Raw genomic sequence first — 115,343 nt, forward strand, 5'->3', positions numbered from 1 at the left:
CGGCGGGGTAACTGCTGGGATAATGCGCCAATGGAGCGGTTCTTCCGCAGCCTGAAGACAGAATGGGTGCCGACAAAGGGTTACAACAGCTTCAGCGAAGCCCAGGACGCGATTATCCGCTACATCACGGGGTATTACAGCGCTATCCGGCCTCACTGGTATAACGGCGGCTTAACTCCAAACGAATCTGAGCGACTGTTCTACATACAGTCTAATGCGGTGGCCAATATTAGTTGACCACTACAGATTTGAGCATCAGTAAGTACGATGCCTTCTCTGGCAACTTTTTCCTCAAGTGCCTTCAGGCGCTTACGAAAGTTTTCCAGATCGTGTCGTTGCCAGATGGAGCGCACACCGCTGCCAGAAATGAAGACGCCTTTTTTACGCAGCTCATTACTGGTCCGGTGCTGGCCATGAGCCGGGAACTCAATGGCGTAATCAACAACCGCACGTTCAGTGGCTTCATCAGCACGGTTTTTCAGGTTGGGAACCCGGCGGTTTTGGTTAACCAGAGCGTCAATGCCGCCTTCTGCCGCCAGTTCCTGATAGCGATAAAACGTGTCGCGTGACACCCCCATGATTTTACAGGCTTTTGATACGTTACCGAGTTCTTCGGCGAGATTGAGCAGGCCGGCTTTGTGTTTGATGATGGGATTGTTAGTATGAAGCATGAGAGTTACCTCGTGTTTTGTATAAGGATTCGACACCCATATCAAAACCGGTAACTCTCAACCTTTCAAGGTCCAGTGTCAGATCAAGTCGCGACTAATACATCTAATCCGATGATTACCCAAACTTTCTATTTATTCAACAAAGCCGATTATTTTGCCAGTAATAATAGAAGGAATGCAGTTACTTGCCATGGATCGTCTTAATTCAGTAGGTTATATCAGCCAGATTAAACTTGCCATACGACCTGTAGTTCCATCGCGGCGATATGAGAAAAATTTGTCGGCCTGAGTCACAGTACAGGCATCGCCACCAAAAATTTTCGTCACGCCCTGAGCTTGCAAGCGCAAACGAGCTAATTGGTAGATATCGGCAATGAACTTGTTATCCTTAGCGATAAATGCGTCTGCGGCAACAGGGTGCAGTTCAATAAAAGCATCACGCATCTCAGGGCCAACCTCAAACGCCTGCGGCCCGATCGCCGGCCCAAGCCATGCCATCACGGACGACGCAGGGGCGCGGAAATGACGCAATGTCGCTTCCAGCAAGCCAGAACACAGGCCGCGCCAGCCCGCGTGCGCAGCAGCCACTTCATCACCGCGATCCGAGCAAAACAGCACCGGCAAACAGTCTGCGGTCATCACCGCACACACTAGACCAGGTTGGTTGGTGTAGGCCGCATCACCGGTCGGCACGCCTGACGCCGAAGACGCTAATGAAACCACCTGCGTTCCATGCACTTGATTTAGCCACTGCGGCATCGCAGGCAAATCGGCCAGCGTGACCAGTCGCTGACGATTATCTAACACCGCCTCTGGTCGATCGCCTACATGCGCACCAAGATTCAACGAATCATAGGGCGTTTGGCTCACGCCTCCCCTTCGCGTGGTACTACAGGCACGCACACGTTGCGGTGCAGGCCAGTCAGGCAGTATCAGTTCGCTCGTCATCAGCCTCTCGTCACCAGTCATATTGATCTTTGAACGCCTCGGCGTCCGCTTTTAATACCTCAATTAAATCAACCATATCTTGTGGTATGGGGGCATGCCACTCCATTTCAATCCCGCTGATGGGATGATAAAGGCGTAGCATGGTCGCGTGTAGCGCCTGACGATCGAACGTGCGCAGTGCTGTCACCAGTTCCTCTGATGCCCCCTTAGGCAAGCGAGGACGACCGCAATACAGTTGATCGCCCACCAGCGGATGATTGATGTGCGCCATATGAACACGAATCTGGTGCGTACGACCCGTTTCAAGACGCAGGCGTAGGCGCGTATGGCTGCGAAAATGCTCCATAATGCGGTAATGGGTGACGGCCGGTTTTCCCATGGGATGCACCGACATATGGGTGCGTTTGGTGGGATGACGGCTCATCGGTTCATTGACTGTGCCTCCGGCCGTCATGCGACCAATCGCAACGGCTTCGTACTCACGTGTGATTTCACGCGCCTGAAGCGATTCCACCAGTCGCGTTTGCGCTGGCACGGTTTTCGCTACCACCATCAATCCCGTGGTGTCTTTATCCAGGCGGTGCACAATGCCTGCGCGCGGAACATAGCCAATAGCCGGAAAATGGTGCAGCAACGCATTGAGCACGGTGCCGTCCGGGTTGCCCGCGCCAGGATGAACCACCAAATCGCGCGGTTTATTGATCACCAGAATGTCTTGATCTTCATAAACGATATCCAGTGCGATATCTTGTGCTTCCCAGCGAACCTCTTCATCGATCAAGGCATCAATCGTAATGGCTTCACCGCCTGACACTTTCTCTTTTGGCTTATTTATCATATTGCCGTTAATCTGTACCCGATCGTCCAGGATCCATTCTTTTATGCGAGAACGGGAATAATCAGGGAACAATTCGGCCAAAGCCTGATCTAACCGTTGACCGAGTTGAGACTCAGCCACCATTGCGGTGAGTTGTACTTGTTGTGCCATAGTTGCAGCTTCTTCGTTAACGTTGGGTTTTCGCGGCGATGCCGTTTAAAATAATGTACTATTGTTGCTAGTCTTACCCGGGAGCGTAACGGCCAGTCTCCCGGCATAACACTCTGAGGATAATCAAAACGTTATGATGCGTATGAAATATCTGGTGGCTGCAGCCACGTTGAGCCTGGCGCTAGCGGGTTGTTCCAACAGCTCCAAGGATACGGTTCCTGACAGTCCGCCTTCTGAAATTTATGCTACCGCTCAACAAAAATTGCAGGACGGTAACTTTAAAGCAGCAATCACGCAGTTGGAAGCATTGGATAACCGATATCCTTTCGGGCCCTATTCTCAGCAAGTGCAGCTTGACCTGATTTATGCTTATTACAAGTCCGCAGAACTGGCGATGGCGCAAGCCTCCATTGACCGTTTCCTGCGCCTCAACCCTACACACCCAAGTGTGGACTATGTGCTGTACATGCGTGGTTTAACCAACATGGCTCAGGATGATAGCGCACTTCAGGGGTTCTTCGGCGTTGACCGCTCTGACCGCGATCCACAATATGCACGCGCGGCTTTTCGTGACTTCCGCCAGTTGCTGCAAGCGTATCCTCGCAGCCAGTTTGCCACGGATGCGGGCAAACGTCTGGTATTCCTGAAAGAGCGTTTAGCTAAATACGAACTTTCAGTGGCGGAATATTACACCAAACGCGGTGCCTACGTCGCCGTTGTTAATCGTGTAGAACAGATGATGCGTGATTTCCCGGACACGCAAGCGACAAAAAGAGCGCTTCCGCTAATGGAAAATGCTTATAGAGAACTCCAGCTGCTGGGCCAGGCGGATAAAGTCGCGAAAATCGTCGAGGCCAATCCCGCTTAACCAGAGAGCAGCACGGCCCCTACTCACACGCGTAAACATAAAAAAAACGGCAACCTTGGTTTGCCGTTTTTTTATTCCAACGCAGGAACAGTATCCGAGCATCATCCCGACACTGACCTGGTCTGGACGCCATCGATGTCATTGATAATGCCACCAGTTGCATCAGGTCTCAAGCCTTGCATTGCGCTTCCTCTATGTGCTTCACAAATTGCAACGAGGTGATCCGACCAGCCAAATAAAAGTGATGTAGATCACGATTTTTATCCCATTTACGGCTATGCTGAAGTTATCTAAGTGAGACGGCAAAAGCAGAGAGGTATGTTATATGACGATCAACATTACCAGTAAGCAAATGGAAATCACCCCCGCAATACGTCAGCATGTCGAAGACCGTCTAACCAAGCTGGATAAATGGCAAACTCACCTGATTAACCCACATATTATTTTATCCAAAGAACCGGTGGGTTTTGTTGCCGATGCGACTATTAGTACGCCTAATGGTCCCTTGGTCGCCAGCGCCAAGCATGAAGATTGTAGTGGCACACTGATACTGGCCACCTGATCGGAGGTGATATGCTCACCTCATCAACACGACAGGTGGCCTCATGGGTAAACATTTTACGGCGGAATTTAAGCTCGAAGCCGCAAAGCTGGTTGTCGACCACGGCTACACATACGTTAAGGCCGCAGAGGCGGTTAATGTCAGCCATTCTGCCATTAGTCGCTGGGTCAATAAGCTTCGCCTTGAACGACAGGGAAAAACGCCAACGGGACTTCCTCTTACCCCTGAACAGCTCGAGCTGCGTGAGATGAAGAAAAAAGTCCAATGCCTTGAAATGGAGAACGAAATCCTAAAAAAGGCTACGGCGCTCTTAATGTCGGACTCACTCAACGGTTCACGGTAGTCGACAGGCTGAGGGCGCGATACCCGGTCACGGCGTTGTGCCAAACTTTTGAGGTACATCGCAGCAGCTACAGGCACTGGCAGGCTTCCGCTAATGAACCCGACGGTGAGCGCGTGGTTAAGTGTAGCCGCGTCATGGAAGCCTGGAACGCCAGCGGCGGCTCTGCCGGCGCTCGAAGTATCGCGACCATCGTCACCGGCAGCTCCGGTGTCAAAATGGGGCGCTGGCTGGCTGGCAAGCTGATGAAGGAGCTGGGTATCGCCAGCTGCCAGCGACCGGCTCACAAATACAAACGCGGCGGCAATGAACACGTTGAAATACCGAACTATCTCAACCGCCAGTTCGCGGTTACCGCGCCGGATCAGGTCTGGTGCGGCGATGTGACCTACATCTGGACGGGCAAATGCTGGGCTTACCTTGCGGTGGTGCTAGATCTGTTCGCCCGCAAACCGGTGGGCTGGGCCATGTCGACGTCGCCGGACTCGGCGCTGACAGTTAAAGCGTTGCAGATGGCCTGGGAACTCCGGGGACAACCAACAGGAGTCATGTTCCACAGCGACCAGGGCAGCCACTATACCAGCCGTCAATACCGGCAAGCCCTGTGGCGCTGCCGGATAAAGCAGAGTATGAGTCGGCGGGGTAACTGCTGGGATAATGCGCCAATGGAGCGGTTCTTCCGCAGCCTGAAGACAGAATGGGTGCCGACAAAGGGTTACAACAGCTTCAGCGAAGCCCAGGACGCGATTATCCGCTACATCACGGGGTATTACAGCGCTATCCGGCCTCACTGGTATAACGGCGGCTTAACTCCAAACGAATCTGAGCGACTGTTCTACATACAGTCTAATGCGGTGGCCAATATTAGTTGACCACTACAATATGTACGCTGCCATTAATGAGCTGCTCGCGAAACTGGAGCGCCAACTGAACAAGATGCAGCATAAGGGAGAAGCACGTCGAGCAACGACTGCTGGGGTCAAAGACGCGGATATTGAGTTGTCATAACCGAAACCTTCAGATAACAGTAGCCAACAACGCGCCGTCAGGGCGCGTTTTTGCTTCTGAGGATAAGGCCCCTTCGCTTTTTAGTTGACAGAACGAAAAGCCAACAGTTACTTTACAGGGGTACTTTCACCCCATGAGAGCGCTAGCGCTTAACAGGCAACCAATGAGCCACACACCGTTTTTCTTTGTATTCTTTTTTACCTTCCCCTGATTGGGAGACGATTCGTCATATTGAAAGAATACGAAGACGAACCAGAAAGCCTACTGAACAGGGGGCTTTTTTTATGCACTTATTTATACGCACTGTATGGATAAAAATGAGTTTACAGGTAACACAACCATGACAGACAACCCTTTACTGGCCTTACGTGAACGTATCACCGAGTTGGATTTAAAACTGCTTGAACTGCTGGCCGAACGGCGAGAGTTGGCATTGGAAGTGACACGCGCAAAGTTACATACGCATCGCCCGATTCGCGACAAAGAACGAGAAAGAGATTTGCTGGATAAGCTCATCGAAGCGGCAAAACCTCATCATCTTGATGGGCATTATATTACGCGCCTGTTTCAACTAATTATTGAAGACTCAGTGCTAACGCAGCAGGCGCTGTTGCAGCACCATCTTAACCCCACCGGAGCCCACTCGGCGCGTGTCGCCTTTCTTGGCCCCAAAGGCTCCTACTCCCATCTGGCTGCCCGGCAGTATGCCGCACGCCATTTTGAACAGTTGGTTGAGTGCGGCTGCCAGAAGTTTCAGGATATCTTCGCGATGGTCGAAACCGGCCAAGCCGACTACGGCGTTCTACCCATTGAGAACACCACATCGGGTGCAATCAATGACGTGTACGATCTACTGCAACATACCGGGCTGTCGATTGTGGGCGAGCTTACCCACCCCATCGATCACTGTATGCTGGTCGCTACCGACACGGATTTAAGCCAAATTACGACCGTCTACAGCCATCCACAACCCTTCCAGCAGTGCAGCCATTTTATCCAGCGTTATCCACAATGGAAAATCGAATATTGTGAAAGCACGGCGGCTGCGATGGAAAAAGTCGCATCATTGAATTCTCCCCACGCCGCCGCGCTGGGCAGCGAGGCCGGTGGATTACTTTATCAATTGCGCGTGCTGGAACATAACCTGGCAAACCAGACCCAAAACACCACCCGCTTTATCGTGTTGGCACGTAAGCCGATTGATGTCTCTGAGCAAGTCCCCGCCAAAACCACCTTGATTATGGCGACGGGTCAGCAATCGGGAGCATTAGTGGAAGCACTGCTGGTGCTGCGCGAACACAGCATCATTATGACAAAACTGGAATCTCGTCCTATTTACGGTAACCCCTGGGAAGAGATGTTTTATATTGATGTGCAGGCTAACCTGCGCGGGGATGGATTACAAAAAGCACTGAAAGAGTTATCGGGCATCACACGCTCACTGAAAGTGCTCGGCTGTTACCCCAGTGAGAACGTCGTCCCCGTTGAGATGCACTGAGTGTAGCGCTCCCAGACGCCTGGCTGGGAGCGCCTCTCCGCTATCTAGATGCGGCTGTCGTTAGCCTGTTTCAGCAAGGCTCGACTTTCCACCTGAAAACGCTGGGCATAATCACCAAACCAATGCTCTACTTTCTTGAAGCTGGCGATAAACGCCGCCTTGTCTTTGCTTTCCAACAGTGCAATCGCTTCACCAAAACGGGCGTAATAGCGTTTGATCAAGGCCAGATTATTTTCGGATGACATGATGATATCGGCATAAAGCTGCGGGTCTTGTGCGAACAGCCGCCCTACCATCACCAGCTCCAACCGGTAAATGGGTGAAGACAATGCAAGTAATTGCTCAAGCTGCACATTCTCTTCCGCCAAATGCAACCCGTAGGCAAAAGTGGCAAAGTGACGCAACGCCTGAATAAACATCATATTTTGATCGTGTTCAACCGCACTGATGCGATGCAGCCGGGCGCCCCATACCTGAATTTGCTCCAACAGCCATTGATACGCTTCAGGCTGGCGACCATCGCAATACACCACGACTTGCTTAGCTAGGCTACCGCTGTCTGGTCCGAACATCGGGTGTAAGCCTACGACAGGGCCGGAATGTGCCGCCAGCATCGCCTGCAACGGCCCATTTTTGACCGAAGCCAGATCCACCAGAATACAATCCTCCGGCAAACGCGGTAACTGTGCAATCACCTGTTCCGTCACGTGAATGGGCACACTAACGATCACCATACCAGCATCCGCCAACAGGCTGTCAGCCTGCGGCCAATCTTCTTTTTCCAACAGCCTTACTTCATAGCCGGACAGACGCAACATTTTTTCGAACATACGTCCCATCTGCCCGCGTCCACCCACAATGACGACAGGCCGCAGCTGCAGACACAGTGTTTTAAAGCCTTTGTCATTTTCACTGGCGTAGGATTCTCGCATCACTCGGCGCAGAACGTCCTCAATGAGATCCGCAGGCACGTTTAGGGCCTCGGCCTCTTCACGACGAGAACGCAGCATCGCAGCCTCGCGATCGGGAGCATAGATAGGTAGACCATAGCGGCTTTTTACCTCTCCGACTTCTGCCACTAGTGCCAACCTGCGCGCCAACAAACCAAGCAGCGCCTTATCCACCTCATCAATCTGATCCCGCAACGCGGTCAGTTCTGCAACCATGTTCTGTTATTCTCCCAACGATGAACGGCGTACCGCACCTAGCTCCTGATGCACCGATCTCAACAACTCATCGGTGCTTTCCCAATTGATACAGGCATCTGTCACCGATACACCATATTGCATTGCCGAACGCGGTTGTTCCGACGACTGATTGCCTTCATGAATATGACTTTCCAGCATCATGCCAATAATGGAACGGTTACCCGCTTTAATTTGCTCAACAATGGATGACACCACCTGCGGTTGGCGACGGTAATCTTTATTCGAGTTGCCATGGCTGCAATCTATCATGAGTGAAGGCGTTAAGCCCGCAGCCTGCATCTGTTTTTCACATTCCGCTACGTCTTGTGCGCTGTAGTTAGGCTGCTTGCCACCACGCAAAATAACATGACCGTCGCTGTTACCCTGAGTTTGCAGCAGGCACACCTGGCCGGTTTGGTTGATACCCACAAAACGGTGCGGCATTGCTGCGGCTTTCATAGCATTAATGGCCGTGCCCAGGCTTCCATCGGTGCCGTTCTTGAAACCCACTGGCATCGAAAGGCCAGAAGCCATTTCGCGGTGCGTTTGCGATTCAGTGGTCCGCGCACCAATCGCTGACCAACTGAACAGATCGCCCAAATATTGTGGACTGTTGGGATCCAACGCTTCTGTCGCCAAAGGCAGCCCCATGTTGACCAGGTTTAGCAGCAGCTCACGTGCAATGTGTAACCCCGCCTCCACGTCGAAGGAGCCATCCATGTAGGGGTCATTGATAAGGCCTTTCCAACCTACAGTAGTACGCGGTTTTTCAAAGTAAACGCGCATTATGATATACAACCGATCGCTCAATTCGGCTGATAGCGTATGCAAGCGGCGGGCATACTCCAACGCAGCATCCGTGTCATGAATGGAACAGGGTCCACACACCACCAATAACCGGTTATCGCGACCGTGGATAATATCGGAAATGGTACGACGTGCCGTGGCAATGGCCTGCTCTTCTTGCACATTGAGCGGGAATTTTGCCTTGAGCTCATCGGGCGTAATCAGTACTTGTTCATCGGCAATATTGATGTTGTTGAGCGAATCTTTTTGCATGTTCATTTTCCTGGACAGTTCTTGAGTAGCGTAGCGCGCTTTCCGCCGCCACATTGAGTTCAAGATACCACAAAATGTAAAGATTTAAATCCATAAAGTGTAAAAATAAAATTACTAATTCACTTTCACCTGAATCTCACGTTCGCGTCGCGGGTTACTGGCTTTTCTCGCTTATCTCAATGCAAATAGTGATAGAATCAATGCAACAGGAGGAAAGCATGCTGAGAGCCATCCTAATTGACGACGAGCAACTGGCTCGCGAAGAGTTGTTGCTACTACTGGATAAAGAAGATGACATTGAGGTAATAGCACAGTGCAGTAACGCGCTGGAAGCGATACCGGGCTTTGTTGAATAAACAGATTTTATGCTACCAGCCCAGTAAAACGATTGTTTCCAGCAACGTAAAATCATGCAGTTAAGCATCATGAGAAAACGGAATGCCTGAGGTGATAAGCATTTTCTACCAAAATGGGCATAGTAAAACAGCACGATTCCCTATTATTCAACAAAGCCGCGATACCGGTGATTAACCGACTTCAACCGGATGTGATCTTTCTTGATATCCAGATGCCGAAAATCAGTGGGTTGGAACTGGTTGCCATGCTCGATCCTGACAGCATGCCTTATGTTGTTTTTGTCAGCGCCTATGACGAATACGCGGTGCGCGCTTTTGAAGAACATGCCTTTGATTATTTGCTCAAGCCGCTGGACAATCAGCGCCTGGCAAAAACCCTCAATCGTCTTCGACGCGGCACATCCGTAAATAAAAATGTACAACTTATTGCGGAGCCTCAACTTAGGCATATCCCGTGCCACGGCCACAACCGTATTTTTCTCCTTAAGATCGAAGAAGTGGAATATCTCTGTTCCGAGCTGAGCGGCGTCCATATCGTAGGGCTCAATCAGTCAGGTTATACCCATATCGTTATACACATCTTTTGGCCATTTTTTGAACAGGATGCTCAGAACCCCGTGAATTAAGGCATTCAAGCCATCCCATTGGCTTTTTGAGGTTCAAAATGCCACTCTGAGATAAACCCGTAACTCATTGATTAAACAGTGCGTTAGAAAGATGTGTATAACGATATGGGTTATACCCAGCTATCGTTAAAAACGCTGGAAGAAAAAACGCCTTTTGTCCGCTGTCATCGCCATTACATGGTAAACACCAAGCTGCTTCAGGAGATACAGTTGATGGATAACGGTGGCGCAGAAGTCATTACCCACACCGGTAAACATATTCCCGTGAGCCGACGCTATTTAAAAAGCTTGAAAGAGAAGCTGGGTATTGCTTGATACCGACAGAAACCGCCCTCTGATAAGGATAATGTGTATTAGTCGCGACTTGATCTGACACTGGACCTTGAAAGGTTGAGAGTTACCGGTTTTGATATGGGTGTCGAATCCTTATACAAAACACGAGGTAACTCTCATGCTTCATACTAACAATCCCATCATCAAACACAAAGCCGGCCTGCTCAATCTCGCCGAAGAACTCGGTAACGTATCAAAAGCCTGTAAAATCATGGGGGTGTCACGCGACACGTTTTATCGCTATCAGGAACTGGCGGCAGAAGGCGGCATTGACGCTCTGGTTAACCAAAACCGCCGGGTTCCCAACCTGAAAAACCGTGCTGATGAAGCCACTGAACGTGCGGTTGTTGATTACGCCATTGAGTTCCCGGCTCATGGCCAGCACCGGACCAGTAATGAGCTGCGTAAAAAAGGCGTCTTCATTTCTGGCAGCGGTGTGCGCTCCATCTGGCAACGACACGATCTGGAAAACTTTCGTAAGCGCCTGAAGGCACTTGAGGAAAAAGTTGCCAGAGAAGGCATCGTACTTACTGATGCTCAAATCGCTGCACTGGAGAAGAAGGCGCACGACGACGAAGCCTGTGGTGAAATAGAGACTGCTCACCCGGGTTATCTGGGGTCGCAGGACACCTTCTACGTGGGTAATCTGAAAGGTGTTGGCCGTATCTACCAGCAGACGTTCGTGGATACGTACTCGAAAGTGGCGCACTGCAAGCTTTACACGAGTAAAGCACCGATCTCTGCCGCCGACCTGCTCAATGATCGCGTGCTGCCGTTCTACGAAGCTCAGGGGCTGCCAATGCTAAGAATACTGACGGACAGGGGGGACGGAGTACTGCGGTAAAGTGGAACAACATGACTATCAGCTGTACTTGGCTATCAACGATATAGACCATACGAAAACGAAAGCGATGTCTCCGCAGACAAACGGTATCTGCGAGCGCTTCCATAAAACTATTTTGCAGGATTTTTATCAGGTTGCGTTCCGTAAGACGTTATACGAGGACCTAGAAAGTCTACAAAAGGATCTGGACAACTGGTTGTGGCATTACAATAATGAGCGAACTCATCAGGGTAAAATGTGCTGCGGGCGTACGCCAATGGCCACGTTACTTGATGGTAAACGAGTCTGGGCAGAAAAAAATCTGAACCAGATTTAATCTGACAGACACCTGTATAAATAACCGGTAACTGTCAGATCAGGTCTGAGCTAATACAGATGTTTCTGCTTCGGAACCTCTCTTGCATAGCTGCCCCAGTTGTCACTGGTAATCATGCCGATGTTGAACGGTGTCAACAGAGCCAGCAATTCACGGCAGGTCTCATCGGTTCGGGGGCCAAAAGTGTAGGCCAGAACACCGCCCGTTTTGGTATTGTAAGCGTACCAGAGCCAGTGCTGTAGCGCCTGACTGCCAACGAAGCTCCATTGCTCATCAAGTTCACAGATAAGGGCGGCGTCGGCGTGAGCAACGGGAGAAGACGTTATCCTGCGGGGCGAGAGCTTTTTAAAGCCCGGATGACCGTATTGATGCCGATTTTCAACGTTCTGGCGGTATCGCGAACACCGGCACCGTTGAAGGCCATATCAACGATCTGCTCTTTGACTCCCGGCTTTCGCGCTTCATAGCGGTAGGTAAGCTGGAATACAAGGCGACAGCAGTGACACCGGAAGCGTTCGCGCTTAGTTGGACTAAGGCCATGTCGATAAACTTTATCTGAATTGCAGCGAGGGCAATGAACAAAAACAGTAACCACGTGGAAACCTCAAATAGCGGCAGAATATCACAAAAGCCAACTATTTGAAGGCATTACCCAAGAAAGATTGCTTTTGAAGTTTTTTGTTGTGCAGATCGGCTAATCAAAGTATTATAGATCGTCTTTTAAGCAAACCATTGACACATATATGAAGGCTCACGCGATTATTATCGCTTCAGTCTTGTTGGCAGGTTGCCAAGAGGTCTACCAAGACACCTCGCAACCGAAAAAACATGGGCAGAGTCTGTCTTCAGCAGGTCAAGGTGAAGCAGGAAAGTACACAGGAAGTCGAGAGACATCCGCGCGCTGGCTGGATAATAATGGCCTAGCGCAGCGCGACCTGTGGAACTTCATTAGCGACGAGCTGAAGATGGAGGTTCCGGATAACATCCGGATCCGCGAGCAAAAAACACGATACTTAAAAAATAAGAGCTATCTCCACGATGTAACATTACGGGCAGAGCCGTACATGTACTGGATAGTCGAGCAGATTAAGCAGCGCAAAATGCCGATGGAACTGGTACTGCTACCCATAGTGGAGAGCGCTTTTGATCCCAAGGCCACATCATCCGCCAATGCCGCAGGGCTCTGGCAGATTGTGCCAGGCACTGGGCGTAACTACGGTTTGAAACAGAACCAGTGGTATGATGGTCGTCGCGATGTTGTTGCATCAACTACGGCTGCCTTAGACATGATGCAGCACCTCAACACAATGTTTGATGGTGACTGGCTACTTACCATCGCCGCCTATAACAGCGGTGAAGGGCGTGTTTTGCAAGCAGTAAAAGCAAATAAGGCAAAAGGCAGGTCAACGAGTTACTGGGCATTGGCGTTACCACGTGAAACGTCACTTTATGTCCCGAAAATGTTAGCCTTAAGCGATATTCTTAAGAATAGCAAAAAATACGGCATTGAGTTACCTAAGCCCAATGAAAGTCGGGCACTGGCGCAGGTAGACCTGAGTCAACAGATGGAGTTGACGCAAGCGGCAGAAATGGCTGGCTTGTCGCTAACAAAACTGAAGAGCTACAACACAGGCTACAAACGTGATGTGACCGCTCCGAACGGGCCACATTACATTATGGTGCCTAAAGCACATGTTGAGCAGTTGAAGGATTCGTTGGCAGATGGCGATATCGCCGCTGTACAACCCGCTAAACTGGCGCAGTTATCCGCAAACACGGAATACAAGGTTCGTTCAGGTGACACCTTGTCAGGTATTGCGGCGAAACTGAAGGTCAGCGCGCAGGATCTGCGCAAGTGGAACAACCTAGCCAGCGCTAACGCGCTGAAGGTTGGCCAATCGCTTCAGGTTGTACAGGCCTCTGCGGGCAGTAAAAAGGGTAACAGTAATTCCATTACCTATCAGGTGCGTAAAGGAGACTCTCTCGCGAGTATCGCCAAACGTCACGGGGTAGATATCGCAGATGTTATGCGCTGGAATTCGGTCATCAATAAAAAGGCAAATATTCAGCCTGGAGATCGGTTAATGCTGTTCGTGAATACGGCAGCATCACCGGACTCTTAAGTGCTAGATAGCCTATAAAAAAGCCACGATGGTTGACCTTCGTGGCTTTTTTTATTGTTTTAACGTCATGCCGGCAACTGAAATTCAACCAATAGCGGGTTGTGGTCAGAAGCCTGGGTAACCAATACAGAAGATTGCATGACGTGTAACCCGCGATAAAAAACAAAATCTAACGGGCGGCCGAACGTTCGACGCCGCTGGTCGTCGACAAAGCGAACCTCACGCAAGGCAATCTCACTGGCAAATTGATAAAGCGCGTTGATACGCTGCCGGCTCCAGGCATTAAAATCCCCAGCCATGATTACTGGCCCGGCATGACGTTTAACCTGCTCACCAATCGCATCCAGTTGTTTGCCATACACTTCAACGCCGATACTGAAATTAATGGCGTGGATATTAATGACCATCAGTTGCTGAGCGTTCTGCAATGCATAAACCGTAATCAGCGCCGATTTAGACAGGCGAAGCAGAGGCTCTCTCTCTCTCAGCGGGCAGCAATACAACGGTTGTGCGGCAGACAGCGTCATCACACCAGAAGGGTGTTGGGGAAGAATAATGGCAGGGACTTGATCGGTAGCAACATAGTTCGCGGTTGCAAAGCGAATCAGCTCAGGCGTACTTTGCGCCTCTTGCAGTAAAACGAGATGAGCATCTTTACCAAAATTTTGCAATACCGCAAGCCAGTGCAGGCGCTGCTGTTTATAGATGTTCCACACCAATACACGCAGTACGTCGTTTTTTTCAAGCAGCGGCTCCTCTGGTAGTGCCTGCATAACAGGATACTGTACACCAGAGGAAAAAATTCTCTCTACGGGTTCCCCCGCACTGTACCTCACCGCATAGGTTTTCTTTCGCACAACGAACCTGCTTCTCTCTTCAGTGCTACACGCTATTACTTTAAGCAAAGAACGGCCTGAGTGACAGGGATATTCGGCAAGACTTGCACTGCATAACAGATCTTTACAGAGCAAGGTAAGTATGGCACAAAGTAAAAAGCCCTGAGCAACTGCTCAGGGCTTTTCTTTTTAGTGGCGGAACGGACAGGACTCGAACCCGCGACCCCCTGCGTGACAGGCAGGTATTCTAACCGACTGACCCTGTACATAAATTTGTGTAATTGCCTGATTTTGATATGTTCAATCCAACATCAAAAACAGGTTAATTTATGCACGAAAAACAGTTGCAGGCTCTGGCTAACGAACTGGCCAAAAATCTCAAAACCCCTGACGATCTCAGCCAATTCGATCGCCTGCTGAAGAAAATCAGCGTTGAGGCTGCTCTCAACGCCGAAATGTCCCGCCATCTGGGCTACGATAAAAATCAGCCCAAACCGGGGGCCAACTCCCGCAACGGCTATTCCACAAACACCGTGACCACCGGCGATGGCCCTCTGGCACTACGTACTCCGCGCGATCGTGATGGCTCCTTCGAACCACAACTGGTGAAGAAAAACCAGACCCGGATCACCGGGATGGATAACCAAATCCTGTCCCTGTACGCCAGAGGGATGACCACCCGCGAGATAGCGTCTGCGTTCAAAGAGCTGTATGACGCGGATGTCTCACCGGCGCTGGTCTCGAAGGTCACCGACGCCGTGATGGAACAGGTTACTGAATGGCAAAATCGTCCACTGGATGCAGTCTATCCCATTGTTTACTTTGACTGTATCATCCTGAAGGTCCGGCAGGACAGTCGCGTCATCAATAAATCCGTGTTCCTGGCACTGGGTATCAACATCGGGTAATGACTCCAATTAGTAGAACATGTGTTTTTCGATGAAGGCTCCGATGACTTTTTCGTGGATCTCGACGGAGCGCGAGAAGCAAATCGTTTTACGCGCCAGTCGTTTAATGCGGGTACGGAGCGTCAGGTTATTGCGCTCTATGCGTTGCGTGAAGATCTTGCCAGTCAAATGTTTCTGCTTCGGAACCTCTCTTGCATAGCTGCCCCAGTTGTCACTGGTAATCATGCCGATGTTGAACGGTGTCAACAGAGCCAGCAATTCACGGCAGGTCTCATCGGTTCGGGGGCCAAAAGTGTAGGCCAGAACACCGCCCGAATGGCAGCGAGGGCAATGAACAAAAACAGTAACCACGTGGAAACCTCAAATAGCGGCAGAATATCACAAAAGCCAACTATTTTAAGGCATTACCGTTTCGTTTATCCTGATCTGACACAGGCAGACCGAGAGCTCTCGGTCTGCCTGAGGTCAAAACTACACGAGAGAAAGTGCGACAAACGCAAACAATATGTTACGCTTGTCATAACTTCGCCCTCTGGACGTGATATCGCCGCTTTCAACTCAGCAGCGCCACTCAACGACCGCATTGATGCCATAACGCAAACATGAAAACGATGAAACTTCCTCTGCTCGCCCAGATCTCCTGTGCGCATTTGGTCAACCATTTTCACATTATGGTGCTACCGGTGCTGATCCCGTTGCTGTCTGCCCAACGCGGCATCAGCTTCGTTGAACTCGGGCTGGCGATCAGCGTCTTCAACATCGTCTCCGCCTGCGTGCAAACGCCCATCGGTTTTGCCGTTGACCGTATCGGGGCGCGGCGTACGCTGGTTGCCGGACTGACGCTCTGTAGCCTGAGCTTTATGTCGCTTGGGCTGACGCCGCACTATCTTTGGCTGCTGATCGCGATGGGGTTTGCCGGTGTGGCTAACGCAGTGTATCACCCGTCAGATTACGCCTTGCTCTCGCGCGGCATTGATGACAAACGCATGGGGCGTGCGTTCTCGATCCATACCTTCTCCGGCTTTTTAGGCAACGCCGTTACGCCGGGGATTTTACTCGCGGTAGCAGCATGGCTCGGCATCAATGCCGCCTTTATTGTGTCTGGCGTGGTGGGATTACTGGTTGTCGTTATGCTGCTGATGCATAAAGACGAGCCAGCGCGGCTTAAATCAGCGGCCCCTAAAAGCGGTGCCGCCCCGGTGCAAACCAGCGCCAAGATGCTGTTTTCACTGCTAATACTGGCATTGCCGGGTCTCTTTTTGATGCTGAGCCTGAGCACTAACTCGATCCAAAACTTCTCGGTCACCGCATTGGTTACCGGCTACGATCTGCCCTTATCCGATGCCAATGCGGTGCTAACCGCATTTTTGTTTGCCAGTGCCTTTGGCGTGCTGGCGGGCGGTGCTCTGGCCGATAAAACCGAGCGCCACGGCCTGGTTGCCACTGGCGCATTAGCCGTCACCGCCGTGCTGGTGGCGATTGTCGCTATCTATCCGTTGCCAGCGATGGTACTGGTGCCACTGCTGGCGGCAGCGGGATTCCTCTCCGGCATGATTGCACCCTCGCGGGATATGCTGGTGCGGACTGCATCACCGAAAGGCGCGGAAGGACGGGTATTTGGTATTGTGTCCACCGGGTTCAATATCGGCGGGGCTGCCGGTCCGGTGCTGTTCGGCTGGTTGCTGGATAATGGTCATCCCCATGCCATTTTCTGGTCTGCAGTCATTTTCATGCTGATCACCGCCGCTATCACACTGGCGCAGGAAATGCGTGCCAGCAAGCGTCGCGCCGCCGCCGCGGTTTAACCATTAAAAAAAACCGCCGCGTAGCTCAGGCTGCGCGGCGGTTTTTTTATGTCACTACATCCTACTAGATATCAATCCATCAGATATCAATGTTAGCGGCTTTCAACGCGTTCTCTTCGATAAAGGCGCGGCGCGGCTCAACCGCATCGCCCATCAGCGTAGTGAACAGCTCATCCGCTGCCATGGCGTCTTTAACTGTCACGCGCAGCATGCGGCGGCTTTCCGGATCCATGGTGGTTTCCCACAGCTGTTCCGGGTTCATTTCGCCCAGACCTTTGTAACGCTGAATGTTCAAACCACGGCGTGACTCTTTCACCAGCCACTCCAGCGCTTGTTCGAAGCTGTTAATCGGCTGTTTGCGCTCACCGCGCTCGATGTACGCACCCTCTTCGAACAGGCCACGCAGCTTTTCACCCAGCAGTACGATTTTGCGGTGTTCGCTGCCGCGTACGAAGTTGGCATCCAGCACATAATCGGTATCTACCCCGTGCGTACGCACGCGCAGCACTGGTTCGGCAAGCACTGAGTTATCGCTCAACGTGCCGCTGTAACTGCTGCCGTGCACATCATCTTCATTGAGGGTTTTCACCAACGTCGCCAACCAGCTTTCTACTTTGGCGCGGTCTTGCAGATCGTTTTCTGTCAGCGTGTCTTGGTAAATCAAGGTATTCAACAACGCACGTGGATAACGACGTTCCATACGATCGATCAACCGCTGTACGCTGTGGTGATCTTTCACCAGCAGTTCCACCTGCTCGCTCTGCAACGCAGGTGCCTGAGCATTGATGTGCAGCGCCGATCCATCCAGTGCCAGTGCAATCTGGTACTGGTCCATCGCTTCATCATCTTTAATGTACTCTTCCTGCTTGCCTTTCTTCACTTTGTACAGCGGTGGCTGGGCAATAAAGACGTGACCACGTTCAATGATTTCCGGCATCTGACGATAGAAGAAGGTCAACAGCAGCGTACGAATGTGCGCACCATCGACGTCGGCATCGGTCATGATGATGATGTTGTGGTAACGCAGCTTGTCCGGATTGTATTCATCGCGGCCAATGCCACAGCCTAATGCAGTGATCAGCGTGCCCACTTCCTGAGAAGAGAGCATCTTGTCAAAGCGCGCTTTCTCCACGTTAAGGATTTTACCTTTAAGCGGCAGAATGGCCTGATTCTTACGGTTACGCCCCTGCTTGGCAGAGCCGCCCGCCGAGTCCCCTTCCACCAGGTAGAGTTCAGACAGCGCCGGATCGCGTTCCTGACAATCCGCCAGCTTGCCCGGCAAGCCAGCCAGATCGAGCGCCCCTTTACGACGCGTCATTTCACGTGCTTTGCGGGCCGCTTCGCGCGCGCGCGCTGCATCAATAATTTTGCCGACCACGATTTTGGCGTCACCCGGGTTTTCCATCAGGTAATCGACCAGACGTTCGTTCATCAGCGATTCCACCGCGGTTTTCACCTCGGAAGAGACCAGCTTGTCTTTGGTCTGTGAGGAGAATTTCGGGTCCGGTACTTTCACCGATACCACGGCAATCAAGCCCTCACGCGCATCGTCACCGGTGGCACTGACTTTGGCCTTTTTGCTGTAGCCTTCTTTTTCCATATAGCTGTTCAGCGTGCGCGTCATCGCGCCACGGAAACCGGCCAGGTGCGTACCGCCATCACGCTGGGGAATGTTGTTGGTAAAGCAGTAGATATTTTCCTGGAACCCGTCGTTCCACTGCATGGCAATTTCGACGCCAATATCGTCTTTTTCCGCGCTGAAATAGAACACCTGCGGATGAATCGGCGTCTTGTTGCGATTCAGGTAGTCAACAAACGCTTTAATGCCGCCTTCATAGTGGAAGTGATCGGCCTTACCCTGTTCACGCTCGTCGCTGAGACGGATAGAAACACCAGAGTTCAGGAAAGACAGCTCACGTAGGCGCTTGGCCAGAATGTCGTATTCGAAATCGGTGACGTTGCTAAAGGTTTCCATGCTCGGCCAGAAACGCACGGTGGTACCGATACGTTCGGTATCCCCCACCACGGCCAGCGGTGCCTGCGGCTCGCCGTGACGATAAATTTGGTGGTGAGTTTTGCCATCACGGTAAATGGTCAGTTCCAGCTTTTCAGACAAGGCGTTGACCACGGAAACCCCAACACCGTGCAGACCGCCGGACACTTTATAGGAGTTATCGTCAAACTTACCGCCGGCATGCAGCACGGTCATGATCACTTCGGCCGCAGAGACACCCTCTTCTTCATGAATACCGGTAGGAATGCCACGGCCATCATCCTGCACCGAAACCGAGTTATCTTTATGAATGGTAATAACAATGTCTTTGCAGAAGCCTGCGAGCGCTTCGTCGATAGCGTTGTCCACAACCTCGAATACCATGTGATGCAGGCCTGTGCCGTCATCCGTATCACCGATGTACATACCCGGGCGTTTACGTACCGCATCCAGCCCTTTCAATACTTTGATACTTGAGGAGTCATAAGAATTCGACATCAACGTTTCTCGCTCATTTTAGTCCTGTAATTGAACCGTTATTTTACCCTGTTCCGCGCGGAACATCTTGCCCTTTTCACAGATCATGTCATCTATCTGCTCAGCGCTGATGGCGCTAACAAATACCTGAGCCTCGGTCGCTTTTAACCGTTCAGCCAACAAACGGCGGCGGGTAATGTCCAGTTCGGAAGCAAAATCATCTATCAGATAAATACACTTGGCACCGCTATGGCGAGTGAGGAACTCTCCCTGCGCCAATCGCAACGCACACATCAATAACTTCAACTGTCCACGCGACAGCATGTCTTCCACCGCAACGCCGCCCGCCCGGATACGAAAATCCGCTTTGTGCGGCCCCAACGCGGTGTAGCCCAACTGCCGGTCGCGCTCAAACTGCCGTTCCAGCAGTTCGGCGTAGTCGCTCTCTTTGTGCCAGCCACGCTGGAAAGAGAAGCTCAGTGAAAACTCCGGCAAAAACTGCTCGCAGGTCGCGGTAATGTCCGCAGTAATCGCAGTGGTGTAATCCGCCCGCCAGGCGCTGATGCGCTCTGCCAGCGGAATAAGTTCCTGATCCCAGGCGCGCAGTTGACGATACTGCCCCACCTGACGCAGCGCGGCATTACGCTGGCGCAATAACCGTTTCAGGTTGCTCCATGCCGCGAAAAAACCGGGCTCATGGTGAAAACAGCCCCAATCGAGAAAAGCACGACGGTATTTTGGCCCACCGTTGAGCAACGTGAAGCCCTCCGGCGTAATGAGCTGAATTGGTAGCAACTGCGCCAGATCCGCCACCTTGTGACCATCGCTGCCATCAATACGCACGGTACTGTCGCCCAGCCGGTTTTTACTCAGGCCTATCGAACGTTCACGCTCCATGCCATCTAACCGACCGTGCAGAATAAACTCGGACTGTTCATGCCGAATCACGCGCGCTGCCTGGATGGAGCGAAACGCACGACCGTGCCCCAACGTGTAGATGGCCTCCAGAACGCTGGTTTTTCCGCTGCCATTCTCCCCTACCAGAAAATTGAATCCAGGGATGAGCGCCAAATCGGCAGAGGCGATATTACGGAAATCTTTAATCAGAAGGCGGGTCAGAGCCATGGACAACCAGATCCTGTACGCGACAACCGGCATAAATGCCGACGGCAAGCGTCGGCATTCACGCCAAAAAGGGGGCAGACCAAGCGCGTCCCGCTACAGACGCACCGGCATGACAACGTATGCCGCCGCCTTGCTGGCACCGTCTTCAATCTGCACACTAGAGACAGAATCGGTCAGCAGCAAACGGACATCTTCACACTTCAGCGCATTCAACACATCCAGCACGTAGCTGACGTTAAAGCTAATTTCCATTTCCGTGCCGTTGTACTGCACGTCCAGAATCTCTTCCGCTTCTTCCTGTTCCGGGTTATTCGCGGTAATTTTCAGCTGATTCTCAATCAGGTGCAGACGCACACCGCGAAACTTCTCGTTAGACAGGATCGCCGCACGTGCAAATGCCTGTTTCAGCAAATCGCAGCTCGCTTCCAGCGCCTTGTCCGGGTTTTTCGGCAATACGCGGCGGTAGTCAGGAAAACGCCCGTCGACAAGCTTGGACGTAAAGATGAAATCCCCGACGTGGGCGCGAATGTTGTTGGTACCGATCTGTAGCTGCAATGGCGTATCGCCGCCGTCCAGCAGGCGCAGTAGCTCAATCACCCCTTTACGCGGCACGATCACCGAGTGGGACGGCAGCGACTGACCAATCGGCATGGCGCATACCGCTAGCCGGTGACCATCGGTCGCCACGGTGCGCAACTCTTCTCCTTCGGTTTCAAACAACATACCGTTAAGGTAATAACGCACATCCTGGTGTGCCATGGAGAACTGCGTGGCTTCAATCAGGCGTTTCAGCGTCGCCTGCGGCAACGAGAATGCTACTTCGCTCTGCCAGTCATCCAGGTTCGGGAAATCAGACGCCGGGAGCGTAGAAAGCGAGAAGCGGCTACGGCCGGAACGCACCAGCATCCGGTCGCCTTCCAGCGTGATGGTAATTTCCGCGCCGTCTGGCAAGCCACGGCAAATATCAAACAGTTTACGCGCCGGCACCGTGGTAGCACCGGATTCATGGGCCTGAGACAGGGGGATCTTCGCCACCATCTCCATTTCCAGATCGGTGCCGGTCAGCGACAGTGCGCCGTCCGTCACTTGTAACAGCAGATTGCCCAGAATAGGCAATGTGGGACGACCACCTAACGGGCCACTCACCTGTTGTAACGGTTTTAGCAGATGCTCGCGTTCAATAATGAATTTCATAATATTATGAAGATAATGTTCTGATTAAATTAGAGAAATCTTCCTTGATGTCGTGGCTTTCCTCACGCAGCTGCTCAATCTTTCGGCACGCATGCAGCACGGTGGTATGGTCACGACCGCCAAACGCATCACCAATTTCCGGTAAGCTGTGGTTTGTCAGCTCTTTCGCCAGCGCCATCGCCATCTGGCGCGGACGTGCCACCGATCGGGATCGCCGTTTGGACAGCAGATCGGCGACTTTGATTTTATAGTACTCTGCGACCGTCTTTTGAATATTGTCGATGGTCACCAACTTTTCCTGCAACGCCAACAGATCGCGCAGCGCTTCACGCACGAAATCAATGGTAATGGCGCGGCCGGTAAAATTGGCGTTAGCGATCACGCGATTCAGTGCGCCTTCCAGCTCACGCACGTTAGAGCGCAATCGCTTGGCAATAAAAAAGGCCACTTCACCCGGCAGACGGATATCATTTTCATCCGCTTTTTTCATCAGGATCGCCACGCGCGTTTCCAGCTCCGGCGGTTCGATCGCGACCGTCAATCCCCAGCCAAAGCGCGATTTTAGACGATCTTCTACCCCATTGATCTCTTTCGGATAACGATCGGAAGTCAGGATGATTTGCTGATTGCCTTCCAGCAGCGCATTGAAGGTATGGAAAAACTCCTCCTGAGAGCGCTCTTTGTTGGCAAAAAACTGAATATCATCGATCAACAGGGCATCGACTGAACGGTAATAACGCTTAAATTCTTCAATCGCATTGTTCTGTAAGGCTTTGACCATATCCTGTACAAAGCGTTCAGAATGCATATAGACCACTTTGGCATTTGGCTTGCGCGCAATAATGCCATTACCTACCGCGTGCAGCAGGTGGGTTTTCCCCAAACCGGTGCCGCCATAGAGAAACAAGGGGTTATAGGCTCCGCCGGGGTTGTCAGCGACCTGGCGCGCCGCCGCGCGCGCCAATTGGTTCGACTTACCTTCAACGAAGTTGTCGAACGAATGCTTCGGATTGACGTTGGAACGGTAAGTGTGCTCCGTTTGCGTCGCCGGAGTGTCCCAACTGGGACGCACGGGTGCCTGCCTGACCGGCTGCACCGCCGCCTGAGGGCTGGCTGGCTGGCTGACAGCCACCCCGGCCAGCGGCTTGCTGCCGACTTCAAAACGCAGCAAAGGCGCATCCATACCGCAGAAATCGTTCAGCAGGCCATTGATGTTATTGAGGTACTTGTCTCTTACCCAATCCAGCACAAAACGATTTGGCGCATAGAGCGCCAGCGTGTTGTCGTTCAGTTCCACCTGTAACGGACGTATCCACATGCTGAATTCTGTGGCAGGTAACTCATCCTGCAAACGGGCAAGACACTGCTGCCAAAGCGAAAGTGACACGGCGGACTCCACTCGAACAAGATTAAAATAGAAAAGAATCAGATACGTTATTTAGTGTAATTCATGATTATGACCCGGAAGCTGCAACGGCAGTCTCCTGGGTGCACCGCGCATCTGATGATGTCCATGCGGTTGCCGAGACGATCCCGAAGAAGGATCGTTCACGGGACGGCGGATCATAACCTAATCCTCGGCAGAGATCTTCCCTTTCTGCACAGTTTCGATCCTTTTTATCCACAGGCTATTCTTATCACTCGTGGCCGCCACGTGCCGCACAACGATGACACAGGCTTGCATCATGCGGACGCTTAGCATAACTGAATAGGCATTCACGCTGGAGTGACAGCGATCATGATCCCGCATCAAGGATCGTGTCAGGATCCTTGCGATTTAATGCAGAGTACGTATAATCCTCAGCCCGACGCGTTGATGCTCTTCTGTGCTATTTCGGGCAGAAAATTCCCCAAATTTATTGCGGAAAGGGCTCCATAGGAGTGTGATGCCAATTGACTCGGGACTGTACAATTATTACAATCCCGCCTCTTTATCTTTGATGTATGCGATTGAGGCGTCGGTCAGTGTTCACGCCGGAGCGCCAAACGCGTTTACTGTGAAGTCAATTATCCAAGTTTAGGTAGAAATCGCCATGAAACGCACTTTCCAACCGTCCGTATTGAAGCGTAACCGTAGCCACGGTTTCCGTGCTCGTATGGCCACTAAAAATGGTCGTCAGGTTCTGGCCCGCCGTCGTGCAAAAGGCCGTACTCGTCTGACTGTTTCTAAGTAATAAAAGCTAACCCTCCTAGTGGTTAAGCTCGCTTTTCCCAGGGAGTTACGTTTGTTAACTCCCAGCCATTTCACTTTCGTCTTCCAGCAGCCGCATCGGGCTGGCACGCCGCAAATCACCATCCTCGGCCGCCTGAATTCGCTGGGGCATCCTCGCATCGGTCTCACTGTCGCTAAAAAGCATGTCAAACGGGCGCATGAACGCAATCGGATTAAACGTCTGACGCGGGAAAGCTTTCGTTTACATCAACATACCCTACCTGCGATGGATTTTGTGGTGATCGCCAAAAAAGGGGTAGCCGACATGGATAATCGCGCGTTGACGGAAGCATTGGAAAAATTATGGCAACGGCACTGTCGCTTGGCTCGCGCCTCCTGATCGGGCTGATACGCGGTTATCAGCTCGTTATAAGTCCGTTGTTAGGGCCACATTGCCGTTTTCGCCCAACCTGTTCACAATACGGCATTGAGGCCATACGCAGGTTCGGCATGATAAAAGGCAGTTGGTTGACGCTCAAACGCGTATTAAAATGCCACCCTTTGAACCCTGGTGGTGATGATCCCATACCGCCAAAACCCGACAATAACAGAGAACATTAACGATGGATTCGCAACGCAATCTCCTTCTCATCGCTCTGCTATTCGTAAGCTTTCTGATCTGGCAGACGTGGGAGACGGACAAAAATCCGCCTGCCGCTTCAACGCAAGCCATCCAGCAAGCGACGAACGCAGTCAACGGTGATACCGCCAGCCAGGGCGTGCCTAACAGCGGTCAGGATAAACTGATCACGGTGAAAACCGACGTACTGTCGCTGACTATCAATACGCGCGGCGGCGATATCGAACAAGCCAATCTGCTGGCGTTCCCTGACAAACTGCACTCTGCTACACCATTCCTGTTGCTGGAAACCACGCCGGAATTTGTGTATCAGGCACAGAGTGGATTGACGGGTAAACACGGTCCGGATAATCCGGCAAATGGCGCACGTCCGCTGTTTACTGCCACCCAGGATCACTTTGAACTGGCTGACGGACAGGACGCACTGACCATTCCGTTGACCTACACCAACGCTGACGGCATAACCTTCACCAAAACGTTCGTGCTTAAACGCGGTGACTATGCGCTGAACGTTAGCTACAACGTGAACAACACCAGCGCGCAGCCGTTGGAGTTAACGCTGTTTGGTCAGTTGAAACAGTCTATTGACCTGCCGAAGCACCGCGATACCGGCAGCAGCAACTTTGCACTCCACACCTATCGTGGCGCGGCGTTCTCCTCCAGCGACGATAAGTACAAGAAATACAGCTTTAGCGACATGAAAGAAAACCTGAACGTCACCACCGATGGTGGCTGGGTTGCCATGTTGCAGCAGTATTTTGCTACCGCGTGGATCCCGACTACCGCCGGTGCCAACACCTTCTATACCTCGCAGTTGGGGAACGGTTTGGCCGCCATTGGCTTTAAAGCTACACCGGTAACCGTTGACGCGGGCGCGCAGAAAGACATCAGCGCAGTACTGTGGGTTGGCCCGGAAATTCAGGACAAGATGGCGGCCGTTGCACCGCATCTGGACCTGTCAGTGGATTACGGTTGGTTGTGGTTTATCTCCCAACCGTTGTTCAAACTGCTGAAATTCCTGCACGGCTTCATCGGTAACTGGGGCTTCTCCATCATCGCCATCACCTTTATCGTGCGCGGCATCATGTACCCGCTGACCAAGGCGCAGTACACCTCGATGGCGAAAATGCGTATGCTGCAACCGAAAATGCAAGCCATGCGCGAGCGTATCGGTGATGACAAGCAGCGCATGAGCCAAGAGATGATGGCGCTGTACAAGGCGGAGAAAGTGAACCCGCTGGGCTGCTGCTTCCCGCTGCTGATCCAGATGCCTATCTTCCTGGCGTTGTACTACATGCTGATGAGCTCGGTTGAGCTGCGCCATGCGCCGTTCATCCTGTGGATCACTGACCTGTCTGCGCAAGACCCTTACTACATCCTGCCGATCCTGATGGGTATCACGATGTTCTTCATTCAGAAGATGTCGCCGACCACTGTGACCGACCCGATGCAGCAGAAGATCATGACCTACATGCCGGTTATCTTTACCGTGTTCTTCCTGTGGTTCCCATCAGGTCTGGTGCTGTACTATATCGTCAGCAACCTGGTCACCATTATCCAGCAGCAGTTGATTTACCGCGGGCTGGAGAAGAAAGGCCTGCACAGACGCGACAAGAAAGAGAAGAAATAAGCGGACTGTACAAGTCTGAGAATAAGGCGGCTATGGCCGCCTTATTTTTTTGTTTAATCGCCACAGAGAAACCATCATGAGCCATACCGATACCATCGTAGCCCAAGCCACGCCCCCCGGACGCGGTGGCGTAGGTATTTTGCGCGTGTCCGGCCAGCAGGCTGCCGACGTGGCGCGTGCCGTGCTGGGTAAATTACCCAAACCGCGCCATGCGGATTATTTGCAGTTTCGCGATGCCGACGGCAACTCGCTGGATCAGGGTATTGCCATCTGGTTTCCTGGCCCCAACTCCTTTACTGGCGAGGACGTGTTGGAGCTGCAAGGGCATGGCGGCCCGGTTATTCTTGATTTGCTGATGCAGCGCATTCTGGCACTGCCCGGCCTGCGCATTGCCCGCCCCGGCGAGTTCTCCGAGCGCGCATTTCTCAATGACAAGCTCGATCTGGCACAGGCAGAAGCTATCGCAGACCTGATCGATGCCAGCTCTGAACAAGCGGCACGTTCTGCGCTGAACTCCTTGCAAGGCGCCTTCTCTACCCGCATTCACCGACTGGTGGAAGCGCTGATTCACCTGCGCATCTACGTCGAGGCCGCCATTGATTTTCCTGATGAAGAGATCGATTTCCTCTCTGACGGCAAGATTGAGGCGAAACTCAATGGCGTGATGGCCGATCTGGCGGATGTTCAGGCCGAGGCGCATCAAGGCAGCCTGCTGCGTGAAGGCATGAAGGTGGTGATTGCGGGTCGCCCCAATGCGGGCAAATCGAGCCTGCTTAACGCACTGGCCGGGCGTGAGGCGGCAATCGTGACCGCTATCGCTGGCACCACGCGCGACGTACTGCGCGAGCATATCCATATCGACGGCATGCCGCTGCATATCATCGACACTGCCGGGCTACGCGATGCCAGCGACGAAGTGGAACGCATCGGCATTGAACGCGCCTGGCAAGAGATTGAACAGGCGGATCGCGTGCTGTTTATGGTCGATAGCACCACCACTGACGCCACCTCGCCTGCCGAAATCTGGCCAGAGTTTATGGCACGCCTGCCCGCCACACTGCCGATTACCGTGGTGCGCAATAAAGCCGACATTACTGGAGAACCACAAGGCATTGAAGAGGTAAACACTTACTCACTCATTCGCCTGTCCGCCAAAACCGGTGATGGTGTCGATATCCTGCGTAACCATCTAAAACAGAGCATGGGCTTTACCAGCAAGACCGAAGGTGGCTTCCTGGCACGACGCCGCCACCTGCAAGCGCTGGAAACCGCCGCACAGCATCTGGAACAAGGCAAAGAACAGTTAGTGAGCGCTTACGCTGGCGAACTGCTGGCAGAAGAGCTGCGGCTGGCACAACAGGCACTGAGTGAGATAACCGGGGAATTTACATCCGATGACTTGTTGGGACGGATTTTCTCGAGTTTTTGTATTGGGAAGTAGTTGCCCTACACGCACGGAAAGGCACCCATCAGGTGCCTATTCCCACCCGGTAATCAATCGCCTTGACCTGCCTGCCTTTAACAATCGCATCGCCAGTTTAACCAGCAAACAAACAGCCTGGTAGAATCTGCGTGATGCTTAACCACAATCCGCCTTCTGATATCCGGATTATCCGGCAACAAATTGTCGAAGAAATTATAAACGTCATCACCTTGATAAGGCTGGTGGTGTAGGGGTATCGAGAAGCAGGTAAAACAAGGCCTACACGCTATAGACGTTAATCTCGTAATTACCTGCTATAGCGTATATCTGCAATGGCTTTGTTGAATAATAGGAAATCGTGCTGTTTTACTATGCCCATTTTGGTAGAAAATGCTTATCACCTCAGGCATTCCGTTTTCTCATGATGCTTAACTGCATGATTTTACGTTGCTGGAAACAATCGTTTTACTGGGCTGGTAGCATAAAATCTGTTTATTCAACAAAGCCATCTGCAATATGAGGCCAACGCCACGATGCACTTTCCCCACCTCAGCCTCAAAAACCGAGAACCTAAATGCTAAAAGTAATTGCTGAAGATTTTATCAAGCCAGAGGCGATTGAAACCGTCCTCCCGCTGTATCGTGAGTTGGTTGAGACCACCAAGAAAGAGCCGCGGTGCATTGCCTACGATCTGTATATCGACGAAAAAGACATCGGGCACTTCATCTTCATCGAAGAGTGGCCGGACCGTGCGGCGCTGGATGAGCACTGCGCCAGCGAACACTTCAAACGTCTGGTGCCGATGATCGATCAGCACAAGCGAAAGGATGCGACCTACATATTGGTAATGCCTTCAAATAGTTGGCTTTTGTGATATTCTGCCGCTATTTGAGGTTTCCACGTGGTTACTGTTTTTGTTCATTGCCCTCGCTGCCATTCAGATAAAGTTTATCGACATGGCCTTAGTCCAACTAAGCGCGAACGCTTCCGGTGTCAGTGCTGTCGCCGTGTATTCCAGCTTACCTACCGCTATGAAGCGCGAAAGCCGGGAGTCAAAGAGCAGATCGTTGATATGGCCTTCAACGGTGCCGGTGTTCGCGATACCGCCAGAACGTTGAAAATCGGCATCAATACGGTCATCCGGGCTTTAAAAAGCTCTCGCCCCGCAGGATAACGTCTTCTCCCGTTGCTCACGCCGACGTCGCCCTTATCTGTGAACTTGATGAGCAATGGAGCTTCGTTGGCAGTAAGGCGCTACAGCACTGGCTCTGGTACGCTTACAATACCAAAACGAGCGGTGTTCTGGCCTACACTTTTGGCCCCCGAACCGATGAGACCTGCCGTGAATTGCTGGCTCTGTTGACACCGTTCAACATCGGCATGATTACCAGTGACAACTGGGGCAGCTATGCAAGAGAGGTTCCGAAGCAGAAACATCTGACTGGCAAGATCTTCACGCAACGCATAGAGCGCAATAACCTGACGCTCCGTACCTGCATTAAACGACTGGCGCGTAAAACGATTTGCTTCTCGCGCTCCGTCGAGATCCACGAAAAAGTCATCGGAGCCTTCATCGAAAAACACATGTTCTACTAATTGGAGTCATTACCGAAAACCCTCTGACTAAATAATTTGTATTTATATTCATAATACAGGCTTTTAGGTAAAGTGTAGTGGTCAACTAATATTGGCCACCGCATTAGACTGTATGTAGAACAGTCGCTCAGATTCGTTTGGAGTTAAGCCGCCGTTATACCAGTGAGGCCGGATAGCGCTGTAATACCCCGTGATGTAGCGGATAATCGCGTCCTGGGCTTCGCTGAAGCTGTTGTAACCCTTTGTCGGCACCCATTCTGTCTTCAGGCTGCGGAAGAACCGCTCCATTGGCGCATTATCCCAGCAGTTACCCCGCCGACTCATACTCTGCTTTATCCGGCAGCGCCACAGGGCTTGCCGGTATTGACGGCTGGTATAGTGGCTGCCCTGGTCGCTGTGGAACATGACTCCTGTTGGTTGTCCCCGGAGTTCCCAGGCCATCTGCAACGCTTTAACTGTCAGCGCCGAGTCCGGCGACGTCGACATGGCCCAGCCCACCGGTTTGCGGGCGAACAGATCTAGCACCACCGCAAGGTAAGCCCAGCATTTGCCCGTCCAGATGTAGGTCACATCGCCGCACCAGACCTGATCCGGCGCGGTAACCGCGAACTGGCGGTTGAGATAGTTCGGTATTTCAACGTGTTCATTGCCGCCGCGTTTGTATTTGTGAGCCGGTCGCTGGCAGCTGGCGATACCCAGCTCCTTCATCAGCTTGCCAGCCAGCCAGCGCCCCATTTTGACACCGGAGCTGCCGGTGACGATGGTCGCGATACTTCGAGCGCCGGCAGAGCCGCCGCTGGCGTTCCAGGCTTCCATGACGCGGCTACACTTAACCACGCGCTCACCGTCGGGTTCATTAGCGGAAGCCTGCCAGTGCCTGTAGCTGCTGCGATGTACCTCAAAAGTTTGGCACAACGCCGTGACCGGGTATCGCGCCCTCAGCCTGTCGACTACCGTGAACCGTTGAGTGAGTCCGACATTAAGAGCGCCGTAGCCTTTTTTAGGATTTCGTTCTCCATTTCAAGGCATTGGACTTTTTTCTTCATCTCACGCAGCTCGAGCTGTTCAGGGGTAAGAGGAAGTCCCGTTGGCGTTTTTCCCTGTCGTTCAAGGCGAAGCTTATTGACCCAGCGACTAATGGCTGACATTAACCGCCTCTGCGGCCTTAACGTATGTGTAGCCGTGGTCGACAACCAGCTTTGCGGCTTCGAGCTTAAATTCCGCCGTAAAATGTTTACCCATGAGGTTACCTGTCGTGTTGATGAGGTGAGCATATCACCTCCGCTCAGGTGGCCAGTATCAGTGTGCCACTACACCCCGAGGAACTGTGCGTCACTGGCTTCTGCCAGGCCCATTTTCGGCAGCATCAGAATGCCGACCAGCGTCAGCCAGAATGCGCCGTAAGAGGTGAATGCGGTCACGCCAAAGGTGTTGCCTTTCTTGTATTCCAACAGCCCTGCGATGATCTGGGCGATGCCGCCGTAGAAAATCCCCATGCTGAGAATAATAGAAGAAAGTGGGAAAAAGCCTGCGTTATGCAGGTTAAGAAGAATGGTGGTCATCCCGAAGCCCATCAGTCCTAACGGACCGGGATTCGCCAGCTAGGCTGTGTCCTTTAATCCCATGAGTTATGCTAACTATTTGTTTCTAAATTATTTTTAACTATGGCTCGCTACGACCTTCCCGATGAAGCATGGGCTATCATCCAGCCCTTACTCCCTGCTGAACCAGCAACACCACAGGTCGGACGCCCATGGGCTGAGCATCGCATGATTATCAATGGCATGTTCTGGGGGATGTGCTCTGGTGCCCCATGGCGTGATTTACCTGAGCGATACGGCCCATGGAAAACCGTTTATAACCGCTTTAACCAATGGTCAAAATCGGGAGTCATTAACATTATTTTCAATAAGTTACTTTCATCACTTGATGCCCATGGCCTCGTGGACTGGTCAGCGACTGCGCTGGATGGTAGCAATATCAGGGCGCTGAAATGTGCTGCCGGTGCTCAAAAAAACATCCCGATATCACCGGAGATAATAGGCTGGGTCGCTCTCGAGGTGGCTTTGGCACCAAAATCCATATGGCTACAGACGGAAGTGGTCTTCCGTTAAACATCGTGTTGAGCCCCGGTCAGGCTCATGAATGTCAGTTTGCACTACGTCTTTTGGACGGTATTGGTGTTCAACGCCAGAACGGCAGTATGAAACGCCGTGGTCATGCGGTACTCGCTGACAAGGCGTACTCCGGGCATGTATTACGTAACGTGCTGAAAAAAAGAGGTATAAAAACTGTCATCCCCCGAAAATCCACTGAAAAAATGGCGGTGGATGGTCGTTCAAAGCTCGATCGTGACGCCTACCGCAATCGGAACGTTGTTGAGCGGTGCTTTGGCCGTCTGAAAGAATACCATCGCATTGCGACACGTTACGACAAAACGGCGAGGAATTATCTGGCAATGTTGAAACTGGGCTGCATCCGCCTGTTTTACCAGAGGTTATGTAATTAAGGAACACAGCCTAGTTCGTTTGCATAAATCCTCAGAATACAATAGTGGAGTTGTGTAGCTTGCTCGATGCCGCGTTCTGTCGGTGTTTCCTGATCTCTGGCGAGCTGTCCTTGCTCGTCGTCCCGATAGACCCTTGCTATTTAACTGTGAAAGCGCTGTAACAGTAAAAACAACGCAACGGTGAAATTTTCTAAAAAAATTTTAATTGCGGCGCGGCATAATAGCTGGACGATTGCGCGGATACAACAAGGCGCAAGAGGAATAGTTTGATCATAAAGGGGATCGCCTGCATTTTTTTTTCGCTCCCCCCCTTGAGGAGTAAATTGTTGTCCCCATCTTATTTCCAACCGAAACGGTTTGACCTCTTGTAACGGGATGTGCTGGGAAGCATGTGTTTGCCTGGAACATCAAAGAACACCGTGTGGATGAGGAGACCTCGTGAGGGCAAAAATTGAATAATTGCACCTTGTTGAGTTGAAAATCCCCTTTTCGGCCGCATAGTAGGTTGAACGACCACACCGAATACGACTTTTTAGTGGAGATGTTTAGATGGGTAAAATTATTGGTATCGACCTGGGTACAACCAACTCTTGTGTAGCGATTATGGACGGTACGCAGGTTAAAGTACTGGAAAACAGCGAGGGCGATCGCACCACGCCTTCTATTGTTGCTTATACGCAAGATGGTGAAATTCTGGTTGGCCAGCCCGCTAAACGTCAGGCTGTGACTAACCCGAAAAACACCCTGTTTGCTATCAAGCGTCTGATTGGCCGTCGCTTCAAAGATGAAGAAGTGCAGCGTGATACCAATATCATGCCGTACAACATCGTTGCAGCAGATAACGGTGACGCTTGGTTGGAAGTGAAAGATCAGAAAATGGCACCGCCGCAGATCTCTGCTGAGGTGCTGAAAAAAATGAAGAAAACGGCAGAAGACTACCTCGGTGAAACTATCACTGAAGCGGTTATCACCGTGCCGGCGTATTTTAACGATGCGCAACGTCAGGCAACCAAAGATGCAGGTCGCATCGCGGGTCTGGAAGTAAAACGTATCATCAATGAACCGACAGCGGCTGCGCTGGCGTACGGTCTTGACAAAGAAGTGGGTAACCGCACCATTGCGGTTTACGACCTGGGCGGCGGTACGTTTGATATTTCCATCATCGAAATCGATGAAGTTGACGGCGAAAAAACCTTTGAAGTACTGGCAACCAATGGTGATACCCACCTGGGTGGCGAAGACTTCGACAGCCGTATGATCAACTATCTGGTTGATGAGTTTAAGAAAGAGCAAGGCTTCGACCTGCGCAACGATCCGTTGGCGATGCAGCGCCTGAAAGAAGCAGCAGAAAAAGCGAAAATTGAGCTTTCCTCTGCGCAACAGACCGACGTTAACCTGCCGTACATCACGGCGGATGCTACCGGTCCGAAACACCTGAACATCAAAGTGACTCGCGCCAAGTTGGAGTCGCTGGTAGAAGAGCTGGTGACCCGTTCGCTTGAGCCGCTGAAAGTCGCATTGCAGGATGCCGGGCTGTCCGTTTCTGACGTGCAGGACGTGATTCTGGTGGGTGGTCAAACCCGTATGCCGCTGGTACAGAAGAAAGTGGCTGACTTCTTTGGTAAAGAACCGCGCAAAGACGTTAACCCGGATGAAGCTGTGGCGATCGGTGCTGCGGTGCAGGGCGGTGTGTTGGCTGGTGACGTTAAATACGTGCTGCTGCTGGACGTTACCCCGCTGTCACTGGGTATCGAAACCATGGGTGGCGTAATGACGCCGCTGATTACCAAGAACACCACCATCCCGACCAAACACAGCCAGGTGTTCTCTACAGCGGAAGATAACCAGTCCGCAGTAACCATCCATGTGTTGCAGGGGGAACGTAAACGTGCGCACGACAACAAATCGCTGGGTCAGTTTAACCTGGACGGTATTCAGAACGCACCGCGAGGTATGCCGCAGATCGAAGTGACTTTTGACATCGACGCTGACGGTATCCTGCACGTTTCTGCCAAAGACAAAAACAGCGGCCGCGAGCAGAACATAACCATCAAAGCGTCTTCTGGCTTGAATGAAGATGAAATCCAGAAGATGGTGCGCGATGCGGAAGTGAATGCGGAAGCTGACCGTAAGTTTGAAGAGTTGGTACAGGCGCGTAATCAGGGCGATCACCTGTTGCATAGCACTCGTAAACAGCTGGAAGAGTCTGGCGACAAGCTGGCCGCTAACGATAAAACGGCGATTGAAGATGCCCTGAAAGCGTTGGAAGGCGTATTGAAAGGCGAAGATAAAGCGGAGATCGAAGCGAAGATCCAAACGTTGATCGAAGCGTCTGCCAAACTGCTGGAAGCATCGCAACAGCAGGCACAAGCGGGTGCAGGCAGCAATGCAGATGATGCAGCGCGTAAAGAAGACGACGTTGTAGACGCTGAATTCGAAGAAGTGAAAGACAAAAAATAATCGCCCTTAGGCGGGCGCAACAACGGTGATAAGCCGTTGCTGGCAAACCAGGCACGGGCGTCGAGGAAACTCTGCGCCCGTGCACGCATGTTGAGGGCAGGAAAAAACATGGCGAAGCAAGATTATTACGAAGCGCTAGGCGTTGCCAAAGACGCCGATGAGCGGGAGATCAAAAAGGCCTACAAGCGCCTGGCGATGAAGTTTCACCCGGACCGTAACCCCGGTGATAAAGACGCTGAAGCAAAATTCAAAGAGATCAAAGAAGCTTATGAAATTCTGACGGATGCGCAGAAACGGGCGGCTTACGATCAATACGGCCACGCGGCGTTTGAGCAAGGCGGTATGGGCGGTGGTGGTGCTGGCGGTTTCGGCGGCGCAGATTTTGGCGATATCTTTGGCGACGTATTCGGCGATATTTTCGGCGGTGGACGTCGTCAACGTGCCAGCCGCGGTGCCGATTTACGCTATAACATGGAGTTGACGCTGGAAGAAGCGGTTCGTGGCCTCGCCAAAGAGATCCGCATTCCGACGCTTGAAGAGTGCGACTCCTGTCATGGCAGCGGTGCAAAACCGGGCAGCTCGCTGGTAACCTGCCCAACCTGTCACGGCAATGGCCAGGTGCAGATGCGTCAAGGGTTCTTTACCGTCCAGCAAACCTGTCCGCACTGTCATGGTCGAGGCAAGATCATCAAAGATCCTTGCAACAAGTGTCATGGTCATGGCCGCGTTGAAACCAGCAAAACGCTGTCGGTGAAAATCCCTGCGGGCGTGGATACGGGCGATCGTATCCGCTTGTCCGGTGAAGGTGAGGCCGGGGAGCACGGTGCACCTGCGGGCGATCTGTACGTTCAGGTGCAGGTAAAACCGCATCCTATCTTCCAGCGTGAAGAGAACAATCTCTATTGCGAAGTTCCTATCAACTTTGCGATGGCAGCCATGGGCGGTGAGATTGAAGTGCCGACACTGGATGGCCGTGTGAAATTGAAGGTGCCTGCGGAAACGCAAACCGGAAAATTGTTCCGCATGCGTGGCAAAGGTGTGAAATCGGTACGCGGCGGTGCGCAGGGAGATCTGTTGTGCCGCGTGGTAGTTGAAACGCCAGTGAATCTCAATGAGCGCCAGAAGCAATTGCTGAAAGAGCTGGAAGAGAGCTTTGGTGGGCCTTCCGGAGAGAGAAACAGCCCTCGCTCTAAAAGCTTCTTTGATGGCGTGAAGAAGTTTTTCGATGACCTGACCCGCTAACGTTACAGGTTTAGACAAAAAAACCGGTGATTCATCACCGGTTTTTTTATGTCCATCGTTCCCATCAACATGGCCCTCATCGATTAAATATATATCCCCATGCTTGCTAATGACTTCTTTGAGCCGATATCATTGGATTTTATAGGGAAATAATTAGGGATAAAAATGAGACTTGGAAAAATAGTGTTATTTTCGGCACTAAATAACTGTTCCGAATAGTAGATCACCTGAAGGGAACTCAGTCCGAGTTGAGCGATCTGATCAATCGATAAAGATCCCAAATCATCAACCGGACTGAGCGATGTCGAGCATAGCACCGATACCCCGTAACGAACGACGCCTGATGAAGAAAACTCTCCATAAAACGCGTGACAAGAATCACGCCCGCAGGCTGACCGCCATCCTGATGTTGCACCGGGGCGAGCGCGTGAGCGATGTCGCCAGAATGCTTTGCTGCGCCCGTTCGTCAATCGGCAGATGGATTAACTGGCTCACCCTGTACGGCATTGAAGGCCTCAAATCTCTGCGGCCCGGTCGTGGCCGTCGCTGGCCGTTTGAACAGATCTGCGCACTGTTAATCCAGCTCGTAAAGCGTTCCCCTCATGATTTTGGCTATCAGCGTTCGCGCTGGAGCACGGAACTGCTAGCGATAAAAATCAATGAGATAACCGGTTGCCAGTTGCATGCTTCCACGGTGCGCCGTTGGCGGCCTTCTGCCGGTCTGGTGTGGCGACGCGCAGCTCCTACGCTGCGTATCCGCGACCCGTATAATGAAGAAAAAATGGAGGCCATCGCGATGGCGCTGGAACAATGCAGCGCGGAACATCCCGTCTTTTACGAAGACGAAGTGGATATTCATCTGAATCCCAAAATTGGCGCGGACTGGCAGGTTCGCGGGAAGCAGAAACGCATCGTGACGCCGGGCCAGAACGAGAAATATTATCTGGCGGGTGCATTACACAGCGGGACGGGAAAAGTCAGCGATGTTGGAGGAAGCAGTAAAAGTTCGTGTTTTTTTATCAGTATGTTAGAGCATCTGAGAGCAACGTACAGACGGGCAAAAACGCTCACGCTGATAGTTGATAACTACATTATTCACAAAAGCCGGGAGACGCAGCGCTGGCTGGAAGAAAACCCGAAATTCAGGGTTATTTATCAGCCGGTGTACTCACCATGGGTAAATCATGTAGAGCGGTTATGGCAGGCGTTGCATGAAACCATTACCCGCAATCATCAATGCTGTTCAATGTGGCAGTGACTGAACAAGGTTTGCCGCTTCATGGAAACTGTCAGCCCGTTTCCCAGTGGAAAACATGGACAGGCAAAAGTGTAGCGGTATTAGGAACAGCTATTTAGTAGCCTGCTATGCAAATGTTCAGGCCGCCGGATTTAACTGTTCGCTCGAAAACCTCAATGAAACCGAAAAAACAATATGCAGTACGCCCGCGCTGAGTGGTATCGACTCCATCGCGAATAGGCGCTACACCATCGCGATGGAGAATAGCATTGCTAAAGGTTCTCTGATGAGGGAGCAACGCGAATGGCTGGCACAAAGAAATGCGTGCGGCACTAACGTTGACTGCATAAAATCTGAATACCAGCAGCAGAGACCCTGTACATGATTCTGTGTAAATGCCTTTCTCAGTAGTGACCGTCCAGGCGGTCACCGAACTCGATAATAAAACGGCTCATTGCCATACGCCAGTCCCGCAGTGGCATCGTCCATTTCTGTTAGGCCGACTGGATTGCCAGCCACACCACCTTTTTCACTGCGTCGTCAGTCGGGAACACCTTGCGTTTTTTAATCGCATGCCGGATCACACTGTTCAGCGATTCGATGGCGTTGGTTGTGTCGATGACTTTGCGGATATCAGCCGGGTAAGCGAAGAACGTTGCCAGATTGCTCCAGTTCGTCTGCCAGCTCCAGCTTATCTGTGGATAGCGGCTGTCCCATGCGCTGGCGAATGCTTCCAGCGCCTGCTGGCCTGCTTCTTCCGTAGCGGCCTGATAGATGGCTTTCAGGTCGCGTGTGACGGCTTTGTAGTCCTTCCAAGAGACGAACCTCAGGCTGTTGCGTACCATGTGCACGATGCTCAGCTGGATGCGGGCTTCCGGATACACCGCGTTGATGACGTCCGGGAAGCCTTTCAGACCGTCGACACAGGCGATGAGGATATCGTTCAGGCCGCGGTTTTTTAGTTCTGTCAGCACATTGAGCCAGAACTTCGCGCCCTCGTTTTCGGCCAGCCACATACCCAGCAGTTCTTTCTAGCCCTCGATGTTGATACCCAGTGCCAGGAACACGGATTTATTGATGACGCGACTGTCCTGCCGGACCTTCAGGATGATACAGTCAAGGTAAACAATGGGATAGACTGCATCCAGTGGACGATTTTGCCATTCAGTAACCTGTTCCATCACGGCGTCGGTGACCTTCGAGACCAGCGCCGGTGAGACATCCGCGTCATACAGCTCTTTGAACGCAGACGCTATCTCGCGGGTGGTCATCCCTCTGGCGTACAGGGACAGGATTTGGTTATCCATCCCGGTGATCCGGGTCTGGTTTTTCTTCACCAGTTGTGGTTCGAAGGAGCCATCACGATCGCGCGGAGTACGTAGTTCCAGAGGGCCATCGCCGGTGGTCACGGTGTTTGTGGAATAGCCGTTGCGGGAGTTGGCCCCCGGTTTGGGCTGATTTTTATCGTAGCCCAGATGGTGGGACATTTCGGCGTTGAGAGCAGCCTCAACGCTGATTTTCTTCAGCAGGCGATCGAATTGGCTGAGATCGTCAGGGGTTTTGAGATTTTTGGCCAGTTCGTTAGCCAGAGCCTGCAACTGTTTTTCGTCCATAAATTAACCTGTTTTTGATGTTGGATTGAACATATCAAAATTAGGCAATTACACAAATTTATGTACAGGGTCGCAGCAGATTCGATATCTTGAAATGGTTCATCAATTTTCTTCTGTGATCTTGACCCACCATCTCCGGACAGTTTTTGTATCTTAAGTTAACGATGCCCGCTGGCGCCGATATTCTCTTGGGGAGTTGTATCCCAGCGCACTGTGCGGATGGTTTTCATTGTAATGATTGAACGCCGCTGCAAGGTTCTTCAGCGCTGTTCGCACATCGGGTTTTGGCATGAAGGCGATGTAATCTTCCTTCATCGTCTTCACGAACCGTTCTGCCATGCCGTTACTCTGTGGACGGCTCACTGCTGTTGTGCAGGGCTCCAGATTCAGTTCTCTGGCGAACTTCCGCGTTTCATGCGCTGTGCACGCTGAACCATTATCCGTCAGCTATTGCACTGGTTTATCCGGCAGCGCGCTACCGAAGCGTTTTTCCACCGACCTCAGCATCACATCCTGCACGGTTGAACTGTCATAACCCCTGGTGCTCGCTGCCCAGTCTATGGCCTCCCGGTCGCAGCAGTCCAGTGCGAACGTCACCCGCAGCTTCTCGCCGTTGTCACAACCGAACTCGAAGCCATCTGAGCACCAGCGCATATCGCTCTCTGCTACCGCGATTTTTCCTTTATGCTCCCGCTTCGGACGTTCAGTTTTATCATGCAACAACAGCAGGTTATGCTCGCTCATTATCCTGTAAAGCCGTTTGGCGTTCACCGGTGGAAGTCCCTCTGCACGACGTTGCTTACGCAGGATACCCCACACTCGGCGGTAACCGTAACTGGGCATGTCGCTGATGATACGGAGGATGTCCGATAATATATCAGCATCAGCTTCGTCATTACGCCGGTTGCTGCGCCTGTCCAGCCAGTCGGCAGAACGGTTAACCCGCAGTGACAGCTGCGCACGAGACACGCTCATGGCGCGGCTGACCAGAGCTATTCCCCGTCCTTTGGCAACAAGGGCGTGTGCGCTATCCATTTTCGCGACTGGCGGTACTCCACTGCTTCTTTGAGGATCTCAACTTCCATCGTCTTCTTACCCAGAAGGCGCTGTAGCTCCCGGACCTGCTTGAGGGCAGTCGCCAGCGCCGAAGCTGGAACCACTTCTTCTCCGGCCGCAACGGCGGTGAGGCTTCCTTCCTGGTATTGCTTCTTCCACTTAAACAAAAGGCTGGGCTGGATGCCATGCAGGCGGGCTACATGGGAGACGTTCATCCCCGGCTCCATTGTCTGCTGAATGATGGCGATTTTCTCTTGCGGAGTTTTACGCTTACGGACTTCTTGCCCTAACAGGATCCCGGTCATTTCAAAATTAGCATGATTGTTAGACATATATCTAAGCCTATCTCTTATCTGGAGATACAGCTACTGTCTGGTGTTACAGGGGGCTACATCACAGAACTTGCCAGAGCGCGATCGTTTTCCTGCCGTTCTAGACTGTGTCCCTTAATCCCATGAGTTATACTAACTGTTTGTTTCTACATTATTTTAAACTATGGCTCGCTACGACCTTCCCGATGAAGCATGGGCTATCATCCAGCCCTTACTCCCTGCTGAACCAGCAACACCACAGGCCGGACGCCCATGGGCTGAGCATCGCATGATTATCAATGGCATGTTCTGGGTGCTGTGCTCTGGTGCCCCATGGCGTGATTTACCTGAGCGATACGGCCCATGGAAAACCGTTTATAACCGCTTTAACCGATGGTCAAAATCGGGAGTCATTAACATTATTTTCAATAAGTTACTTTCATCACTTGATGCCCATGGCCTCGTGGACTGGTCAGCGGCTGCGCTGGATGGTAGCAATATCAGGGCGCTGAAATGTGCTGCCGGTGCTCAAAAAAACATCCCGATATCACCGGAGATAATGGGCTGGGTCGCTCTCGAGGTGGTTTTGGCACCAAAATCCATATGGCTACAGACGGAAGTGGTCTTCCGTTAAACATCGTGTTGAGCCCCGGTCAGGCTCATGAAAGTCAGTTTGCACTACGTCTTTTGGACGGTATTGGTGTTCAACGCCAGAACGGCAGTATGAAACGCCGTGGTCATGCGGTACTCGCTGACAAGGCGTACTCCGGGCATGTATTACGTAACGAGCTGAAAAACAGAGGTATAAAAACAGTCATCCCCCGAAAATCCACTGAAAAAATGGCGGTGGATGGTCGTTCAAAGCTCGATCGTGACGCCTACCGCAATCGGAACGTTGTTGAGCGGTGCTTTGGCCGTCTGAAAGAATACCGTCGCATTGCGACACGTTACGACAAAACGGCGAGGAATTATCTGGCAATGTTGAAACTGGGCTGCATCCGCCTGTTTTACCAGAGGTTATGTAATTAAGGGACACAGCCTAACGCTAACTCGATCAATGCTGTGATGAGATCGGTATAGCTTAGGCCATATCGTTATACACATCTTTTGGCCATTTTTTGAACAGGATGCTCAGAACCCCGTGAATTAAGGCATTCAAGCCATCCCATTGGCTTTTTGAGGTTCAAAATGCCACTCTGAGATAAACCCGTAACTCATTGATTAAACAGTGCGTTAGAAAGATGTGTATAACGATATGAGCTTAGGCCGCTAGCCTGCCACAGTTTTGGATACATGCTGATATTGGTGAAGCCGGGCAGCGTATTCACTTCATTGATAATCACTTCATCGTCCGGCGTGAGGAAAACATCCACACGTGCCATGCCCTGACATTCCAGCGCCTGGAAGGCCCGCAAGGCAATGTGTTGGATCTTCTCGTTAATTTCAGGTGTAAGATCTGCTGGCGCTCGCATCAGCGCACCTTGTTCGTTGATGTATTTGGTATCGTAAGAGTAAAACTCGTCGCTCAGCACAATTTCGCCACAGACGCTGGCTTTCGGGTGATCGTTACCCAGTACCGCACACTCGATTTCTCTGCCAACAATCGCCGCTTCTACCAGCACCTTATGATCGAACTGGAAAGCGAGCTCAACGGCCTGCTGAAATTCTGCTTCGTTGCGAACTTTGCTCACGCCGACAGACGAGCCCTGATTGGCCGGCTTGATAAACAGCGGCAGCCCGAGAGCGTTACTGACGCTGGAAAAGCTGTGATGCTGACGATTGGCGCGATTCAGGGTTACAAAGGGGGCCACCAGCAAGCCTGCATCACGCAGTAGGCGTTTGGTGACGTCTTTATCCATGCTGACCGCGGAGCCCAGTACGCTGCTGCCAACAAACGGAATATTGGCCATTCTCAGCAAGCCTTGCAGTGAACCGTCTTCTCCCAGTTTGCCGTGCACGATAGGAAAAATAACATCCAATTGGGTAAGGGCGTGGGCACTCTGGCTTTCAATTACTTGACCTGGGATCAGCGCTACGCTTTTGTTTGAACGGTTCAAGGCGATCAGCGCGGGGTTCTCGGCATTCAGCAGGTAGTTTGACGCATCGTTGATATGCCACGCCCCCTGCTTGTCGATACCAAGCAGCGTCACATCAAACTTGGTTTTATCAATGGCATCAATAATATTCTTGGCCGATTGTAACGAGACCTCGTGCTCAGCGGATTTACCGCCAAAAATGATGCCCACGCTTAGCTTTTTCATGCGTTGATTCCTGTGTTGTAGTGCCAAACCCCGTAGCGCTTTGAGTACTGATTAGATAATCAAGTGCCTCTGCGATCAAGCGCTTCACGGTATTACGGGTAAAAAAATCCTCGCACAGGGAACGATGCTTGGGTAATGCCTTCAAATAGTTGGCTTTTGTGATATTCTGCCGCTATTTGAGGTTTCCACGTGGTTACTGTTTTTGTTCATTGCCCTCGCTGCCATTCAGATAAAGTTTATCGACATGGCCTTAGTCCAACTAAGCGCGAACGCTTCCGGTGTCAGTGCTGTCGCCGTGTATTCCAGCTTACCTACCGCTATGAAGCGCGAAAGTCGGGAGTCAAAGAGCAGATCGTTGATATGGCCTTCAACGGTGCCGGTGTTCGCGATACCGCCAGAACGTTGAAAATCGGCATCAATACGGTCATCCGGGCTTTAAAAAGCTCTCGCCCCGCAGGATAACGTCTTCTCCCGTTGCTCACGCCGACGTCGCCCTTATCTGTGAACTTGATGAGCAATGGAGCTTCGTTGGCAGTCAGGCGCTACAGCACTGGCTCTGATAGGCTTACAATACCAAAACGGGCGGTGTTCTGGCCTACACTTTTGGCCCCCGAACCGATGAGACCTGCCGTGAATTGCTGGCTCTGTTGACACCGTTCAACATCGGCATGATTACCAGTGACAACTGGGGCAGCTATGCAAGAGAGGTTCCGAAGCAGAAACATCTGACTGGCAAGATCTTCACGCAACGCATAGAGCGCAATAACCTGACGCTCCGTACCCGCATTAAACGACTGGCGCGTAAAACGATTTGCTTCTCGCGCTCCGTCGAGATCCACGAAAAAGTCATCGGAGCCTTCATCGAAAAACACATGTTCTACTAATTGGAGTCATTACCCTTTCTTGCTACGTAATTGGGCGAAAACTTGCCAATCCTCTATGTTTCCGGGTTTTATTTTTAATTTTCCTTTTAAATCATCGTTATAGTACCTAAGAAAAAGGTTGATTTTTCGTTCAAGACCAAGGGTGGTTGGCGACGTTGATTGAGATTTATCTCGTAATAGCCTGATTTCAGAAAGATAAGCGGCAATATTGCACTCTTCAGGCCAGAGAGTGTGAGCAAACTCAAGATTTGACAGGGTGTACTCGTGTGCACAGCAAATGAGTGTTTCATCAGGTAATTTCGATATTTTTTCAATTGATTCATACATTTACTTGAGGGCTCCTTCAAAGATTCGCCCACACCCAGCCGAAAACAACGTATCTCCGCAGAACAAATAGGGGGCAGAGTAGTACGAAATATGACCTAAAGTGTGACCCGGCACAGAAAATACGGAGAAATCCGAATTGAGTAACTGAATGTGATCGCCATCGCGCAAAATGCGTGTTGCACCATGCTGCGCTGTCTCCTCAGGGCCATAAATCGGCAAGTCAGGGTAAGTCTTCTGGATATCAGGTACCCCAGCCACATGGTCATTGTGATGGTGGGTGAGTAACACCGCTACCGGTGTGAGTTGGTGTTTACGTAGCGCTTGTAATACTGGTTCTGCTTCACTGGGATCGACAATGACACAACGGTGCTGTGCGTCATGTAATAGCCAAATGTAGTTGTCCGAAAGTGCGGCAATACTGATAAGATTCATGTGATATCCCATTTATACACGTGATATTTCAAGCTGCATGTGCGTTGGCTGCGTTCACTCACCCGAATCACTTACCTGAGTAAGCATATCGGGATGGATGAACCTCATTTGTCCTTCTCTTGCCGCCTTCCTGCAACTCGAATTATTTAGGGTATATTACGTGGTCTGAGATAGCTATTGGGTCTGAGAGAATACTAATAGATGAAGCCAGCGCATACGCCTCAGGCATATTCTTCACCAATGTGTTGGGAGGATATCCCTTGGGGCGCACATTACCAGAAGGCGCTTGAACATGCATTGGCAGCATGGTGGCCGCGTGTGTTCGGCTTCCATTTACTGAAAGTCGGCGCGCTCAGCAACGCTATCGCGACGGACACGTGTACCATTTCCCATCAGGTTAATATCAACCCGAGTGTTTCTGATGATGTGCATGTTTTGGCCGATCCTTACCAGTTGCCCTTTTCTGAGAAATCTATCGATGCCTGCTTGCTGGCGCATACGCTCTCATATTCATCGGATCCACACCGTATTCTACGCGAAGTGGATAGGGTACTGATCAATGATGGATGGTTATTGCTGAGTGGGTTTAATCCAATAAGTCTGCTCGGGGCTGGAAAGCTAACACCCGGCCTTCGTCAATGCCAGCCCTATTGTGCGCGCATGTTCACGCAGATGCGTATGATCGATTGGCTCAGCTTGCTCAATTATGAAGTGCTGTATCAGGGAACCTTCCACGTGGTGCCGTGGAAGATACCGCAGATGATAACAACATCAGCACCTCACTCAATTCCCTTAGGTTGCCTGATGCTCCTTGTTGCACGTAAACGTACCATCCCGCTTACCATGTCCCCCTTGCGCCAAAGGTTCAACAAGCTACCGGTGCGCAGAGCCGTCGGGGCAACCAAGAGTTACCGTAAAGGGTACCGCCCATTCTGAGCGGATTATTCCGGCTGATAGCCCGTATCGTCCTGCGTCGGGTGCGAGGCAGCCTGGCGTGCCAGTTCATCACATTTCTCGTTCTCGGGATGACCCGCATGGCCCTTAACCCACTCCCAACGCATCGTATGCCGCTGAATGGCGGCATCCAGCCGCTGCCAGAGATCGATATTCTTAACTGGCTTTTTGTCAGCGGTTTTCCAGCCTTTAAGTTTCCAATTGTGGATCCAGCGCGTGATACCCTGCCGCACATATTGGCTATCGGTACTCAGTACCACCGTACACGGAGTCGTCAATGCTTCCAGAGCGGCAATCGCTGCCATCAGCTCCATGCGATTATTGGTTGTCAGGTGATAACCGGCACTCAAGGTTTTTTCGTGCTGCTTGTAGCGCAGTACAACGCCATAACCACCCGGGCCGGGATTTCCCAGACAAGAACCATCGGTGAAAATTTCTACCTGCTTTGTCATCTCTGGTAGACTCTGCCTTAATCATAAAAACCGTAAGTCTGACATAAAACGAAAGCGATGAGCACTGCAATTACACGACAGATCGTTCTGGATACCGAAACCACGGGGATGAATAGGCTCGGCGTTCATTATGAAGGTCATAAAATCATTGAGATTGGTGCGGTAGAGGTCATTAATCGCCGCCTGACGGGGCGCCATTATCATGTGTATATCAAACCTGATAGGCTGGTTGATCCAGAAGCGTTCATGGTCCACGGCATCAGCGATGAATTTTTACAAGATAAACCTGCCTACGCTGAGATAGCCGAGGAGTTTATTGAGTTCATTAGCGGTGCGGAACTGGTTATTCATAATGCCGCGTTTGATATTGGCTTTATGGACTACGAATTTCGGATGCTGAATCGGGATATCCCGAAGACAGAGACTTTTTGCAAGATAACCGATAGTCTCATGGTCGCGCGTAAGCTGTTTCCTGGTAAAAGAAACAGCCTGGATGCATTGTGCGACCGTTATCAAATAGATAACAGCAAACGAACGCTACACGGGGCGTTACTCGACGCCGAAATTCTGGCTGATGTCTATCTGGCCATGACGGGGGGACAAACCTCTTTGGCGTTTGCCATGGAGAGTGACACGCAGCAAGTGAGTACAGAAAGTGAGAGCGTGCAGCGAATTACGCGCCAAGCGTCTGCTTTGCCCATCATTTATGCCAGTCCGGAAGAACTGGCCGCTCATGAAACGCGCCTCGATCTGATTGCCAAAAAGGGGGGCAGTTGCTTGTGGCGCCAGTAATCATCATTCCATTGATGATGATTGCAGCATGGCGCTGGAATTATAAACAAATAGTATGAATTGATTATAAAAAGTATTGACGCCATACCCAGATCACCTTAGTATTCTTCCCGCTCGCAAGGGCATGTTAATGAGGAGCGGTAGTTCAGTCGGTTAGAATACCTGCCTGTCACGCAGGGGGTCGCGGGTTCGAGTCCCGTCCGTTCCGCCAATAACTAAAGGATGCTGATATAAGTTCGCTTATATCAGCATTTTTTTTGCTTTTTCGATGCATGTTGAATTTATCACCAGTAAAGAAAACGATATGGTGTAGCATTTCCTGCGTTGAAAATGCTAAGTATTAGCCACGATACTGGCTTTTAGCGCTGGCTAGATGACATCTATTTATTATATCGTGTGAATGAGCGCGTTTCCCGCCGTGTTAGGTATTATCGATTATAAGAGTTTTGAACAGATAATTTATATTTTATTTTCTCAGTCTATTCCATACCTCCTTTGCTGAAGATCATGTGCGTTACCCTCTGTCTGTGCTTGTTATTACGTTTGAATGCTAATAAATTCAAAATAAAAAAATATATTATCCATGATGGAAAGAACGGGTGTCAGATAAATAATGTGTATGTGAAGGGTTTTCCCTCTCATCCCTCTACTTGTCCGCTTATTTTTACTTGTTGTTTTATTATAAATATCGATATTTTATTCTTTTTTATTCGAATTTTTAGTGTGAACTGCTAAATGTTGATTTCTCATTCATTTTATAATGAGCTGATGTAGATAGGTCGTTTTTTTAATGCTTTTATTAATGAATATCTGTCTGATTTTTTTTTGTTGGTTATTCTTATCGGTAATGACTCCAATTAGTAGAACATGTGTTTTTCGATGAAGGCTCCGATGACTTTTTCGTGGATCTCGACGGAGCGCGAGAAGCAAATCGTTTTACGCGCCAGTCGTTTAATGCGGGTACGGAGCGTCAGGTTATTGCGCTCTATGCGTTGCGTGAAGATCTTGCCAGTCAGATGTTTCTGCTTCGGAACCTCTCTTGCATAGCTGCCCCAGTTGTCACTGGTAATCATGCCGATGTTGAACGGTGTCAACAGAGCCAGCAATTCACGGCAGGTCTCATCGGTTCGGGGGCCAAAAGTGTAGGCCAGAACACCGCCCGTTTTGGTATTGTAAGCGTACCAGAGCCAGTGCTGTAGCGCCTGACTGCCAACGAAGCTCCATTGCTCATCAAGTTCACAGATAAGGGCGACGTCGGCGTGAGCAACGGGAGAAGACGTTATCCTGCGGGGCGAGAGCTTTTTAAAGCCCGGATGACCGTATTGATGCCGATTTTCAACGTTCTGGCGGTATCGCGAACACCGGCACCGTTGAAGGCCATATCAACGATCTGCTCTTTGACTCCCGGCTTTCGCGCTTCATAGCGGTAGGTAAGCTGGAATACACGGCGACAGCACTGACACCGGAAGCGTTCGCGCTTAGTTGGACTAAGGCCATGTCGATAAACTTTATCTGAATGGCAGCGAGGGCAATGAACAAAAACAGTAACCACGTGGAAACCTCAAATAGCGGCAGAATATCACAAAAGCCAACTATTTTAAGGCATTACCTTCTTATCGTGTGTTTGAAGAAAGGTAATATTAATTGTTGTTTGTTTTATGTGTGTACTTTTCATAAGTAAGAAAAATCTTATTATTTTTGATTTTTGCTAGTGCTTTGTTAATTGATAGGTTTTGGCAATTGTTTTTTTGGTTTTCTTTGTAAATGTTGCCATTGTTAATAGCGAAAAAGAGATGTTATAAAATCCCCGAAAAATAATGAGTGTTGAACATTACCAAGTCGAAAAAAGACGTGGTGAAATAATAGCATTAATAAATGGAAAGGATTGGATATGTATTCTTTAACAAGTTATGTTCAGGAAAAGTCAATAGTGAGTTATGTGTATTTTACTGAAGCAATGCACAATTTTAAAAATGATCAGCGCGGGGTGACCGCTGTTGAATATGCTATTGTGGCCGCGGGTGTTGCTGCGGTGGTTACGGTTATTTTTGGTGAAAACGGGCCAGTTAGAGTGATGTTGTCAGGCATCTTCAACAAGATCAAAACTACAGTGGAGAGTTCTTTAAAATAGAGGTTATTAATTATCCTTTGAGAAATTGAAGCGGTACTTTTACCTGAAAACAGGTACTTTATATCTGCATGTGTATAAAGTGCCTGTTTCGAACGCCTTTGCTGAGCTCATGCGGTAGCTATATGTCAAAAAAAAGAGGGGATTCTTATAATGGGTGTTATACCTGATTATAATTTTATAACAACAGCGAAAGCGGATTAGCGTTGAAATGAAAAAGAGCGCATTGATTATTTACATGTTAATGATTCTGACTGGTAGCATTGGTATTCTATTCTATATGAAATCCGCACGTACGCCGACACCAGGAACGAGTGAAATGCGGGGAAATTCTTTAACAGAAACCATTGTCGTGGCCGTCGCCCAGCGAGACCTGTCTGCCAACAATGTTCTGAAGAAAGAAGATTTTCAATTGAAAAATATATCTGTATCACCAGAAAGCACTGATATGCAGTTCAATATAAAAGAAAATGACCTTATTCATTGGGCACTTAAAAGTGCGGTAGCCAAAGGCACCTACCTTCAACCAACTGCGTTGGTTGAGCCCGGTAGTGATGATTATATCGCTATGTTTATCATGCCAGGAAATGTGCTTTATCCCTTTGAGTTAGATGCTTCTGATAATTATCTGTTAACCAATTTAAAGCCAGGTGCCAGTGTGGATATCTATCTTTCCTATGGACTCCGTCAAGACGATAACGGAAGTGAGGACATCATCTCGCCCGCGAAGTCGATTCGCGATACACGGCTTAAACCCCTGATGATCAATAGGCGTGTATTGGCAATTCGTCGGGTAAACCAGGATGAAAAAGAGAAGTCTCAAGAAAGCAGAAGTCAACTCCTGGTTGAACTGAGAGATGCAGAAATCAAGCTGCTAAAAGGATTAGAAGGCAACGCCAGAATACTGCTATTTCCCACGGCCAGAAACCCTATTGACTTGCGTTCGAGAGGTAGTGAAACGCTATCCGGCAAAGAGGCAACATGGCCCGTCAGTAGTGTCCCCCTGTTTGATGAACCTCGCTCGCGGCCCACACACGAGTGGCGTGGTTAACAGGTCTTGCCTGTTGGGGCTGATAGGGAAATTTTAACAGAGGAAAAAGTTTGATGATGAAGCGCTTCTCATTTCATGCTTGCCTGATGCTAGCACTGATTTTATTGTGTCCGTTAACCACAATCGCCGATCAACTCTTTTTAAAGCCTGGGCAGTCAAAAACATTACGAACCAAAGGGCGTGTTAATACGGTATTTATTTCAGATCCCTCAGTAGCGGACTATAAAGTATTGAATGAAAACACCATCGTATTGTATGCGAAGGTCCCCGGTATTTCAGAGGTCACTGCCTATGATGCTGACACAAAAATTTTGGCTGATTTACAAATAAATGTTGATTCATTTCTGGGGGATATCAATCAGCGCATTGTGGTTGAGTTTCCCGGTAGTCAGGTGGTAGTTAAGAGTTTTATCAGCAGTGAAGGTAAATCTTATATCCTGACGGGGACTGTGCCCGATGAGGAAACCCGTGGGGCGGTATATCAGTTAGTGGGCAGTGTCGTAGGGAAGGAAAGCCGAGATCTGAAGGTAAAGTATAATACTGATGATCGGGAAAGCTCAGAGGTTTTCTTTATGACAAACAAAATCTATAGCAATGTAATAAACAGATTACAATTACCCTCATCCAATCAAGTTAACGTAAAGCTCAGCGTTGTTGAGGTAAGTAAAAAATTCACAGACACTTTGGGGATCGAATGGAGTAATTTAACCCTTAGTGGACTGATTAAAGGAAATGGAGTTGTTAATGACCCTGGTGTTTTCAGTTTGATTGGTCTTAAACGTGGATTCGATGCAGAAAATATCAGTACCACAATCAGTGCTGTTAATAATGACAGCTTGGCTCGGGTACTCGCTCAACCTAATCTCACCGTGTTGTCCGGTGAAGTGGCCAGCTTTTTAGTCGGCGGTGAAATCCCGCTGTTAGTACAAAGTAAAGAGGGTACAACCATACAATATAAAGAATATGGTATTCGATTAAATGTTGCTGCTAAAGTTGAAAAGAAACAGAAAATAAAATTGTTGGTTTCTAACGAAATCAGCAGTGTTTCAGGGAGTTATGCATACAATAATTACAGCATACCTCAGATAAAAACGCGGCGTTCCAGCTCTACGATCGAAGTGGCCGATGGTGATAGCTTTGTGATTGGAGGCTTACTTAATGAAGAAGATGTGGAATCACTGACCAAGGTCCCTTTCATTAGTGATATTCCTATTCTTGGGGCGCTGGCGCGTAAATCTCACACGGAAAGAAATAAAACAGAATTGGTGGTCTTTGCGACTGTCGATCTGGTTAAACCCGTGTCTTCGGCATCACGACATAAAATTCAATTACCTGAATATCACCGTAGCTCATCCGTTCAATTATTTTTTAATAGCGGTGTAGATAAAAATACCCGTGAAGGACGGCTTGCCAGTGATGCCCGCAGTTTTATGGAACGCGGCGGTTTTGCCAAATAGTCATGATAAACCAGGGTACTATACATTGGAGTTTCACATGAAATTATTTTTTGATACCAAATCTAATAATAAAAATACAACAGTGAAGTCGCAGAAGAAAAAATTTGCACAGCCAATTTTAATTATTTCACCACGACCTGATGTGATGTCTGATATCGTCAGTCAGTTGTTAATGCATCATTTAGCTGATGTCATACCGCATGAAGCGGATTTTTTTACTATGAATGATAATCCAGCTGCCAGCGATGCCATCGCGGTTATTGTCGATATTGGCGATGTGGATAATGTTGAACTTATTATGCAGATGGTTGCACTACTCATCCCGGTTTCGGCAAAACCGATTCTGGTGGGTAATAATGACTCAATACGCTTTGCACATGCTTTGATGATGGCAGGAACCAACTATCGGCATATTGGATCACAGTTAGCGCAATTGCCCGATCTGATTCGTGACCCTATTCCGGCTACGCATAACCGAGTGACGATGAAAATCAGCGTTCTGGGATGCAAGGGTGGAGCAGGAGCATCTACTGTGGCGCATCAGCTTTTTAAGGCTGCGGGAATGCTGACCTCAATACCCATGCTGTTGGTGCAGGGTTGCAGCGGCAGTCGGGATTTGGATTTATTGTTAGCTAAAGCCTTACCCAACGACGGCAGCATTGCCGATCTTACCGCTCATCAGTCGGTAAAGATGGAAACGTGCGACGCAGCATGGCTGTATGAGGATACCGCGTTTAATCGATATAATCTGGCTTTCTTTGATCATGGAATTCATACACACCTCGAACAGCAACTGGAACAGGTATTCATGCAGTCCCATGTCATTGTGTTGGTAATTTCACGGGCGTTAGCCTCGTTGCGTGTGGCGAAAAATATACTGGAAGAACATAAACGTTTTTTGCTGGCAAACCCACTGAAAGAAAAGCGTATTTTTCTGTGTTTAAACGAGAGTCATCCCAAAAATACGGATGAACTTGTTAATACTGATATTGAAGAATATCTCGGGCTCGCTATTTTTAGCGTAAATGCCTACAACGTTCATCATAATCAACTCTCTTCAGAGAGTTCACTTTATCGACTTGCTGCTCACCTGTTAGGCAAGTCGTTGGGCCCTAAGCCCTCTCGTAAGATTCTGTTTTCCCTGCCGACTTTTCGTCGCACTGCGCGTCAAAATGCGGTCGTGTGATTTTTGGTCTTTTTGATATCTGAGCAGCGGGAAACGGAACAAGTGGAAGAGGGAAAAAGTGATGAATATTGAAACTGAAATGACCAGCACACTGCTCTATTTCCGCGAGCAGGTGCTTAAAAATATAGATTTAGAGCGCATTGATGAGTTGAAAAATCAGCGCGATGCGCTGTTGCGAGAAGTTAACGACGCCATTCAACGCGTGATGAATAACACAGGACAATATCTTTCAAGCCGGGTTTGCAACTGCTTATGCGAGCTTATTGCTGATGAGATTACGGGGTATGGACCGCTGCGTGAGTTGATGGAAGATGAAAGTGTCAGTGACATTCTGGTTAATGGGCCTGAACGTATTTTTGTTGAGCGAGCGGGGAAATTGGAATTAGTCGATAAGCGTTTTATCAGCAACGAGCAGTTGATTGATATTGCCCGTCGACTGGTTGCGCGGGTGGGGCGCCGCGTTGATGACTCGCAACCGTTGGTCGATGCGCGCATGCCTGACGGTAGTCGCCTGAACGTGGTCATCGCGCCTGTTGCACTGGATGGTGCCTCGATCTCAATTCGTAAGTTTGGCTCCGGGCAGAGAACGCTGGCCAATCTGGTTGAGTACGGCAGTATGAATGAGATGATGGCTAATTTTCTGGTTATCGCGAGTCGCTGTCGCGTAAATATTATTGTCTCTGGCGGGACCGGGTCTGGGAAAACAACACTGCTAAATGCCATGTCCCACTATATCGATGAAGGCGAGCGGGTACTGACGCTGGAAGATGCCGCTGAGTTGCGTTTACAGCAACCGCATGTTGTCAGGCTGGAAACCCGTATGGCCGGTGCCGAGAATCAAGGCCAGGTTACTATGCGCCATCTCGTCGTCAATGCACTGCGTATGAGGCCCGATCGCATTATTATCGGGGAGTGCCGGGGAGAAGAAGCGTTCGAAATGTTGCAGGCAATGAACACCGGCCATGATGGATCCATGTCAACCTTGCATGCCAACTCACCGCGTGATGCCTTAGCACGTCTTGAAAGTATGGTCATGATGTCAAGCGCGGCACTTCCACTTGCAGCAATCCGCCGCAACATCGTATCGGCAATCCATATCGTTGTTCAGGTATCGCGCTTGCCTGATGGCTCACGAAAAGTCATTAACATTACAGAAGTAATGGGTATGGAAGGCGATAACATTATCTTGCAAGATATCTTCAGCTATTCCGCGCAGGCTGAACGCTCTGAAACGGGGGCAATTCAGGGAAGTTTTACCTCTTACGGTCTATTACAGCGCTCAACCGTATACCAACAGGCAATAGTCCATGATATGCAAGAGCCTTTGAAGCAACTGTTCGGAAATAAATTACCATGATCTTTATCTTCATCAGCATGCTTCTACTTGGCCTGCTCCAACTCGTGCTAGAGCATCGGAAGAAAAAAAATATTCAACGCTTACGTCACGTTGCTACTGTACCGAGAACTAACAAGTTAACCTACCGACTTAAGCAGCATGCATTATGGCAATGTTTGGTGGTACTTTTCAGCGATATTTCTCGGTATTTGCTAGGTAAAGAGTATGACCTGGCGTTAAAAAATGGTTTGGTTGTCTTCGCTGTTCAAGCGGTAAGTATTTATAGTAGCCTGGAGTATTTACATATTGATTTACTTATTGTATCGCCGCTTATGTTGTTGTTGACATTGTATATACTTTTCCAACGGAGTAAAAAAGCGGCGCGAGTAGCATTCGAAACCACATTTTCGGAGGCGTTGAATATTATTAACAGCGTTATTAGTGCTGGGAATTCAGTGATGCTCGGCATTGAACAGTGTGGTGAGAAAATTGCAGGTGTTGTTGGAGAAGAGTTTAGAAAAATATCTCAGCGTCTTGAAATTGGTGAGGATATTGAAAGTGTTTTTATGGAGTCGTATCGACGTTTACCTTATAGGGAGTATTATTTTTTTATTGTCACTGTTTTGGTGAATATGAAAGGGGGAGGGCAAATCAAAGACGTCATGACGCGGTTAGCAACCATGATCTCCAATGGAAGAATTATTGATAGAAAAAAATTGGCGATGACATCTGAAGTAAGAATGTCTGTAAAAATATTAACGGGCATTCCGATTTTTTTCTTCTTTTTCATAAAATACAGTTCTCCAGACAGTTTTGCCATATTGCTTTATGATCCAATAGGTAAATTCATACTTTATTATGCGGTAGGTAGCATTTTCTCGGGGATATTTATCCTTTGGTTAATGATGAATAAGTTATAGGTGAGTTATGTTCACCTCGTTATACACAAGTCCGCAACGCCTTATATGCCAAGGGTTAGCGGGCTGAAATAGGCAGCCGGTGGGGTTGCAAATGAAGTGAAACCGACGTGTACTATCGCCATTTACGGCGCTGAAAAATGACACGGGATTCAGATGGCTGGGCACACCAAGAACTGGAAGGGGTAAATCTTGGTGACACGAGGCTCAATAAGCGCGCCAAAGGGCTTTTGATACGGTTGGCTGAGAATCCGCAAGCCAGCATTCCGCATGCGTGCCTCGGATGGTCTGAGACGCTGGGTGCTTACCGCTTCATGGAGAACCAAGCATTCGAATGGCGAGACATTCTGCAACCTCACTGGCAGCGTACGCAGGAAAGGATCCGAGAACATGAGGTTGTGCTGTGTATCCAAGACACTACCGAGCTTGACTTCAACGGGCAGCAAATCCAAGGCTTGGGTCCCTTGAACTACGAAGCCAGGCGTGGTCTGTACCTGCATCCGACCTACGCGGTCAGTCCGGATCGCGCGGGGTTGGGCGTACTGGATGCGTGGATGTGGGCAAGAGAGCCGAAGGATGCAGACGGAAAACGCGATGGGCTCAAGGAGAGTACGCGCTGGCTCGAGGGATACGAGCGAGTTGCTGAACTCGCCTCGGAGTTGCCAAACACACGTCTGGTGTACTTAGCCGATCGCGAAGCGGATATCAAGGCGTTGATGCAGCTCGCTGATGACCTTGGCACTCCGGCTGACTGGTTGATCCGCTCGACTCATAATCGCAGTCTGGACTGTAATGAGAAGCTTTGGCAGAAGGTTGGAAAGACCGTGCCGGTGGGAGAAATCCAATTCGTTATGGCGGCTCGCGCGGGGCAGAAGGCGCGTACGGTGAAACAGGCGCTGCGCGTGAAGCGAGTGTCGCTGCGTTGCGGGTTGGCAGTGACTTGTGTGATAGCCAAGGAAATTGAGCCGCCAGCAGGCGTGAAGCCGGTCGAGTGGCGGTTGCTGAGCAATCGCGTACCTGAAGGACGAGAAGATATCGTGGAGCTGATCGACTGGTATCGGGCTAGATGGGAAATCGAGATGTTCTTCAATGTGCTGAAGAACGGCTGCTGTGTCGAAGCGTTACAGTTATCGACCGTGGATCGCATTGAGCGGGCATTGGCGCTGTTCATGATCGTGGCATGGCGCATCGCCTATTTAATGCGTATGGGACGAACCTGTCCAGAGCTGGACGCAATGTTGTTCTTTGATTCCGACGAGACTCATGGCGCTTACCTACTGATGAACAAGCGTATGCCCAAGGGCCGCCCTAAGCTAAACGAAGTATTGCGCTTAGTTGCGCAACTGGGAGGCTTTCTTGCTCGAAAAGGCGACGGTGAACCAGGCGCAAAAACTATCTGGAAAGGCTTGCAGAAAGTCATGACGGCCGCCGAAACGCTACGCGCGCTCAGGCACGAACAGAGATGTGTATAACGAGGTGAGTTATGTTTTATCTGTTTTCACTGCTCATGATGGTTCTGGGCCTGGGTGGAATTCTTATCCATTTTTTTAAAGACAAGAATAAAAACAAAGCATTAATGTTGTTGAATGTATATAAACATTCACGGAATGATACTGAAAACCAGGATCACGCATCGCATGTTGAGAAGATTTTGATAAAATCAAGCCGTTTGATTTCGATTGCATCATTGTTAGATAAAAATGTGATACTAAAAATGCTAACCTTCGTTACGCTTGGTGGAGTATTATTTTCACTGAACATAAGTGATATCCTCCAGGTGTCAATGAATTTTTTACTTATTTGCTTTTTAATCCTGAGTGTATCAGTCATTATTTTACCTGACGTGGTCAAAAAACGTATTATCGTAAAACGGTTAAAAAGCATATCAAACGATTTACCTTTTATTATTGATATGATGGCGGTTTGTATTCAGTCTGGAATGACTGTTGAAAAATCCATGAGATATATTAGTGATAACACTAAGCATGTTAATAAGGATATTGCCAAAATTCTGGAACGTGTCATGCTAAAAACAGAGGTTAGTGGAATCAATGCCGCGTTGGAACAACTTTATCAAGAGATAGCCAGTAATGAAGTGAGAATGTTCTGTACTACATTACAACAGAGCATAAATTTTGGCTCATCCATTTACAAAATGTTAATCGCTTTAGGTAAGGAAATGAGAGATATACAGTTACTCGATATGGAAGAAAAAGTGGCAAGCTTATCTGCCAAAATGACCATGCCGATGATTGGCTTTATTATGTTTCCATTGTTGGCAATAATTGTCGGACCAGGTTTGATAGGGATGATGGCATTATGGGGAAGTTAGTTAATATTTTATTATTACTTTCAGTTTTTTTTCTCGCAGGATGTGTAACCAAAAGCGGAAATCACAATGCTATTGACGAGGAGCAGAAGGAGTTTATTCTTACCAAGATGAATGATTTTCAAGGGCTAATTAAGTTATATCGTGAAAAACTAAATAGAAAAGAGGATGCAAAAACACGGTATATTTTGGCAAGTCATTACCACTCTGCGATGGATTATGAATCATCAAGGCATTATTTAGCACCTTTGCTGGTCGATAATCCCGATGAAGATATTCTGTTACTTGAAGGCCAGAATTTGCTGGAACAAGGACACATTACTGAAGCACTTGACAGAGTTAGGGCGGCTTTGAATAAAAACCCTGAAAATGGGGAAGCGTTAAACACGCAAGGCGTGTTGCTGGCGCAGCAGGGCAATTATCTTGCTGCCAAGGTATCGTTCGATAAAGCCCGAGCGCATTTTGTTGATGAAGATAAAGTCATTAATAACCTCGCGATGCTGGCCATTATGCAAGAGGATTATCCTACCGCAAGGGGCTATCTGGCCCCCTTGTATGCGCGAGGGTATACGGGTGAAAATCTATTACATAATTTAGTGTTTGTACTGGTGAAAATGCGGGATTTTGAGGGAGCAGAAGCGGTATTGCATCGAGCAAAGAACGTTGATATCCGTGATGGCTTGCTTGAATCGTTATCAAAAATCAAGCCCCGCTCTCAACGCCAGTTACAACAACGCGAATTGCTGGCTAAGCAAGATGTATCGATAAAGAAAGGCCAGGATGACGAAGACGCTACGCCCACATTACCATTATCTAAAGAACATAATAACGAGATTATTGCGGTCCGGGCGGGACAACATGAAAAATATTTCCGAATGACAATGGAGTCATGGGAAAGAATAGCAGTTAAAGAACTTGGCGATAGAGCGCCGAACCAGATAGTCTATGAATTACAAGGCGTGACGGCGAGTGATGACATATTGCATATAGGAAACAACTTGATGGTAGACGGTAATGTAAAGTCAATTTCAATTGCACATAAAGATAAAAATACCATTTTAGTGAAGTTCTTATTAAAGAAAAAAATAGATAAGTTGAAGGTATTTCACCTTGACGCTGAGAAATCAGCACCTGAGAGATTAGTGTTTGATTTCTATCACGGCTAATTTTTATTGGGGATATTCTCTGAGTTGTATCATCAAACGGGTTTTTATTGTATTAGGGGCTTTGTTGAATAAATAGAAAGTTTGGTTAATCATCGGATCAGATCACCATAGTTGTTTCAACATCAGGTCTCCATGGCAAAACAAAATTTTAAAATCACTAACTGGCCCTCCTATAACAAGGCCCTCAAGCAGCGCGGTTCTCTAACCGTATGGCTAGATGAATCAGCCATTGCTGCATGGACGGAAAAAACGACTACTGAACGGCGTGGACGACCGCTCCACGACTCAGATATGGCCATCACCACAGTCCTGATGATGAAACGCGTGTTTGGCCTTTCATTGAGGGCTTTACAGGGTTTTGTTGACTCGATTTTTAAACTGATTAAATTGTCGCTGCATTGTCCAGACTATTCGCTGCTCAGCAAGCGAGCAAAGACAGTGAACATCAGCATAAAAACGCCAACCCATGGTGAAATCTCACATTGTAGTGGTCAACTAATATTGGCCACCGCATTAGACTGTATGTAGAACAGTCGCTCAGATTCGTTTGGAGTTAAGCCGCCGTTATACCAGTGAGGCCGGATAGCGCTGTAATACCCCGTGATGTAGCGGATAATCGCGTCCTGGGCTTCGCTGAAGCTGTTGTAACCCTTTGTCGGCACCCATTCTGTCTTCAGGCTGCGGAAGAACCGCTCCATTGGCGCATTATCCCAGCAGTTACCCCGCCGACTCATACTCTGCTTTATCCGGCAGCGCCACAGGGCTTGCCGGTATTGACGGCTGGTATAGTGGCTGCCCTGGTCGCTGTGGAACATGACTCCTGTTGGTTGTCCCCGGAGTTCCCAGGCCATCTGCAACGCTTTAACTGTCAGCGCCGAGTCCGGCGACGTCGACATGGCCCAGCCCACCGGTTTGCGGGCGAACAGGTCTAGCACCACCGCAAGGTAAGCGCAGCATTTGCCCGTCCAGATGTAGGTCACATCGCCGCACCAGACCTGATCCGGCGCGGTAACCGCGAACTGGCGGTTGAGATAGTTCGGTATTTCAACGTGTTCATTGCCGCCGCGTTTGTATTTGTGAGCCGGTCGCTGGCAGCTGGCGATACCCAGCTCCTTCATCAGCTTGCCAGCCAGCCAGCGCCCCATTTTGACACCGGAGCTGCCGGTGACGATGGTCGCGATACTTCGAGCGCCGGCAGAGCCGCCGCTGGCGTTCCAGGCTTCCATGACGCGGCTACACTTAACCACGCGCTCACCGTCGGGTTCATTAGCGGAAGCCTGCCAGTGCCTGTAGCTGCTGCGATGTACCTCAAAAGTTTGGCACAACGCCGTGACCGGGTATCGCGCCCTCAGCCTGTCGACTACCGTGAACCGTTGAGTGAGTCCGACATTAAGAGCGCCGTAGCCTTTTTTAGGATTTCGTTCTCCATTTCAAGGCATTGGACTTTTTTCTTCATCTCACGCAGCTCGAGCTGTTCAGGGGTAAGAGGAAGTCCCGTTGGCGTTTTTCCCTGTCGTTCAAGGCGAAGCTTATTGACCCAGCGACTAATGGCAGAATGGCTGACATTAACCGCCTCTGCGGCCTTAACGTATGTGTAGCCGTGGTCGACAACCAGCTTTGCGGCTTCGAGCTTAAATTCCGCCGTAAAATGTTTACCCATGAGGTCACCTGTCGTGTTGATGAGGTGAGCATATCACCTCCGATCAGGTGGCCAGTATCAGTGTGCCACTACACATCTGGTCATTGATGGAACCGGCCTGAAGGTCTTTGGCGAAGGCGAATGGAAAGTCCGGCAGCATGGTGCCGACAGACGCAGGGTGTGGCGTAAGCTGCATCTGGCAGTAGACAGTGCGACGCATGAGATTATCTGTGCGGATTTGTCGCTCAGTGGTACGACTGATGCCCAGGCTCTACCGGCACTGATAAACCAGACCCACCGGAAAATCAGAGAGGCATCGGCTGACGGCGCTTACGATACAGGTTACTGCCATGATGCTCTGCTGAGGAAGGAAATAAGGCCGCTTATCCCGCCGCGAAGGGGGGCGCAATATTGGCCGGACCACTACCACGAGCGTAACCACGCTGTTGCAAATCAGCGCCTGAGCGGCAGCAACGATACCTGGAAAAAGAAAGTGGGCTATCACCGACGCTCAGTGGCTGAAACGGCCATGTTCCGGTTCAAAACGCTTCTGGGTGGTCATCTAAGTCTGCGTGACTACGATGCTCAGGTGGGTGAAGCCATGGCGATGGTCAAAGCGCTTAACCGGATCACGCTATTAGGAATGCCGAACAGTATTCGCATCACGTAACAATCGACCTGGGGCACAGTCGTTACAAGTTCTGATTTATTCAACAAAGCCTGTATTAGGTTGATTACCGGATCGTCTGCTGATTCGTTACACCATACCATTCAGTGGATTATAAACGCTTCTGGCATTTTTAAGGGATGATGGCTTTGTTGAATAAATAGAAAGTTTGGGTAATCATCGGATCAGATCACCATAGTTGTTTCAACATCAGGTCTCCATGGCAAAACAAAATTTTAAAATCACTAACTGGCCCTCCTATAACAAGGCCCTCAAGCAGCGTGGTGCTCTAACCGTATGGCTAGATGAATCAGCCATTGCTGCATGGACGGAAAAAACGACTACTGAACGGCGTGGACGACCGCTCCACTACTCAGATATGGCCATCACCACAGTCCTGATGATGAAACGCGTGTTTGGCCTTTCATTGAGGGCTTTACAGGGTTTTGTTGACTCGATTTTTAAACTGATTAAATTGTCGCTGCATTGTCCAGACTATTCGCTGCTCAGCAAGCGAGCAAAGACAGTGAACATCAGCATAAAAACGCCAACCCGTGGTGAAATCTCACACCTGGTCATTGATGGAACCGGCCTGAAGGTCTTTGGCGAAGGCGAATGGAAAGTCCGGCAGCATGGTGCCGACAGACGCAGGGTGTGGCGTAAGCTGCATCTGGCAGTAGACAGTGCGACGCATGAGATTATCTGTGCGGATTTGTCGCTCAGTGGTACGACTGATGCCCAGGCTCTACCGGCACTGATAAACCAGACCCACCGGAAAATCAGAGAGGCATCGGCTGACGGCGCTTACGATACAGGTTACTGCCATGATGCTCTGCTGAGGAAGAAAATAAGGCCGCTTATCCCGCCGCGAAGGGGGGCGCAATATTGGCCGGACCACTACCACGAGCGTAACCACGCTGTTGCAAATCAGCGCCTGAGCGGCAGCAACGATACCTGGAAAAAGAAAGTGGGCTATCACCGACGCTCAGTGGCTGAAACGGCCATGTTCCGGTTCAAAACGCTTCTGGGTGGTCATCTAAGTCTGCGTGACTACGATGCTCAGGTGGGTGAAGCCATGGCGATGGTCAAAGCGCTTAACCGGATCACGCTATTAGGAATGCCGAACAGTATTCGCATCACGTAACAATCGACCTGGGGCACAGTCGTTACAAGTTTTGATTTATTCAACAAAGCCAGGGATGATGTAAAGTGAAAGTAGAAGGGATGCTGACAATTGCTATTAGTATAATATTGATGTTCGTCTGTTATACGGATATTCGTTGTCGGAAAATTACCAATGCGACGACATTGCTCATTTTTTCTCTCTCACTTTTATTAGCCTTTCATCATCCTGAGGATCTCTCTTTAACAGTGCTGTTGCTATTGTTTTGTCTTGGTTTTGTTTTATCTATAGTCGGCGTAATCGGTGCAGGCGATGTTAAACTGGTATGTGCATTATCAACGGGGCTTTCAACGACAGAGATAGGTAATTTTTTATTTTTGATGGGAATGGCGGGGATCCCACTCACGTTGCTTACGTGTTTATATTATAGACTGTTCTCAAGAAATAACGTCATCACTATACCCTATGGTATTGCTATTTGCTCTGGCTATTGGCTGTTGTGGGCTGTGTAAGTAAAAGGAATAAAGAATTGAACAACAAAACAAATCATTCGATTTCATGGTATCGTTCTAGTAGCGGAAGTGCTGCGCTTGAGTTTTCTTTACTCTTTATCCCCTTTGTTATGGCATTTCTTTTTCTAGCAGAGTTGTGTCGGGTGGTTTATATTTCATCTGCCTTGGATTTGATTCTGGCTGAATCCAGCTATCGTACATCGCTTCGTCAGCCTGACAGCGATTATCACGCTTATTTTACGAAAGCCTTGAAAAAGCGTTTAGGTGTATGGCCATTATTTACCGGAAATATAGCGGTTCATGTCTCTGCGCGTTATTGTGATGATGTCACTGCGTTAATTGAGAATGGCAAACATTGCTCATCGATTCATGCAACTGGAAAGCCGTTGGCACTGTATCACGTGAATATTAATTACCAGCCTCTCTTCTTTCTATTTCCGACAGTGATGGTTGAGCAGCAATGGAAGAGAAAGGTTGCTTTTGTTCAGGAATTTCAGCGAGGAGAATTGTAATATGTCTTCGCTTTGCAGAAACGGAAAATTGCTGTCTGAGATAAAAAGTGAGAAAGGAAGTGTAGCGATTGAGTTTTTTTTCTACTTTTTTTCTATTGTACTGCTCTGTTTTTTATTGGTTGATTACAGCCGATATTTTTTAAACAAAGGCTATATGGAGCGTGTCAATCATTCTCTTGCCACCGTGTTGCGTGAACGCACTGCACTTTATCATGGGAAAGAGATCTTGACACAGGATGATGTCAATCAGTTAGATTTGCTGGCAAATATGCTCTTGGCTGAATCTCGTATCGGGGAAAAGTATAATCTCTATGTGGATGCTATCTATTTTGATGAAGATGTAAAGTCAGAAAAAAAGATAAAAGGTAAGCCCGTATCGTTTACTGTAGTTCATATAAAAGAGGGTAATTGTCCAAAGTCAGAGTTTGCAAAGGATTTCACTAAACATATTCCGCTTTCCCCTTTTTCTCAGGCTGATACTGGGTCGATGCGAACTGAGCATTGGCTACCTGTTTATCAAGTCACTCTCTGTACTCAAAGTCAGTATAGTTTGTTAATGAAAATATTACGTGCTATTGGACCATCTGTAGGAGATATCTCTGTGAGTAATGCGGTAATCCCTCGGTGAGTTTTTGGAGTTCGATAATTATTTCAGGGAGCGTCATGAAGATAAAATATGCTGTTGATTTCTTTCTGTTGGTATTCCGCAGAGAGTCTGGGGCAATGGCATTGCCTTTTGCTATTATGTTTCCAATATTATTGATGTTTTTTTCTTTTGCACTTGATGGGGCGCATTTCCAATCAAACCGTGCCCGATTGGCAGATGCGATGAATCAGGGGGTATTAGCCATTGCGATAAACGATCGCTGTGATTACGTCGCGGATAAAGAATGTGCTGTTAAGCATGGAAACAAAGAAGCCAATGAAAAGGTTCTGAGCCACTATCTGAATTATTATCTGCCCTATGTGACGTTTACTGATAATGGTCTTGACGTTATTGTCAGTCTGAACCGTGATAATTCAGAAAAATTAACCTCAATTGATTATAATGCATCTGGGATTGCGACATTACATCCTATCTTCAAAAAATATAATGAGGTTGGATTTAACGATGATATTCATATACGTGCAGATAGTTCTGCTGGCGCGGTAAGAAAATCTATGGAGCAGAAAAGTCTCCCTACAGATTTCGTTTTTGTTGTGGATGTTTATTCCTCAATGGGTCTGGATATTAATGGTACGGAATCAGATATTAAAGGTGGTGTTAAATATGATCTTTTAAAAGAGGCGGTTGTGAACTTTTCTCAACTCATTCTTAATAGTAACGAGAAAAACACTATTGGTATCGTTCCTTTTAATATCGGCGTTCCTGTTAAGTTGAGTGAAAAAAACCTTTTTGGTGGAAAAGAGACAGGCTGTTCTTTTGTTGGTAAGCTTAAAAAAGAGTATGCGAAGGTTAACAATGAAAGGATTGATTTTAATTTTTGGTATAACAAGAACTTCAATGATAACTATAGGAAATTCGACCAACAGGATAATATAGTCACTTCTTATTATAAATCAATCGTCCAATACGGTTTTCCGCTTAGTATGGAACAAATGGTTGATGATAAAAAGTGGTGTGTGACAATTTCGAAGGGAAATAAATATTTAAATGAAAGTTCAAATAAAAATCCGCCGCCTTACTACAGTTGTGATGCTGATTCTCCTGCTAATTTGCGGGTGAATTATAAAAAGTTTGAATCTCATTATGCTAATGCTAAAAAATTAAACGATCTGGCATATAAAAACCTTAATGTTTTAAATATTAAAACTATTGATTTTGATGAAACTTTGAAAGAGGACTATTTGTTTTCTGACAAGTCAGTTACTACTTATACCCATATCGTTATACACATCTTTTGGCCATTTTTTGAACAGGATGCTCAGAACCCCGTGAATTAAGGCATTCAAGCCATCCCATTGGCTTTTTGAGGTTCAAAATGCCACTCTGAGATAAACCCGTAACTCATTGATTAAACAGTGCGTTAGAAAGATGTGTATAACGATATGACTTATACCTACTTTCCTTATCATGGTAATGATGGGATGTTTCACAGTATGTGTTTTGATCATTGGCATCGTGTACGATTACCAAAAGATGATGATATAAATGATATGAAGGTTATAAATGATATAAGGACTTATGCTGATTTTATGCGAAAAAGAGAGTCTCCTTCCTCTTATTTGATTGAGTTAACCAGCAGTGCTGAGGTTATCTCGAATTTTAAGAAAATGATGATTCATGGGGGGGAGACCGACAGCAGTAGTGGTTTATTGCGATCGTTACCTGTTATCGCAAAGGGTAATAACCCTAAAAAAGTCATTATTATGGTTAGTGATGGGGAGGATACCTTTCAGCCAAAGGAGTTGGCCAGAGCACTTCATAAGGAACACCATATTTGCAAACGAATAAAAAAGGGTTTGTTAAATTATAATAAAAGCCATAAGACAGAGGTGGTGGATATATTTTTTATTTCATTGGCTAAGAAGGGGGTTGATGATGCTAATATTAAGTTTTGGCGGGATTTCTGTGTTGGAGACGACAACACCTTTGTTGTGAGTGATTACCAAAGTCTGGTGAATATACTGGCAAAAATATCCAAAAAAGAAAAAATAAACTTTATCGATAAAAGTGGTTTTTAATTGATAGGCTTCGTCCGTATTTGGGAGGGATATGAGAACAATAGTAATTGCAGATACACTCTATTATCGTTATATAGGGTTGAGCGATCTTTTTTATAAAAAGTTCGACGGCAATCCTGATGTGGATGTGTTCGATCACTACAACGAGAAAAAGCTAACGCGTAGGGGAGAATATCGTAATGCGCTGGTCATTGGTAATCAAACCTTTCATGAAATGGAGAGAACTAATCGATTATTACACGCTAATAACAGCGATATAATTGTTTATCGTATTTTTTTTTCCGATATGATCAAACTACGACGCTTGAAGCGACATTTGGTACTGAGTCCTTATTGTATCGTGGTGTCTTCAGATATCGCTAATCGTGATTTATTTATGCTAAGCCATTCATGGCTGGGGTGTCTAGACAAAGAGAAATTCGCCTATGTCAGGTTTAATTCACACGAGCGACAACTGTTACAGTATTGGGAGGAGATAACACATGGTCATATTCCTGCTGGTCTTAAGAATATAGCCTACTCCGTTATTAGTCGTTTAAAGCGAAAGATAGATATTCGCAGTGAATACTCTCTTTATTTGCTGTGGCGGATAACGCATCTGGGGATTTTTTCTTTGAACAATTTTTCAATGGGCAGTAACCGCAGCCGGGTCAGAGCGCCTGTACCGCGTAAACTGTCGGCTACGCCCTCAATTCCCCACGGCTATTTTTTTCTGCGCTGAGTCTGTTGCATCGTCTGAAGGCCCGGGGAGCGTCGCTCCCTGGGCCGCGTTCTGTCGCTTAGAAATCCCAGTCATCATCTTCGGTATTAACCGCCTTACCGATGACGTATGAAGAGCCTGAACCGGAGAAGAAATCGTGATTTTCGTCCGCGTTGGGTGACAATGCGGAAAGGATTGCCGGATTGACATCGGTCATGTTAGCAGGGAACAACGCTTCATAACCAAGGTTCATCAATGCTTTATTGGCGTTGTAATGCAGAAACTTTTTCACATCTTCCGTCCAGCCCACACCGTCGTACAGCGCTTCGGTGTAGAGGATTTCATTGTCATAGAGATCCTGCATTAAATCGAAGGCGTAGTCCTTTATCTGTTGTTGCCGCACAGCGTCAACGTTGGCGAGACCCTGCTGGAATTTATAGCCAATATAATACCCGTGCACGGCTTCATCACGGATAATCAGGCGAATCAGATCGGCGGTGTTGGTCAGCTTGGCGCGGCTGGACCAGTACATCGGCAGATAAAAGCCGGAATAGAACAGAAAAGATTCGAGAAATACGCTGGCGACCTTTTTCATCAGGGGATCGCTGCTGCGGTATTGTTCAAGAATCAGTGTGGCTTTTTTTTGCAACGTGGCGTTTTCTTCACTCCAGCGATAGGCATCATCTACTTCGCTGGTGAGACAGAGCGTCGAAAAAATCGAACTGTATGAGCGGGCGTGTACTGCTTCCATAAAGCTGATGTTTGACAGTACTGCTTCCTCATGCGGCGTGACGGCGTCGGGCATCAAGGTAGGGGCACCCACGGTGTTTTGTATGGTGTCCAGCAGCGTAAGGCCAGTAAAAACGCGGATGGTTAACTGGCGCTCTTGGGGGGTTAACGTGCTCCAGGAGGGAATGTCGTTCGACAGCGGCACTTTCTCCGGCAGCCAGAAGTTACTGGTCAGACGATTCCACACTTCCAAATCCTTGTCGTCTTCGATTTTATTCCAGTTGATCGCTTTTACACGTGTGAGCAGAGTCATCGTTAAATTCCTTCGAGAAACCTATCAGAGCGCACAGGAGACACAGCCTTGCACTTCGGTGCCTTCCAGCGCCATCTGGCGTATGCGCACGTAATAAATGGTTTTAATGCCTTTTTTCCAGGCATAAATCTGTGCCTTATTGATATCCCGTGTGGTGGCTGTATCGCGGAAAAACAGGGTTAACGACAGCCCTTGATCGACGTGCTGGGTGGCGGCAGCATAGGTGTCGATGATTTTTTCCGGACCTATCTCGTAAGCATCCTGGTAGTAATCCAGGTTGTCATTAGTCATGTAGGGGGCAGGGTAGTAAACGCGCCCAATCTTGCCTTCTTTGCGGATCTCGATACGTGACACGATGGGGTGAATGCTGGAAGTTGCATGGTTGATGTAAGAGATCGATCCGGTTGGCGGCACCGCTTGTAAGTTTTGGTTATACAGCCCGTGCGCCATCACGGAATCGCGTAACTCGGTCCATGCTTGCTGTGAAGGAATAACAATCTGCGCCGCCTCGAACAGTTCACGCACGCGTTCCGTTTCCGACTGCCAGGTGCGTTCGATGTATTTGGCAAAATAGTCGCCGGACGCATAGGTCGATTGTGCAAACCCAGCAAAGGTGCGCCCACGCTCAATCGCCAGTTGGTTAGAGGCGCGCAGTGCATGATATGCCACGGTGTAGAAGTAGATGTTGGTAAAATCGATGCTTTCCGGTGAGCCATAAAAAATCCGTTCCCGAGCCAGATAACCGTGTAGGTTCATTTGTCCGAGGCCAATGGTATGGGAGTCATCATTGCCTTTGGCGATGGAAGGCACAGAAGCGATGTGGCTCATGTCAGAGACCGCTGTCAATGCGCGAATTGCGGTTTCCACCGTATTGCCGAAATCAGGTGAATCCATGGTTTTGGCGATGTTCAACGATCCCAGATTACACGATATATCTTTTCCGATGTGGCGATAGCCTAAGTCGTCATCGTAAAGGCTGGCTTCGTTGACCTGAAGGATCTCCGAGCACAGGTTACTCATAGTGATTCGGCCATGAATCGGGTTGGCGCGATTCACCGTATCTTCAAACATCATGTAGGGGTAGCCAGACTCAAACTGTATTTCGGCCAGAATCTGGAAGAACTCGCGCGCCTTGATCTGTGATTTGCGGATGCGTTTATCGTTTACCATCTCATGGTACTTCTCGCTTACGCTGATTTCCGAGAAGGGCAGGCCATACACCTGTTCCACATCGTAGGGAGAGAACAGGTACATCACCTGGTTGGTTTTCGCCAATTGGAAGGTGATATCCGGGATCACGACGCCAAGAGAGAGCGTTTTAATCCGGATTTTCTCATCGGCGTTTTCACGCTTGGTATCGAGAAAACGCAAAATGTCGGGATGGTGCGCATTGAGGTAGACAGCACCAGCGCCTTGCCGTGCGCCCAACTGGTTGGCATAGGAAAAAGCATCCTCCAGCATCTTCATGATGGGGATGATACCGGAAGACTGGTTTTCAATACGTTTGATCGGTGCGCCAGTTTCACGGATGTTGGTCAAGGTAAAGGCAACGCCGCCGCCACGCTTGGAGAGTTGCAACGCTGAGTTGATGGCGCGCCCGATAGATTCCATGTTGTCTTCAATACGCAACAGAAAACAGGAGACCAACTCACCGCGCTGTTTTTTACCGCAGTTGAGAAAGGTTGGCGTCGCGGGTTGAAAGCGGCCACTGATGATCTCATCGACCAGTGCGCTGGCAAGTTGGGTATTGCCCTTGGCCAACGCCAAAGCAACCAGACAGACACGGTCCTCATAGCGTTCCAGATAGCGTTTGCCATCAAAGGTTTTCAGCGTATAGCTGGTGTAATATTTGAACGCGCCAAGGAAGGTTTGGAAACGGAATTTGTGCGCATAGGCCTGCCGAAACAGGCTCTTGATAAAGCTGAATTGATACTGCTCCAATACCTCAGCTTCATAGTAACCTTCTTCTACCAGATAGCGCAGTTTCTCCTCCAGATTGTGGAAGAACACCGTATTCTGGTTTACGTGCTGAAGGAAATAGCGTCGTGCCGCCAGCCGGTCTTTTTCAAACTGAATGTGCCCGTCAGCGTCATAGAGATTCAGCATGGCATTGAGCGCATGGTAATCGAGAGCGTTGTCGCTTTTTCCCTGCGCGGGTGTATTGATTACGGATGTTGTTGCCAAAATTGGGTTACTCCTTTGCGCACATTGATGACATCTTCCGGTGTGCCGAGCAGTTCAAAACGATACAAGTACGGCACCTGGCATTTCTGCGCGATAATGTCGCCAGCCAGACAATACGCTGTGCCGAAGTTCATATTGCCTGCCGCAATCACGCCGAGCAGACCGGCCCGATTGTTGGCGTCGTTGAGGAAGCGAATGACCTGGTGCGGCACGGCACCTTTGCTGCTTCCTCCGCCGTAGCTGGGCACAACCAGAATGAACGGTTGCGCCACGTTGAGTACCGGCTGGTCTTCTGCTATCGGAATGCGCAGGGCGGGCAGACCCACACGAGCGATAAACCGATGCGTGTTTTCCGATTGGCTGGAAAAATAGACCAGTGGATTCATTGCGCCCCCTTACTGCAACTGCGCTGAGCGCAATGCGCCGAGTTTATCTGGGCGAAAACCGCTCCAGTGCTCGTCCTCTGTCATAACGACCGGTACCTGTTGATAGCCCAATGCCCTTACTCTCTGTAATGCGTGCTCATCTTCTGTCAGGTCGATAAGCTGATAGGCGATACCTTGTTTATCCAAAGCACGGCACGTCGCATTGCACTGAACACAGTGCGGTTTAGTGAAAATAGTAATGCGCATGATTCGTATTTACCTTTTGGGTTAAAGTCAGTATGGTAAAGCGGCCTTGTGACACCCTTCCGCTGCCGCCTTTCTGCGAAACGCGCCTCATCGATAACCGTGGCGTGTTTAAATACTAGATGTAGATGTTTTTAATTTCAACCATACAATATATGGTGCTTAGTGTGGGCTCATTGAGGCGGAGATCGGAATGGCGGAAGAAGACAGTGCTACCAAGGGGGAAACGGGGGCGTGGTTGAGAATAAAAAAAACGGGCCGCTGTGGGCCCGCCGGTACGTCATCTACAAAACCGGAAGATTCCTACCGTAGTAGATCTCTCGCATTTCATGATAGAGCAGATCGGTGATCCTTTTGCGCTCCGTCGCTTCCAGATTTTCCGGCGCGGCGTTGAACAGATAGTGCCGCAGATCGAAATCCTTGAGCAGCATTTTGGTGTGAAACATATTCTCCTGATACACATTCACGTCCATCAGGTGATACAGCGACTTCATATCTTCCGACATAAAGTTCTGAATGGAATTGATTTGATGGTCGATGAAATGTTTTACCCCGTTGATATCACGCGTGAAACCGCGCACGCGATAGTCAATTGTGACAATATCGGATTCCAACTGGTGAATAAGGTAATTCAGTGCTTTTAGCGGGGAAATCACGCCGCAGGTTGACACTTCAATATCGGCGCGAAAGGTGCATAGGCCGCCCTCGGGATGGCTTTCCGGGTAGGTGTGTACACAAATATGGCTCTTGTCCAGATGCGCAACCACGGAATGGGGCAGTGGTCCGGGAAGTTCTGAGTTATCGACATCGCGCGGATCCATCTGCTCTTCGCTTACCAGAATAGTCACGCTGGCACCCTGAGGATCGTAGTCTTGCCGCGCGATGTTCAAAATATTGGCACCAATGATCGTACAGGTTTCCGTGAGGATCTCTGTCAAACGATTGGTGTTGTACTGTTCGTCAATATAGGCGATATAGCCGTCGCGATCGTCAGCGGTTTTGGCATAGCAGATATCGTAGATAAAAAAACTCAGGCTTTTGGTCAGGTTGTTAAAACCGTGCAGTTTCAGCTTGTGCAATTTTCTTTACCCCCTTATGGCTGTAAGCGTCAGGCTAATGCATTCAGTAGATATTGTGGCAGCGCAAAGCTACCCGTGTGGACAGCCGGATTGTAATAACGGCAGGTGATGCCTGAAGCGTGATAACGTGCCGCAAGCGTGTCCTGTGCTACCAGGCGCAATGTCGGATCGTTGCTGGCCCAGGCAAAGGTCATGATGCCACCGTAATAGGTGGGGATTGCCGCCTGATAGAAGGTGACATCCGAAAAAGAGCTGTTGAGTAAGCGGTGGCTGTTGATGGCTTCATCCTGTTGCAGGAAACAGACGCCATTTTGTGCGACAAACAGGCCGCCAGGATTCAGGCTATGCGCACAGCCATCGTAAAACGCTGAGCTGAAAAGGCTTTCTCCGGGGCCGATGGGATCGGTGCAATCAGAAATGATCACATCAAACCTATCGCGGTTTTGGCTGACAAAATCAACGCCATCGGCGATCACCAGCGTTAAACGCGGATCGTCATAAGCTCCGGCACTGTGGTTGGGAAGGTACTGGCGACAGAAACTGACCACCCCCGCATCAATCTCCACCATGGTGATGTGTTCTACTTCCGGATGGCGACACACTTCGCGAAGGATGCCGCCATCGCCGCCGCCGACAATCAGCACGCGCTTGGCAGCGCCATGGGCCAGCAGAGGGACATGGGTTAACATTTCATGGTAGATAAACTCGTCGCGTTCGGTGGTTTGCACCACGCCATCCAGTGCCATCACGCGCCCCAGCGCCGCGTTTTCGAAGATAATCAGATCCTGATGGGCGGTTTTTTCATGAAACAGCACCTGGTCAATGGAAAAATATTGGCCGAAGCTGGCATGTAACGTTTCATGCCATATCTCTTTTCGGGACATGTCAGGGCTTCCTCTGCGATAACCGCCGTGAAAATGAGCGCGCCATCATAGCTAACTCGTTGATGGCTTGCACGGCGAAATTTCAGACAGTGCGGGAAACGTTACGTGAACACTATTTCGCCTACACCAGAACTATTTCGCGTACGCGAGCAGACCGAGCGAGTTTTGCGCCAACGATTGACACTTTTTGGGCGTCGGTATTGGGATGTTACTCAGATCGAGGTAGCTATCCTCACCCAGGCTGGTCATATCAAAGTCACTGTAATTGTTGAGATTCCAACGGTTTTGCTGTGCAAAAGCGACCAGCACGCGTCGAATATGATCGTTGGGAATGTCTTGATAGCCACAGTTGTTTTTTAGATAGACGAAAATGGCCGTCAAGTCAGCGAGATCTTCCGCCTCAAATTCATTCAGTGCGTTACTGGCTGACGAAAATCCCATCAGACTCATAAGCAGTAGTGCCAGCGCAGAGCGTTTCATGATTAAACCTGTATCAACAATCGTAAAATGACGTTATCACAGATGGGGTAAGTGGGTTCAAGGTTTATTTTACGTGTTCACGTTAGTAAAACTCGTTATTCCCTGATGTGCCAATCTGTACGGTTGAGACCAATGGCCGGATTAAGCCCCATTTATTCCGTGTTGATAACATGACGCCGTGCGCAGCCTCTGTTATTAATAGATGATGGTCAATAGGATTTACCGTTGCTGGTGTGATGATATCGGGTCTCTGGCGTATCAGTTATTGGGTGATTAACGGAGCATTTTTGCTTCCCGTGGGGATCGTATTCGCGCTGGCATTTTGGCCCGATGCTAGCGGCATGCTGGTACTGTGGCAGCAGGGGATGCCGCTTTATCTGCTGCATACGACGATTCTGGTCTGTGGTGCAGTGGCGCTGAGCCTGCTGATCGGGCTGCCTGCTGCCTGGGTTATGGCCATATCGTTATACACATCTTTTGGCCATTTTTTGAACAGGATGCTCAGAACCCCGTGAATTAAGGCATTCAAGCCATCCCATTGGCTTTTTGAGGTTCAAAATGCCACTCTGAGATAAACCCGTAACTCATTGATTAAAAAGTGCGTTAGAACGATGTGTATAACGATATGGGTTATGGCCACCTCGTTATACACAAGTCCGCAACGCCTTATATGCCAAGGGTTAGCGGGCTGAAATAGGCAGCCGGTGGGGTTGTAAATGAAGTGAAACCGACGTGTACTATCGCCATTTGCATATTCGCATCGTGATCGATCAGTGATTCGCATGACAATCGATCACGATTTCGCATCTAAGGTCGATCACTGATTCGCGTCGTATCGATCACTCCGGGACTTAACTCTTCTAACCTCCTCTCCGTTCGCAGTTTCTACTGAAATGGAGATAACGATGGCCAGAAAGAGAAAAAGCAGGAGTCCCATGGAGACTTGTCTTCAGATCTTCAAACTCAAATTTGAGTGCAACCAGTCTAATCGCACCATCGCCGCTGCTCTTAGGGTCAGCCCTTCCACAGTTTATGAGGTGCTCTCCCGTTTTACCGCCGCATCGCTGTCGTGGCCATTGCCTGATGCGCTCTTGCCAGAAAAACTGGAAAAGATGCTGTTCCCCACCCGCAGAATGCGCACCTCGGAGCTTATCGCGCCAGACTGGCTGTATATCGATACCGAGCTAAGACGGCCAGGGGTTACCAGGCAGCTGTTGTGGATAGAATACAGCACCGAAACCGGAGAAATGGCGCTGGGCTACTCTCAGTTCTGCCGTTGTTATCGCCAATGGAAGAAATGCCAGAAACGCTCGATGCGCCAGACCCACCGTGCCGGTGAGAAGCTGTTCATCGACTTCTGCGGGCCCACGGTGCCGGTATCCGACCCCGATACGGGAAATGTGCGCCGGGTCGCCATCTTCGTCGCTGTCATGGGAGCGTCAAATTATACCTATGCAGAAGCCTGCCCCGGTCAGGACATGATGAGCTGGCTGAATGCTAACAGCCACTGCCTGACCTTCCTCGGCGGCGTTCCAGCCCTGCTGGTACCCGATAATCTGCGTAGCGCGGTGAGCAAAGCAGATCGCTACGAGCCGGTCATCAACGACAGCTATCAGTCTTTGGCCTCGCATTACAGCACGGTAGTGATGCCAGCCAGACCCTACAAACCGAAAGACAAGGCCAAAGTGGAAAACGGCGTCCTGCTGGTCGAAAGGTGGCTCCTGGCGCGAATACGCAATGAAACCTTCCATACGATGCATGCGCTCAACGTCAGGCTCAGTGAGCTGATGACCGAGCTGAATAACCGGCCAATGAAAGGTTATGGGGGCCAGAGCCGAGCGCAGCGCTTTGCGCTGCTCGATGCGCCGTGCCTGCAGCCGTTGCCAGCCATGCCCTATGAATACACCGAATACCGTGCGGTGAAGGTCGCTCCTGACTATCACGTCGAATACGACCGCCACTGGTACTCCGTTCCCCATGAGCTGGTTGGTGAAAGGCTGTCGGTAAAAGCGGGTCAGACGTTGGTCCAGGTCTGGCATAAGGGCCGCTGCGTGGCTCAGCACCCTCGCAGCGATCGGCAGTACAGCCACAGCACGAATCCGGCACACATGCCGGTCAATCACCGCGGGCACAGCAGCTGGACACCTGAAAAGCTGCTGGATAATGCCGCGAGAACCGGCAAGGCGACCCGGCAGGTGGTGGAAGCGATGCTAAACGCGAAGAATCATCCTGAGCAGGCTTATCGGGCTGTTCTCGGCCTACTGTCGCTCCAGAAAAAATACGGTGCCGAACGGCTGGAAAAAGCCTGTGACAAGGCCTGCGGGCTGAACCATCCGGAAAGGCGTTTTATCGAGAATCTGCTGCGTCACAACAGGGAGGGCATCGGAGAAACAGTTAAAGGAAATAGAGAGTTACAGCTTCCACTGGAGCACGAGAATCTGCGTGGTCCAAAATATTACCACTGAAAAAGGGAGTCGTTATGACTGATGACCTGCTAACCAAACTTAGAACGCTGAAGCTGTCGGCAATGGCCGATGGCATGATACGCCAGCGTGAGGCACCTGGTACATACAATGAGCTGGGGTTCGCAGAACGCCTGGGGTTACTTGTCGAAGAAGAGCTACTGAATCGTGAAAACAGCCGTGTTGGGCGGTTGAGAAAGCAGGCACGGTTGCGCCACGGTGCAACCCCTGAGGGTATGTACTATCCGGTCTCCCGAGGGTTAAAGGCCGAACAGATGCGCGAGCTTCTGAACGGGCATTACATCACCCACAGCAAGAATATCCTGATAACAGGGCCAACTGGCAGCGGAAAAAGCTGGGTAGGTTGTGCCCTGGGCGAGCAGGCGTGCCGGCAAAAGAGAAGCGTTCAATACTGGCGCATGGGTCGGCTGCTGGATCAGCTTGAGCAGGGCCGACTGGACGGCAGCTGGCTTAAGCAACTGAAACAGCTTCAAAAAATAGAGTTTCTTATCTTGGACGACCTTGGTCTTGAAGTTATCACAACGCGGCAATGCAATGACTTGCTGGAAATAACGGAAGAGCGATATGGGCAAACCAGCACGATCCTTATCAGCCAGTTGCCGGTGGAGCAATGGTACGGAGTGATGGAAAACCCGACGGCGGCAGATGCCTTCCTGGATCGGCTGATCCACAACTCTCACAGAGTGGAGCTTCAGGGAGAATCATTAAGGAAAAATAGCCTGGCAGTGGAAAGCGCAGAAGAAACACGCTAAAACGATAAAAAAGTTAGGTTCCCGGGTGATCGATTACGATGCGAAAACGTGATCGACCTTAGATGCGAATCGATGATCGATCGCATGCGAATACGCAGCCATTTACGGCGCTGAAAAATGACACGGGATTCAGATGGCTGGGCACACCAAGAACTGGAAGGGGTAAATCTTGGTGACACGAGGCTCAATAAGCGTGCCAAAGGGCTTTTGATACGGCTGGCTGAGAATCCGCAAGCCAGCATTCCGCATGCGTGCCTCGGATGGTCTGAGACGCTGGGTGCTTACCGCTTCATGGAGAACCAAGCATTCGAATGGCGAGACATTCTGCAACCTCACTGGCAGCGTACGCAGGAAAGGATCCGAGAACACGAGGTTGTGCTGTGTATCCAAGACACTACCGAGCTTGACTTCAACGGGCAGCAAATCCAAGGCTTGGGTCCCTTGAACTACGAAGCCAGGCGTGGTCTGTACCTGCATCCGACCTACGCGGTCAGTCCGGATCGCGTGGGGTTGGGCGTACTGGATGCGTGGATGTGGGCAAGAGAGCCGAAGGATGCAGACGGAAAACGCGATGGGCTCAAGGAGAGTACGCGCTGGCTCGAGGGATACGAGCGAGTTGCTGAACTCGCCTCGGAGTTGCCAAACACACGTCTGGTGTACTTAGCTGTATTAGCTCAGACCTGATCTGACAGTTACCGGTTATTTATACAGGTGTCTGTCAGATTAAATCTGGTTCAGATTTTTTTCTGCCCAGACTCGTTTACCATCAAGTAACGTGGCCATTGGCGTACGCCCGCAGCACATTTTACCCTGATGAGTTCGCTCATTATTGTAATGCCACAACCAGTTGTCCAGATCCTTTTGTAGACTTTCTAGGTCCTCGTATAACGTCTTACGGAACGCAACCTGATAAAAATCCTGCAAAATAGTTTTATGGAAGCGCTCGCAGATACCGTTTGTCTGCGGAGACATCGCTTTCGTTTTCGTATGGTCTATATCGTTGATAGCCAAGTACAGCTGATAGTCATGTTGTTCCACTTTACCGCAGTACTCCGTCCCCCTGTCCGTCAGTATTCTTAGCATTGGCAGCCCCAGAGCTTCGTAGAACGGCAGCACGCGATCATTGAGCAGGTCGGCGGCAGAGATCGGTGCTTTACTCGTGTAAAGCTTGCAGTGCGCCACTTTCGAGTACGTATCCACGAACGTCTGCTGGTAGATACGGCCAACACCTTTCAGATTACCCACGTAGAAGGTGTCCTGCGACCCCAGATAACCCGGGTGAGCAGTCTCTATTTCACCACAGGCTTCGTCGTCGTGCGCCTTCTTCTCCAGTGCAGCGATTTGAGCATCAGTAAGTACAATGCCTTCTCTGGCAACTTTTTCCTCAAGTGCCTTCAGGCGCTTACGAAAGTTTTCCAGATCGTGTCGTTGCCAGATGGAGCGCACACCGCTGCCAGAAATGAAGACGCCTTTTTTACGCAACTCATTACTGGTCCGGTGCTGGCCATGAGCCGGGAACTCAATGGCGTAATCAACAACCGCACGTTCAGTGGCTTCATCAGCACGGTTTTTCAGGTTGGGAACCCGGCGGTTTTGGTTAACCAGAGCGTCAATGCCGCCTTCTGCCGCCAGTTCCTGATAGCGATAAAACGTGTCGCGTGACACACCCATGATTTTACAGGCTTTTGATACGTTACCGAGTTCTTCGGCGAGATTGAGCAGGCCGGCTTTGTGTTTGATGATGGGATTGTTAGTATGAAGCATGAGAGTTACCTCGTGTTTTGTATAAGGATTCGACACCCATATCAAAACCGGTAACTCTCAACCTTTCAAGGTCCAGTGTCAGATCAAGTCGCGACTAATACAACTTAGCCGATCGCGAAGCGGATATCAAGGCGTTGATGCAGCTCGCTGATGACCTTGGCACTCCGGCTGACTGGTTGATCCGCTCGACTAATAATCGCAGTCTGGATGTAGTGGTCAACTAATATTGGCCACCGCATTAGACTGTATGTAGAACAGTCGCTCAGATTCGTTTGGAGTTAAGCCGCCGTTATACCAGTGAGGCCGGATAGCGCTGTAATACCCCGTGATGTAGCGGATAATCGCGTCCTGGGCTTCGCTGAAGCTGTTGTAAACCTTTGTCGGCACCCATTCTGTCTTCAGGCTGCGGAAAAACCGCTCCATTGGCGCATTATCCCAGCAGTTACCCCGCCGACTCATACTCTGCTTTATCCGGCAGCGCCACAGGGCTTGCCGGTATTGACGGCTGGTATAGTGGCTGCCCTGGTCGCTGTGGAACATGACTCCTGTTGGTTGTCCCCGGAGTTCCCAGGCCATCTGCAACGCTTTAACTGTCAGCGCCGAGTCCGGCGACGTCGACATGGCCCAGCCCACCGGTTTGCGGGCGAACAGGTCTAGCACCACCGCAAGGTAAGCCCAGCATTTGCCCGTCCAGATGTAGGTCACATCGCCGCACCAGACCTGATCCGGCGCGGTAACCGCGAACTGGCGGTTGAGATAGTTCGGTATTTCAACGAGTTCATTGCCGCCGCGTTTGTATTTGTGAGCCGGTCGCTGGCAGCTGGCGATACCCAGCTCCTTCATCAGCTTGCCAGCCAGCCAGCGCCCCATTTTGACACCGGAGCTGCCGGTGACGATGGTCGCGATACTTCGAGCGCCGGCAGAGCCGCCGCTGGCGTTCCAGGCTTCCATGACGCGGCTACACTTAACCACGCGCTCACCGTCGGGTTCATTAGCGGAAGCCTGCCAGTGCCTGTAGCTGCTGCGATGTACCTCAAAAGTTTGGCACAACGCCGTGACCGGGTATCGCGCCCTCAGCCTGTCGACTACCGTGAACCGTTGAGTGAGTCCGACATTAAGAGCGCCGTAGCCTTTTTTAGGATTTCGTTCTCCATTTCAAGGCATTGGACTTTTTTCTTCATCTCACGCAGCTCGAGCTGTTCAGGGGTAAGAGGAAGTCCCGTTGGCGTTTTTCCCTGTCGTTCAAGGCGAAGCTTATTGACCCAGCGACTAATGGCAGAATGGCTGACATTAACCGCCTCTGCGGCCTTAACGTATGTGTAGCCGTGGTCGACAACCAGCTTTGCGGCTTCGAGCTTAAATTCCGCCGTAAAATGTTTACCCATGAGGTCACCTGTCGTGTTGATGAGGTGAGCATATCACCTCCGATCAGGTGGCCAGTATCAGTGTGCCACTACAGTGTGCCACTACAGTGTGCCACTACAGTGTGCCACTACAAGGCCACAGGCGTCTGACTAATTAGGATTTCGCCTGTGCCAGCGCTTGTTTCGCAGCTTCCAGTACACCAGTACTGGACATGGTGGCACCCGTCACCGCATCAATACCCTCTGCCGTTTGTTTTTCCACAATTTCCGGCACGATATTATCAATAACACCGAGCATCAGCGCTTCTGTGTCCTCGTGTTTTACCACTTCCACATTGGCAATTTTGCCCTCGCTGATTTTCACCGAAACTTCGATCTCCCCTTCTTTACCCTGCGCTTTGCCGGTGTAGGTACCGTCTTTATACGTTTGGGCAGCCTGAACGCCGGCTGAGGCAACAAACAACAAGGCAGCAGCAGCCACCAACGATGGAACGATTTTTTTCATAATTCTCTCGCTTTCTCTGGTTTTGTGATAATAGGAACGCCGCTGCTCACGAAGCGGCGTCCTCTGTAGTGGTCAACTAATATTGGCCACCGCATTAGACTGTATGTAGAACAGTCGCTCAGATTCGTTTGGAGTTAAGCCGCCGTTATACCAGTGAGGCCGGATAGCGCTGTAATACCCCGTGATGTAGCGGATAATCGCGTCCTGGGCTTCGCTGAAGCTGTTGTAACCCTTTGTCGGCACCCATTCTGTCTTCAGGCTGCGGAAGAACCGCTCCATTGGCGCATTATCCCAGCAGTTACCCCGCCGACTCATACTCTGCTTTATCCGGCAGCGCCACAGGGCTTGCCGGTATTGACGGCTGGTATAGTGGCTGCCCTGGTCGCTGTGGAACATGACTCCTGTTGGTTGTCCCCGGAGTTCCCAGGCCATCTGCAACGCTTTAACTGTCAGCGCCGAGTCCGGCGACGTCGACATGGCCCAGCCCACCGGTTTGCGGGCGAACAGGTCTAGCACCACCGCAAGGTAAGCCCAGCATTTGCCCGTCCAGATGTAGGTCACATCGCCGCACCAGACCTGATCCGGCGCGGTAACCGCGAACTGGCGGTTGAGATAGTTCGGTATTTCAACGTGTTCATTGCCGCCGCGTTTGTATTTGTGAGCCGGTCGCTGGCAGCTGGCGATACCCAGCTCCTTCATCAGCTTGCCAGCCAGCCAGCGCCCCATTTTGACACCGGAGCTGCCGGTGACGATGGTCGCGATACTTCGAGCGCCGGCAGAGCCGCCGCTGGCGTTCCAGGCTTCCATGACGCGGCTACACTTAACCACGCGCTCACCGTCGGGTTCATTAGCGGAAGCCTGCCAGTGCCTGTAGCTGCTGCGATGTACCTCAAAAGTTTGGCACAACGCCGTGACCGGGTATCGCGCCCTCAGCCTGTCGACTACCGTGAACCGTTGAGTGAGTCCGACATTAAGAGCGCCGTAGCCTTTTTTAGGATTTCGTTCTCCATTTCAAGGCATTGGACTTTTTTCTTCATCTCACGCAGCTCGAGCTGTTCAGGGGTAAGAGGAAGTCCCGTTGGCGTTTTTCCCTGTCGTTCAAGGCGAAGCTTATTGACCCAGCGACTAATGGCAGAATGGCTGACATTAACCGCCTCTGCGGCCTTAACGTATGTGTAGCCGTGGTCGACAACCAGCTTTGCGGCTTCGAGCTTAAATTCCGCCGTAAAATGTTTACCCATGAGGTCACCTGTCGTGTTGATGAGGTGAGCATATCACCTCCGATCAGGTGGCCAGTATCAGTGTGCCACTACAGTGTGCCACTACACCACCGCGGAGCTGGTGAAAAAGTGGGCATATGTGATGAATATCGACCTCCACTATCTGCCGCCTTACAGCCCGAATCTGAACCCGATAGAAAGACTGTGGAAAGTGATGAATGAAAAGGTGAGAAACAACCGCTACTTCGCTTCACCAAAGGCGTTTCGGCAGGAAATACACCACTTCTTCCGCAATATATTACCGGGACTGGCGGGGGGCTTGTCGCGCAGGATTAATGACAACTTCCAGACGCTGAAAAATGCAACTTCAAGTTAATCGAGTATATGTAGAACTAAATCAACAGACTGATTATTAAGTAATTAAACAGCAGTTACCTATCTGGTTTTGCGAAGACTGATTATTGATGACATGAACGGCATATCGGCCTGCTGAAAAACCTGACGACAAAAATGGCTCACTGAAGCCGAGGGCTTTTTCAGGTTCACCAGACGCGGAACTCATCGAGGCGCGGGCATCTCGCCCACAGAGACGCCGGATAGATTGAAGCAAGCCCACCATTAGTCAAAAATCAGTGTTGCAAAAATGGGGGTGACCATAGATTTTAATGGCAAAATTTTCCATTGGAGTAGGTATGAGTATCACCATTTGGCTGGCGCTAGGCCTGGTCTTGATTTTGGAAGGCCTGGGGCCGCTGCTGTTTCCACGGATTTGGCGTCGCATGATCCTGGCGATGGCGCATCAGCCAGACACTATTTTGCGCCGTTTTGGCGGTGGATTAGTGGTTGCCGGCATCGTGATCTACTACATGTTGCGTCATCGAGCGGGAAGCTGAATGACATCAAAAAATGTGCGCAAACGTATGCTAAAAGTACTGAAAGCAACCAAGTGAGATGATAGAATCCATTTTTAAGCAACCTGGTGATTCTTGAAATGGGTAAGAACGTCGTTGTACTGGGCACCCAATGGGGTGACGAAGGTAAAGGCAAGGTCGTTGACCTACTGACTGAACGGGCTAAGTATGTTGTGCGCTACCAGGGTGGTCACAATGCTGGTCACACTCTGGTTATTAACGGTGAGAAAACCGTCCTCCACTTAATCCCCTCTGGCATCCTGCGTGAAAACGTGGTTAGCATCATCGGTAACGGTGTTGTGCTGGCACCTGATGCGTTGATGAAAGAGATGACCGCATTGGAAGCACGCGGTGTTCCGGTACGCGAACGTCTGCTGCTTTCTGAAGCGTGTCCGCTGATTCTTCCTTATCACGTCGCGTTGGATAACGCGCGCGAAAAAGCGCGTGGTGAGAAAGCTATCGGTACCACGGGTCGTGGTATCGGCCCGGCGTATGAAGATAAAGTGGCACGTCGTGGTTTGCGTGTGGGCGATCTGTTCGACAAGCAAGCGTTTGCCGTCAAACTGAAAGAGATCGTTGAGTACCACAACTTCCAACTGGTGAATTATTACAAAGTGGAAGCGGTGGACTACCAGAAAGCGCTGGATGATGTGCTGGCGATTGCTGACATTCTCACTGCAATGGTGGTTGATGTTTCCGAACTGCTATTCAAAGCGCATCAGCGTGGCGATCTGGTGATGTTCGAAGGCGCGCAAGGTACGCTGCTGGACATCGACCACGGTACCTATCCGTACGTGACCTCCTCTAACACCACGGCGGGCGGCGTTGCTACCGGTTCTGGTCTGGGGCCGCGTTACGTAGATTACGTGCTGGGTATCGTCAAAGCTTACTCTACCCGCGTTGGTGCAGGTCCATTCCCTACCGAGCTGTTTGATGATGTTGGCGAGCACCTGTCGCAGAAAGGCAACGAGTTTGGTGCAACCACAGGCCGTCGCCGCCGCACCGGTTGGCTGGATGCGGTTGCCGTACGCCGTGCCGTACAGATCAACTCCCTGTCCGGTTTCTGCATGACCAAACTGGACGTGCTGGATGGACTGAAAGAAGTGAAGATCTGCGTCGGCTATCGTATGCCGAACGGTGATGAAGTTGATGTGACGCCGCTGGCGGCTGAAGGTTGGGAATGCATCGAGCCTATCTATGAAACCCTGCCGGGCTGGACGGAAAGCACCTTTGGTGTGCAAGATCACAGCAAACTGCCGCAGGCTGCGCTGAACTATATCAAGCGCGTGGAAGAGGTCACCGGCGTGCCGGTTGATATTATCTCCACCGGCCCTGACCGTAGCGAAACCATGATCCTGCGCGATCCGTTTGATGCGTAATGCGTAACCCGCATTAAGTGCATAAACGAAAAAGGACGGTTTACCGTCCTTTTGTGTTTTACAGCACGTCGCTTTGATCCTGAGCAGAGGCTGCTTTCTTCTCCAACGCCGCCAATAAGGTGTTGTGAATATTCCCGAATCCGCCGTTACTCATCACCAGAATATGATCGCCCGTTTGAGCGGTTTTGGCGATCATCTCGACCAGCGTGTCGATATCCGCGCTCCAGTGTGCTGGTTGTACACAGGCGTCAGCCACTTCCACCACCTGCCACGGAATGTGCTGCGGCTGGAACAGGAACACCTCATCTGCGCGGCCTAGTGACGGAGCCAGTTCATTCTTGATCACACCCATTTTCATGGTGTTTGAGCGCGGTTCCAGCACGGCCAGAATGCGTGCCGTTCCACCTACTTTGCTGCGTAAGGCTGCCAGCGTAGCAAGAATTGCCGTCGGGTGGTGCGCAAAATCGTCGTAGACGCTGATATTGTTGACGGTCCCGCGCAGTTCAAGGCGGCGGCGGGCATTGATAAATCCACCCAGCGCACGGCAGGCTTCGGCTGCGGGCACGCCCACATGGCGTGCCGCCGCGATGGCCATCAGGCCGTTATGCATGTTGTGCTCGCCTACCAGTTTCCAGCGCACTTCGCCGACCAACTCATCGTTCAGATAAACCTGAAATTCGCTGGCATCGGTCGTGAATTTTTTCTCTTTCCAGACACCGTCGTCACCCACCAGTTCCGGCTCACTCCAACAGCCCATGCCCATCACCTGTTTAAGGTGTAACTCATTGCCTGGAATAATGATTTTACCTTTTCCCGGCACCAGGCGAACCAGATGGTGGAACTGTTTCTGAATGGCTTTCAGATCGTCAAAAATATCTGCATGATCTAATTCGAGGTTGTTCAGGATCAGCGTGCGCGGCGCATAGTGCACGAATTTTGAACGTTTGTCGAAGAACGCACAGTCATATTCATCGGCTTCCACTACCATAAAGGTGCCGCAGATGCCCAAAATATGAATACGCATATATTTTCCATCAGTTCCTGAAAGTCTTCACGTATTCTAGCGCCTGGATTACGTGATCTTGACCCACCATCTCCGGACAGCTTTTGTATCTTAAGTTAACGATGCCCGCTGGCGCCGATATTCTCTTGGGGAGTTGTATCCCAGCGCACTGTGCGGATGGTTTTCATTGTAATGATTGAACGCCGCTGCAAGGTTCTTCAGCGCTGTTCGCACATCGGGTTTTGGCATGAAGGCGATGTAATCTTCCTTCATCGTCTTCACGAACTGTTCTGCCATGCCGTTACTCTGTGGACGGCTCACTGCTGTTGTGCAGGGCTCCAGATTCAGTTCTCTGGCGAACTTCCGCGTTTCATGCGCTGTGTACGCTGAACCATTATCCGTCAGCCATTGCACTGGTTTATCCGGCAGCGCGCTACCGAAGCGTTTTTCCACCGACCTCAGCATCACATCCTGCACGGTTGAACTGTCATAACCCCTGGTGCTCGCTGCCCAGTCTATGGCCTCCCGGTCGCAGCAGTCCAGTGCGAACGTCACCCGCAGCTTCTCGCCGTTGTCACAACCGAACTCGAAGCCATCTGAGCACCAGCGCATATCGCTCTCTGCTACCGCGATTTTGCCTTTATGCTCCCGCTTCGGACGTTCAGTTTTATCATTCAACAACAGCAGGTTATGCTCGCTCATTATCCTGTAAAGCCGTTTGGCGTTCACCGGTGGAAGTCCCTCTGCACGACGTTGCTTACGCAGGATACTCCACACTCGGCGGTAACCGTAACTGGGCATGTCGCTGATGATACGGAGGATGTCCGATAATATCTCAGCATCAGCTTCGTCATTACGCCGGTTGCTGCGCCTGTCCAGCCAGTCGGCAGAACGGTTAACCCGCAGTGACAGCTGCGCACGCGACACGCTCATGGCGCGGCTGACCAGAGCTATTCCCCGTCCTTTGGCAACAAGGGCGCGTGCGCTATCCATTTTCGCGACTGGCCGTACTCCACTGCTTCTTTGAGGATCTCAACTTCCATCGTCTTCTTACCCAGAAGGCGCTGTAGCTCCCGGACCTGCTTGAGGGCAGTAGCCAGCGCCGAAGCTGGAACCACTTCTTCTCCGGCCGCAACGGCGGTGAGGCTTCCTTCCTGGTATTGCTTCTTCCACTTAAACAAAAGGCTGGGCTGGATGCCATGCAGGCGGGCTACATGGGCGACGTTCATCCCCGGCTTCATTGTCTGCTGAATGATGGCGATTTTCTCTTGCGGAGTTTTACGCTTACGGACTTCTTGCCCTAACAGGATCCCGGTCATTTCAAAATTAGCATGATTGTTAGACTGTAGTGGTCAACTAATATTGGCCACCGCATTAGACTGTATGTAGAACAGTCGCTCAGATTCGTTTGGAGTTAAGCCGCCGTTATACCAGTGAGGCCGGATAGCGCTGTAATACCCCGTGATGTAGCGGATAATCGCGTCCTGGGCTTCGCTGAAGCTGTTGTAACCCTTTGTCGGCACCCATTCTGTCTTCAGGCTGCGGAAGAACCGCTCCATTGGCGCATTATCCCAGCAGTTACCCCGCCGACTCATACTCTGCTTTATCCGGCAGCGCCACAGGGCTTGCCGGTATTGACGGCTGGTATAGTGGCTGCCCTGGTCGCTGTGGAACATGACTCCTGTTGGTTGTCCCCGGAGTTCCCAGGCCATCTGCAACGCTTTAACTGTCAGCGCCGAGTCCGGCGACGTCGACATGGCCCAGCCCACCGGTTTGCGGGCGAACAGGTCTAGCACCACCGCAAGGTAAGCCCAGCATTTGCCCGTCCAGATGTAGGTCACATCGCCGCACCAGACCTGATCCGGCGCGGTAACCGCGAACTGGCGGTTGAGATAGTTCGGTATTTCAACGTGTTCATTGCCGCCGCGTTTGTATTTGTGAGCCGGTCGCTGGCAGCTGGCGATACCCAGCTCCTTCATCAGCTTGCCAGCCAGCCAGCGCCCCATTTTGACACCGGAGCTGCCGGTGACGATGGTCGCGATACTTCGAGCGCCGGCAGAGCCGCCGCTGGCGTTCCAGGCTTCCATGACGCGGCTACACTTAACCACGCGCTCACCGTCGGGTTCATTAGCGGAAGCCTGCCAGTGCCTGTAGCTGCTGCGATGTACCTCAAAAGTTTGGCACAACGCCGTGACCGGGTATCGCGCCCTCAGCCTGTCGACTACCGTGAACCGTTGAGTGAGTCCGACATTAAGAGCGCCGTAGCCTTTTTTAGGATTTCGTTCTCCATTTCAAGGCATTGGACTTTTTTCTTCATCTCACGCAGCTCGAGCTGTTCAGGGGTAAGAGGAAGTCCCGTTGGCGTTTTTCCCTGTCGTTCAAGGCGAAGCTTATTGACCCAGCGACTAATGGCAGAATGGCTGACATTAACCGCCTCTGCGGCCTTAACGTATGTGTAGCCGTGGTCGACAACCAGCTTTGCGGCTTCGAGCTTAAATTCCGCCGTAAAATGTTTACCCATGAGGTCACCTGTCGTGTTGATGAGGTGAGCATATCACCTCCGATCAGGTGGCCAGTATCAGTGTGCCACTACAGACATATATCTAAGCCTATCTCTTATCTGGAGATACAGCTACTGTCTGGTGTTACAGGGGGCTACATCAAGCGCCTGGATTACGCATAAGAAATGGATTTGACTAGGTGCGGCTTTCTGTTTGGGCTACACTGCATGCGCAAACATGAGCGGTGAAAACTGAAATCGCTTTTCATTCGTAGATTCTGGAATAGTGTTATGAAAACGTTAGGCGAATTTATCGTCGAAAAACAGCACGATTTCTCTCACGCAACCGGTGAACTGACCGCGCTGTTGTCCGCACTTAAACTGGGCGCCAAAATTATTCACCGTGATATCAACAAAGCTGGGTTGGTTGATATCCTGGGAACCAGCGGCGTGTCGAACGTTCAGGGCGAAGTGCAGATGAAGCTGGATCTGTATGCCAATGAAAAACTGAAAGCGGCACTGAAAGCGCGTGGTGAAGTAGCGGGGATTGCCTCCGAAGAAGAAGATGAGATCGTCGTTTTTGAAGGCGACCGCGGTCTAAACGCCAAATATGTGGTGTTAATGGACCCGCTGGATGGGTCTTCCAACATTGATGTTAACGTATCTGTTGGCACCATCTTCTCCATTTACCTTCGTATTACCCCGTTGGGTACGCCGGTCACGGAAGCGGATTTCCTGCAACCGGGTAACAAACAGGTGGCAGCAGGGTATATCGTGTACGGTTCCTCGACCATGCTGGTGTACACCACCGGTCACGGTGTACATGCTTTTACCTATGATCCTTCTCTGGGCGTTTTCTGTCTGTCGCACGAGCGTGTGCATTTCCCTGAAAAAGGGAACATGTACTCGATTAACGAAGGGAACTACATCAAATTCCCGCAGGGCGTGAAGAAATACATCAAGTATTGCCAGGAACAGGATGAAGCAACGCAGCGTCCTTATACCTCGCGCTATATCGGCTCACTGGTGGCGGATTTTCACCGTAACCTGCTGAAAGGCGGCATCTACTTGTATCCGAGCACCGCAAGCTATCCAAAAGGAAAACTGCGCTTGCTGTACGAATGCAACCCGATGGCATTCCTGGCAGAACAGGCAGGCGGTAAAGCTAGCGATGGCGCACGCCGTATTCTTGATATTGAGCCGGAAAAATTGCACCAGCGCTGCCCATTCTTTGTCGGCACCGAATCCATGGTGAACGACGTGGAACGTTTCATCGCTGAGTTTCCGGACGAATAGCGACAGTTTGCACGAACGCCGCTGGGAGGTATTGTCATACCCTAACGACTTCGCGTGGCCAACATCTCTGCTACGTGAAATAGGATGGGTATCACTTTACTGCCCCGGCGTTTGACGACTGAACCAGCTTTCCAGAATAATGACGGCCGAGGTGGCATCCACTTGGCCTTTATTCAATGCGCGGAACCCACCGCGTTCAAACAGGTCTGCCCGTGCTTCTACGGTGCTGAGACGTTCATCCTGTAGTTCGACCGGTTTGCCGAAACGGCCGTGTAAGCGGTTGGCGAATTTTCGCGCTCTTGCGGTCAGCTCCTGCTCTGTGCCATCCATGTTCAGCGGCAATCCCACCACCAGTAAATCAGGATGCCACTCGTTGATTATTTTTTCTACCTGGTTCCAGTCAGGCAGGCCGTCCTGCGCCTTGAACGCGGTAAGCGCTCGCGCGGTGCCAGTGACCTCTTGGCCGATGGCTACGCCGATGCTTTTGGTGCCAAAATCGAAGGCTAGCAGGGTTCGGTTGGTCATCAGGCATGCCCCGCATCGGCCACGATATTGTGGATATCGATACCGATCCTTTTGGCCGCCATGCGCCAACGCTCTGCGATCGGGGTATGGAACAGAATATCGGCTTCTGCCGGGGCGGTGAGCCACACGTTTTCCAGCAGCTCCGTTTCCAATTGTCCCTGTTCCCAGCCGGAATACCCTAAGGCGACCATCGTTTCACGGAGCTGTGTCGGCGTGCCCAGCGTCTCCAGCACATCTTTTGACGTGGTAACAATCACATCGCTGGAAATACTGATGCTGGAACCAAAACCTGACTGCGGCGTGTGCAGAATAAAACCGCGATCGTCTGCCAGCGGACCACCGGAGAACACCGGTTTATCCAGACGAATATCGGGATCGCGCGGCGTCGGCTCGATATGCAGCTTGCTCGGGATATCTTCTACCGAAAATTGGTCCATCGGTTTGTTGACGATAAGCCCCATTGCGCCGTCTTCATTGTGCTCAAAAATATAGATCAGGGCGCGTTTGAAAACCTGGTCCTGAACGGCTGGCATGGCGATAAGAAAATGAGGCTGTAAATTCATTGTGCGTCGTTATTCGCTCTTGTCAGGATTAGGGGAAGCCCGTGTTGCCACGGGCTGGTATCGGTGGGGATCCAGCATGCTGGGCACCGACTGCAAGATACCTTAACGCGAAGTGCCTTAACGTAGAGCACATTAATGCCAAGAACCTTAATGTTCAGAACGTTAACGCACGGAACATTAACGTTGGCGATCTGCCAGGCGGCGCTCAATGGCATCCATCAGCATACCGGTGATGGAAACGTCAGGAAATGCCGCTTCGATTTCCCACACGCATGTAGGGCTGGTCACATTGATTTCCGTCAGTCGATCGCCGATGACGTCAAGACCGACAAAAATCAGCCCTTTCTGTTTCAACGTAGGTGCCACCGCGCGAGCGATTTGCCAATCGCTTTCCGTCAGCGGGCGAGCTTCACCGCGTCCGCCCGCGGCCAGGTTACCACGCGTTTCACCGCTTTTCGGGATACGCGCCAGGCAATAAGGCACGGGTTCTCCATCCACTACCAGAATGCGTTTGTCACCGTCTTTGATGGCGGGCAGATAGTTTTGCGCCATGCAGTAGCGCTGGCCGTGTTCGGTCAGGGTTTCGATGATGACTGAAACGTTAGCGTCATCCTGTTCCAGTCGGAAAATCGATGCGCCGCCCATGCCATCCAGCGGTTTGAGGATCACATCACCATGCTGCTGGTGAAACTGACGCAGTTTGTCGGCGCGGCGTGTGACCAGCGTATCCGGCGTCAGGTGCGGGAACCAGGCGGTAAACAGCTTCTCGTTACAGTCACGTAGGCTTTGCGGTTTGTTGACGATCAGCGTGCCTTTTTCTTCTGCCCGCTCCAGGATATAGGTGGCATAGATGAATTCGGTATCGAACGGCGGATCCTTACGCATCAGGACCGCATCCAGTTCGTGCAGGACGATATCCTGCTCGCCGTGAAAATCGTACCAGCCATCATAGTCGTACTGTACGCTGAGGCGACGCGTGGTGGCACGGGCTTCACCGGCATGAAGATAGAGGTCGTTCATCTCCATGTAATGCAGCTCATAACCGCGGCGTTGCGCTTCCAGCAGCATGGCAAAGCTGGTGTCTTTCTTGATGTTGATGTAATCGATGGGATCCATCACGATGCCTAGCTTGATCATGGTTTTTCTCCTTTACCCCACATCGCCGAAACGCACCTGTAAGGCGGTAATGGCGGTAAGTGCAGTCGTTTCAGTACGTAAAACGCGTGGCCCCAACAGAATGTCGGTGAAGTGGTGCTGGGCCGTCATCGCAATCTCATCGGCAGACAGGCCCCCTTCGGGACCAATGAGTAACCGAACGCGTGAGAGCGTTGCAGGCAGTGTATTGATGCTGTGCGTCGCACGCGGGTGTAAATTCAATTTCAGCGCTTCATCGTGCTCGGCGCACCACGCTTCGAGCGACATGGTTAGCCGGATTTCAGGTATCTGGTTTCGGCCACACTGCTCAAAAGCGGCGATGGCGATTTTTTGCCACTGCACGATTTTTTTCTCTAGCCGCTCACCGTCCAGCTTCACGCCGCAACGTTCAGAAAACAGCGGTGTGATGACATTGACCCCGAGCTCAATGGATTTTTGCACGGTGAACTCCATCTTCTCGCCACGCGACATTACCTGGCCCAGATGCAGATGGAGCGGTGACTCTTTGTCCTGCCAAACGCCGGGTTGCGCGCGGACGATAATCTGCCTTTTACTGACCGACAGGATCTCGGCGGCAAAAACGTGGTTGCTGCCGTCAAAAAGCTGCAACGCGTCGCCCGGATTCATGCGTAGCACACGGCCCACATGATTGGCGGCATCTTCGCTCAATTCGATGTCACCCCCCGTGAGCGGCACGGCCGCGGGGTGAAAAATACGCGGTATTCGCATAGGTCTATCTTGGCCTTCGGTGATTCACAAGCGCGTGTCTGGTGGCGATGTTTTTTACTCTATCGCCGCAGCACATCTCGTGGTCTGCGGCGTTGGTTGAACGCTCTATATTAGGTAGTGGAACTAGCGCTGGCAAGCCTGCTGAACGTAAGGATTATGATTCCCCTGCTGCTCGGCAATGCGCTGGTCACGAGTGCATTCCCAGGATGTCACCGGGTAGCGCTTGTCCCATGCGGTAAATAGCTGGGTTTGCTGGCTGGAAAGCCGCAGTTGGTAGCGATCGCGCATGTAAAAATAGGTCCGGGCGATGGCACCGCGTGCCCATTCGGGCGGTTCTGCCAGCTTGTTTTTGAAATCAATCTTCATCGCGCATTGGCCGTACTGGCCGTCGCCACCGTTCCATTGACCATACATGAAGTTGCCGCGATCGCCATTCACCTCACCAATGCTGGGTTGCAGGTTATGCAGATCGGTTTCCATGTCGCGATATACTTCATCGCGGGTACAGTTCTTTCTACCGCCTTCTTGCCAGCATTGGCGTTGATGACCGAACTGCCAGGCCGGTACCACGTGTTCCCACTCGATACGCTGTGCGCGATCGGCGTTTTTGCGTACGGTATAACCGCAGGAGGCGAGGTCGGGGGTGCCCTTTTTACCGTCCCAGGAGATACGGCAGCCGCAATAGAAGGTGCCAGGGGCGCCCTGATGAATTTGTGCGGCAACGGCTTTGGCCTGAGTGAAATTGTTGATGGTTTGCGCTGCGGCAAACGCCGAAAACAGTGCACCACTCAGTGTGTAAATAACAAGAATGTTGCGAAGCATGTTCTAAATCTACCCATTGGCGTAAAACGCGCAGAGTAGCGAACGTCGACCTGTCGCGCAAATGGATACTGTGCGTTTTATCGCGCAGTGAGAATAAAGGCTCAGGTTTGTGGCACGGCATCAAACTGGAGTGGTTTGCCGCACTTCAGACAGCGATAGGTGGCATCGCCGCGTTGGGCACGGTAATGGCGACGCACGCTTAACTGGTGCTGCTGGCAGGCGCAACGGTAAGGGTAGGTTTTACCCTGCACGGAGGCGGTGGCGAAACGGTGTGTGCGTTTCACCGGGGTTTGCAGAATTTGTTCCATCATCCAGCGCCATTCTTTGCCATGGGGCGCTACGCGACCGAAGTGGGCATACACCAGCAGATGAGCCAGTTCGTGGGGAACGACCTCATCGATGAAGGCCTGCTGGTTTTCCAGCAGTAGCTCCGGGTTCAGACGGATTTCCCATTGCTGTAGCCAGGCGGTCCCGGCGGTTGCGCCGCGCTGCTTATAGCTTACGCTGGGCTCCAAATACTGGCTGCCTAAGGCTTGATTGGCGAATTGCAGGCGTTCACGCAGACAGTGCATGACAGCGTGGTGGAGCGCGATAGGAATGCGAGGCGAGTTCATGGCTTTGAGGATAGATCGTGGAAAAAGCCGATGCAACTGAAAGGCGCATTCCTCTCCCGCCTTTGGCTGGATAGGAATGCCTTGTGGTGTTTACAGACCGGCAGACGCGCGCAGTTGTGCGGCCTTGTCAGTTTTTTCCCACGGGAAGTGCTCGCGGCCAAAGTGACCGTAAGCGGCGGCTTCCTGATAAATCGGGTGCAGCAGATCGAGCATCTGGATCAGCCCGTAAGGACGCAGATCGAAGAACTCGCGTACCAACTGAGTGAGACGCTCGGCTGGAATTTTTTCTGTGCCAAAGGTTTCGATCATGATTGAGGTCGGTTCGGCCACACCGATGGCGTAGGAAACCTGAATCTCACAGCGATCGGCCAACCCCGCAGCAACGATGTTCTTCGCCACGTAGCGCGCGGCATAGGCCGCAGAACGGTCAACCTTGGACGGGTCTTTGCCGGAAAACGCACCGCCGCCGTGACGCGCGGCACCGCCGTAGGTATCCACGATAATCTTGCGACCGGTCAAACCGCAGTCACCCATCGGGCCACCAATAACAAAACGGCCTGTCGGGTTGATAAAGAATTTGGTGCTGGCAGAGAGCCATTCAGATGGCAGAACCGGCTTGATGATATCTTCCATCACCGCTTCATGCAAATCGCTTTGCGCAATGTCTTCTGCGTGCTGTGTTGATAGGACCACCGCGTCAATACCGACGATCTTGCCGTCATCATATTGGAAGGTAACCTGGCTTTTTGCATCCGGGCGTAGCCACGGCAGCGTGCCGTTCTTGCGTACTTCAGCCTGACGCTGCACCAAACGGTGAGCGTAGGTGATGGGAGCCGGCATCAGCACGTCGGTTTCATTGGTGGCATAACCGAACATTAGGCCTTGGTCGCCCGCGCCTTGTTCCAGTGGATCGCTGCGATCGACGCCCTGATTGATATCCGGCGATTGTTTACCGATGGCGCTTAACACGGCGCAGGAATTGGCATCAAACCCCATCTCGGAGTTGACGTAGCCAATCTCACGTACCGTACGACGCGTGATCTCTTCAATATCTACCCAGGCGCTGGTGGTGATCTCACCGCCCACTAACACCATACCGGTTTTCACGTAAGTCTCACAGGCGACGCGCGCCTTGGGATCTTGTTCCAAAATGGCGTCAAGAACCGCATCAGAGATCTGGTCTGCAATCTTGTCCGGATGCCCTTCAGAAACGGATTCCGACGTAAAAAGGTGTTTAGCCATGCGTTTTTATACCTTCAAAGCAAATGCTGTAGTAGTCGCGGTGTGTCAGTAAAACAGTATAGATGGATTAACATCTAGATGGCTATTCTAGGTCACTTGGCGGACAGATTACCAGCGGTTTTTTGTTTCAGGGCGGCTATCATCGAAATTTTGTATTGCCGTTTTTTTCCGTTTAGACCATCGAAAAGTGATTTTCATTTTGCTTTTCCCCCCACATATCGGTATAAACGGCGAGCGGTCGCAGTGCGCCGTAAAGCGTAACGGAAAGAGTGTACGCTCCCTGTTTTGACCCATAGCCTGACTGCAATCGTTGCGGCGGCACGGAGGTGATAAGTTTTATGATCCACGGTTTGCCGAGTCCGTTGCAATCGCAACAGGTTTCTTTTGACGTATCGGCGTCAAATACTCAGCCTTTCTTTTTTTCTTCTAACTCTGCTGTTTCCCGAAGTCGCGTGTCCATGAGCTTAACGCAGGACTCCCGGGCAGGCTGATACGCCTATGTTCAGGGTTTTTGCCGCGTTTGCGTGCGTTGTCTTTCTCGTTTTTTAGGTGTGTAACCCAACGCGTGTGCTGCTGCCTTTGTTGCGCAGGCACGGATTGTTACGTTTTCTCTCGCGGGTGCGACGGAGTCTGCTAGCGTGTTTTACTACACTAATAAAGGTCACATAACGGCGGCATACTGCATGCAGCCAGTTTTTTCACTGCTGTCGCCATCAACGTGGATGGACGTGACACAGCGTTTTGGGACAGGTCGTAATGTGATGAGTGGAATGAGTAAAGAGGTTCGTTATGTCTGACGATATGATTGAAAATGGCTCGTCAGCGACGGGTAAACGTGAATATTTGCGCTCTATGCAAGAGGTGGCCATGAATGACCGCAATGCCAGCGAGATGCTACGGACGTACAACATTGCCTGGTGGGGCAACAACTATTACGACGTGAACGAGTTGGGGCATATCAGCGTTTGCCCGGATCCAGACGTGCCGGAAGCCCGCGTCGATTTGGCGCGGCTGGTGAAAGAGATGCAGCAGGACAATCAGTGTTTGCCTGCGCTGTTCTGTTTTCCGCAAATCCTGCAACACCGCTTGCGTTCGATTAACGCCGCGTTTCGTCGTGCACGTGAGTCCTTCGGCTATGAAGGTGGCTATTTCCTGGTGTATCCCATCAAGGTCAACCAGCATCGGCGTGTGATTGAATCGCTGGTGAATTCAGGTGAACCGCTGGGACTGGAGGCAGGTTCAAAAGCTGAATTGATGGCAGTGTTGGGACACGCGGGTATGACGCGCACCGTGATCGTGTGTAACGGTTACAAAGATCGCGAATACATCCGTCTGGCATTGATCGGCGAGAAATTGGGACATAAGGTCTATCTGGTCATCGAGAAGATGTCCGAGATTAAACTGGTGCTGGAAGAGGCTGAGCAACTCAATGTGGTGCCGCGCCTTGGCGTGCGTGCGCGTCTGGCCTCGCAGGGCTCAGGCAAGTGGCAATCCAGCGGCGGTGAGAAATCCAAATTTGGTCTGGCTGCGGTGCAGGTTCTGCAACTGGTCGAAATGCTGCGCGAAGCGGGGCGCTTGGACAGTCTGCAACTGTTGCACTTCCATCTCGGTTCTCAGTTGGCCAATATTCGTGATATCGCCACGGGCGTGCGCGAATCCGCACGTTTCTATGTGGAACTGCACAAGCTAGGCGTCAACATTCAGTGTTTCGACGTCGGCGGTGGGCTGGGCGTGGATTATGAGGGCACCCGTTCTCAATCCGACTGCTCGGTAAACTATGGCTTGAACGAATACGCCAATAACGTGATTTGGGGCATTGGCGATGCCTGTAATGAGCACGGTCTGCCGCACCCTATGGTGATCACTGAATCTGGGCGTGCGGTTACTGCACACCACACGGTGCTGGTGTCCAATATCATTGGGGTGGAGCGTAACGAGTTTAGCGAGCCGACGCCGCCGGAAGAGGACGATCCTCGTGCGTTGGAAAGCCTGTGGTCAACCTGGCAGGAGATCAAAATGCCGGGAACGCGGCGTTCTTTGCGTGAATGGTTGCACGACAGCCAGATGGATTTGCATGATGTGCATACCCAATATACGCACGGGATGTTAAATCTGACGCAGCGTGCAAAAGCGGAGCAGCTCTATCTCAGCATCTGCCAGCAGATCCAGCAACAGCTTGATCCCTGCAACCGCGCACACCGTCCGATTATTGACGAATTGCAGGAGCGCATGGCGGATAAATTGTATGTGAATTTTTCGCTGTTCCAGTCGATGCCGGATGCGTGGGGGATCGATCAACTGTTCCCAGTGCTGCCGTTAGAAGGCCTGGACAAACTGCCTGAGCGCCGTGCTGTACTGCTGGATATTACCTGTGACTCGGACGGGACGATCGACCATTACATCGATGGTGACGGTATCGCGACCACTATGCCGATGCCACCGTATGATCCGGAAAATCCACCGCTGCTGGGCTTCTTTATGATTGGTGCCTATCAGGAAATCCTGGGCAACATGCATAATCTGTTTGGCGATACGGCGACCGTAGATGTTTACGTGTTCCAGGACGGCTCTATTGAACTGGAAGAGTCTGATGAAGGCAACACGGTGGCAGACATGCTGGAATACGTCCAGTTGGATCCCGAGGTACTGATGGCCCGTTTTCGCGATCAGGTGAAGGAGACCAACCTGCCTGCTGACATTCAGTCGCAGTTCCTGGATGAGTTCGAAAGTGGCCTGTATGGCTATACTTACCTGGAAGATGCCTAGGCAGTGTCCCTTAATCCCATGAGTTATACTAACTGTTTGTTTCTACATCATTTTGAACTATGGCTCGCTACGACCTTCCCGATGAAGCATGGGCTATCATCCAGCCCTTACTCCCTGCTGAACCAGCAACACCACAGGCCGGACGCCCATGGGCTGAGCATCGCATGATTATCAATGGCATGTTCTGGGTGCTGTGCTCTGGTGCCCCATGGCGTGATTTACCTGAGCGATACGGTCCATGGAAAACCGGGTAATGACTCCAATTAGTAGAACATGTGTTTTTCGATGAAGGCTCCGATGACTTTTTCGTGGATCTCGACGGAGCGCGAGAAGCAAATCGTTTTACGCGCCAGTCGTTTAATGCGGGTACGGAGCATCAGGTTATTGCGCTCTATGCATTGCGTGAAGATCTTGCCAGTCAGATGTTTCTGCTTCGGAACCTCTCTTGCATAGCTGCCCCAGTTGTCACTGGTAATCATGCCGATGTTGAACGGTGTCAACAGAGCCAGCAATTCACGGCAGGTCTCATCGGTTCGGGGGCCAAAAGTGTAGGCCAGAACACCGCCCGTTTTGGTATTGTAAGCGTACCAGAGCCAGTGCTGTAGCGCCTTACTGCCAACGAAGCTCCATTGCTCATCAAGTTCACAGATAAGGGCGACGTCGGCGTGAGCAACGGGAGAAGACGTTATCCTGCGGGGCGAGAGCTTTTTAAAGCCCGGATGACCGTATTGATGCCGATTTTCAACGTTCTGGCGGTATCGCGAACACCGGCACCGTTGAAGGCCATATCAACGATCTGCTCTTTGACTCCCGGCTTTCGCGCTTCATAGCGGTAGGTAAGCTGGAATACACGGCGACAGCACTGACACCGGAAGCGTTCGCGCTTAGTTGGACTAAGGCCATGTCGATAAACTTTATCTGAATGGCAGCGAGGGCAATGAACAAAAACAGTAACCACGTGGAAACCTCAAATAGCGGCAGAATATCACAAAAGCCAACTATTTGAAGGCATTACCCAGCAGATAATTGCAGCGACGTACCGATGTGATACCTCGCTGCGGTGAGAGTATCGGTTGGGTTACTTGCCTGCGGCGATACGATCGCGAATGTGTTGTGCGCGTTCTTCGGCGGCAGGGTGTGAATCAAACATGCTGCTTTGTCGGCCCGCATCCAGTTTGGCCAATTTTTCAAAGCTGCTGGCTAAACCTTGTTGGTCGATGCCGCGCCGTTTTAGCAAGTCGAAAGAGTAGTCGTCGGCCTGACGTTCTTGCGTTTGAGAAAACTGCGCATTAACCAATTGTTCTCCCATATCAGCCAACTGGGATTGTGATAACGAGGTCGCCACGCCGCCTGCCGAGGCGACAGCAGTGCGGGTCGCGCTGGTGGCATAGGCTACCTGCATCGCCTTACGGCTGTGGCCCAAAGCCACGTGCCCCATTTCATGCCCAAGCACGCCTTCGACTTCATTGTCCGTCATGATATCCATTAGCCCGCTGTAGACGCGAATACAGCCATTGGCCATTGCCCAGGCGTTCACGTCTTTAGTCTGGTACACCTTATAGTTGGCGGGCGTGCCATTGATATCGTGCCCAAGGGCATCTGCGATGTTGTTCAGTCGTTTTGTATAGCTGCTGTCGGCAGGAGCGATGTTGGCCTCTTTATCCATTTGTGCACAAGACTGTTCGCTGAGCGTTTTGACTTGCGCGTCACTCAGTGTTGCTGCCTGAAACGCCTGCACTCCAGATTGCATCAGCGTATTGTTATCCAGGTTTTGGCAGCCGCTCAGCAGGCTGGTGATAGTCAGAGCTAACAGCGGTGTTCTGATCCTCATACCTTTTTTTTCCTCACTGGTTTTCAGACACATGCAGGTTCTGCTTACGAAAAGGCAGAAAAGATGTACTTTTTTATCGACCACTATGATGAAACTCGGTTTCAAAATAGAGGAAAGCGAATGGTCTTAATATCGGAAAACGGCGAATTCACTCGCACTTTCAGTAGGCTTTGTTGCATGTATGATAGTTAAAATCCTGTTTGGCGCAAAATAGCCATGAAATCCTCTTATTTCGCCAATGGTTCCATGTGCAATCGCCCGCATTTTCATGTACATTTATAGCCATCTCTCTTTGGTCTTCCTGGCTAACGTATTGATTGTTAAACGTATGTTTGGCAAGATATCTGTTCAATCCGATCTGGAGTAAAGCATGTCCTCTCGTAAAGAACTTGCCAACGCCATCCGCGCACTCAGCATGGATGGCGTGCAAAAAGCCAAATCCGGTCACCCGGGCGCACCCATGGGTATGGCAGATATCGCCGAAGTCCTGTGGCGCGATTACCTTAATCACAACCCGGCTAACCCCCACTGGGCCAACCGCGACCGTTTCGTCCTCTCCAACGGTCACGCTTCCATGCTCATCTACAGCCTGCTGCACCTCACCGGCTACAACCTGCCGATTGAAGAGCTCAAGAACTTCCGACAACTGCATTCCAAAACCCCGGGGCACCCGGAGTACGGCTACCCCGACGGCGTGGAAACCACCACCGGCCCGCTCGGGCAGGGCATTGCCAACGCGGTCGGCATGGCGCTGGCAGAACGCACGCTGGCGGCGCAGTTCAACCGTCCGGGTCACGATATCGTTGACCACTTCACCTACGTCTTCATGGGTGATGGCTGCATGATGGAAGGCATCTCCCACGAGGTGTGTTCGCTGGCCGGTACCCTGAAGCTGGGCAAGCTGGTGGCATTCTATGATGACAACGGCATATCCATTGACGGTCACGTGGAAGGCTGGTTTACCGATGACACCGCAGCTCGTTTTGAAGCCTACGGCTGGCACGTGGTGCGTGGGGTCGACGGCCATGACGCCGATGCCATCACCCGCGCTATCGAACAGGCGCGCGCGGTGACGGACAAACCGTCCCTGCTGATGTGCAAAACCGTGATTGGTTTCGGCTCACCGAACAAGGCCGGTACTCACGATTCCCACGGTGCGCCGCTGGGTGACGCCGAAGTGGCCGCTTCACGTGAACAGCTGGGCTGGAAATACCCGCCGTTTGAAATCCCCGCTGAAATCTATGCCGCCTGGGATGCCAAAGCCGCTGGCGCGCAGAAAGAGAGCGTCTGGAGCGAGACGTTTGCCGCCTATGCCAGAGCCTATCCGGAACTGGCTGCCGAATTCAAACGCCGTACCGTCGGTGACCTGCCGGCCAACTGGCAGGCTGATGCCCAGAAATTCATTGAAGACCTGCAAGCCAACCCGGCAAAAATTGCCAGCCGCAAAGCCTCGCAGAACGCGCTGGAAGCCTACGGCAAACTGCTGCCGGAATTCCTCGGCGGCTCTGCCGACCTGGCACCGAGCAACCTGACCATCTGGTCCGGCTCGGTTTCACTGGATAAAGACCCGGCGGGCAACTACATCCACTACGGGGTGCGCGAGTTCGGCATGACCGCCATCGCCAACGGTCTGGCGCTGTACGGCGGCTTCCTGCCGTATACCGCAACCTTCCTGATGTTTGTGGAATATGCCCGTAACGCGGTGCGAATGGCCGCACTGATGAAAATCCGCAGTATCTACGTCTATACCCATGACTCCATCGGTCTGGGTGAAGACGGCCCGACGCACCAGCCGGTAGAACAGCTGGCCAGCCTGCGCGTGACGCCAAACATGAGCACCTGGCGTCCGGCGGATCAGGTAGAAACCGCGGTGGCGTGGAAATACGCCATCGAGCGCAAGGATGGCCCGACAGCGCTGATCCTGTCGCGTCAAAACCTGGCGCAACAGGCACGCACCGTGCAGCAACTGGCGGACGTGGCGAAAGGCGCTTACGTGCTGAAAGACAGCGACGGTCAGCCAGACCTGCTCCTGATTGCTACCGGTTCAGAAGTAGAGCTGGCGGTTGCCGCCAGCGACGTGCTGAGCGCGCAGGGCCACAAGGTACGCGTGGTCTCCATGCCGTCCACCGATGCGTTCGACAAGCAGGATGCTGCCTATCGCGAAGCGGTGCTGCCGAAAGCGGTGAGCGCCCGCGTGGCGATCGAAGCGGGGATTGCAGACTACTGGTACAAGTATGTCGGCCTGAACGGTGCGATTGTTGGCATGACGAGCTTCGGTGAATCGGCTCCGGCAGAAAAACTGTTCGAGGTGTTTGGCTTTACGGTGGATAACGTGGTGGCAAAAGCCAGCGCGTTGCTGAAGTAAGTCTTAGACTGCTGAAGCCCCGCGTCATCCTCGGCGAAAGCCGGGGATCTCGTGAGAATGAACGCGTTTCGCCTGTCAGAGATTCCCGCTTGCGCGAGAATGACGGTGGTGCACGGGAATGACGGAGATGGTGGGAATAACCATTTTCAGCGGGCTTGTTATCACCCTAACGGCGTCTTATCGACGCCGTTTTTTTTTGCCTGTTTTACTTCCCCAGTTGTCGGGAGATATGGGCAGCAGTGCGGCACAGCGGATCGATAATCCACTGTAGCTTTGCCGGATCGATATCCAGCACCGTGCCAACCGCACTGATGGCGGCAATGACCTGTCCGCTGCTGTCGGTTATCGGCGCAGCAAGGCAGCAAATATTGACGATATCTTCTTCATTATCAAACGCCCATCCCTGTTGACGTACACTGATGAGATGCTGGCGATAGGCTTCTGGCGAGGTGAGCGTGCTGGCAGTTTTCGTTTGCCAACTGATATGGCTAAGCTTTTTTTCTAAAGCCTGTTCCGGTAACCAGGCAAGCAACACCTTGCCCAGTGAGGAGCTGTGTAGTGAAAGGCGCTTTCCAACCCAGGTGTTGACCTGAATGCTGCTGTTGCCTTCAACCTTCAAAAGATAAACCGCTTCGCTCCCTTCCATCACGCCCAGATGGCACGTCAATTGAAGCTCCTGTGCTAACGCTTTCAACGCGGGCAGGGCAAATTCTTCAATGCGTCGTTGATTTGCTGCGATGGTACCCAGTTCAAACAGCTTCAGCCCCAGAATATATCCCCCCTGCACTGGTTGCTGCTGTAATGCACCCAGTTGGCACAGCGTGGTTACCAGATGGTGGCAACTGCTGCAGGGAAGTCCCAGCCGGTCTTTTATCGCTGTCAGGTTAAGCCCCGGTTCCTTGGCAATCAGATTGAGTATCGCAAACCCTTTGGTTAACGCCGGTGCGGTGGATTTTGTCGCGAGAGAAAGGGCATCGCTAGCGTCAACAGGTGCATTTGCTTCTGGGTTGTCAGTTGCATTTTTCTCAATGATTTGAGACGTCACGCAGGTTTCTGGCTTTTTTTTCATCTTGTGCACCTTATTGTTGAACACTATACTGACTTCAAATTCTATATATAAAAAATTATTTCCATATGTGGAAAATATAGCGAGCGGATAGGATGCTGTCAACACATTAGATAGCGCTTGTTACACGCTGTCAGCCATTCGTTACAGAAAGTGATATCGGGATACCGTTTTTTTTAGATCCAAGGTGATGCTCAGCCAGGGTTCACACCAGTGAAAGCAGTTAATAACTAAGGAGTCGTTATGAAAAAGTATGCCTTAGTGGGGACGGGGGGCCGCTCCGGTCTGTTCGTGACCGCAATAGCGCGTGATTACCGCCAGGAAGGTCGTCTGGTCGCCTTTTGCGACAGCAACCAAACGCGAATGGATTATGCCAACGCCATGATTGGCGAGTTTGAGCATCAGTCCGCGCCAACGTACAAGGCGGATGAATTCGATAAAATGATCGCGGAAACGCGTCCTGATTTTGTCATCGTCACTTCCATTGACCGCACGCACCATCACTATATTGTGCGCGCCATGGAATTGAGCTGTGATGTTATCAGTGAAAAACCCATGACCATTGATGAAGAGAAGTGTCAGGAAATTATGGATGCCGTCGCGCGTACCGGGCGTAGCCTGCGCGTTACCTTTAACTACCGTTATGCACCACACCACAGCAAGATTCGTGAGCTGATTGCCGCCAATATTATCGGTGAAGTTTATTCCGTGCATTTTGAATGGCTGCTGAATACCGAACACGGCGCAGATTATTTCCGCCGTTGGCACCGCGACAAACGTAACAGCGGCGGCCTGTTAGTCCATAAATCCACGCACTATTTCGATCTGGTCAATTTCTGGCTCAACTCTGAACCGGAAACCGTCTATGCACAGGGTGATTTGCGTTTCTACGGCAAAGCCAATGCGGAAGAACGCGGCGTGACCGAGTTTTATAACCGTTCCCATGGCAGCGAAGTGGCGAGCAACGATCCCTTTGCATTGCACATGAAAGACAGCAAGCAACTGACGTCGCTGTACCTCAACGCTGAGCATGAAGATGGTTATTACCGCGATAAGAGCGTGTTTGACGATGGCATTAATATTGAAGATACGCTTGGCGTGATTGTGCGCTACAAAAGCAAAGCCATCATGACCTACTCACTAAATGCTTATCTGCCGTGGGAAGGGCTGAACGTGGTGTTTAACGGCAGCCGTGGTCGTATCGAGATGAAGCTGGTCGAAAAATCCTACGTTAACGGCGGCGGCAAAAAATCAGACGAAGGTGCGCTGCGCGGTTGTGAAATCAAAGTGTTCCCAATGTTTGACGAGCCGTACGTGGTGCCCGTGGTACAAGGCGTTGGCGGACAAGCCGGCGGCGATGATGTGATGCTGCGCGATCTGTTTGGTATATCGGAACCCGATCCGTTGAACCGTGCTGCGGATTATCAGGATGGCGCGCTTTCCATTCTGACCGGTATTGCGGCCAACCGCTCTTTGCGTACTGAATTACCGGTGCGGATTAACGATCTGGCGGTAAAACTGCCACCGCGGGTAATGCCTTCAAATAGTTGTCTTTTGTGATATTCTGCCGCTATTTGAGGTTTCCACGTGGTTACTGTTTTTGTTCATTGCCCTCGCTGCCATTCAGATAAAGTTTATCGACATGGCCTTAGTCCAACTAAGCGCGAACGCTTCCGGTGTCAGTGCTGTCGCCGTGTATTCCAGCTTACCTACCGCTATGAAGCGCGAAAGCCGGGAGTCAAAGAGCAGATCGTTGATATGGCCTTCAACGGTGCCGGTGTTCGCGATACCGCCAGAACGTTGAAAATCGGCATCAATACGGTCATCCGGGCTTTAAAAGCTCTCGCCCCGCAGGATAACGTCTTCTCCCGTTGCTCACGCCGACGTCGCCCTTATCTGTGAACTTGATGAGCAATGGAGCTTCGTTGGCAGTCAGGCGCTACAGCACTGGCTCTGGTACGCTTACAATACCAAAACGGGCGGTGTTCTGGCCTACACTTTTGGCCCCCGAACCGATGAGACCTGCCGTGAATTGCTGGCTCTGTTGACACCGTTCAACATCGGCATGATTACCAGTGACAACTGGGGCAGCTATGCAAGAGAGGTTCCGAAGCAGAAACATCTGACTGGCAAGATCTTCACGCAACGCATAGAGCGCAATAACCTGACGCTCCGTAACCGCATTAAACGACTGGCGCGTAAAACGATTTGCTTCTCGCGCTCCGTCGAGATCCACGAAAAAGTCATCGGAGCCTTCATCGAAAAACACATCTTCTACTAATTGGAGTCATTACCCCCTTTGTCTCATCGTTTGTACTGAGTTTTACTGAATATGATTTAATGAATACGCCGGTATTTAACGGGGTGGAAAATTACCGTTATATGCTGACGGAAGACGCGTTATTCTGGAAATCCATGGGCGTCACCTTTGCCTATGTTTTTCTGACCATTCCGTTGAAACTGGCGTTTGCATTAGGCATTGCGTTCGTTCTTAACTTCAAACTGCGCGGCATCGGTTTTTTCCGTACCGCCTATTATATTCCGTCGATTCTCGGCAGCAGCGTGGCGATTGCCGTGCTATGGCGCGCCCTGTTTGCCATTGATGGACTGTTGAACAGCTTCCTTGGCATTCTCGGCATTGAAGCGGTGAACTGGTTGGGCGAACCGTCGCTGGCGCTGATGTCGGTGACTTTATTACGTGTCTGGCAGTTTGGCTCCGCGATGGTGATTTTCCTGGCCGCATTGCAAAACGTGCCGCAATCGCAGTACGAGGCGGCGATGATTGACGGTGCCACCAAATGGCAGATGTTCATCAAAGTGACCGTGCCGCTCATTACACCGGTGATCTTCTTTAACTTTATTATGCAGACCACCCAGGCGTTTCAGGAGTTTACCGCGCCCTATGTGATAACCGGCGGTGGACCAACCCACTATACCTCATATCGTTATACACATCTTTCTAACGCACTGTTTAATCAATGAGTTACGGGTTTATCTCAGAGTGGCATTTTGAACCTCAAAAAGCCAATGGGATGGCTTGAATGCCTTAATTCACGGGGTTCTGAGCATCCTGTTCAAAAAATGGCCAAAAGATGTGTATAACGATATGACTATACCTACCTGTTCTCGCTTTATATCTATGATACGGCGTTTAAATATTTTGATCTGGGCTATGGTGCGGCATTGGCGTGGGTACTGTTCCTGGTAGTCGCTATCTTTGCGTCGGTGGCGTTTAAATCATCGAAATACTGGGTGTTCTACTCTGCTGATAAAGGGAGCAAAAATGGCTGATTTACCTCAGGGCCACGCGGGCGTGTCGTCCGCTGAAGCGATTGCCGCGGCAGAAGTGCGTCGGACGTTACGCCGTGAAAAATTCAATGCCAGCATCCGCTACACCATTCTGCTGATTGTCGGTCTGCTGATGCTCTATCCGCTGGTATGGATGTTCTCGGCCTCCTTTAAGCCGAACCATGAGATCTTCACTAAACAGGGGCTGTGGCCGGAGAATCCCACCAGTGACGGTTTTGTGCGGGGATGGAAAACGGGCACTGAATATAATTTTGGTCATTACATGCTGAATACCTTCAAGTATGTGATCACGAAAGTGATACTGACCATTATTTCCTCCACCATCGTGGCCTATGGTTTTGCCCGTTTTGAAATTCCGTGGAAGAATTTTTGGTTTGCTACGCTGATCACCACCATGTTCCTGCCCAGCACCGTGTTGTTGATTCCGCAATACATCATGTTCCGTGAAATGGGCATGCTGAACAGCTATATGCCGCTCTATATTCCGCTGGCTTTTGCCACGCAGGGGTTCTTTGTCTTCATGCTGATCCAGTTCCTGCGCGGTGTGCCGCGTGATATGGAAGAAGCTGCCCAAATCGATGGCTGCAACTCCTTTCAGGTGCTGTGGTATGTGGTAGTCCCGATCCTCAAACCGGCCATTATTTCTGTGGCGTTGTTCCAGTTCATGTGGTCCATGAACGACTTTATCGGCCCGCTGATCTACGTCTATAGCGTGGATAAGTACCCGATTGCACTGGCGCTGAAAATGTCCATCGACGTGACGGAAGGTGTGATCTTGACCCACCATCTCCGGACAGCTTTTGTATCTTAAGTTAACGATGCCCGCTGGCGCCGATATTCTCTTGGGGAGTTGTATCCCAGCGCACTGTGCGGATGGTTTTCATTGTAATGATTGAACGCCGCTGCAAGATTCTTCAGCGCTGTTCGCACATCGGGTTTTGGCATGAAGGCGATGTAATCTTCCTTCATCGTCTTCACGAACCGTTCTGCCATGCCGTTACTCTGTGGACTGCTCACTGCTGTTGTGCAGGGCTCCAGATTCCGTTCTCTGGCGAACTTCCGCGTTTCATGCGCTGTGTACGCTGAACCATTATCCGTCAGCCATTGCACTGGTTTATCCGGCAGCGCGCTACCGAAGCGTTTTTCCACCGACCTCAGCATCACATCCTGCACGGTTGAACTGTCATAACCCCTGGTGCTCGCTGCCCAGTCTATGGCCTCCCGGTCGCAGCAGTCCAGTGCGAACGTCACCCGCAGCTTCTCGCCGTTGTCACAACCGAACTCGAAGCCATCTGAGCACCAGCGCATATCGCTCTCTGCTACCGCGATTTTGCCTTTATGCTCCCGCTTCGGACGTTCAGTTTTATCATGCAACAACAGCAGGTTATGCTCGCTCATTATCCTGTAAAGCCGTTTGGCGTTCACCGGTGGAAGTCCCTCTGCACGACGTTGCTTACGCAGGATACCCCACACTCGGCGGTAACCGTAACTGGGCATGTCGCTGATGATACGGAGGATGTCCGATAATATCTCAGCATCAGCTTCGTCATTACGCCGGTTGCTGCGCCTGTCCAGCCAGTCGGCAGAACGGTTAACCCGCAGTGACAGCTGCGCACGCGACACGCTCATGGCGCGGCTGACCAGAGCTATTCCCCGTCCTTTGGCAACAAGGGCGCGTGCGCTATCCATTTTCGCGACTGGCGGTACTCCACTGCTTCTTTGAGGATCTCAACTTCCATCGTCTTCTTACCCAGAAGGCGCTGTAGCTCCCGGACCTGCTTGAGGGCAGTCGCCAGCGCCGAAGCTGGAACCACTTCTTCTCCGGCCGCAACGGCGGTGAGGCTTCCTTCCTGGTATTGCTTCTTCCACTTAAACAAAAGGCTGGGCTGGATGCCATGCAGGCGGGCTACATGGGAGACGTTCATCCCCGGCTCCATTGTCTGCTGAATGATGGCGATTTTCTCTTGCGGAGTTTTACGCTTACGGACTTCTTGCCCTAACAGGATCCCGGTCATTTCAAAATTAGCATGATTGTTAGACATATATCTAAGCCTATCTCTTATCTGGGATACAGCTACTGTCTGGTGTTACAGGGGGCTACATCAGATCTAAGCCTATCTCTTATCTGGAGATACAGCTACTGTCTGGTGTTACAGGGGGCTACATCATCCTTCTACTTATCCCAAAGCAACAATATCTTGTCGCACTTACCACCATCATGTTTTTGAGATAAAGACCAACAAAGCACGCTTATCTACGAACGCTTTAATACCAATAGAGCACCCCATCAGCGATGGAATGTCATCAATAAACGAATTCAATACGCAGAACAGAATGAAGAGAATAAGAATAAAAAAGCGCGGAAAATAAAAAAGGCAGTGAATATAAAGGGTGGAGGCCCTGCCAGCTACATCCCGGCACACACGTCTCCTGCTGCGGCTGCTTCCTTCCGGACCTGACCGAGTCCACAGGGTAATGTTGCGGGAGAACCGACAGGGCCTCCATTGATTCGTTGACTCTGCGTGGTACAGAGCGTGGGCATTATCGGGTATGCGCACCTCAATTGCAAGTTGACCGCAGCCGACCGTTGTTTTCTTATTCGATTTCAGTTTCTCGACCGGCGAAACACACGTTTGCAACCCCTTGCACCTGTGCCACTATGTTGATTAGTCGTAATATTCACAGGAGTAGCGATGGAGCAGGATAACTTTCGCCAGCGCGTTTTTCATATCGTAGCAGCCATCCCCTGGGGCAAGGTTACCACCTACGGGGAGGTGGCCCGCCTGGCGGGTTCCGCACGCGCTGCCCGCCAGGTCGGCGGCGTATTAAAAAAGCTGCCCGAAGGCAGCTCGCTTCCCTGGCATCGGGTAATAAATCGTCATGGTGAAATTTCGCTGACTGGCCCAGATTACATTCGCCAACGCGAAGCGCTCAGGGCCGAAGGGATAACCTTTACGCGTTAGTGTAAGATCGATCTCACTCGCTATGGCTGGCAGGGCGAAACGCCCTGAGAGCCATGAGGTGTTATCCCTCAGTGTTTAACGGTGTATGGGCGCTGGGGGTCAATAAGCCGCCCTGCGAGTGCGTTGGCAGAGCCACTGACTCCACCGAAATCAACAGCAGATCCGCACGCGTCACACCGTTGGTGATCACAGCGGGAATGTCCTGCGTTGCCATCACCACGCGGTTATCAATGGTCACCGCTGCGCTAAGCAGAATACGCGCGTTCGGCTGTACGTCGGCAGGGTTATACGGCAAGGAGAATATAAACGGAGCCTGTTTCCCGTCCGTCCACGCCACTTTTTGCGCCAGCACGCGCGACGGTGCGTCCGACACGCTGGCATCAGAAACGGTAACCGTTAAGGCTGCATTGGGCGGCAGCGCGATGCGCTGATGCAGATTAATGGTACCGCTGACCGCAGGCATGGCAAGCTGGGTTTGTGCAGCGGTCGGAGAATCGGTGACCGTTGTCGCTGCTGCCGCCGCGCCAGTCAACACGACAGATAACGAGATACCACCTAAGATCATATCGTTATACACATCTTTCTAACGCACTGTTTAATCAATGAGTTACGGGTTTATCTCAGAGTGGCATTTTGAACCTCAAAAAGCCAATGGGATGGCTTGAATGCCTTAATTCACGGGGTTCTGAGCATCCTGTTCAAAAAATGGCCAAAAGATGTGTATAACGATATGACCTAAGATATGCCATAATTTCATTGGCGAGTATCCTTTCGTTATTGTCTGTAACGACGTCAGGCATTAGCTGCAATGCACAACAGAAAGGTTTTGCGCTGCATGCATACACTGACGCGATAATGAAAGTATGACCCACATTAGCCATTTGGCAGCGTTCAACATTCTGAATTTATCATTTTTCGAAAATGCCGATGCTGAAGCTTGATGACTTACCGTTATACGTTAACAACACTTATTTCCGCCAAGGGAGAGCAACCATGAGCCATGCACTACAGCATCTTCTCAAATTGCTGAAGTTGGAAAAGATTGAGGAAGGACTCTTCCGGGGACAAAGCGAAGATTTAGGGCTACGCCAGGTGTTCGGCGGGCAGGTGGTCGGTCAGGCACTTTATGCGGCCAAACAGACCGTCGAAGCGGGTCGAGGGTTGCACTCGTTCCACAGCTACTTTTTATTGCCGGGAGACAGCCGAAAACCCATTGTCTACGATGTGCAGAACCTGCGCGATGGCAACAGTTTTAGCGCGCGACGTGTCAGCGTCATCCAAAACGGTAAGCCTATCTTTTTTATGACCGCTTCTTTTCAACGCCAGGAGAGCGGCTTTGAACATCAAAACACCATGCCTGAAGTCCCTAGGCCCGAATCCTTGCCTTCAGAACAAGAGATTGCGCAGAGCATGGTACATTTACTGCCTGAACTGATGTAGCCCCCTGTAACACCAGACAGTAGCTGTATCTCCAGATAAGAGATAGGCTTAGATCTATGTCTAACAATCATGATAATTCTGAAATGACCGGGATCCTGTTAGGGCAAGAAGTCCGTAAGCGTAAAACTCCGCAAGAGAAAATCGCCATCATTCAGCAGACAATGGAGCCGGGGATGAACGTCTCCCATGTAGCCCGCCTGCATGGCATCCAGCCCAGCCTTTTGTTTAAGTGGAAGAAGCAATACCAGGAAGGAAGCCTCACCGCCGTTGCGGCCGGAGAAGAAGTGGTTCCAGCTTCGGCGCTGGCGACTGCCCTCAAGCAGGTCCGGGAGCTACAGCGCCTTCTGGGTAAGAAGACGATGGAAGTTGAGATCCTCAAAGAAGCAGTGGAGTACCGCCAGTCGCGAAAATGGATAGCGCACGCGCCCTTGTTGCCAAAGGACGGGGAATAGCTCTGGTCAGCCGCGCCATGAGCGTGTCGCGTGCGCAGCTGTCACTGCGGGTTAACCGTTCTGCCGACTGGCTGGACAGGCGCAGCAACCGGCGTAATGACGAAGCTGATGCTGAGATATTATCGGACATCCTCCGTATCATCAGCGACATGCCCAGTTACGGTTACCGCCGAGTGTGGGGTATCCTGCGTAAGCAACGTCGTGCAGAGGGACTTCCACCGGTGAACGCCAAACGGCTTTACAGGATAATGAGCGAGCATAACCTGCTGTTGTTGCATGATAAAACTGAACGTCCGAAGCGGGAGCATAAAGGCAAAATCGCGGTAGCAGAGAGCGATATGCGCTGGTGCTCAGATGGCTTCGAGTTCGGTTGTGACAACGGCGAGAAGCTGCGGGTGACGTTCGCACTGGACTGCTGCGACCGGGAGGCCATAGACTGGGCAGCGAGCACCAGGGGTTATGACAGTTCAACCGTGCAGGATGTGATGCTGAGGTCGGTGGAAAAACGCTTCGGTAGCGCGCTGCCGGATAAACCAGTGCAATGGCTGACGGATAATGGTTCAGCGTACACAGCGCATGAAACGCGGAAGTTCGCCAGAGAACGGAATCTGGAGCCCTGCACAACAGCAGTGAGCAGTCCACAGAGTAACGGCATGGCAGAACGGTTCGTGAAGACGATGAAGGAAGATTACATCGCCTTCATGCCAAAACCCGATGTGCGAACAGCGCTGAAGAATCTTGCAGCGGCGTTCAATCATTACAATGAAAACCATCCGCACAGTGCGCTGGGATACAACTCCCCAAGAGAATATCGGCGCCAGCGGGCATCGTTAACTTAAGATACAAAAGCTGTCCGGAGATGGTGGGTCAAGATCACACCGCCCTTTCCGCCTTGATGACTGGCTGCTCTACACCGTGGAAAGTACATCAGCTTCAGGTGCCCGTGGCTTTGTTCGTGGACAGTTCTACACCCGGGACGGGATTCTGGTGGCCTCAACGGTACAAGAAGGGGTCATGCGGCGGCATGATGCGTCTTAAAAAGAGATGACTTGCTCACTATCCTCAGTCCTAAGCAAAAAACGCGGGCCAAAGCCCGCGCCAGACGTGATAACAAAGTCACTTTGCCCCTCGTCATCCTCGGCGAAAGCCTGGGATCTTTATAAGAATAAACGCATTTAGCGGGTAAAAGATTCCCGCTTTCGCGGGAATGACGATGTGAGTAGGACAACGCGGGCCTTGGCCCGCGTTTTATATATCGTTTAGATATTACTGGTTGTAAGCGTTTTCGCCGTGGCTGTTAACATCCAGGCCTTCACGCTCTTGTTCTTCCGGCATACGCAGGCCAACGGCCAAGTCTGCGACTTTGAATGCGATGAAGGCAGCAACACCGGACCAGATGAACGCGACGATCACGCTGAACAGCTGTACCCAAACCTGATGCGCCATCGTAACGCCTTCCGCGTAGCCCGTGCCGCCCAGAGATGCAGAGGTGAATACCCCCGTCAGGATACAACCAACGATACCGCACACGCCGTGCACACCGAACACGTCACACGGGTCATCCACACGCAGCCATCTTTTCAGTACCGTTACGCCCCACAGGCCAGCGAAACCACCGACCAGACCAATGATCAGCGCACCACCCACACCCACGGTTCCCGCGGCTGGCGTGATAGCAACCAGACCTGCGATACAACCGGAACAAGCACCCAGCAGAGAAGGTTTACCACGCGCCATCCACTCACCGATAACCCACGCCAGAATTGCACCAGCGGTCGCAACGACGGTGTTCAGGAATGCCAGACCGGCAATTTCGTTCGCAGCAGCGGCAGAGCCTGCGTTGAAGCCGAACCAACCGATATAGAGGATAGCCGTGCCGGTAAACACCATCGGCAGGTTGTGCGGTTTGAAGGCTTCTTTACCGAAACCGGCACGTTTGCCCAGCAGATAAGCACCAGTCAACCCCGCAACAGCGGCATTGATGTGCACCACGGTACCGCCTGCGAAGTCCAGCGCGCCATCAGCCGCCAGGAAACCGCCGCCCCAGACCATGTGCGTCAACGGCAGGTAAGAGAACGTCAGCCAGATAGCGGCAAAAATCAGCACCGCAGAGAAACGGATACGTTCAGCAATTGCACCCACCACCAGCGCGACAGTAATGCACGCGAAGGAAGCCTGGAAAGCGACGTGAATTAGTTGATAAATCGTACCGGATTGTGATGTCAGCTCAATGCATTTGAGCATGAACATATCCAGGCCGCCAAAGAAGGCATTACCGGTCGCAAAAGCCATGCTGTAACCGTAGATAACCCACAGCACACACACCATTGCGAATGTTACGGTAACCTGCGTCAGCATGGAGAGCACGTTTTTAGAGCGAATCAGGCCGCCGTAGAACAGCGCAATGCCGGGCAGCGTCATGAACAGTACCAGCGCGGTACAAATCATCATAAAAGCGTTGTCCGCTTTATCGATTGCCGGTGTATCAGCGGCCATTGCCAGCGACGGAAGTAACTCTGCGGCGGCAAGGCCTAATAATGAAGAGACACGTATTTTCATTTTCATCCATCCCAATTTTTCGTCAGCGAGCATTACAGTGCGGCGTCGTCAGTTTCGCCCGTACGAATACGGATAACGCGTTGCAGTTCAGCAACAAAAATCTTACCGTCGCCAATTTTACCGGTGTAAGCCGCTTTACTAATCATATCAACGACTTCATCAACCTGATCGTCAGCGATAGCAATATCAATTTTCACTTTCGGCAAAAAATTGACGCTATATTCAGCACCGCGATACAGCTCGGCATGGCCTTTCTGGCGTCCAAATCCCTTCACTTCAGTGACTGTGAGCCCCTGGATGCCGACAGAAGATAAGGCTTCACGCACATCTTCCAGCTTAAATGGTTTTATCACCACAGTAACCAGTTTCATTATCTTCCCCTTACCAATTAAGTTCAGACTTACGCCCGCCACCATTTCGAATAACCTTCACGACTGGGATAAAGCAAAGGCTGTGCCATAAATGACAGGAACCGATAATTGCACAGGGAAATAACGTGGAACCTGCCTGGAGAAGTAAAAGGAAAGGATAAAGATGGCTTTGTTGAATAAATAGAAAGTTTGGGTAATCATCGGATCAGATCACCTGTAGTGGTCAACTAATATTGGCCACCGCATTAGACTGTATGTAGAACAGTCGCTCAGATTCGTTTGGAGTTAAGCCGCCGTTATACCAGTGAGGCCGGATAGCGCTGTAATACCCCGTGATGTAGCGGATAATCGCGTCCTGGGCTTCGCTGAAGCTGTTGTAACCCTTTGTCGGCACCCATTCTGTCTTCAGGCTGCGGAAGAACCGCTCCATTGGCGCATTATCCCAGCAGTTACCCCGCCGACTCATACTCTGCTTTATCCGGCAGCGCCACAGGGCTTGCCGGTATTGACGGCTGGTATAGTGGCTGCCCTGGTCGCTGTGGAACATGACTCCTGTTGGTTGTCCCCGGAGTTCCCAGGCCATCTGCAACGCTTTAACTGTCAGCGCCGAGTCCGGCGAGGTCGACATGGCCCAGCCCACCGGTTTGCGGGCGAACAGGTCTAGCACCACCGCAAGGTAAGCCCAGCATTTGCCCGTCCAGATGTAGGTCACATCGCCGCACCAGACCTGATCCGGCGCGGTAACCGCGAACTGGCGGTTGAGATAGTTCGGTATTTCAACGTGTTCATTGCCGCCGCGTTTGTATTTGTGAGCCGGTCGCTGGCAGCTGGCGATACCCAGCTCCTTCATCAGCTTGCCAGCCAGCCAGCGCCCCATTTTGACACCAGAGCTGCCGGTGACGATGGTCGCGATACTTCGAGCGCCGGCAGAGCCGCCGCTGGCGTTCCAGGCTTCCATGACGCGACTACACTTAACCACGCGCTCACCGTCGGGTTCATTAGCGGAAGCCTGCCAGTGCCTGTAGCTGCTGCGATGTACCTCAAAAGTTTGGCACAACGCCGTGACCGGGTATCGCGCCCTCAGCCTGTCGACTACCGTGAACCGTTGAGTGAGTCCGACATTAAGAGCGCCGTAGCCTTTTTTAGGATTTCGTTCTCCATTTCAAGGCATTGGACTTTTTTCTTCATCTCACGCAGCTCGAGCTGTTCAGGGGTAAGAGGAAGTCCCGTTGGCGTTTTTCCCTGTCGTTCAAGGCGAAGCTTATTGACCCAGCGACTAATGGCAGAATGGCTGACATTAACCGCCTCTGCGGCCTTAACGTATGTGTAGCCGTGGTCGACAACCAGCTTTGCGGCTTCGAGCTTAAATTCCGCCGTAAAATGTTTACCCATGAGGTCACCTGTCGTGTTGATGAGGTGAGCATATCACCTCCGCTCAGGTGGCCAGTATCAGTGTGCCACTACACTTTTCACATTCATTGTCAGGATAAATCAGGCAAGGCATTACTGCGGAAAAAGTTTACCCGCACCAAACTCATCGAGTTTCTGGCTACGTGTACACCTACTACCGTTGTAATGGAAGCCTGCGCCGGTGCCCATTTTATGGCTCGTCGGATCAGTGAGCTGGGGCATGAAGTAAAGTTGATCTCTCCGCAGTTTGTCCGCCCTTTTGTCAAGAGCAACAAGAACGATTTCGTTGATGCCGAAGCAATATGCGAAGCCGGATCACGCCCTTCCATGCGGTTTGTGCAGCCAAGAACTGAGGCTCAGCAGGCTATGCGAGCCTTGCATCGCGTCAGGGAGTCGTTGGTCAGAGACAACGTTAAAACGACTAACCAAATGCATGCTTTTTTACTGGAATTTGGTATCAGCATGCCGAAAGGTATTGCGGTAATCAAAAGGCTTTCAGCTGTTCTGGCTGATAATGACTTGCCACCTTATCTGGCACAGTTGCTGCTTCGATTACACGATCATTACCAATATTTGGTTGGGCAGATAGCAGAGCTCGAAAGAGAACTTGGGCAGGCACTCTCTCTAGATGAAACTGGCCAGCATTTAATGACCATCCCTGGTGTTGGACCGATAACAGCCAGCGTTTTGTCATCACAGTTAGGCGATGGCAAGCAATATGAAAACAGTCGTAATTTTGCCGCTTCCACCGGTCTTGTACCCCGCCAATACAGTACTGGAGGGAAGAATACTCTGCTGGGTATTAGCAAGCGTGGAGATAAAAACCTTCGCCGATTGCTTGTTCAATGTGCGCGGGTATTTATCCTAAGAATTGACCATCAATCAAGGAGATTAGCTGATTGGGTAAGGTCTCAGTTGGGCAGGAAACATTCTTGCGTTGTGTGCTGTGCATTAGCAAATAAATTAGCTCGAATAGCTTGGGCAATAACGACACGAAATACCGTGTTTGAACAGTAATGCTGGTCTAACAGTCAGCAATTTAACGAAGTTACCCATCTGATTTTGCGAAGACTGATTATTGATGACATGAACGGCCTGATATAAAACCAAAAAATGAAAATGGCTCAATGAAGCCGATGGCCTTTTTAGGAATATCAGGTGCGAAACTCATCGTGGCGCGGGCATCCTTGGCCATAAAGACGCCGGATAGATTTAAGCAAGCCCACCATTAATCAAAGATCAGTGTTGCAAAAATGGGGGTGACCATAGATTCATTGAGGGCTTTACAGGGTTTTGTTGGCTCGATTTTTAAACTGATTAAATTGTCGCTGCATTGTCCAGACTATTCGCTGCTCAGCAAGCGAGCAAAGACAGTGAACATCAGCATAAAAACGCCAACCCGTGGTGAAATCTCACATCTGGTCATTGATGGAACCGGCCTGAAGGTCTTTGGCGAAGGCGAATGGAAAGTCCGGCAGCATGGTACCGACAGACGCAGGGTGTGGCGTAAGCTGCATCTGGCAGTAGACAGTGCGACGCATGAGATTATCTGTGCGGATTTGTCGCTCAGTGGTACGACTGATGCCCAGGCTCTACCGGCACTGATAAACCAGACTCACCGGAAAATCAGAGAGGCATCGGCTGACGGCGCTTACGATACAGGTTACTGCCATGATGCTCTGCTGAGGAAGAAAATAAGGCCGCTTATCCCGCCGCGAAGGGGGGGCGCAATATTGGCCGGACCACTACCACGAGCGTAACCACGCTGTTGCAAATCAGCGCCTGAGCGGCAGCAAGGATACCTGGAAAAAGAAAGTGGGCTATCACCGACGTTCAGTGGCTGAAACGGCCATGTTCCGGTTCAAAACGCTTCTGGGTGGTCATCTAAGTCTGCGTGACTACGATGCTCAGGTCATATCGTTATACACATCGTTCTAACGCACTGTTTAATCAATGAGTTACGGGTTTATCTCAGAGTGGCATTTTGAACCTCAAAAAGCCAATGGGATGGCTTGAATGCCTTAATTCACGGGGTTCTGAGCATCCTGTTCAAAAAATGGCCAAAAGATGTGTATAACGATATGTGCTCAGGTGGGTGAAGCCATGGCGATGGTCAAAGCGCTTAACCGGATCACGCTATTAGGAATGCCGAACAGTATTCGCATCACGTAACAATCGACCTGGGGCACAGTCGTTACAAGTTCTGATTTATTCAACAAAGTCGATAAAGATGTGATGTTGC

Annotated in this window: 94 protein-coding genes, 1 tRNA gene, 1 other RNA gene, 28 pseudogenes and 1 other annotated feature (1 of these 125 cut by a window edge); of the genes and pseudogenes, 70 read left to right on the forward strand and 54 right to left on the reverse strand. The window is 50.8% G+C overall.

Features of this window, described 5'->3' with window-relative positions:
• Window positions 1–237, forward strand: a protein-coding gene (locus tag ACWWJF_RS14405) for an IS3 family transposase (RefSeq protein WP_455868400.1) (it extends 932 nt beyond the left edge of the window). Within the gene, window positions 1–237 belong to an annotated coding region that runs on past the window's edge; the region does not span the whole gene.
• Between the two features lie 2 nt (window positions 238–239).
• Here the strand turns inward: ACWWJF_RS14405 and ACWWJF_RS14410 are convergent.
• The 3 genes and pseudogenes from ACWWJF_RS14410 to rluD all read right to left on the reverse strand — a co-directional run.
• Window positions 240–671: pseudogene (locus tag ACWWJF_RS14410) on the reverse strand (helix-turn-helix domain-containing protein); the annotation flags it as partial.
• A 213-nt stretch (window positions 672–884) separates the two neighbouring features.
• Window positions 885–1,619 carry a purine nucleoside phosphorylase YfiH gene (gene yfiH / locus ACWWJF_RS14415; protein ID WP_455869820.1) on the reverse strand — a complete coding sequence of 245 codons (735 nt, stop codon included), beginning with the start codon at window positions 1,617–1,619 and terminating at the stop codon, window positions 885–887.
• A 10-nt stretch (window positions 1,620–1,629) separates the two neighbouring features.
• Window positions 1,630–2,607, reverse strand: a complete 978-nt coding sequence (rluD, locus tag ACWWJF_RS14420; protein WP_455869821.1) for a 23S rRNA pseudouridine(1911/1915/1917) synthase RluD — start codon at window positions 2,605–2,607, stop codon at window positions 1,630–1,632.
• A 133-nt stretch (window positions 2,608–2,740) separates the two neighbouring features.
• Between rluD and bamD the strand changes: the two genes are divergently transcribed.
• From bamD to pheA, 6 genes and pseudogenes are all read left to right on the forward strand, one after another.
• Window positions 2,741–3,475, forward strand: a complete 735-nt coding sequence (gene bamD, locus ACWWJF_RS14425; RefSeq protein ID WP_455869822.1) for an outer membrane protein assembly factor BamD — start codon at window positions 2,741–2,743, stop codon at window positions 3,473–3,475.
• A 325-nt stretch (window positions 3,476–3,800) separates the two neighbouring features.
• Window positions 3,801–4,007 (forward strand): annotated as a pseudogene (gene hpf / locus ACWWJF_RS14430) (ribosome hibernation-promoting factor, HPF/YfiA family); the annotation flags it as partial.
• A 73-nt stretch (window positions 4,008–4,080) separates the two neighbouring features.
• A protein-coding gene (locus ACWWJF_RS14435; RefSeq protein WP_455868400.1) for an IS3 family transposase occupies window positions 4,081–5,249 on the forward strand; the annotation gives its coding sequence in 2 pieces (ribosomal slippage) (window positions 4,081–4,336 and window positions 4,336–5,249; 1,170 coding nt in all).
• Window position 5,250: 1 nt separating this feature from the next.
• Window positions 5,251–5,385 (forward strand): annotated as a pseudogene (locus ACWWJF_RS14440) (translation inhibitor protein RaiA); the annotation flags it as partial.
• 162 nt (window positions 5,386–5,547) lie between these two features.
• Window positions 5,548–5,671, forward strand: a sequence feature (Phe leader region).
• Window positions 5,549–5,596 (forward strand): pheA operon leader peptide PheL, encoded by a 48-nt coding sequence (gene pheL / locus ACWWJF_RS14445; protein WP_196907589.1) that lies wholly within the window; start codon window positions 5,549–5,551, stop codon window positions 5,594–5,596. (Overlaps the previous feature by 48 nt.)
• Before the next feature lie 54 nt (window positions 5,672–5,725).
• A complete protein-coding gene (gene pheA, locus ACWWJF_RS14450) occupies window positions 5,726–6,883 on the forward strand; it encodes a bifunctional chorismate mutase/prephenate dehydratase (RefSeq protein WP_455871096.1) in 1,158 nt (385 codons plus the stop codon).
• A gap of 44 nt (window positions 6,884–6,927) precedes the next feature.
• On the opposite strand, the gene tyrA is transcribed toward pheA, so the two are convergent.
• Window positions 6,928–8,049: a bifunctional chorismate mutase/prephenate dehydrogenase gene (tyrA, locus tag ACWWJF_RS14455; protein ID WP_455869823.1), complete on the reverse strand. Its 1,122-nt coding sequence runs from the start codon at window positions 8,047–8,049 to the stop codon at window positions 6,928–6,930.
• A 6-nt stretch (window positions 8,050–8,055) separates the two neighbouring features.
• Window positions 8,056–9,129 carry a 3-deoxy-7-phosphoheptulonate synthase gene (locus ACWWJF_RS14460; RefSeq protein ID WP_455871097.1) on the reverse strand — a complete coding sequence of 358 codons (1,074 nt, stop codon included), beginning with the start codon at window positions 9,127–9,129 and terminating at the stop codon, window positions 8,056–8,058.
• A gap of 218 nt (window positions 9,130–9,347) precedes the next feature.
• Between ACWWJF_RS14460 and ACWWJF_RS14465 the strand changes: the two genes are divergently transcribed.
• From ACWWJF_RS14465 to ACWWJF_RS14480, 4 genes and pseudogenes are all read left to right on the forward strand, one after another.
• On the forward strand, window positions 9,348–9,485 hold the full coding sequence (locus ACWWJF_RS14465; RefSeq protein ID WP_455869824.1) for a hypothetical protein: 138 nt from the start codon (window positions 9,348–9,350) through the stop codon (window positions 9,483–9,485).
• A 158-nt stretch (window positions 9,486–9,643) separates the two neighbouring features.
• Window positions 9,644–10,054 (forward strand): annotated as a pseudogene (locus ACWWJF_RS14470) (response regulator); the annotation flags it as partial.
• A gap of 165 nt (window positions 10,055–10,219) precedes the next feature.
• Window positions 10,220–10,426 (forward strand): annotated as a pseudogene (locus ACWWJF_RS14475) (LytTR family transcriptional regulator DNA-binding domain-containing protein); the annotation flags it as partial.
• Window positions 10,427–10,562: 136 nt separating this feature from the next.
• Window positions 10,563–11,604: pseudogene (locus tag ACWWJF_RS14480) on the forward strand (IS481 family transposase).
• A gap of 56 nt (window positions 11,605–11,660) precedes the next feature.
• Here the strand turns inward: ACWWJF_RS14480 and ACWWJF_RS14485 are convergent.
• A pseudogene (locus ACWWJF_RS14485) lies at window positions 11,661–12,199 on the reverse strand (IS1 family transposase); the annotation flags it as partial.
• Window positions 12,200–12,347: 148 nt separating this feature from the next.
• On the opposite strand from ACWWJF_RS14485, the gene mltD reads away from it, so the two are divergent.
• The gene (gene mltD, locus ACWWJF_RS14490; RefSeq protein WP_455869825.1) at window positions 12,348–13,727 is read left to right on the forward strand and encodes a murein transglycosylase D; all 1,380 of its coding nucleotides are present in this window, start codon (window positions 12,348–12,350) and stop codon (window positions 13,725–13,727) included.
• Window positions 13,728–13,792: 65 nt separating this feature from the next.
• Here mltD and ACWWJF_RS14495 read toward each other — a convergent pair whose 3' ends face one another.
• Window positions 13,793–14,584: an endonuclease/exonuclease/phosphatase family protein gene (locus ACWWJF_RS14495; protein WP_455869826.1), complete on the reverse strand. Its 792-nt coding sequence runs from the start codon at window positions 14,582–14,584 to the stop codon at window positions 13,793–13,795.
• A 308-nt stretch (window positions 14,585–14,892) separates the two neighbouring features.
• Between ACWWJF_RS14495 and ACWWJF_RS14500 the strand changes: the two are divergent.
• Window positions 14,893–15,465 (forward strand): annotated as a pseudogene (locus tag ACWWJF_RS14500) (IS256 family transposase); the annotation flags it as partial.
• 15 nt (window positions 15,466–15,480) lie between these two features.
• Here the strand turns inward: ACWWJF_RS14500 and ACWWJF_RS14505 are convergent.
• Window positions 15,481–15,786: pseudogene (locus ACWWJF_RS14505) on the reverse strand (IS1 family transposase); the annotation flags it as partial.
• A gap of 287 nt (window positions 15,787–16,073) precedes the next feature.
• Between ACWWJF_RS14505 and ACWWJF_RS14510 the strand changes: the two are divergent.
• Window positions 16,074–17,276: an MFS transporter gene (locus ACWWJF_RS14510; protein WP_455869827.1), complete on the forward strand. Its 1,203-nt coding sequence runs from the start codon at window positions 16,074–16,076 to the stop codon at window positions 17,274–17,276.
• A 79-nt stretch (window positions 17,277–17,355) separates the two neighbouring features.
• Here the strand turns inward: ACWWJF_RS14510 and gyrB are convergent, their stop codons facing one another.
• The 5 genes from gyrB to ACWWJF_RS14535 form a co-directional block, all read right to left on the reverse strand.
• Window positions 17,356–19,767 carry a DNA topoisomerase (ATP-hydrolyzing) subunit B gene (gene gyrB / locus ACWWJF_RS14515; protein WP_455871098.1) on the reverse strand — a complete coding sequence of 804 codons (2,412 nt, stop codon included), beginning with the start codon at window positions 19,765–19,767 and terminating at the stop codon, window positions 17,356–17,358.
• Window positions 19,768–19,785: 18 nt separating this feature from the next.
• Complete coding sequence (recF, locus tag ACWWJF_RS14520; protein ID WP_455869828.1) at window positions 19,786–20,871, reverse strand: DNA replication/repair protein RecF; 1,086 nt, start codon at window positions 20,869–20,871, stop codon at window positions 19,786–19,788.
• Between the two features lie 93 nt (window positions 20,872–20,964).
• Window positions 20,965–22,065, reverse strand: coding sequence for a DNA polymerase III subunit beta (dnaN, locus tag ACWWJF_RS14525; RefSeq protein WP_455869829.1), 1,101 nt, complete (start codon window positions 22,063–22,065; stop codon window positions 20,965–20,967).
• A 4-nt stretch (window positions 22,066–22,069) separates the two neighbouring features.
• Complete coding sequence (dnaA, locus tag ACWWJF_RS14530; protein WP_455869830.1) at window positions 22,070–23,452, reverse strand: chromosomal replication initiator protein DnaA; 1,383 nt, start codon at window positions 23,450–23,452, stop codon at window positions 22,070–22,072.
• 183 nt (window positions 23,453–23,635) lie between these two features.
• Window positions 23,636–23,785: a hypothetical protein gene (locus tag ACWWJF_RS14535; RefSeq protein WP_455869831.1), complete on the reverse strand. Its 150-nt coding sequence runs from the start codon at window positions 23,783–23,785 to the stop codon at window positions 23,636–23,638.
• Between the two features lie 313 nt (window positions 23,786–24,098).
• Here ACWWJF_RS14535 and rpmH point away from each other — a divergent pair, with 313 nt between their 5' ends.
• From rpmH to mnmE, 5 genes are all read left to right on the forward strand, one after another.
• Window positions 24,099–24,239: a 50S ribosomal protein L34 gene (rpmH, locus tag ACWWJF_RS14540; RefSeq protein ID WP_004093983.1), complete on the forward strand. Its 141-nt coding sequence runs from the start codon at window positions 24,099–24,101 to the stop codon at window positions 24,237–24,239.
• A gap of 18 nt (window positions 24,240–24,257) precedes the next feature.
• Window positions 24,258–24,617, forward strand: a complete 360-nt coding sequence (rnpA, locus tag ACWWJF_RS14545; RefSeq protein WP_455869832.1) for a ribonuclease P protein component — start codon at window positions 24,258–24,260, stop codon at window positions 24,615–24,617.
• Entirely contained in the window at window positions 24,581–24,838 is a 258-nt protein-coding gene (gene yidD, locus ACWWJF_RS14550) for a membrane protein insertion efficiency factor YidD (RefSeq protein ID WP_455869833.1), read from the forward strand. Before rnpA ends, yidD begins: the two co-directional genes overlap by 37 nt.
• A gap of 2 nt (window positions 24,839–24,840) precedes the next feature.
• Entirely contained in the window at window positions 24,841–26,487 is a 1,647-nt protein-coding gene (yidC, locus tag ACWWJF_RS14555) for a membrane protein insertase YidC (RefSeq protein WP_455869834.1), read from the forward strand.
• A 76-nt stretch (window positions 26,488–26,563) separates the two neighbouring features.
• The gene (gene mnmE / locus ACWWJF_RS14560; RefSeq protein ID WP_455869835.1) at window positions 26,564–27,928 is read left to right on the forward strand and encodes a tRNA uridine-5-carboxymethylaminomethyl(34) synthesis GTPase MnmE; all 1,365 of its coding nucleotides are present in this window, start codon (window positions 26,564–26,566) and stop codon (window positions 27,926–27,928) included.
• Window positions 27,929–28,005: 77 nt separating this feature from the next.
• Here the strand turns inward: mnmE and ACWWJF_RS14565 are convergent, their stop codons facing one another.
• Window positions 28,006–28,218 carry a HipA N-terminal domain-containing protein gene (locus ACWWJF_RS14565; protein ID WP_455871099.1) on the reverse strand — a complete coding sequence of 71 codons (213 nt, stop codon included), beginning with the start codon at window positions 28,216–28,218 and terminating at the stop codon, window positions 28,006–28,008.
• A 266-nt stretch (window positions 28,219–28,484) separates the two neighbouring features.
• Between ACWWJF_RS14565 and ACWWJF_RS14570 the strand changes: the two genes are divergently transcribed.
• Together ACWWJF_RS14570 and ACWWJF_RS14575 are read left to right on the forward strand one after the other, a co-directional pair.
• Window positions 28,485–28,784, forward strand: a complete 300-nt coding sequence (locus ACWWJF_RS14570) for a putative quinol monooxygenase (protein WP_455869836.1) — start codon at window positions 28,485–28,487, stop codon at window positions 28,782–28,784.
• Window positions 28,785–28,811: 27 nt separating this feature from the next.
• Window positions 28,812–29,506 (forward strand): IS1 family transposase gene (locus ACWWJF_RS14575; protein ID WP_455869837.1). Its coding sequence is split into 2 segments (ribosomal slippage): window positions 28,812–29,055 and window positions 29,055–29,506, totalling 696 coding nucleotides; the frame shifts between segments, so codons are not numbered across the junction.
• Window positions 29,507–29,587: 81 nt separating this feature from the next.
• Here ACWWJF_RS14575 and ACWWJF_RS14580 read toward each other — a convergent pair.
• Window positions 29,588–30,748 (reverse strand): annotated as a pseudogene (locus ACWWJF_RS14580) (IS3 family transposase).
• A gap of 71 nt (window positions 30,749–30,819) precedes the next feature.
• Window positions 30,820–31,107, reverse strand: a pseudogene (locus tag ACWWJF_RS14585) (acetate uptake transporter); the annotation flags it as partial.
• A gap of 63 nt (window positions 31,108–31,170) precedes the next feature.
• Between ACWWJF_RS14585 and ACWWJF_RS14590 the strand changes: the two are divergent.
• Window positions 31,171–32,015 (forward strand): IS5 family transposase gene (locus ACWWJF_RS14590; protein WP_455869838.1). Its coding sequence is split into 2 segments (ribosomal slippage): window positions 31,171–31,516 and window positions 31,516–32,015, totalling 846 coding nucleotides; the frame shifts between segments, so codons are not numbered across the junction.
• A gap of 140 nt (window positions 32,016–32,155) precedes the next feature.
• Here the strand turns inward: ACWWJF_RS14590 and ACWWJF_RS14595 are convergent.
• Window positions 32,156–32,362 carry a hypothetical protein gene (locus ACWWJF_RS14595; protein WP_455869839.1) on the reverse strand — a complete coding sequence of 69 codons (207 nt, stop codon included), beginning with the start codon at window positions 32,360–32,362 and terminating at the stop codon, window positions 32,156–32,158.
• Between the two features lie 202 nt (window positions 32,363–32,564).
• On the opposite strand from ACWWJF_RS14595, the gene dnaK reads away from it, so the two are divergent.
• The 3 genes and pseudogenes from dnaK (at window position 32,565) to ACWWJF_RS14610 (ending at window position 37,050) form a co-directional block, all read left to right on the forward strand.
• The gene (gene dnaK, locus ACWWJF_RS14600) at window positions 32,565–34,475 is read left to right on the forward strand and encodes a molecular chaperone DnaK (RefSeq protein WP_455869840.1); all 1,911 of its coding nucleotides are present in this window, start codon (window positions 32,565–32,567) and stop codon (window positions 34,473–34,475) included.
• Between the two features lie 108 nt (window positions 34,476–34,583).
• Window positions 34,584–35,717, forward strand: a complete 1,134-nt coding sequence (gene dnaJ, locus ACWWJF_RS14605; protein ID WP_455869841.1) for a molecular chaperone DnaJ — start codon at window positions 34,584–34,586, stop codon at window positions 35,715–35,717.
• A 301-nt stretch (window positions 35,718–36,018) separates the two neighbouring features.
• Window positions 36,019–37,050 (forward strand): annotated as a pseudogene (locus tag ACWWJF_RS14610) (IS630 family transposase).
• 308 nt (window positions 37,051–37,358) lie between these two features.
• Here the strand turns inward: ACWWJF_RS14610 and ACWWJF_RS14615 are convergent.
• A pseudogene (locus ACWWJF_RS14615) lies at window positions 37,359–38,567 on the reverse strand (IS256 family transposase).
• Between the two features lie 153 nt (window positions 38,568–38,720).
• Window positions 38,721–39,928 (reverse strand): annotated as a pseudogene (locus ACWWJF_RS14620) (IS3 family transposase).
• Between the two features lie 190 nt (window positions 39,929–40,118).
• Here ACWWJF_RS14620 and ACWWJF_RS14625 point away from each other — a divergent pair.
• A protein-coding gene (locus tag ACWWJF_RS14625; RefSeq protein WP_455869842.1) for an IS5 family transposase occupies window positions 40,119–40,963 on the forward strand; the annotation gives its coding sequence in 2 pieces (ribosomal slippage) (window positions 40,119–40,464 and window positions 40,464–40,963; 846 coding nt in all).
• 185 nt (window positions 40,964–41,148) lie between these two features.
• On the opposite strand, the gene ddlA is transcribed toward ACWWJF_RS14625, so the two are convergent.
• On the reverse strand, window positions 41,149–42,195 hold the full coding sequence (ddlA, locus tag ACWWJF_RS14630) for a D-alanine--D-alanine ligase (RefSeq protein WP_455869843.1): 1,047 nt from the start codon (window positions 42,193–42,195) through the stop codon (window positions 41,149–41,151).
• Window positions 42,196–42,384: 189 nt separating this feature from the next.
• Here ddlA and ACWWJF_RS14635 point away from each other — a divergent pair.
• Window positions 42,385–43,079, forward strand: a pseudogene (locus ACWWJF_RS14635) (IS1 family transposase).
• A 9-nt stretch (window positions 43,080–43,088) separates the two neighbouring features.
• Here ACWWJF_RS14635 and gloB read toward each other — a convergent pair.
• Window positions 43,089–43,838: pseudogene (gene gloB, locus ACWWJF_RS14640) on the reverse strand (hydroxyacylglutathione hydrolase).
• Between the two features lie 201 nt (window positions 43,839–44,039).
• Here gloB and ACWWJF_RS14645 point away from each other — a divergent pair.
• Window positions 44,040–44,774: a class I SAM-dependent methyltransferase gene (locus tag ACWWJF_RS14645; protein WP_455869844.1), complete on the forward strand. Its 735-nt coding sequence runs from the start codon at window positions 44,040–44,042 to the stop codon at window positions 44,772–44,774.
• Window positions 44,775–44,779: 5 nt separating this feature from the next.
• On the opposite strand, the gene rnhA is transcribed toward ACWWJF_RS14645, so the two are convergent.
• Window positions 44,780–45,244: a ribonuclease HI gene (rnhA, locus tag ACWWJF_RS14650; RefSeq protein ID WP_264625769.1), complete on the reverse strand. Its 465-nt coding sequence runs from the start codon at window positions 45,242–45,244 to the stop codon at window positions 44,780–44,782.
• A gap of 57 nt (window positions 45,245–45,301) precedes the next feature.
• Between rnhA and dnaQ the strand changes: the two genes are divergently transcribed.
• Both dnaQ and ACWWJF_RS14660 read left to right on the forward strand, forming a co-directional pair.
• The gene (gene dnaQ / locus ACWWJF_RS14655) at window positions 45,302–46,036 is read left to right on the forward strand and encodes a DNA polymerase III subunit epsilon (protein WP_455869845.1); all 735 of its coding nucleotides are present in this window, start codon (window positions 45,302–45,304) and stop codon (window positions 46,034–46,036) included.
• A 134-nt stretch (window positions 46,037–46,170) separates the two neighbouring features.
• Window positions 46,171–46,247, forward strand: a tRNA-Asp gene (locus tag ACWWJF_RS14660).
• Between the two features lie 646 nt (window positions 46,248–46,893).
• On the opposite strand, the gene ACWWJF_RS14665 is transcribed toward ACWWJF_RS14660, so the two are convergent.
• Window positions 46,894–47,588 (reverse strand): IS1 family transposase gene (locus ACWWJF_RS14665; protein ID WP_455869691.1). Its coding sequence is split into 2 segments (ribosomal slippage): window positions 46,894–47,345 and window positions 47,345–47,588, totalling 696 coding nucleotides; the frame shifts between segments, so codons are not numbered across the junction.
• A gap of 339 nt (window positions 47,589–47,927) precedes the next feature.
• Between ACWWJF_RS14665 and ACWWJF_RS14670 the strand changes: the two genes are divergently transcribed.
• The 10 genes and pseudogenes from ACWWJF_RS14670 to ACWWJF_RS14715 all read left to right on the forward strand — a co-directional run.
• The gene (locus ACWWJF_RS14670) at window positions 47,928–48,167 is read left to right on the forward strand and encodes a Flp family type IVb pilin (protein WP_455869846.1); all 240 of its coding nucleotides are present in this window, start codon (window positions 47,928–47,930) and stop codon (window positions 48,165–48,167) included.
• Window positions 48,168–48,375: 208 nt separating this feature from the next.
• Window positions 48,376–49,215: a hypothetical protein gene (locus tag ACWWJF_RS14675; protein WP_455869847.1), complete on the forward strand. Its 840-nt coding sequence runs from the start codon at window positions 48,376–48,378 to the stop codon at window positions 49,213–49,215.
• Window positions 49,216–49,268: 53 nt separating this feature from the next.
• A complete protein-coding gene (locus tag ACWWJF_RS14680) occupies window positions 49,269–50,672 on the forward strand; it encodes a type II and III secretion system protein family protein (protein WP_455871100.1) in 1,404 nt (467 codons plus the stop codon).
• Window positions 50,673–50,709: 37 nt separating this feature from the next.
• Window positions 50,710–51,858, forward strand: a complete 1,149-nt coding sequence (locus tag ACWWJF_RS14685) for a hypothetical protein (RefSeq protein WP_455869848.1) — start codon at window positions 50,710–50,712, stop codon at window positions 51,856–51,858.
• A gap of 61 nt (window positions 51,859–51,919) precedes the next feature.
• Window positions 51,920–53,215: a CpaF family protein gene (locus tag ACWWJF_RS14690; RefSeq protein WP_455869849.1), complete on the forward strand. Its 1,296-nt coding sequence runs from the start codon at window positions 51,920–51,922 to the stop codon at window positions 53,213–53,215.
• 17 nt (window positions 53,216–53,232) lie between these two features.
• Window positions 53,233–54,114, forward strand: coding sequence for a type II secretion system F family protein (locus tag ACWWJF_RS14695; RefSeq protein ID WP_455869850.1), 882 nt, complete (start codon window positions 53,233–53,235; stop codon window positions 54,112–54,114).
• Between the two features lie 137 nt (window positions 54,115–54,251).
• Window positions 54,252–55,583, forward strand: coding sequence for an IS4 family transposase (locus ACWWJF_RS14700; RefSeq protein WP_455869851.1), 1,332 nt, complete (start codon window positions 54,252–54,254; stop codon window positions 55,581–55,583).
• A 35-nt stretch (window positions 55,584–55,618) separates the two neighbouring features.
• Window positions 55,619–56,443 (forward strand): type II secretion system F family protein, encoded by an 825-nt coding sequence (locus ACWWJF_RS14705; protein WP_455869852.1) that lies wholly within the window; start codon window positions 55,619–55,621, stop codon window positions 56,441–56,443.
• Entirely contained in the window at window positions 56,431–57,606 is a 1,176-nt protein-coding gene (locus ACWWJF_RS14710; RefSeq protein ID WP_455869853.1) for a tetratricopeptide repeat protein, read from the forward strand. The genes ACWWJF_RS14705 and ACWWJF_RS14710 overlap by 13 nt, the downstream gene beginning before the upstream one ends.
• A gap of 132 nt (window positions 57,607–57,738) precedes the next feature.
• Window positions 57,739–58,089 (forward strand): annotated as a pseudogene (locus tag ACWWJF_RS14715) (transposase); the annotation flags it as partial.
• An 8-nt stretch (window positions 58,090–58,097) separates the two neighbouring features.
• Here ACWWJF_RS14715 and ACWWJF_RS14720 read toward each other — a convergent pair.
• A protein-coding gene (locus ACWWJF_RS14720; protein ID WP_455868740.1) for an IS3 family transposase occupies window positions 58,098–59,266 on the reverse strand; the annotation gives its coding sequence in 2 pieces (ribosomal slippage) (window positions 58,098–59,011 and window positions 59,011–59,266; 1,170 coding nt in all).
• A 70-nt stretch (window positions 59,267–59,336) separates the two neighbouring features.
• Here ACWWJF_RS14720 and ACWWJF_RS14725 point away from each other — a divergent pair.
• The 8 genes and pseudogenes from ACWWJF_RS14725 to ACWWJF_RS14760 all read left to right on the forward strand — a co-directional run.
• Window positions 59,337–59,915: pseudogene (locus ACWWJF_RS14725) on the forward strand (IS5 family transposase); the annotation flags it as partial.
• 217 nt (window positions 59,916–60,132) lie between these two features.
• Window positions 60,133–61,056, forward strand: a complete 924-nt coding sequence (locus ACWWJF_RS14730) for an IS5 family transposase (protein ID WP_455869854.1) — start codon at window positions 60,133–60,135, stop codon at window positions 61,054–61,056.
• Between the two features lie 65 nt (window positions 61,057–61,121).
• Complete coding sequence (locus tag ACWWJF_RS14735) at window positions 61,122–61,547, forward strand: prepilin peptidase (protein ID WP_455869855.1); 426 nt, start codon at window positions 61,122–61,124, stop codon at window positions 61,545–61,547.
• The gene (locus tag ACWWJF_RS14740; RefSeq protein ID WP_455871101.1) at window positions 61,535–62,059 is read left to right on the forward strand and encodes a TadE/TadG family type IV pilus assembly protein; all 525 of its coding nucleotides are present in this window, start codon (window positions 61,535–61,537) and stop codon (window positions 62,057–62,059) included. The genes ACWWJF_RS14735 and ACWWJF_RS14740 overlap by 13 nt, the downstream gene beginning before the upstream one ends.
• Complete coding sequence (gene tadF, locus ACWWJF_RS14745; protein ID WP_455869856.1) at window positions 61,998–62,687, forward strand: tight adherence pilus pseudopilin TadF; 690 nt, start codon at window positions 61,998–62,000, stop codon at window positions 62,685–62,687. The genes ACWWJF_RS14740 and tadF overlap by 62 nt, the downstream gene beginning before the upstream one ends.
• Before the next feature lie 35 nt (window positions 62,688–62,722).
• Complete coding sequence (locus ACWWJF_RS14750) at window positions 62,723–64,003, forward strand: pilus assembly protein (protein ID WP_455869857.1); 1,281 nt, start codon at window positions 62,723–62,725, stop codon at window positions 64,001–64,003.
• 105 nt (window positions 64,004–64,108) lie between these two features.
• Window positions 64,109–64,744: a hypothetical protein gene (locus tag ACWWJF_RS14755; protein WP_455869858.1), complete on the forward strand. Its 636-nt coding sequence runs from the start codon at window positions 64,109–64,111 to the stop codon at window positions 64,742–64,744.
• Between the two features lie 31 nt (window positions 64,745–64,775).
• Window positions 64,776–65,465 carry a hypothetical protein gene (locus tag ACWWJF_RS14760; RefSeq protein WP_455869859.1) on the forward strand — a complete coding sequence of 230 codons (690 nt, stop codon included), beginning with the start codon at window positions 64,776–64,778 and terminating at the stop codon, window positions 65,463–65,465.
• A gap of 58 nt (window positions 65,466–65,523) precedes the next feature.
• On the opposite strand, the gene nrdF is transcribed toward ACWWJF_RS14760, so the two are convergent.
• The 7 genes from nrdF to ACWWJF_RS14795 all read right to left on the reverse strand — a co-directional run bounded on the left by nrdF (window position 65,524) and on the right by ACWWJF_RS14795 (window position 71,742).
• Window positions 65,524–66,486 carry a class 1b ribonucleoside-diphosphate reductase subunit beta gene (gene nrdF, locus ACWWJF_RS14765; RefSeq protein ID WP_455869860.1) on the reverse strand — a complete coding sequence of 321 codons (963 nt, stop codon included), beginning with the start codon at window positions 66,484–66,486 and terminating at the stop codon, window positions 65,524–65,526.
• 24 nt (window positions 66,487–66,510) lie between these two features.
• Window positions 66,511–68,652, reverse strand: coding sequence for a class 1b ribonucleoside-diphosphate reductase subunit alpha (gene nrdE, locus ACWWJF_RS14770; protein WP_455871102.1), 2,142 nt, complete (start codon window positions 68,650–68,652; stop codon window positions 66,511–66,513).
• A complete protein-coding gene (gene nrdI, locus ACWWJF_RS14775; RefSeq protein WP_455869861.1) occupies window positions 68,652–69,056 on the reverse strand; it encodes a class Ib ribonucleoside-diphosphate reductase assembly flavoprotein NrdI in 405 nt (134 codons plus the stop codon). The genes nrdE and nrdI overlap by 1 nt, the downstream gene beginning before the upstream one ends.
• 9 nt (window positions 69,057–69,065) lie before the next feature.
• Entirely contained in the window at window positions 69,066–69,302 is a 237-nt protein-coding gene (gene nrdH, locus ACWWJF_RS14780; RefSeq protein WP_455869862.1) for a glutaredoxin-like protein NrdH, read from the reverse strand.
• Between the two features lie 281 nt (window positions 69,303–69,583).
• Window positions 69,584–70,378: an adenosylmethionine decarboxylase gene (speD, locus tag ACWWJF_RS14785; protein WP_455869863.1), complete on the reverse strand. Its 795-nt coding sequence runs from the start codon at window positions 70,376–70,378 to the stop codon at window positions 69,584–69,586.
• Between the two features lie 29 nt (window positions 70,379–70,407).
• Entirely contained in the window at window positions 70,408–71,262 is an 855-nt protein-coding gene (gene speE / locus ACWWJF_RS14790) for a polyamine aminopropyltransferase (RefSeq protein ID WP_455869864.1), read from the reverse strand.
• A gap of 132 nt (window positions 71,263–71,394) precedes the next feature.
• Complete coding sequence (locus ACWWJF_RS14795) at window positions 71,395–71,742, reverse strand: YacC family pilotin-like protein (RefSeq protein ID WP_455869865.1); 348 nt, start codon at window positions 71,740–71,742, stop codon at window positions 71,395–71,397.
• 296 nt (window positions 71,743–72,038) lie between these two features.
• Between ACWWJF_RS14795 and ACWWJF_RS14800 the strand changes: the two genes are divergently transcribed.
• The 4 genes and pseudogenes from ACWWJF_RS14800 to ACWWJF_RS14815 all read left to right on the forward strand — a co-directional run.
• Window positions 72,039–72,257, forward strand: coding sequence for a hypothetical protein (locus ACWWJF_RS14800; protein ID WP_455869866.1), 219 nt, complete (start codon window positions 72,039–72,041; stop codon window positions 72,255–72,257).
• A gap of 420 nt (window positions 72,258–72,677) precedes the next feature.
• Entirely contained in the window at window positions 72,678–74,207 is a 1,530-nt protein-coding gene (gene istA, locus ACWWJF_RS14805; RefSeq protein ID WP_455868471.1) for an IS21 family transposase, read from the forward strand.
• Window positions 74,208–74,221: 14 nt separating this feature from the next.
• Window positions 74,222–74,977: an IS21-like element helper ATPase IstB gene (gene istB / locus ACWWJF_RS14810; RefSeq protein WP_455868472.1), complete on the forward strand. Its 756-nt coding sequence runs from the start codon at window positions 74,222–74,224 to the stop codon at window positions 74,975–74,977.
• 117 nt (window positions 74,978–75,094) lie between these two features.
• Window positions 75,095–75,643: pseudogene (locus ACWWJF_RS14815) on the forward strand (IS4/Tn5 family transposase DNA-binding protein); the annotation flags it as partial.
• A gap of 57 nt (window positions 75,644–75,700) precedes the next feature.
• On the opposite strand, the gene ACWWJF_RS14820 reads toward ACWWJF_RS14815, so the two are convergent.
• The 4 genes from ACWWJF_RS14820 to ACWWJF_RS14835 all read right to left on the reverse strand — a co-directional run bounded on the left by ACWWJF_RS14820 (window position 75,701) and on the right by ACWWJF_RS14835 (window position 79,851).
• Window positions 75,701–76,741 (reverse strand): IS481 family transposase, encoded by a 1,041-nt coding sequence (locus tag ACWWJF_RS14820; RefSeq protein WP_455869623.1) that lies wholly within the window; start codon window positions 76,739–76,741, stop codon window positions 75,701–75,703.
• A 216-nt stretch (window positions 76,742–76,957) separates the two neighbouring features.
• Window positions 76,958–78,126, reverse strand: a protein-coding gene (locus ACWWJF_RS14825; RefSeq protein ID WP_455869867.1) for an IS3 family transposase whose coding sequence is annotated in 2 segments (ribosomal slippage) — window positions 76,958–77,871 and window positions 77,871–78,126 — 1,170 coding nt in all. Because the reading frame shifts where the segments join, the coding sequence is not laid out codon by codon here.
• Window positions 78,127–78,259: 133 nt separating this feature from the next.
• On the reverse strand, window positions 78,260–78,610 hold the full coding sequence (locus ACWWJF_RS14830) for an FMN-binding protein (protein WP_455869868.1): 351 nt from the start codon (window positions 78,608–78,610) through the stop codon (window positions 78,260–78,262).
• 72 nt (window positions 78,611–78,682) lie between these two features.
• Window positions 78,683–79,851, reverse strand: a protein-coding gene (locus ACWWJF_RS14835) for an IS3 family transposase (RefSeq protein WP_455868400.1) whose coding sequence is annotated in 2 segments (ribosomal slippage) — window positions 78,683–79,596 and window positions 79,596–79,851 — 1,170 coding nt in all. Because the reading frame shifts where the segments join, the coding sequence is not laid out codon by codon here.
• An 82-nt stretch (window positions 79,852–79,933) separates the two neighbouring features.
• On the opposite strand from ACWWJF_RS14835, the pseudogene ACWWJF_RS14840 reads away from it, so the two are divergent.
• The 3 genes and pseudogenes from ACWWJF_RS14840 to ACWWJF_RS14850 form a co-directional block, all read left to right on the forward strand.
• Window positions 79,934–80,206: pseudogene (locus tag ACWWJF_RS14840) on the forward strand (transposase); the annotation flags it as partial.
• Between the two features lie 316 nt (window positions 80,207–80,522).
• Window positions 80,523–80,723: a DUF2065 domain-containing protein gene (locus tag ACWWJF_RS14845; protein ID WP_455871103.1), complete on the forward strand. Its 201-nt coding sequence runs from the start codon at window positions 80,523–80,525 to the stop codon at window positions 80,721–80,723.
• A 98-nt stretch (window positions 80,724–80,821) separates the two neighbouring features.
• Entirely contained in the window at window positions 80,822–82,120 is a 1,299-nt protein-coding gene (locus ACWWJF_RS14850) for an adenylosuccinate synthase (RefSeq protein WP_455869869.1), read from the forward strand.
• A 58-nt stretch (window positions 82,121–82,178) separates the two neighbouring features.
• Here ACWWJF_RS14850 and mpl read toward each other — a convergent pair.
• The 3 genes and pseudogenes from mpl to ACWWJF_RS14865 all read right to left on the reverse strand — a co-directional run.
• Window positions 82,179–83,111, reverse strand: a pseudogene (gene mpl, locus ACWWJF_RS14855) (UDP-N-acetylmuramate:L-alanyl-gamma-D-glutamyl-meso-diaminopimelate ligase); the annotation flags it as partial.
• A 123-nt stretch (window positions 83,112–83,234) separates the two neighbouring features.
• Window positions 83,235–84,442 (reverse strand): IS3 family transposase gene (locus ACWWJF_RS14860; protein ID WP_455869870.1). Its coding sequence is split into 2 segments (ribosomal slippage): window positions 83,235–84,121 and window positions 84,121–84,442, totalling 1,209 coding nucleotides; the frame shifts between segments, so codons are not numbered across the junction.
• 33 nt (window positions 84,443–84,475) lie between these two features.
• A protein-coding gene (locus ACWWJF_RS14865; RefSeq protein WP_455868400.1) for an IS3 family transposase occupies window positions 84,476–85,644 on the reverse strand; the annotation gives its coding sequence in 2 pieces (ribosomal slippage) (window positions 84,476–85,389 and window positions 85,389–85,644; 1,170 coding nt in all).
• A gap of 270 nt (window positions 85,645–85,914) precedes the next feature.
• On the opposite strand from ACWWJF_RS14865, the gene fbp reads away from it, so the two are divergent.
• The gene (gene fbp / locus ACWWJF_RS14870) at window positions 85,915–86,919 is read left to right on the forward strand and encodes a class 1 fructose-bisphosphatase (RefSeq protein WP_455869871.1); all 1,005 of its coding nucleotides are present in this window, start codon (window positions 85,915–85,917) and stop codon (window positions 86,917–86,919) included.
• A 96-nt stretch (window positions 86,920–87,015) separates the two neighbouring features.
• On the opposite strand, the gene ruvX is transcribed toward fbp, so the two are convergent.
• From ruvX to metK, 7 genes are all read right to left on the reverse strand, one after another.
• Window positions 87,016–87,444, reverse strand: coding sequence for a Holliday junction resolvase RuvX (gene ruvX, locus ACWWJF_RS14875; RefSeq protein ID WP_455869872.1), 429 nt, complete (start codon window positions 87,442–87,444; stop codon window positions 87,016–87,018).
• Window positions 87,444–88,007: a YqgE/AlgH family protein gene (locus ACWWJF_RS14880; protein ID WP_455869873.1), complete on the reverse strand. Its 564-nt coding sequence runs from the start codon at window positions 88,005–88,007 to the stop codon at window positions 87,444–87,446. Before ACWWJF_RS14880 ends, ruvX begins: the two co-directional genes overlap by 1 nt.
• A gap of 177 nt (window positions 88,008–88,184) precedes the next feature.
• Window positions 88,185–89,144, reverse strand: coding sequence for a glutathione synthase (gene gshB, locus ACWWJF_RS14885; RefSeq protein ID WP_455869874.1), 960 nt, complete (start codon window positions 89,142–89,144; stop codon window positions 88,185–88,187).
• Window positions 89,145–89,156: 12 nt separating this feature from the next.
• Window positions 89,157–89,891 (reverse strand): 16S rRNA (uracil(1498)-N(3))-methyltransferase, encoded by a 735-nt coding sequence (gene rsmE / locus ACWWJF_RS14890; RefSeq protein WP_455869875.1) that lies wholly within the window; start codon window positions 89,889–89,891, stop codon window positions 89,157–89,159.
• A 123-nt stretch (window positions 89,892–90,014) separates the two neighbouring features.
• Entirely contained in the window at window positions 90,015–90,713 is a 699-nt protein-coding gene (gene endA, locus ACWWJF_RS14895) for a deoxyribonuclease I (protein ID WP_455869876.1), read from the reverse strand.
• A gap of 101 nt (window positions 90,714–90,814) precedes the next feature.
• Entirely contained in the window at window positions 90,815–91,327 is a 513-nt protein-coding gene (locus ACWWJF_RS14900; protein WP_455871104.1) for a SprT family zinc-dependent metalloprotease, read from the reverse strand.
• Between the two features lie 90 nt (window positions 91,328–91,417).
• Window positions 91,418–92,569 (reverse strand): methionine adenosyltransferase, encoded by a 1,152-nt coding sequence (metK, locus tag ACWWJF_RS14905; protein ID WP_455869877.1) that lies wholly within the window; start codon window positions 92,567–92,569, stop codon window positions 91,418–91,420.
• Between the two features lie 789 nt (window positions 92,570–93,358).
• On the opposite strand from metK, the gene speA reads away from it, so the two are divergent.
• Both speA and ACWWJF_RS14915 read left to right on the forward strand, forming a co-directional pair.
• Window positions 93,359–95,335: a biosynthetic arginine decarboxylase gene (gene speA, locus ACWWJF_RS14910; protein ID WP_455869878.1), complete on the forward strand. Its 1,977-nt coding sequence runs from the start codon at window positions 93,359–93,361 to the stop codon at window positions 95,333–95,335.
• A gap of 59 nt (window positions 95,336–95,394) precedes the next feature.
• A pseudogene (locus ACWWJF_RS14915) lies at window positions 95,395–95,583 on the forward strand (transposase); the annotation flags it as partial.
• A 15-nt stretch (window positions 95,584–95,598) separates the two neighbouring features.
• Here the strand turns inward: ACWWJF_RS14915 and ACWWJF_RS14920 are convergent.
• Together ACWWJF_RS14920 and loiP are read right to left on the reverse strand one after the other, a co-directional pair.
• Window positions 95,599–96,293 (reverse strand): IS1 family transposase gene (locus tag ACWWJF_RS14920; RefSeq protein ID WP_455869879.1). Its coding sequence is split into 2 segments (ribosomal slippage): window positions 95,599–96,050 and window positions 96,050–96,293, totalling 696 coding nucleotides; the frame shifts between segments, so codons are not numbered across the junction.
• Between the two features lie 120 nt (window positions 96,294–96,413).
• Window positions 96,414–97,166: a metalloprotease LoiP gene (gene loiP, locus ACWWJF_RS14925; protein WP_455871105.1), complete on the reverse strand. Its 753-nt coding sequence runs from the start codon at window positions 97,164–97,166 to the stop codon at window positions 96,414–96,416.
• A gap of 370 nt (window positions 97,167–97,536) precedes the next feature.
• Here loiP and tkt point away from each other — a divergent pair, with 370 nt between their 5' ends.
• On the forward strand, window positions 97,537–99,531 hold the full coding sequence (gene tkt, locus ACWWJF_RS14930; RefSeq protein ID WP_455869880.1) for a transketolase: 1,995 nt from the start codon (window positions 97,537–97,539) through the stop codon (window positions 99,529–99,531).
• A 205-nt stretch (window positions 99,532–99,736) separates the two neighbouring features.
• On the opposite strand, the gene ACWWJF_RS14935 is transcribed toward tkt, so the two are convergent.
• Complete coding sequence (locus ACWWJF_RS14935; RefSeq protein ID WP_455869881.1) at window positions 99,737–100,624, reverse strand: IclR family transcriptional regulator; 888 nt, start codon at window positions 100,622–100,624, stop codon at window positions 99,737–99,739.
• A 216-nt stretch (window positions 100,625–100,840) separates the two neighbouring features.
• Between ACWWJF_RS14935 and ACWWJF_RS14940 the strand changes: the two genes are divergently transcribed.
• The 5 genes and pseudogenes from ACWWJF_RS14940 to ACWWJF_RS14960 form a co-directional block, all read left to right on the forward strand.
• Window positions 100,841–102,157 carry a Gfo/Idh/MocA family protein gene (locus tag ACWWJF_RS14940; protein WP_455869882.1) on the forward strand — a complete coding sequence of 439 codons (1,317 nt, stop codon included), beginning with the start codon at window positions 100,841–100,843 and terminating at the stop codon, window positions 102,155–102,157.
• A gap of 27 nt (window positions 102,158–102,184) precedes the next feature.
• A protein-coding gene (locus ACWWJF_RS14945; RefSeq protein ID WP_455869883.1) for an IS1 family transposase occupies window positions 102,185–102,878 on the forward strand; the annotation gives its coding sequence in 2 pieces (ribosomal slippage) (window positions 102,185–102,435 and window positions 102,434–102,878; 696 coding nt in all).
• Window positions 102,878–103,534, forward strand: a pseudogene (locus ACWWJF_RS14950) (carbohydrate ABC transporter permease); the annotation flags it as partial. The gene ACWWJF_RS14945 and the pseudogene ACWWJF_RS14950, both read left to right, overlap by 1 nt.
• Window positions 103,535–103,708: 174 nt before the next feature.
• Window positions 103,709–103,888: pseudogene (locus tag ACWWJF_RS14955) on the forward strand (carbohydrate ABC transporter permease); the annotation flags it as partial.
• Window positions 103,881–104,714: pseudogene (locus ACWWJF_RS14960) on the forward strand (carbohydrate ABC transporter permease); the annotation flags it as partial. The pseudogenes ACWWJF_RS14955 and ACWWJF_RS14960, both read left to right, overlap by 8 nt.
• Here ACWWJF_RS14960 and ACWWJF_RS14965 read toward each other — a convergent pair.
• A protein-coding gene (locus tag ACWWJF_RS14965) for an IS3 family transposase (RefSeq protein WP_455871106.1) occupies window positions 104,714–105,921 on the reverse strand; the annotation gives its coding sequence in 2 pieces (ribosomal slippage) (window positions 104,714–105,600 and window positions 105,600–105,921; 1,209 coding nt in all). The pseudogene ACWWJF_RS14960 and the gene ACWWJF_RS14965 overlap by 1 nt on opposite strands.
• 383 nt (window positions 105,922–106,304) lie before the next feature.
• Window positions 106,305–106,401: signal recognition particle sRNA small type (gene ffs, locus ACWWJF_RS14970), an RNA gene on the reverse strand.
• 198 nt (window positions 106,402–106,599) lie between these two features.
• On the opposite strand from ffs, the gene ACWWJF_RS14975 reads away from it, so the two are divergent.
• Window positions 106,600–106,869, forward strand: coding sequence for an MGMT family protein (locus tag ACWWJF_RS14975; protein ID WP_455869884.1), 270 nt, complete (start codon window positions 106,600–106,602; stop codon window positions 106,867–106,869).
• A 61-nt stretch (window positions 106,870–106,930) separates the two neighbouring features.
• On the opposite strand, the gene ACWWJF_RS14980 is transcribed toward ACWWJF_RS14975, so the two are convergent.
• Complete coding sequence (locus ACWWJF_RS14980; RefSeq protein ID WP_455869885.1) at window positions 106,931–107,434, reverse strand: YbaY family lipoprotein; 504 nt, start codon at window positions 107,432–107,434, stop codon at window positions 106,931–106,933.
• A gap of 428 nt (window positions 107,435–107,862) precedes the next feature.
• Between ACWWJF_RS14980 and ACWWJF_RS14985 the strand changes: the two are divergent.
• From ACWWJF_RS14985 to ACWWJF_RS14995, 3 genes and pseudogenes are all read left to right on the forward strand, one after another.
• Window positions 107,863–108,300: pseudogene (locus ACWWJF_RS14985) on the forward strand (acyl-CoA thioesterase domain-containing protein); the annotation flags it as partial.
• 92 nt (window positions 108,301–108,392) lie between these two features.
• Window positions 108,393–109,600 (forward strand): IS3 family transposase gene (locus ACWWJF_RS14990; RefSeq protein ID WP_455871106.1). Its coding sequence is split into 2 segments (ribosomal slippage): window positions 108,393–108,714 and window positions 108,714–109,600, totalling 1,209 coding nucleotides; the frame shifts between segments, so codons are not numbered across the junction.
• 37 nt (window positions 109,601–109,637) lie between these two features.
• Window positions 109,638–109,799, forward strand: a pseudogene (locus ACWWJF_RS14995) (acyl-CoA thioesterase II); the annotation flags it as partial.
• Window positions 109,800–110,027: 228 nt separating this feature from the next.
• Here ACWWJF_RS14995 and amtB read toward each other — a convergent pair.
• The 3 genes from amtB to ACWWJF_RS15010 form a co-directional block, all read right to left on the reverse strand.
• Window positions 110,028–111,320, reverse strand: a complete 1,293-nt coding sequence (gene amtB / locus ACWWJF_RS15000) for an ammonium transporter AmtB (protein ID WP_455871107.1) — start codon at window positions 111,318–111,320, stop codon at window positions 110,028–110,030.
• 32 nt (window positions 111,321–111,352) lie between these two features.
• Window positions 111,353–111,691 (reverse strand): P-II family nitrogen regulator, encoded by a 339-nt coding sequence (gene glnK / locus ACWWJF_RS15005; protein WP_455871108.1) that lies wholly within the window; start codon window positions 111,689–111,691, stop codon window positions 111,353–111,355.
• A gap of 223 nt (window positions 111,692–111,914) precedes the next feature.
• Window positions 111,915–113,083 (reverse strand): IS3 family transposase gene (locus tag ACWWJF_RS15010; RefSeq protein ID WP_455868400.1). Its coding sequence is split into 2 segments (ribosomal slippage): window positions 111,915–112,828 and window positions 112,828–113,083, totalling 1,170 coding nucleotides; the frame shifts between segments, so codons are not numbered across the junction.
• A gap of 60 nt (window positions 113,084–113,143) precedes the next feature.
• Here ACWWJF_RS15010 and ACWWJF_RS15015 point away from each other — a divergent pair.
• Together ACWWJF_RS15015 and ACWWJF_RS15020 are read left to right on the forward strand one after the other, a co-directional pair.
• Entirely contained in the window at window positions 113,144–114,118 is a 975-nt protein-coding gene (locus ACWWJF_RS15015; RefSeq protein ID WP_455869886.1) for an IS110 family RNA-guided transposase, read from the forward strand.
• A gap of 257 nt (window positions 114,119–114,375) precedes the next feature.
• Window positions 114,376–115,039: pseudogene (locus tag ACWWJF_RS15020) on the forward strand (IS5 family transposase); the annotation flags it as partial.
• Window positions 115,040–115,343: the final 304 nt, after the last annotated feature.

The organism is Symbiopectobacterium sp. Eva_TO (assembly GCF_053848865.1).

Excerpts from the sequence above, each read along its gene's own strand:
- gyrB (WP_455871098.1), bottom strand. The coding sequence starts at position 19,767 with ATGTCGAATTCTTATGACTCCTCAAGTATCAAAGTATTGAAAGGGCTG.
- dnaK (WP_455869840.1), top strand. The coding sequence starts at position 32,565 with ATGGGTAAAATTATTGGTATCGACCTGGGTACAACCAACTCTTGTGTA.
- ACWWJF_RS14755 (WP_455869858.1), top strand. The coding sequence starts at position 64,109 with ATGACTTATACCTACTTTCCTTATCATGGTAATGATGGGATGTTTCAC.
- recF (WP_455869828.1), bottom strand. The coding sequence starts at position 20,871 with ATGGCTCTGACCCGCCTTCTGATTAAAGATTTCCGTAATATCGCCTCT.
- speA (WP_455869878.1), top strand. The coding sequence starts at position 93,359 with ATGTCTGACGATATGATTGAAAATGGCTCGTCAGCGACGGGTAAACGT.
- yfiH (WP_455869820.1), bottom strand. The coding sequence starts at position 1,619 with ATGACGAGCGAACTGATACTGCCTGACTGGCCTGCACCGCAACGTGTG.
- ACWWJF_RS14975 (WP_455869884.1), top strand. The coding sequence starts at position 106,600 with ATGGAGCAGGATAACTTTCGCCAGCGCGTTTTTCATATCGTAGCAGCC.
- mnmE (WP_455869835.1), top strand. The coding sequence starts at position 26,564 with ATGAGCCATACCGATACCATCGTAGCCCAAGCCACGCCCCCCGGACGC.
- ACWWJF_RS14690 (WP_455869849.1), top strand. The coding sequence starts at position 51,920 with ATGAATATTGAAACTGAAATGACCAGCACACTGCTCTATTTCCGCGAG.
- ACWWJF_RS14510 (WP_455869827.1), top strand. The coding sequence starts at position 16,074 with ATGAAAACGATGAAACTTCCTCTGCTCGCCCAGATCTCCTGTGCGCAT.
- ACWWJF_RS14760 (WP_455869859.1), top strand. The coding sequence starts at position 64,776 with ATGAGAACAATAGTAATTGCAGATACACTCTATTATCGTTATATAGGG.
- dnaQ (WP_455869845.1), top strand. The coding sequence starts at position 45,302 with ATGAGCACTGCAATTACACGACAGATCGTTCTGGATACCGAAACCACG.
- speE (WP_455869864.1), bottom strand. The coding sequence starts at position 71,262 with ATGTCCCGAAAAGAGATATGGCATGAAACGTTACATGCCAGCTTCGGC.
- ACWWJF_RS14710 (WP_455869853.1), top strand. The coding sequence starts at position 56,431 with ATGGGGAAGTTAGTTAATATTTTATTATTACTTTCAGTTTTTTTTCTC.
- yidC (WP_455869834.1), top strand. The coding sequence starts at position 24,841 with ATGGATTCGCAACGCAATCTCCTTCTCATCGCTCTGCTATTCGTAAGC.
- ACWWJF_RS14850 (WP_455869869.1), top strand. The coding sequence starts at position 80,822 with ATGGGTAAGAACGTCGTTGTACTGGGCACCCAATGGGGTGACGAAGGT.
- nrdH (WP_455869862.1), bottom strand. The coding sequence starts at position 69,302 with ATGCGCATTACTATTTTCACTAAACCGCACTGTGTTCAGTGCAATGCG.
- rpmH (WP_004093983.1), top strand. The coding sequence starts at position 24,099 with ATGAAACGCACTTTCCAACCGTCCGTATTGAAGCGTAACCGTAGCCAC.
- ACWWJF_RS14820 (WP_455869623.1), bottom strand. The coding sequence starts at position 76,741 with ATGCTTCATACTAACAATCCCATCATCAAACACAAAGCCGGCCTGCTC.
- ACWWJF_RS14570 (WP_455869836.1), top strand. The coding sequence starts at position 28,485 with ATGCTAAAAGTAATTGCTGAAGATTTTATCAAGCCAGAGGCGATTGAA.
- bamD (WP_455869822.1), top strand. The coding sequence starts at position 2,741 with ATGATGCGTATGAAATATCTGGTGGCTGCAGCCACGTTGAGCCTGGCG.
- ddlA (WP_455869843.1), bottom strand. The coding sequence starts at position 42,195 with ATGAAAAAGCTAAGCGTGGGCATCATTTTTGGCGGTAAATCCGCTGAG.
- amtB (WP_455871107.1), bottom strand. The coding sequence starts at position 111,320 with ATGAAAATACGTGTCTCTTCATTATTAGGCCTTGCCGCCGCAGAGTTA.
- ACWWJF_RS14940 (WP_455869882.1), top strand. The coding sequence starts at position 100,841 with ATGAAAAAGTATGCCTTAGTGGGGACGGGGGGCCGCTCCGGTCTGTTC.
- dnaJ (WP_455869841.1), top strand. The coding sequence starts at position 34,584 with ATGGCGAAGCAAGATTATTACGAAGCGCTAGGCGTTGCCAAAGACGCC.
- nrdF (WP_455869860.1), bottom strand. The coding sequence starts at position 66,486 with ATGACTCTGCTCACACGTGTAAAAGCGATCAACTGGAATAAAATCGAA.
- tyrA (WP_455869823.1), bottom strand. The coding sequence starts at position 8,049 with ATGGTTGCAGAACTGACCGCGTTGCGGGATCAGATTGATGAGGTGGAT.
- ACWWJF_RS14795 (WP_455869865.1), bottom strand. The coding sequence starts at position 71,742 with ATGAAACGCTCTGCGCTGGCACTACTGCTTATGAGTCTGATGGGATTT.
- istA (WP_455868471.1), top strand. The coding sequence starts at position 72,678 with ATGGAGACTTGTCTTCAGATCTTCAAACTCAAATTTGAGTGCAACCAG.
- ACWWJF_RS14675 (WP_455869847.1), top strand. The coding sequence starts at position 48,376 with ATGAAAAAGAGCGCATTGATTATTTACATGTTAATGATTCTGACTGGT.
- ACWWJF_RS14695 (WP_455869850.1), top strand. The coding sequence starts at position 53,233 with ATGCTTCTACTTGGCCTGCTCCAACTCGTGCTAGAGCATCGGAAGAAA.
- ACWWJF_RS14700 (WP_455869851.1), top strand. The coding sequence starts at position 54,252 with ATGACACGGGATTCAGATGGCTGGGCACACCAAGAACTGGAAGGGGTA.
- gshB (WP_455869874.1), bottom strand. The coding sequence starts at position 89,144 with ATGATCAAGCTAGGCATCGTGATGGATCCCATCGATTACATCAACATC.
- tkt (WP_455869880.1), top strand. The coding sequence starts at position 97,537 with ATGTCCTCTCGTAAAGAACTTGCCAACGCCATCCGCGCACTCAGCATG.
- ACWWJF_RS14845 (WP_455871103.1), top strand. The coding sequence starts at position 80,523 with ATGAGTATCACCATTTGGCTGGCGCTAGGCCTGGTCTTGATTTTGGAA.
- ACWWJF_RS14900 (WP_455871104.1), bottom strand. The coding sequence starts at position 91,327 with ATGAACTCGCCTCGCATTCCTATCGCGCTCCACCACGCTGTCATGCAC.
- glnK (WP_455871108.1), bottom strand. The coding sequence starts at position 111,691 with ATGAAACTGGTTACTGTGGTGATAAAACCATTTAAGCTGGAAGATGTG.
- ACWWJF_RS14645 (WP_455869844.1), top strand. The coding sequence starts at position 44,040 with ATGAAGCCAGCGCATACGCCTCAGGCATATTCTTCACCAATGTGTTGG.
- endA (WP_455869876.1), bottom strand. The coding sequence starts at position 90,713 with ATGCTTCGCAACATTCTTGTTATTTACACACTGAGTGGTGCACTGTTT.
- mltD (WP_455869825.1), top strand. The coding sequence starts at position 12,348 with ATGAAGGCTCACGCGATTATTATCGCTTCAGTCTTGTTGGCAGGTTGC.
- pheA (WP_455871096.1), top strand. The coding sequence starts at position 5,726 with ATGACAGACAACCCTTTACTGGCCTTACGTGAACGTATCACCGAGTTG.
- dnaN (WP_455869829.1), bottom strand. The coding sequence starts at position 22,065 with ATGAAATTCATTATTGAACGCGAGCATCTGCTAAAACCGTTACAACAG.
- ACWWJF_RS14465 (WP_455869824.1), top strand. The coding sequence starts at position 9,348 with ATGCTGAGAGCCATCCTAATTGACGACGAGCAACTGGCTCGCGAAGAG.
- ACWWJF_RS14685 (WP_455869848.1), top strand. The coding sequence starts at position 50,710 with ATGAAATTATTTTTTGATACCAAATCTAATAATAAAAATACAACAGTG.
- ACWWJF_RS14730 (WP_455869854.1), top strand. The coding sequence starts at position 60,133 with ATGGCAAAACAAAATTTTAAAATCACTAACTGGCCCTCCTATAACAAG.
- fbp (WP_455869871.1), top strand. The coding sequence starts at position 85,915 with ATGAAAACGTTAGGCGAATTTATCGTCGAAAAACAGCACGATTTCTCT.
- rluD (WP_455869821.1), bottom strand. The coding sequence starts at position 2,607 with ATGGCACAACAAGTACAACTCACCGCAATGGTGGCTGAGTCTCAACTC.
- loiP (WP_455871105.1), bottom strand. The coding sequence starts at position 97,166 with ATGAGGATCAGAACACCGCTGTTAGCTCTGACTATCACCAGCCTGCTG.
- istB (WP_455868472.1), top strand. The coding sequence starts at position 74,222 with ATGACTGATGACCTGCTAACCAAACTTAGAACGCTGAAGCTGTCGGCA.
- ACWWJF_RS14750 (WP_455869857.1), top strand. The coding sequence starts at position 62,723 with ATGAAGATAAAATATGCTGTTGATTTCTTTCTGTTGGTATTCCGCAGA.
- rsmE (WP_455869875.1), bottom strand. The coding sequence starts at position 89,891 with ATGCGAATACCGCGTATTTTTCACCCCGCGGCCGTGCCGCTCACGGGG.
- rnhA (WP_264625769.1), bottom strand. The coding sequence starts at position 45,244 with ATGACAAAGCAGGTAGAAATTTTCACCGATGGTTCTTGTCTGGGAAAT.
- ACWWJF_RS14670 (WP_455869846.1), top strand. The coding sequence starts at position 47,928 with ATGTATTCTTTAACAAGTTATGTTCAGGAAAAGTCAATAGTGAGTTAT.
- ACWWJF_RS14980 (WP_455869885.1), bottom strand. The coding sequence starts at position 107,434 with ATGATCTTAGGTGGTATCTCGTTATCTGTCGTGTTGACTGGCGCGGCG.
- yidD (WP_455869833.1), top strand. The coding sequence starts at position 24,581 with ATGGCAACGGCACTGTCGCTTGGCTCGCGCCTCCTGATCGGGCTGATA.
- ACWWJF_RS14880 (WP_455869873.1), bottom strand. The coding sequence starts at position 88,007 with ATGAATTTACAGCCTCATTTTCTTATCGCCATGCCAGCCGTTCAGGAC.
- ACWWJF_RS14705 (WP_455869852.1), top strand. The coding sequence starts at position 55,619 with ATGATGGTTCTGGGCCTGGGTGGAATTCTTATCCATTTTTTTAAAGAC.
- ruvX (WP_455869872.1), bottom strand. The coding sequence starts at position 87,444 with ATGACCAACCGAACCCTGCTAGCCTTCGATTTTGGCACCAAAAGCATC.
- nrdI (WP_455869861.1), bottom strand. The coding sequence starts at position 69,056 with ATGAATCCACTGGTCTATTTTTCCAGCCAATCGGAAAACACGCATCGG.
- ACWWJF_RS14830 (WP_455869868.1), bottom strand. The coding sequence starts at position 78,610 with ATGAAAAAAATCGTTCCATCGTTGGTGGCTGCTGCTGCCTTGTTGTTT.
- ACWWJF_RS14680 (WP_455871100.1), top strand. The coding sequence starts at position 49,269 with ATGATGAAGCGCTTCTCATTTCATGCTTGCCTGATGCTAGCACTGATT.
- metK (WP_455869877.1), bottom strand. The coding sequence starts at position 92,569 with ATGGCTAAACACCTTTTTACGTCGGAATCCGTTTCTGAAGGGCATCCG.
- ACWWJF_RS14460 (WP_455871097.1), bottom strand. The coding sequence starts at position 9,129 with ATGCAAAAAGATTCGCTCAACAACATCAATATTGCCGATGAACAAGTA.